The organism is Streptomyces griseorubiginosus (assembly GCF_001514195.1).
GTDB lineage: Bacteria > Actinomycetota > Actinomycetes > Streptomycetales > Streptomycetaceae > Streptomyces > Streptomyces griseorubiginosus.
The window spans coordinates 1-113,668 of record NZ_KQ948749.1 but is presented as its reverse complement, the minus strand read 5'-3'; the positions used below and the strand labels follow the sequence as shown (position 1 = coordinate 113,668).

Here is a 113,668-nt window from a genome sequence, read left to right as displayed (position 1 = left end):
CCCGACTTCCCGAACGTCCTTCAGTGCCTCAACGGGTTCGGGGCCACCGGCGGAGCGCTCATCGAGGCCGGCCTGAACAAGCTCGCGTTCACCGGCAGCGTCGCCACGGGCAAGACGGTGGCCGCCCAGTGCGCGCAGACCCTGACCCCCGTTCTGCTGGAACTCGGGGGCAAGGACGGCGTCATCGTGGCCGAGGACGCCGACCTGGACGAAGCCGCCCGTCACGTCGTCTGGGGCGCCATGCAGAACACCGGACACGGCTGCATCAGCCTCGAAGTGGCCTACGTCGCCGAGTCGGTCCACGACGAGTTCGTCGAGAAGATCAGCGATCTCGCCAAGCAGGTCCGCGTCGGCAGCGACGAGGACGCGGAGATCGGGCCGGTTCCCCTGCCCACCCAGATCCCGATCATCCGGGAGCACATCCAGGACGCTCTCGACCGCGGCGCGACAGCCACTGTGGGTGGCGTCGAGGCGGTGGGGGAACGCTATGTCGCTCCCACCATCCTCGTCGGCGTCAGCCCCGACTCCCTGGCGGTGACGGAGGAGACGTTCGGGCCCACGCTGGCCGTCGTCAAGGTCGCCGACACGGAGGAGGCCATCGCCCACATCAACGGCGGCCGATACGGACTGGGCAGCGCGGTCTTCAGCCGCGACCGCGGCGAAGCCATCGCCCGGCAGCTCCACGTCGGAATGACCAGCATCAACGACGCCCTGGTGTTCTCCATCAACCCCGCCGTGCCCTTCGGTGGCCGCGGCGACAGCGGCTACGGGCGCAAGCAGGGCGAGGAAGGACTCCGGGAGTTCGCCTACCCGCACTCCTTCACCGCCAAGACGGGCCCCGCCCAGTTCTCGGCCACCACCTTCGGCAGGCCCGCGGGCGCGATGGCGGGAGCCCTCGCCGGCGTTCGCAACAGGATCCTGGCCGAGGACGGCGAGAAGGCCGCCCCGACCGGCTGACGGGCAGAAGCGAACGGTTCGGGCCGAGCCCGGTCCGGCATCCACCTCGTCACGCGACCGGTCGTCGACCGGCCTGGCACCGGGTCCGGGACAGCGCACCACCTCGGACCCGGTCGCCGGACGCGGCCCGCCGATGGTGCGACCCGACCACAACCAGCCGAGGCCATGCCCGCCGACACAACTCGATGTCGGCGGCGGCTCGGAGGGGCATCCGACCGCCGGGAGGAAGCGACGCGCACGTTCGCGGAGCGCGACAGCGACTGGTACGTCCCGACAACCGCCGCGCCACGGACCCGCATTCCCTTCACCCGCGGTGCGACCTGAGGAGCCACCATGCCAAAAGCAGTGCGATTCACCGAGTACGGCGGCATCGACGTACTGAACGTGGTCGACGTCGAACGGACCGCGCCCGGTGAACGCCAGGTCCTCGTCAAGGTGGTGGCGGCCGGGATCAACCCGGGCGAGGCCCGCATCCGGCGGGGGTTCCTGCACGACAGGTTTCCGGCGACGTTTCCGTCGGGGCAGGGCAGCGACCTGGCGGGGATCGTCGAGGAACTCGGCGCGGGAGCAAGGGGATTCGCCGTCGGTGACGAAGTGATCGGCTTCACCCACAAGCGCGCCAGTCACGCCGAGTACGTGATCGTGGACGAGGACCATCTCACCCCCCGACCGGCGGGCGTCCCGTGGGAACAGGCCGGCGCGCTCTACGTCGCCGGTACCACGGCGTACGCGGCGGTACAGGCCCTCAGCGTCAAGCGCGGCGAGACCGTCGTCGTCTCCGGAGCCGCCGGCGGGGTGGGCTCACTCGCCGTACAACTCGCGCGACACGCCGGGGCCACCGTCATAGGTCTGGCGAGCGAACCCCACCACGCATGGCTTGCCGGGCACGGAACGATTCCGGTGACCTACGGCGAGGGCGTCGGCGACCGTGTCCGCACCGCGGCGTACGGCAGGGTCGACGCCTTCATCGACACCTACGGCGCTCCCTACATCGAACTGGCGCTGGAACTCGGCGTACCCAGTGGACGGATCAACACGATCATCGACTTCGCGGGCGCGGCAAGGCACGGCACCAAGGCGGAGGGCAGCGCGGCGGCATCAAGCGCCTACGTACTGCGGGAGCTCGCCGCGCTGATCGCCGACGGTGCACTGGAAGTCCCCATTGCAGGCGTCTACCGGCTCGACCAGGCCCGAGAGGCCTTCCGGGAGCTGGAGCGCCGACACACGAACGGCAAGATCGTTCTCAAGCCCTGACGGCCCGTCATCGGACGGGCTGCCACCGCATCGTGCGAGCGAGCCGTCAACAAACCGAGCACATCCCTGGACGGAGCATGGCCGTGGCCAAGTCATCACAACCCGAGATCCGCACCCGGTGGTCGTCCGAGGACGCCGCCGATCAGTTCACCGTCGACAACCCCGCGACCGGCGCGCCACTGGCCGTCGTCCAGGGTGCCGGCGCCAAGGAAGTCGACCAGGCCGTACAGGCGGCCTACGACGCGCACTTCTCCTGGAAGGCCCGCACCGCCCGTGAGCGCGGCAGCTGGCTGCGGAAGGTCGCTCAGGCGATACGCGAGAACGCCGACGAGATCGCGACCCTGGAGTGCAGCGACAACGGCAAACCCCTGACCCAGGCGCGCAACGGGGACGTGAACGCGGCGATCGGGATCTTCGAGTACTTCGCGAGCCTGTGCGACTCCATGCCCGGCCAGGTCAACGACGGCGGAAGTCTGCTGGACATCACGGTGCTCGAACCCTACGGCGTCATCGCCGCGATCGTGCCGTTCAACTGGCCGCCGATCCACACCGCCAGCAAGCTGGCCCCGGCGCTGGCCGTCGGCAACGCGGTGGTGATCAAGCCGCCGGAGCAGGCCCCGCTCTCAGCCATGCGCATGGTGGAGATCATCCAGTCCGTCCTGCCGGACGACGTGGTCCACATCATTCCCGGCACCGGCCCGATCGGGTCGCAGCTCGCCGGCCACCCGCTCGTCGGCAAGATCTCGTTCACCGGGTCGCCCACCACGGGCGTCTCGGTCATCAAGACCGCTGCCGACAACCTCACGCCGACTCTGATGGAGCTCGGCGGCAAGGACCCGTTCATCATCTTCGAGGACGCGGACCTCGACCTGGCGCTGCCGTGGGCGATCGAGGGCGGGCTCTTCAACCAGGGCGAGGCCTGCACCTCGGCGTCCCGTGTCCTCGTACACGTCGACATCTACGACGAGGTCGCGCGCCGCTACGGCAACGCGGTGAAGCGGTTGCGCGTCGGCAACGGCGTCGAGCCGGGCACGCACATCGGACCGATGGTGTCCGCCGCCCAGCGCAAGCGGGTGCTGGACTACATCGACATCGGCGTCCAGGAGGGTGCCACGATCGCGGCACAGGCGCCGCTCCCCGACGACCCGGAGCTGGCGGGCGGCTACTACGTCGCGCCGACACTGTTCACTGGAGTTCGCCCGGACATGCGCATCGCGCAGGAGGAGATCTTCGGCCCGGTCATCTCGATGATCCCGTTCCACGACGAGGACGAGGCCGTCAGGATCGCCAACGGCACCGACTTCGGCCTGGTCGCCGCGGTGTTCACGCCGGACTCGGAGCGCGCACTGCGGGTCAGTCGCGCCCTGCACACCGGGTTCGTCTTCGTGAACAACTACAACCGGAATTTCACGGGCACGCCGTTCGGCGGAGTCGGTGCGAGCGGCTACGGCCGGGAGACTTCGGCGCAGACCCTGGGCGAGTACGGCTACAGCAAGAACATCCGCCTGGTCTCCGGGAGGGGCGAGATGCCGCGCTGGGCGCCGTCCCTCGAGGTGACCGGACACGACAAGTAACAACCCGGCCTTCGAGGCGGCGTGGTAACCGCCTCAAGGGTCACGGCGTGCGGTACCCATGGGCTGACCGTGCGGCGTGGGTGGGTCGTGCCCCGCGGTGGTCGGATGCCTGCTGCGACCACCGCGGAGCCCACGAACACAACAGCACCGCAGGTGGGTGCGTAGTACCGCGGTACTACGCGAACGACGCAGGTCAGCCTCCCGGTACCACCGGATCGGGGTGGTTCGGCACCTAGCGTTGCCGGTGCGGCGTCGAAGTGACGGACGCCGGAGCCCGAGAGAAGGAACGCGCATGATCGACGCACGGCAGTTGACCAAGAAATACGGCGAGAAGACGGCTGTCGACGGGCTGGACTTCGTAGTGAAGCCGGGCACGGTGACCGGTTTCCTGGGGCCCAACGGCGCGGGCAAGTCCACGACCATGCGCATGATCGTCGGCCTTGACGCCCCGACGAGCGGCTCCGTCACCGTGAACGGCCACCACTACGCCCGTCACCAGGCGCCGTTGCAGGAGGTCGGTGCTCTCCTGGAGGCGAAGTCGATCCATCCGGGCCGCTCGGCGTACAACCACCTCAAGGCACTCGCGCTGACTCACGGCATTCCGGGCAGCCGGGTCGACGAGGTCATCGGCCTCGCCGGCCTGGGCAGTGTGGCGAAGAAGCGGGCCGGCGCCTTTTCTCTCGGAATGGGCCAGCGGCTCGGCATCGCCGCGGCGCTGCTGGGCGACCCGCAGACGGTGATGCTGGACGAGCCGGTCAACGGGCTGGACCCGGAAGGCGTGCTCTGGATCCGCAACCTGCTCAAGGAGCTCGCCGACGAGGGCCGGACGGTGTTCGTGTCCTCGCACCTGATGAGCGAGATGGCCCTGGTGGCGGACCACCTGATCGTCGTGGGGCGCGGCCGGCTGCTGGCCGACACGACCGTGGCGGACCTGATCCGCGAGGCGGGCGGCGACACCGTGAAGGTGACGACCCAGGACCCGGCGCGGCTGCGGGACGTACTGGCCGGACCGGGCGTCGACGTCACCGGCCGGATCGGCTCCGAGGAACTCCAGGTGACCGGGCTGACCGCCCGCGAGATCGGACTGAAGGCCGCCGAACACGGGATCGCGCTGTTCGAGTTGAGCGCGCGAACCGTGTCACTGGAGGAGGCATTCATGGACCTGACCAGGGATGCCGTGGAGTACCACGGCACCACGACCGGGATCGAGAACATCGAGGCCGCCGGGAGGCCCGCGTGAGCACCCTCACCGCAACCGCCGAGAAACCGCGCAGCACCCCCGCCCGACCCGTCTACCGGGTGACCGGACGGCGTGTGCTGGCCTCCGAGTGGGCCAAGTTGTGGTCCCTGCGCTCGACCTGGATCACCCTGGGCCTCGGCCTGCTCTTCCTGGTCGCCTTCGGTCTCATCGCCGCGAGCCGCTACAAGTCGGGAATCGACTCCGGCAACCTGGACTCGGACTTCGCCGACTCGACGACCGTCAGCCTGTCCCTGTTCGGTACGAACTTCGCCCAGCTGGCCCTGGGTGTGCTCGGCGTGCTGGTCACGGCGGGCGAGTACTCGACCGGCATGATCCGCTCGACGCTCGCGGCGGTGCCCCGCCGACTGCCCGTGCTGTGGTCCAAGGCGGCCGTGTTCGGGCTGGTCGCCCTGGCGGTGGGGACGCTGGGTGCGTTCGTCACCTTCCTGATCGGGAGCGGCATCGTCTCGGGCACGCCCGCGGACATGAGCTTCTCCCACGCGGGTGTCCTGCGGAGTCTGCTCGGCGCAGGGCTGTACCTCGGCCTGGTCGGGGTGATCGGCGCAGCCCTTGGCGCACTGCTGCGGTCGGTGGCCGGCGGGATCTCGGTCCTCGTCGCCACGTTCATGCTGATCCCGGGGCTCATCTCCCTGTTGCCCAGCTCCTGGCAGAACGACATCAGCCCCTACCTGCCGTCCAACGCGGGTGAGGGGATGTTCGCCCTGACTCACGACTCCACGACCCTCTCGCCGGGCGCGGGCCTGCTGGTCTTCCTCTGCTGGACGGTGCTGGCGCTGGGCGGCGCGGCGTACCGGCTCGTACGCAGTGACGTCTGACGCCCGCACCATGGACAGGTGACGTCCGTGACCACCGATGACATCAGCGGCATGGGACCGCTGGTCGCCCGGCTCTCCCGGGGCGGCCAGCGGCTGCGGCAGGCCGACCGGACACATCCCTGGGTGCTGGACACCGCGATCGTCGTCCTGATCTTCCTGATGTTCTGCCTGCCCGACCTGATCCACGGTGGTTGGGACGACGGCGACAGTCCGCCCCGATTCCGCCTCGCCTTCACCGAGCTGCCCCTGGCGGGAATGCTGGCCCTGCAGACGGGTCTGGTACTGCCGCTGCTATGGCGGCGGCGCAAGCCTGCGGTGGCCTTCGGCGTCATCGCAGTGGTGTTCGTCCTCCAGTGGTCCCTGGGTGCGGCGCTGCGCGCGGACATCGCCCTCTTCGTCGCTCTGTACAGCCTGGCCCTGCACGGGCGGCTGCGGCAGCTGCCGTGGGCCTGTGCGGCTATGACGGTCGCCATGGCACTCGTCGCGGTCCGCGCGTCCTCTGCCGTGTCTGTCGGCGACGCGCTGTTCTTCCTGCTGAGCACGGCGACCGCGGCCCTGGCGCTCGGCCTCATGGTGCGGATCCGCCGGGCCCAGCTCGCCGGTCTGCGCGAGCGCGCGGCCCGGCTGGAGGTCGAGCGCGACCAGCGCAGCAGGCTGGCCACGGCCACCGAACGCACCCGGGTGGCGCGCGAGATGCACGACATCGTGGGCCACAACCTGTCCGTCATCATCACGCTCGCCGACGCCGGCGCCTACGCCACGGACATCCAACCCGCGCGAGGGAAGGAGGCCCTGCTGCTCATCGGCGACACCGGTCGGCAGGCCCTCGGCGAACTCCGACGCGTGCTCGGCGTGCTGCGCGAGGCCGATGGCGGTCCAACCGATGGGCCCGAGCTCAGCCCGCAGCCCGGCATTCTGGACCTCGGCGCCCTGTGCGCCACCGTACGTGCCGCAGGACTGGAGGTCGTCTACCGGACCTCCGGCGACGTCGACGCCCTGGACAGCGGGGTGCAGTTGACGGGGTACCGCATCGTCCAGGAGGCCCTCACCAACACTCTGAAGCACGCCGCACCCGACACCCGGGCACACCTGGCGATCCTCGTCGAGGACAGCCGGCTGACCATCCGGGTCCAGGACACCGGCTCGGACACATCGCCCGGACCGCCGAACGAGGAAGGACATGGCCTGGTGGGCATGCGGGAGAGAGCGGCCCTGTACGGCGGCTACGTCAGCGCGGGACCGACGGCCGGCGGAGGATGGAGCGTCGAGGCCGTCCTCGACCTCACGCCGGGAAGCGGCGGTGACCGATGACCACGGTGCTCATCGTGGACGACCAGCCGCTGCAACGCTACGGCTTCCACCTGCTCCTGGACTCCGTCCCCGAGACCGACGTCGTCGGTGAGGCCGGACACGGCGCCGAGGCCGTCCGCAAGACGGCCGAACTGCGCCCGGACGTCGTCCTGATGGACGTCCGCATGCCCGGCATGGACGGCATCGAGGCCACCCGCTGCATCGTCGCGGCCGGCGGCCGCTCACACGTCCTCGTGCTCACGACGTTCGACCTCGACGAGTACGTCCACGCCGCCCTGCGGGCCGGTGCGAGCGGGTTCCTGCTCAAGGACGCGCGTCCCGAGGAACTCCTCGCCGGGATCCGGGCCGTCGCCGTCGGCGACGCGGTCATCGCCCCCGCCCTGACCCGCCGCCTCCTCGAGGAGTACGCCCGGTACGTCCCCTCCCACCGAACCGACGCGGCCGAGGACCCGAGGCTCACCTCCCTGACCGACCGTGAACGCGAGATCCTCGTGGCCGTCGGCAAAGGCTGGACCAACGGGGAGATCGCCGCGCGGTTCGTGCTGTCGGAGTCCACGGTGAAGACGCATGTCGGTCGTGTCCTGGCCAAGATCGGAGCCCGCGACCGCATCCAGGCCGTGATCTTCGCCTACGACCACGGCCTCGCCCGGCCCACCGCGGACTGAACCGACGAGCGGCGGCCTGGAGGAACGCCGTGGGCCTGGGAACCGAGCCCCGACGAGCAGGCCCGGATGCGGAGCTCTCAGGCGGAGGCAGGGTGCCCCGGCGGCACGACCGCACCAAGCGTCGAACGGCCGCGCTGGGCCTGGTCAGTCGGGCCGTCCGGTCCCTGGCGGCGCACACCGAGACGCGCCCCCCTCGCGAGGACCGTCGCGCGCTCCGACCTGGCCGGCGGGGCGGTCCGCCGGCATCCGGGGCAGCCGACGAGTGGTCGAGTAGCTCGTACGACCGATGCGGCGAGGGATTTCCAGGACCTCCTCGCCGGGGCCCGGTGGGCACAGGGCCCCCTGCTCCTGCGTAGAGGGCGGTCTGCCGGGTGTCTACACTCACGGGAGACGGGGTGAACTCACGGGAGGAGTCGGGATGCCGCGGAACCGCCAGCAGATCCCCCGGGAGGAGCGCACGGGTGATCTGCTAGCCGCGGCCACCGAGCTCTTTCTGGCGAAGGGCTACGACAAGACGACGATGGCGGACATCAGTGCCGCCGCCGGCGTGGCCCGGGGCAACGTCTATTGGTACTTCGACTCCAAGGACCACATCTTCGCCGCGGTCTTCAACCGCATACTCAGTCGCGAGATCCGCATCCTGAACGAGGAGCAGGCCGGTGTCGACCCACTGAGCCGCCTGGTGCGCGGGCTGTCCGACATGCGCTACTCCCGGCCGCTGCACCAGGCCATGCACGACCGGCTTCCCCATTCGGAGGCAGTTCGCGAGGCCCACAACACCTTCCTGAACTGGATCGTCGGACTGGTCGACGAGTGCATGGCCGAGCGCGGCCTCGACGACGCCCCTGGCATCGATGCCGCGCTCGTCCGCGATGTAGCGGTGGCCGTCTTCGAAGGGGCGCACGTGCCCAACGACTGGAACAGGCCCGCCCACGAGATGATCCGGTTCCTGATGGAGTCCGTCATGGCCAGGAGCTCAGCGGCCAAGGGGCCGAAGCGCTGAGCGCGGTACCTCAGACGAGGTGAGGCCCGACTCCCGCTGACACCGCCCGCCCCGCACCGGCCGCTTCCACGTTCCGGAGCGGGCGCGTCGCCCCGCGCAGCACGTCGAGCACGGCGGCGGGATCCGCGGGAGCCTGCCTGCCCCGCCAGCCGACGTGACCGTCCGGCCGGACGAGCACCAGCGGCCGCTCGTACAGCTCCTCTGCGGCCCGGTCGGCGAGGCGCAGCACCGTCAACGGCACACCACACCCGCGGGCGGCCTGCACCAGAGGCGTCGGGTCCGCGGAACCCGAGACCACGAGCGTGAACCCGCGCCCGAAGTGGTCGAGCACCGAACTGCCGTCGGGCAGCCAGACGTGCGGTGCGCGGCAGCCGGGCCACGTCGACGGGATGTACTCGTCCGGCTCGTCGGGCGGTTCCGGACTGCCGTCCGGCACACAGATCGGGGAGCCGCTGTAGCGGTATCCGAGCTGGACGCCCGTGCAGCGGAACTCCTTGGCCCGGGACCGGCGGATCTCCTCGCCCGTCTCACGGCGGAGCCGATCGCCTTCGGCGTCCACGCGTTCGAGCCCTGGATCGGGGACGAGCCGCGCGTCGGCCTTCCAGTTGCTGGAGGCTTCCGTGACGTTGCGGACGGCGATCGGCCGCCGCTCCTTCTCGTAGCTGTCCAGGAGCGCCGGGCCTCCCCATCCCTGGAGTGTCGCGGCGAGCTTCCAGCCGAGGTCCACGGCGTCACCGATCCCGGTGTTGGCGCCGAAGCCCCCCTTGGGCCACAGCAGATGCGCCGCGTCGCCCGCGAGGAACACCCGCCCCTCACGGTAGGTGCGGGCCACGACGCAGTGTCCGCTCCAGGGCTGCGCTGCGAGGATCTCCACGTCGATCGGCGCGCCGACGGCCTGGTGTATCCAGGCGACCGCGTCGTCGAGGTCGGGCTCCTCGTCCAGGTAGACCGAGAGCCGCCACTCGTCCACGCCGTTGACGACCGTGATGTACGGCCGGAGCGCCGACGACAAGGTGTGGATCTGCACCGCGGGGCCACCCAGCTTCTCCCGCAGCAGGTCCAGCAGTTGCGGCGCACGGAAGTGCACAGCGAAGTTGTGCCCCTGGGCGAACATGCCCTCGAACTCGATGCCGAGTGTGCGACGTATGCCGCTGCGGCCTCCGTCGCAGGCCACCAGGTACGCGCCGGCCAGCGTCTCGGTGGCACCGCTCGCCACGTCGCGCACCACGGCCAGGACACCCTCGGAGTCCTGCTCGATCGTCTCCAGGCGGGTGCCGTACCTGATCTCGACTCCCGGCAGTCCACCGGCGGTGCGCGCGAGCAACGGCACGAAGGAGAACTTGGACAGGAACGCGGGCCCCTCCGGCGTCAACTGGGAGTACACGCCCGCAGACCGGTTGGTGACCCCGTAGTCGAAGTCGGTGAGGACGCGCCCCGTGGCGGAGGTGGCGAACACCGTGCGGTGCGGGTAGTCCGGCGGCGGTGCCGACTCCGTGCGCGCTTCTTCCGCGCAACCCCAGCGGCGCAGATGTTCCATGGTGCGCGAAAAGATCGCTTCACCTGCTGGAAAGGGCACCTGGCCGTCACCCTGATCGATCACGGTGACCGGTACACCACGCCACCCCAACTCGGTCGCGAGGGCGAGGCCCACAGGCCCCGCTCCCACGACCAGGACGCGCCGGGATGCGGCTCTCTCGTGCTGGTCAGACATTGAAGATCTGCCTTCCTGACATGGGTCGGACCACTCATGGTCCCATCTCTTGAACCCGGGTCAGAGTTACACGCGCATGTCGTTGTATGGAAGAGCTGGAAAAACACAAGACTTTTGACCGATCCTGTGCGGTGCTACGCTCGTCTTCGGTTCAAGAGAGGGAGCGTCATGGTGACTCCCGATGATCACGGCGATGCCGGGGTCCACCTGGCAGACGGCAGACCGTCCGCGTGACTGCCCATGCGGCAGCCCGATGGTGCCTACGTCCGGTACCGCGCCCTGGTCAACATCTGCGCTTGAGGGACCGGGCACGTCGTCGGCGGCGTTCCAGCCGGAGAGATGCCGCCCTCACCACACGATTCCGGCAGACGACAGAGGACATGACGACATGAGTACGGAAGCCAAGGACAGCTTCGGTGGCGGAGACCCGTGGGAGTACATCCAGCCGTGGGACGAGGAGCGTTTCGGCCCGGAGATCCACGATGTCAAGCTGCGGGCGAAATGGGAAATGGCCATGGCCATCGGCGGTGGCCTGCCGTACATCTGGCAGGAGCTGGCCCGGCCGATCTCCGAGATCGTCTACGGTCTCCTCGAACTCCGTCGCGGAGACCGGGTTCTGCTCATCGGTGAGGGCATCGCTCCCGCCGGGTGGGTCGAGGACATGCGGGCCCTGGTGGGGCCGGAAGGCGTCATCGACACCGTGGAGATCATCAAGGACGGACGGAACGCCGTCCTGGGCAAGGTTCCCGGCCGGAACGGCCAGGTCGGCTGCTGGCGCTGGTCGTACACGGACTCGGTGGACGACGAGGCATACGACTGTGTCGCCGTGCTGCAGGCGACACAGCACTGTGACGACTGGCCCGAGACGGCTGCGGACCTGCTGCGGGTGATGAAGCCTGGCCGGCGCATCGTGCTGGCCGAAGCGGTCCTGAAGGGAGCGACGTTCTTCTCCCGTATCGACTCCGACGTCCACCTTCGGCAGTGGTTCGACAAACTCTTCGGGCACGTCCCCGTGGACGACATCCCCTACTACTCCGGGGAGCAGATCCGTGAGGCGTTCGGGGACAAGGTCGACAGCCCTCAGGTGATGGAGTGGAAGGGCATCGAGATGTACTGGGGCCGAAAGAGGTGACCACTGCCAACGGGCTTCGGCCGGCAGGCGGCGGCACACATTCCCTCCCTGCCACCCAAGTTGATCCAGCCATTCACCGAAGGACAAGGAGGTCCCCGTGAGCGTCGTTGAAGACGTCATGGTCCTGGGCTCCGACCATCCGCTGCGCAGCATCGTCCGCGACGAGGATCTGCTGCTCTCGCCGCCGCATCCTCCGAAGGTGCCCGTCAAACTGTGGCAGGAGCACCCGCCGCTGACCGTGGTGCACTACCCGCAGCAGTACGAGCCGGAGGCATTCGCCCCTCCCCGCGGTGTCTACGAGAACGACGAGATCCGCGTCGAGTGGCAGAAAATGGACGGCCGGCAGCCGTTCTACCACCGCAACTGCGACGTCGACGAGATCTCCTACCAGATCGGCGGCGAGCGGACGCTGATGTCCGAGCTCGGCGTGATCGAGTTCCAGCCCGGCGACTTCTCCCGTATCCCGCGCGGCGTCGCCCACGACAACTACGGTCGCGAGGACAGCCACCTGCTGTTCTACATCCCCGCGCCGGTCACCGAGCTGGTACCGGCCCAGCGGGAGTCCGTGGCCCTACTCCCGCCGTTCCCCGGGTGGCAGCCCGGCAAGGCCAACGAGGCGATCACCCAGTGCATGGCCGCGCTCGGCCACGACATCACCGTCTTCGGGGTCGACGAACAGCTCCTGCTCGACCAGGTGCACCAGGAGGACCAGCGGATGGCGGTGCTCCGGGCCGAACCCGGTCATGACGTCACCTGGCTGTACGCGACCGATCGCATCCGCCTCGGCACGGTCACCACCACCCCTGGCGGACAGCGCCGCTACCGGCGCACCCTCGACGCCGACGAGATCCAGTACCAGGCCCATGGCCACCGCACGCTGATCACTCAGCGGGGCATCGTCGACCTTCAGCCGGGCGACTTCGTGCGCATCCCGCTCGGCATCTCCCACGCCAGCGTCGTGACCGAGCCCGGTGACTACGTCACTCTCCTCTCGCACGACGAACTGCCCCAGGTCGCCGAGACCGCGCGTACGGCGGATGCCTGTACCCCCGAACGGCTTTCGAGCCTCAGAGTGGAGGTCCGCTGATGGCCACGATGCTTGCCCTGCGCGCGCACCAGGGTGCCGAAGCACTCGTCCTGGAACAGGTGCCCGTCCCCGAGCCAGGTCCGCTCGACGTGGTCGTGAAGGTCGCCTCCGCCGGACTGGCGCCGGGCATCATGCGCCTGCTGCGGATGGGGGCGCTCAAGCAGCTGCCCACCACCCTCGGCCACGAGGCCGCAGGCGTCATCTCCGCTGTCGGCCGGGACGTCACCGGCCACGCGGTCGGCGACCGGGTGCGTGTGCACCCCCTGCTGAACTGCCGTGAGTGCGACTACTGTCGTACCGACCGGGACATGATGTGCGCCCAGCAGGCCATGCTCGGCCACGCCGCCTTCGGCGATGGCCCGATGCCCCTGTACGAGCAGTACCACGACGGCGGACTCGCGGAGTACGTCCGTGTCCCGCACTGGCTGATCGATTCCCTGCCGGACTCCGTCGGCTTCGACGTCGCGGCCAAGATCCAGGACCTCGCCAACGCCGTGCGCGCACTCAAGTGCGCCGACCTTCCGGAACGGGCCACCCTCGTGGTCACCGCCGCGACCGGCACCATGGGAACCGCGACGGTCAAACTCGCCGAGCACTTCGGAGTCGCCCGTCTGATCCTTGTCGGCCGCGACGCCGAGCGCCTCCAGCGCGTCGCCGGGCTCTCCGGAGGCATACCGGTCGACGTCGTCGCACTCGACGAACTCCCCGAGAACTGGTCGACCGACGGCACCCTCACCCGTCGGCTGCGTGGGCTGGCACCCGAGGGAGCCCATGCCGTCATCGACTTCATCCCGGAGGGGCCCGCCCTCGGCCAGACCATGGCGAGCATGGCCACCGGCGGCACACTCGTGCACATGGGCGGCAACACCACCCCGCTGGCGCTGCCCCCCATCGCCCTGATGATGCACTGCTGGCGCTTCGTCGCCACGCGCGCCTACACCCGCCAGGACGCGACGGATGTCCTGCGTCTGCTCGCGACGGGCGCCCTCACGGCCGACGAGCTCATCACCCATCGGTTCCCGCTCACCGAAGCGCTCAAGGCCATGGACGCGATACAGCAACGGGTCGACGACCCCATGTGGATGACCGTGATCAACCCCTGACCCGACGCACGCGCGCGAGGCGACTCCGCGGAGTCGCCTCAGAACAGCGAGAGGAAGCCGGAAAGTGTCCGAATCAGAAGGCGTACGCAGCCAGGAGCCGCCCCTGATCACGGTGATCGGGGCGGCCGGGCTCTGCGGTGGGTACGTGCTGGAGGCCGCGTTGCGGGCGCCGTTCAGGGTCCGGGCCGTGGTGCACGGTCCGGCGGGGCGGGAACGAGTGGCAGCCCTGGGCGTGGACGACATCGTCGAGGCCGACCTGGAGAAGCCGGACACCGTCCGTCAGGCGCTGGAGAACGCGGACTCCGTGTTCATGATCCCGCCGGCGTTCCACCCGGAGGAAGACCTGCTCGCCATCAGGGCACTTGAGGCGGCTGAGCATGCGGGCGCGCGCCGGTTCGTGTACCTGTCCGTCCTCCACCCGCACACCCCCGGGCTGCGCCACCACCTGCGCAAGGCGAACGCCGAGGCCGCCGTGCGGGCCTCGCGGTTGGACTGGACGATCCTCCAGCCCTCGATGTTCGCGCAGATCGTCCTGTCGACGTGGGGGAGGGCTCCGGCCGGTCCCGTCGGGGTGCCGTTCGACGTCGACAACGAGTTCTCGTTCATCGACCTGCGCGACCTCGGGGAAGCCGGCGTCAAGGTGCTCTCCGAGCAAGGCCACGGCTCGGCCACCTACGAACTCGCCGGACCCACGCTGACGTTGGCCGACGCGGTGCGGTTCGCCGGGCGGGCACGAGGAGTGGATCTGGAGGCGAGGACGGTCGACTGGGCGGACGCACCGCTCCCGCCGGGAGTGGCCGACTCCGCGTCCCGGGCCTCGGACGTGCGCGCCATGTGGCAGGACTACGACCGGCACGGCCTGCGCGGCAACAGCAACGTCCTGCGGATGCTGCTCGGCCGTGAACCCGCGTCCTTCGAGGAAGCGGCCACCGCGTTCGCCGTGCGGGACTGAGCGCTCTTGAGTCCCTGCGCGGGGTGTCTCCCTGAAGGAAAGGAGACACCCCGCGCGGGGTTGTGACGGGCCGTAGGCCGTGGAGCAGGGTGTCGACGATCCGGAACGACGATGGCCGCGTGGCGGCGGCCCGGACCCGGGTGGACCAGGTGGCACGGCACAGGTGGTGCCACTCGGCGAACACCGGCGGGGCGTCCCGTGAAGCCGCCACCCCGCCGGACTCGACCCGTACCCCCTTTGGTAGTTGGCCGGGCGTCAGGGCAGGAGGATGACTTTGCCGGTCTGTCGTTGGCTTTCGAGGTAGGCGTGGGCTTCGGCCGCTTCTTCGAGGGGGTAGGCGCGGTCGATGATCGGGGTGATCTTCTTGTCTGCCAGCAGTTCCAGGCACAGTTGCTGGTCGCGCAGGGTGGCGCCGCGCACGCTGGCGATCTTGACCTGTTGGCCGATGAGGGCGAGTGCGTCCAGTTCGAGGCGGGATCCCTGGTCGGTCGGTGTGCCAAGGACGATGACCGTGCCGCCGAGGCGTGTGCAGGCGAGGGAGAGCTGGAAGAAGTCGTTGCCGCCGACGCAGTCCCAGACGGCATCGGCGCCCAGGCCGTGGGTCAGCTCCCGCACCTGTGCCGGCATGCGGGCATCGGTGGAGTGCACGATGTGGTCGTAGCCGAGCTTCCGAAGCGCTTCGTCGCGGTCCGGCTTGGTCGTGGTGCCGATGACGGTGGCTCCGCTCAGCTTGGCCAGTTGTGCGCAGGCGATCGCCATTCCGCCGCTGGCGCCGGTGATGACCACCGTGTCGCCGGGGCCGACGGGCGCTTGCCGGGCGCAGTTGAGCGGGGTGGTGTAGGTCCACATGGTGGCCGCGGCCGTCTCGTAGTCGACGCCGTCGGGGATGGGCAGGACGGCGTCCTGGCGGCGCGCGACGTACTGGGCGTATCCGCCGAAGACCTGGTGTCCGGGATAGGCGGTGTCGACACACAGGTTTTCGAGTCCGCGTACGCACAGGGCGCAGTTGCGGCACGGCGGGTGCGGAAGCTGGACCGCCCTGTCGCCGGTGCGCCACCGGGTGACGTTCTCGCCGGTGGCGACGATCTCACCGGCCGCGTCACGGCCGAGCTGGAACGGCAGGGGCCAGGCCGGCCGTCCCGGCAGGGGCTGTGGCAGGTTGCCCGAGCGGTAGCGCAGGTCCCAGCTGTTGACGGCCGTGGCGTGCACGCGCAACAAGACGTCGTCGGGGCCGATGTCGGGGATCGGTGCCTCGATGTACTTGAGCACCTCGGGCCCGCCATGTTCGAACAGGCGGACCGCCATCATGGTCTGTTCCACTGTCACGTTCCTTCAGATCGTTACGCGGCTCATCGCAGGCCCGGCACGGCTGCCGGCACCGCACCGCTCCGGGAAGCCCTTGCGCGAGCAGACCCCGACCACGCGGCTCATGCGGGGCGGACCAGGAACCGGCCAGTCTGACGATCCGGGGCAGCGCGTTTTGTGGCCTGGCCGTGGCGGTCGGTACAGATCGACAGACCGCCCAGGTTCTTGACTGCGAGTCATGAGATAAGGCCGAGCTCATCTGGCTACGTTACTGGCCTTGACTGGAAAATATCCTAGAACTAGCTTGGCTCAAGTTCAAGAGACAGAGTGGGTGGCCGCCCCACGTCGCCCAGGAGCGCTCTGGAGCGCGACCCGGTAGTCGGACGCGGCCCGTCGACTCTGCGAGCCGGTCACGGCCAGCCCACCCCCTGTCTGTCGACATGTCTTCGACAGCTGCGGCTCGAAGGGGCATCGGCCTGATCGCGAACGACACGCACCCTCGCGGAGCGCAACAGCCATGGGCAGGACATGGCGTTGATCCGCGCGCCCAAAGGGAGAAGTGGACATGCCCGAGCCCCGCACCGAGTCCACCCGGCGAAGATTCATCGCCACCACTGCCGCTGCCGGAGGAGCTGCCGTGGTCGGCGGTCTGGCTGCGGGACAACCCGCGCTCGCCGCCGAGGCGGCGCCCGGCAGCCGCGCATCCATGGCGACGGCCGGATCAAAGGCACATCGGAACGCTGAGAAGGAGAAAAAGATGCGCATCGTGGCCGTGGAAGAGGCGTTCGCCATCCCCGGAGCCATCCGGCAGGAGGCAGCGATCCGTCAGCGCCTGGAGGCGCCGGAGGCGATCAAGCAGGAGTGGTTCCGTCGCCTGGACGATCTGACCGACCTACGCCTGGCCGACATGGATGCCAACGGCGTCGATGTCCAGGTCCTCTCGTACGCCACGCCGGGCTTGGAAGTGATCGAGGACCCGGCGGAGGCGGTGGCCGTCGCGCGGAGGGTCAACGACCATCTGGCCAAGGCGGTCGCCGCACATCCGAAACGGTTCGCGGGCTTCGCCGTCCTTCCGCTGCAGGACCCCAAGGCCGCGGTCGTGGAACTGCGCCGGGCGGTGAAGGAACTCGGGCTCAAGGGCGTGCTGTACAACGACCATGTGCGGGGGCACTACCTGGACGAGCCGCAGTTCAGGCCGGTATGGGCCGAACTGGAGCGCCTCGGTGTGACGCTGTATCTGCATCCGGCAGCCATCCCGGCCGACCACTGGCGCGTCTTCGACGGGTACCCCGTGCTGGTCGGGCCGTCGTGGGGGTGGACCGCGACGACGGGCGCCCATGCGCTCCGGTTGATCTACGGCGGTGTGTTCGACGAGTTCCCGCGCGCGTCGGTGATGCTGGGCCACATGGGCGAGCTGCTGCCGTTCCAGATGGCCCGGCTCGACAGCCGCTACGACCAGGTGCGCGCCGAGCGGAGGCTGCAGCACATGCCTTCGTACTACCTGCGGAACAATGTGTATGTGACGACCAGCGGAGTCATGTCGCATGCCGCGCTGCTGGGAGCCGTCCACGCCGTGGGTGTGGACCGGGTGCTGTTCTCCATCGACTACCCGTTCGAGTCCAGCGCCGAGGCGGTGGCGTTCCTGCGCTCGGCACCGTATGCGCCGGCCGACCTCGCGAGCATCGCGCACGGCAACGCGGAGCGTGTTCTGGGACTGTGACGAGCCACGATGCTCAAGCGCTGACCGACGCTCACCCCCGCTGACGAACGACGTTCGCGCCCAGGTCGTACGACATGCTGGGAAGACGCCACGGCGCACGCCACCACACGGTTCGACGGTGGCGTGCGCCGTCGCCGTTCACAGACCCTGACCGATGTCCCGCGTGGTCGCGAGCAGAGGTTGGGACAGTTCGGCGAGCCGTGCGCGGGTGGAGCGGACGGACGGAGCCGCGACGACCACGGCGGCTACGGCGGCGCCCGTGCGGTCGCGCACACACGCGCCGACGGCGTGCACTCCGCGCTCGCTCTCCTGGAAATTGAGGGCGTAGCCGTGGCGGCGCACGGACACCAGCTCCTTCATCAGGCTCTCGAAGTCCTTGGGAGCTTTGGCCCGGTCCTCGGGGAGCCCGTTGGGGTAGAGGGCCCGGAGCCGGTCAGCCGGCAGTGCGGCGAGCAGTGCCTTGCCGCCCGAGGTCACGTGGGCGGGCAGGAGTGTGCCGGTGCGGTAGCTGACGCGCAGTGCCTGGGAGCCCTCCACGCCGTCGAGGAAGCGGCTGCCGTTGCCCTCGAGCACCATCAGGTGGGTCGTCTCCCGGACGGCGTCCGCCAGCCGTTGCAGGTGGGGATGGGCGATGGTGATCAGATCCGGGGGAGGGCCCGCCTGGCTTCCCCTGATCGCCCGCAGAGCCGGCCCCGGCCGGTACACCTTGTGGCGGTCCTGCACGGCGAATCCCTCGAAGACGAGCATCGCGAGGACCCGGTGCGCGGTCGAGCGCGCGACGCCGAGCCGGTCGGCGACGTCCATCACCCGCAGCTCGTCGAGCTCGTGCAGCAGCCGGACGACGCGCAGGGCGTTGCCGGCGGCGCTCACCGGATACGAAGGGCTCGGCGAAAGACTGCCTGAATTCTCCATAGAGGAATTCTACCCCTCATGGATTCCGGTGAGGGGAAATTGCGGCGTAGCGTCAGGGACGGCGCGGAACGATGCGCGCTTCTTCCGGCGGTCGCCGTACAACACGACGTGGAGGTTTCCGTGACCGACACCACCAGCGAGCAGACCGAGCGCAAGCTGCTCGACGAGCTGTACGCGGATTTCGAGGACGCGGGCCTGATCCCGCTGTGGACGCAGGTGGACGGCCTCATGCCGATGGTGCCGCAGCCCGCCGCGGTTCCGCACCTGTGGCGATGGGCGGAGCTGCTGCCCATCGCGCAGCGCTCCGGAGAGCTCGTACCGGTGGGCCGTGGCGGCGAGCGCCGCGCCATGGCCCTGTCCAACCCCGGCCTTCCGGGCCTGCCTTACGCCACCCCGACGCTGTGGACCGCCATCCAGTACCTGGGCCCGCGCGAGGTCGCCCCCTCGCACCGGCACAGCCAGGGCGCCTTCCGGTTCGTGCTCGAAGGCGAGGGCGTGTGGACCAACGTCGACGGCGACGCGGTGGCGATGCGACGGGGTGACCTGCTGCTCACGCCGAGTTGGGCGTTCCACGAGCACCAGAACGTCACCGATGAGCCGATGGCCTGGCTCGACGGCCTGGACATTCCGCTCGTCTCCAAACTGGACGCCGGCTTCTTCGAGTTCGGCCCCGACGAGCTCTCCACCCGTGAAACCCCCGAGCGCTCACGCGGACAGCGACTGTGGGGCCACCCCGGACTGCGCCCGATCAGCCGGCCCGACCAGCCCAACTCCCCGCTGAACGCGTACCGCTGGGAGCACACCGACGCCGCTCTGACCGCCCAGCTGGAACTGGAGGACGAGGGCGTCCCCGGCGTGCTGGAGCCCGGGCACGCCGGAGTCCGCTTCTCGAACCCCACCACCGGCAAGGACGCCCTGGTCACGATGCGCACCGAGATGCGCCGACTGCGGGTCGGCGCCCGGACCACCCCGGTGCGCACGGTCGGCTCCGCGGTCTGGCAGGTGTTCGAGGGCGAGGCGGTCGCGCAGGTCGGCGACAAGGTCTTCGAGATCGCCAAGGGCGACCTGTTCGTCGTCCCCTCCTGGTGCGAGGTCTCGCTGTCCGCCCGCACCCAGGTCGACCTCTTCCGCTTCAGCGACGAGCCCGTCTACGAGGCCCTCGGTCTCGCCCGTACCTCCCGAGGAGAACACAAGTGAAGCTCGCCACCATCCGCGTCAACGGCACCACGCGCGCCGTCCGGGTCGACGAGGACAAGGCCGTCGACCTCGGCGAGAGCGACCTGGTGGCCTTCCTGCGCCACAGTGACTGGGCGACGCGTGCCGCGGACGCCGACGGTGACACGTACGAAGGCGCCCTGGACTACGCCCCCGTGGTCGTCGCGCCGGAGAAGGTCGTGTGCGTCGGTCTCAACTACCGCACCCACATTCTGGAGATGGGCCGCGAACTCCCCTCGCACCCCACGCTGTTCTCCAAGTTCGCGAGGGCGCTGGTAGGCGCGTACGACGACGTGACCCTGCCCGCCGGGTCCGCGCAGATGGACTGGGAGGCCGAACTCGGCGTCGTCATCGGGGCCGAGGTCCGGCACGCCGACACGGAGCAGGCACGGGCCGCGATCGCCGGGTACACCGTGCTCAACGACGTCACCGCCCGCGACTGGCAGTACCGCACCACCCAGTGGGACCAGGGCAAGACCTTCGAGGCCACCACCCCCATCGGACCATGGCTGGTGACCGCCGACGACCCCGCGGTCTCCGCCCAGGGCCTGAGCCTGACCTGTGAAGTCGACGGTGACACGGTCCAGAAGGCCGACACCGGGGACCTCGTCTTCGACCCGGCCGCACTCGTCGCGTATCTGTCCGAGATCGTCACGCTGGTGCCCGGCGACGTGATCGCCACCGGTACTCCGGGCGGGGTCGGCCACGCCCGCAAGCCCGCCCGCTATCTGCAGGACGGTTCACTCCTCGTCACCCGGATCGAGGGAATCGGCGAGACCCGCAACACCTGCCGTCGGGAGACGCGGTGAGCGCAGGCCCGACCGTGGTGCTGGAGCAGGCGGCCAAGGGCACGGCGGCCTTCGAAGCCGCCGTGCACCGGCTGACCGACTCAGGTTTCACCAGGCCCTCGTATCTGCCGGGCTGGAGTCGGGCCCACGTCGTCGCTCACGTCGCCCGTAACGCCGACGCACTCGTCAACCTGCTGGCCTGGGCGCGTACCGGTGTCGAGACGCCCATGTACGCAAGCGGCGACCAGCGTGCGCGGGAGATCGAGGAGGGCGCCCGGCAGCCGGCCGAAAAGCTGCGTGCCGAGCTGCTCGAGGCCGACGGCCGTCTCGCCGAGGAATTCGCCGCGCTGCCCGACGAGTGCTGGGCGGCGACCGTGCGCACCGCGCGAGGCCGTGAGGTGCCCGCCTCTCAGGTGCCCTGGATGCGGGTGCGGGAGGTATGGGTCCACGCCGTCGACCTGGACATCGACACCAGCTTCGACGACGTACCGCACGATGTGTGCGCGGCCCTCGTCGACGACGTGGCCGCCTCCTTGCGGGGCCGTACGGACTGTCCCTCCGTCCGGCTGCGGTCCGAGGACGGTGCCCGCACCTGGCTTCTGGGCGACTCGGGCGGCGTCGAGCCGGTCGTGGTCAGTGGTGACCTGCCCAGCCTGACCGCCTATGCGACCGGGCGGCCTGTGCCCGGCCCCCTGTACCCGACCGGCGGGGACTCCCCGCCGAAGCTGCCCGCGTGGCTGTGAGCACGAAGGAAAAACGATGAAAGTTGCCTGCATCGGCGCAGGGCCCGGAGGACTGTTCTTCGCCACACTGCTCAAGCGGAGCCGGCCCGGCGCCGAGGTCGTGGTCTTCGAACGCAATCGCCCGGACGACACGTTCGGCTTCGGAGTGGTCTTCTCGGACGCCACACTCGACGCCATCGACGCCGCCGATCCCGTCCTCAGCGAGGCGCTGGAGAAGCACGGCACGCACTGGGACGACATCGAGGTCCGCGTGCACGGCGCCCGGGAGCGCGTGGGCGGTATGGGCATGGCGGCCGTGGTCCGCAAGACGCTGCTGAGCCTGCTGCAGGAACGAGCCCGCGCCGAGGGCGTGCAGATGCGCTTCCAGCACGAGGTCCGCGACCCTTCCGAGCTGGGCGACTTCGACCTCGTCGTGGTGTGCGACGGCGCCAACAGCCGCTTCCGCACCCTGTTCGCCGACGACTTCGGACCGACCGCGGACGTGGCGAGCGCGAAGTTCATCTGGTTCGGCACGACCTACGCGTTCGACGGGCTCACTTTCGTCCACCAGGACGGCCCCCACGGTGTCTTCGCCGCCCACGCCTATCCGATCAGTGACTCGCTGAGCACCTTCATCGTCGAGACCGACGCGGACTCCTGGGCCAGGGCCGGTCTCGACGCCTTCGATCCGTCTACCCCGCCGGGCATGAGCGACGAGAAGACCAAGGCATACCTGGAAGACCTGTTCCGCGAGCAGATCGACGGGCACCCGCTGGTCGGCAACAACTCCCGCTGGGCCAACTTCGCCACCCGCAGGGCCCGTTCGTGGCGACGGGGCAAGTGGGTGCTGCTGGGCGACGCCGCGCACACCGCGCACTTCTCCGTCGGGTCCGGCACCAAGATGGCCATGGAGGACGCGGTCGCGCTGGCCGAGGCCCTGGGGGAGGCACCGGGCAGCGTGCCGGACGCACTCGACCTCTACGAGGAGCGCCGCCGCCCCAAGGTGGAGAGGATCCAGAACTCGGCGCGGCCCAGCCTATCCTGGTGGGAGCACTTCGGCCGCTACGTCCGTCACCTCGACGCCCCGACACAGTTCGCCTTCCACTTCCTCACCCGCAGCATCCCGCGGGGCAAACTCGCCATGCGCGACGCGTTGTACGTGGACCGCGTCGACGGATGGTGGCGGGCCCGTCACGATGCGGGGCCCCTGCAGACGCCTTTCAGCGGCGGGCCGTACCGCCTTCCCTCGCGGCGGGTGACGGTCGACGACCACGTCCTGACCGGAACCGACGGCACCGGCATCCCGATGGCCCCCTTCAACGGGCAGTCGTCGGGGGCGGGCGTATGGATCGACGCCCCGGACACCGAGGAGGGCCTGCCGCTCGCCCTTGAGCAGGTGCGAGAGACGGCAGAGGCGGGCGCCTCGCTCGTCGGTGTACGCGGCGGTACGGCGCTGACCCGCGTACTGGTCGCGGAGGAGGCCCGGCTCGTGCACAACCTGCCCGCCGCGGTCGTCGGCGCGTACGACGACGACGCCGCCACCACGCTCGTCCTGTCCGGCCGGGCCGACCTCGTCGGAGGCATCAAGTGACCGCCCTGGAAGCGCTGTTCGCCCCCCGAGCCATTGCCGTGCTCGGCGCATCGGCCACGCCCGGGAAGCTCGGCGCGGCGATGGCCGCCTCCCTGGCGTCCTTCCCGGGGCCGGTGATGAAGGTCAACTCCGGCCGCCCGGACCTGGATAGGGGCTTCTTCCCCACCGTCGGCGAGGCCGCCGGGAGCTACGGCATCACGCCCGACCTGGTCGTCTCCTGCATCCCGGCCGCCGTGACCGCCGACGCCCTGCGTGAGGCGGCGGCCGTCGGTGCCCGCGCCGCACTGGTGTGCGCCGGCGGGTTCGCGGAAGCCGGGGGCGACGGTGCGCTGCACCAGCAGGCGCTGACCGAGGTGGTACGGGACACCGGCATCCGGGTCCTCGGAGCGAACACCTCGGGCTTCCTCGTCCCCCACCGGCGGCTCACGGCCAGTTTCGTCCCGGGCGCGCCCGACCTGGAACCGGGTCCGGTGGCGGTCGTGGCCGCGAGCGGAGGCGTGAACCACGCGCTGGCGTTCGCCCTGGCCGAGGCCGGCGTCGGCCTGCGTCTCGGGGTCGGGCTGGGCAACAGCCTGGACGTCACCCAGGCCGACGTCCTGCGCCACCTCGCCGAGGACGACGGCGTACGGGCCGTCGCTCTGCACGTGGAGACCGCCGCGGAAGGCCGCCGTCTCACCGAGGCGGTACGGCGTCTGACCGATCGTGTCCCCGTGGTGGCCCTGGTCGTGGGCCGGAGCGACATCGGAGACTTCGCCCGCTCCCACACCGGCGCCCTGGCCACCTCCTGGCGCGTGACCAGGACGGCCCTGCGCCAGGCCGGAGCCGTCCTCGTCGACGACGAGCGCGACCTCGTCGACGCCGTCACCGCGCTCAGCCGCGTACGACTGCCCGCGCATCCCCGTGCGGGCGTCGGCCTGGTCACCGCCCAGGCCGGACCCGGTCTGCTGCTCACCGACGACCTGCGCTCCCACGGAGTGCAGGTTCCCCCGCTGGTCGAACGGACGGTGAAGGAGCTGCGCGAGCTGCTCCCGGCCCTCACGTATCTCAACAACCCTGTCGACACCGGTCGGCCCTCGCCCACGATCACGCAGATCGTGGAGCGGGTCTCGGAGGACCCCGGTATCGACGTCACCGCCGTCTACGGGCTGCTGGAACCCACCACCGTGGACCTCCCGGCCGCGCTGACCGCCGCCCGTACGGCCACTGCGCTCGTCGCCGTCGTCGGCGGACCCGTGGAGCAGGCCCGGCGGACCCGCCGTGAACTGGGCGAAGCCGGCATTCCCTGCGCGGCCACGCCGGCCTCCGGATCGGTGATGGTGCGTGCCCTCGTCGAGGACGCGGCAGCCCGCACCCGACTGGAGGCCGTCGTCACCACCTCCGATGCCCCCACCCTGCCCCCGCCCGGCCCGGTCGACGAACACACCGCCAAGGGCGTCCTCGCGGACTTGGGAATCCGTACACCCGTACGGCGCGTGTGCGCCGACCCCGCCGCGGCGCACGCGGCTCTCGACGAGCTCGGCGGCTCGGTCGTCGTGAAGATCCTCGACGCGGACATCCTGCACAAGACGGAAGTGGGCGGAGTCCAGGTCGGCATCCGCACGCACGAGGAGCTCGACGAAGCCCTTGCCCGCATGCCCGTGAGCCCCGCGCTACTGGTGGAACAGATGGCCCCCGCGGGTCCCGAACTCATCGTCGGCGTACGCCGGGACCCGGTCTTCGGCCCCGTGCTGGCTCTGGGCGCCGGGGGAACGGCCGCCGAAATCCTCGGCGACGTATCCCTGCGCCTCGCGCCCCTGTCCGAGAACGAGGCCCACGCGATGCTCGACGAGCTCGCCACCCGCCAGCTGTTCCTCGGCGCGCGCGGCGCCACCCCCGTCGACCGCGCACGACTCACCCATGTCCTGCGCGCCCTGGCCTCCCTCGCCGCCGACGACGCCGTGGCCGAGTGCGAGATCAACCCTTTGCGCGTCCTGCCCGACGGCGACGTCGTCGCGCTCGACGCCGTACTGCTGCTGCGTGACCCCCGGGATCAAGGAGGATCCGATGACGCGTGAGGGATTCGTGCCCTGGCCCAAGGAGGCGGGCGACCGCTACCGCGAGGCCGGATACTGGCGCGGCCGGCCGCTCGGCTCGTACCTCCACGAATGGGTCGAGAGCTACGGCGACACAGTGGCCGTAGTGGACGGCGACACGCGTCTGACGTATCGCCAACTCGTGCACAGGGCCGACGGATTGGCATGCCGCCTGCTGGACAGTGGTCTTAAGTCCGGGGACGCGATGCTCGTCCAGCTGCCCAACGGCTGGGAGTTCGTCACACTCACCCTTGCCTGTCTGCGGGCCGGAATCGCTCCCGTGATGGCGATGCCGGCGCATCGCGGTCACGAGCTGCGCTACCTGGCCGCCCATGCCGAGGTCACCTCGATCGCCGTACCGGACCGACTCGGCGACTTCGACCACCAGGCCCTGGGGCGGGAGGTCGCCGAAGACACTCCGAGCGTAAGGCTGTTGCTCGTCGCGGGTGGTACGGCCGGTACCGACGCCACGGACCTGCGTGCCCTGGCCGAACCGGCCGACGACCCGGCCGGCGCACGGGCCCGGCTCGACCGGATCGCCCCGGACAGCGGCGACATCGCCGTCTTCCTGCTCTCCGGCGGTACGACCGGCCTGCCGAAGCTCATCACCCGCACCCATGACGACTACGAGTACAACGCGCGGCGCAGCGCCGAGGTCTGCGGCCTCGACTCCGATTCCGTGTACCTGGTGGCACTGCCCGCCGGACACAACTTCCCCCTGGCCTGCCCAGGCATCCTGGGCACCCTCATGAACGGCGGCCGGGTCGTCCTGGCCCGCACCCCGGATCCCGGCAAGGTGCTGCCGCTGATGGCCGCCGAGGGCGTGACGGCCACCGCCGCCGTACCGGCCGTCGTCCAGCGCTGGATCGACGCGGTGGCCTCCGGCCGCCACCCCGCCCCGCCCGCACTACGGCTGTTGCAGGTGGGAGGCGCCCGTCTCGCCCCGGAGGTCGCCCGCCGCGCCGAACCCGTGCTCGGTGGCACGCTCCAGCAGGTGTTCGGCATGGCTGAGGGGCTGTTGAACTACACGCGCCCCGACGATCCCGACGACATCAAGATCGAGACGCAGGGCCGCCCCATGTGCCCGGACGACGAGATCCTCGTCGTCGACGCCTCCGACGAGCCGGTCCGGCCCGGCGAGATGGGCGCGCTGCTCACCCGCGGCCCGTACACCCCGCGCGGCTACTACCGGGCCGACGAGCACAACGCCCGAGCGTTCACTGCCGACGGCTGGTACCGCACCGGTGACGTCGTCCGGTTGTACCCGTCGGGCAATCTCGTTGTCGAAGGACGGGACAAGGACCTCATCAACCGGGGCGGCGAGAAGATCTCCGCCGAGGAGGTCGAGAACCTGATCTACCGCCTGCCCGGAGTCTCCCGCGTCGCGGCCGTCGCGAAAGCCGACCCCGATCTGGGGGAGCGGGTGTGCGCCGTCGTAGTCGTCGAGCCGGGGACCCACTTGAGCCTCGAATCGGTCCGTGCCGCCCTCACCGCCATGCAGGTGGCGCGCTACAAACTCCCTGAAGACCTGTTGGTCGTGGAGGAGTTGCCGCTGACAAAGGTCGGCAAGATCGACAAGAAGCGTCTGCGGGATGTCGTCCGTGGCGAGGCGGACTCCGTCGAGGCGGTATGACGGCGCTCGGGCCGGCGTCGTCACGGTGACCTTCTCTCCCCGGAGGGAGTCACTCGGCTTCGCCCGCCTTCCGGCGGTACCTGGGAAACAGCTCCAGGTACCGCCATCGCCGTCACCCCGTGTCCCGGCCGTCGGACCAGTAGCGGGATGTACCCGTCCTGGTGCCCAGTGATATGCGTCGGCGGCCCGTCCTCGCGTGGCGGCCTTCATTCCCCGTCGCAGACGCCCTCTACAGCGAACTTCTGGTAGAGGTGCGGGTAGGCCACTGTGCCGGCGGGGTAGCCCGCCAGGTGCGAGGCGAACTCCGGCGTGCCGAGCGCCGCACGGAGGTGCTCGGTGGACTTCCAGACCGCGACGTTGGTGAAAAGCCGACTGCCGGCTATGCCCCGGTACAGCTGCACCGAGAGCAGATGCCCCGACCTCTGCATGTACTCCGCGTCGTCCTTCCAGGCGGCCACCACCTCGTCCTCCTTGCCCTCCGGGGCGACAAAGGTGTTGATGATGGTGACCGGGCCGGCCGCCTCCTTCTGCTGGTCGTGGAAGTGGGTGGACTCGTCGAGCTGGCCGAACTTGAGCATGGTTCCTCCATGTACGCGCGTGTGGTGAGTCGTGATCGAGGAGCGGTCCGAGTGTGGAGCCAGGCCCCGGTGGTGCCGCCCGCGGCGTGTTTTCAGGCGGGGTGCTTGTCGAGGAAGTCGGTCATGAGCTGCAGCCACTCCTCGGTCCGCTCCAGCATCGGCAGGTGGCCGGTGGCGATTTCCGCGAGTTGGGCGCCGGGGATGGTCTCGGCGAGCCGGCGGTGCAGGGCGCTGGAGACGAGCCGGTCGTCGGTGGTCGAGATGACCAGCGTGGGGACCGTGACGCCGGCGAGGTCGTCCCGGACGTCGACCTGGCCGACGAGGTCGGTCTGCTCGGCGCTGCCGTCGACCGTACCGGCGGCCACGTAGCCGAGGGTCTGCTGAAGCTGCTCGGCCGGCATCGACTCCAGTGCCTGGGTGCCGAGCGCGACCATGAGCTGGAACTCGGCGAGCAGCTCGCGGTCGCCGGTCGCGGCGATCTTGCTCTGGATCGAGGAGGCGAGAGCGAGCCGGTTGTCGCGGTGGGGGAAGGCGGCGGTCAGGACGAGTGCGGTGACGCGCTCGGGGTGGCGGGTGGCGGCGCGGATGGCGACCGGGCCTCCGAGGGAGTACCCGGACACGGCGAAGCGGTCGACGCCCTCCGCATCGGCCGCGGCGACGAGCTGGTCGGCGAGGTCGTCGACGGACAGCGGGGTGGTGGAGCGGGGGGTCTCGCCGCTGCCGGGGTAGTCGATTCCGACGACGGTGTTGCGGGCGGCGAGGGCTTCCAGGACGGGGCCGTAGGTGCCGGCCAGGCTGCTGCCGGCGCCGTGGGCGAGGAGCAGGCCGGGGCCGGAGCCGAGGCGGGTGCGGGCGAAGGTGGGGGCGGTGAGGTTGCGGGGTGACATGAGCGTCTGCCTTCCGAATCGTCGACACGCAAGAATCATCCAGTGCGTGTGATTACTCCCTAAGGTCTATCACACAGTGCGTATGATTGCCGTCTGTGACGTCAATCACACACGTCGTATGATGTGAGGGTAGGGTGATGGCATGAAGCAGCCCCTCCACCGCCGTCAGCCGACCCCGGGCAACCCGCGCGTACAGCGCACCCGCAACCGCGTGCTGGCCGTCGCGCGAGAACTGCTGCCTCAGGTCGGACCGGCCGGGCTGACCTACGCCCTGCTGGCCGAGCGGTCGGACGTCACCCGCCAGACCCTCTACCGGCACTGGCCCACCCGAGCCGCACTGCTCTTCGACCTCGTCCTCGAAGGCCCTGACCTCGGCACCTACCCCGAACCGGGCAGCGACGTGCGTGAGGTGGCCACCGCCTGGCTCAAGAGCCTGCGCGCCGGCGTCAGCGTGCCGGCCGTGCGAGCCGCGGCCCTGGCCGTCACCGCCCAGGCCGACCACGACCCCGACAGTGCGCGCGCCCTCGTCCGCATCGGCGAAGACCGCCACATCGGCTTCAACAGGCTGCTGGAGCCTTCGGGCATCCAGACCAGCGAAGACGAGTTCACCCTCCTGTACGGGCCCGTCCTCGCCCGGCTCTTCCTCGACCGCGGCCAGGTCACCGACGCCTTCATCGACACCGTCGTCGCCCAATGGCTCACCACGCTGCAGCCTGCCGACGCACCGAAGGACTCCCGGGAGTAGTCACCGAAAGCTCCTGACGGAAGGGAACAACCGCGTTCAGGCAGCTGGACCGGACTCCTGACAACCCGTCATCGCCGCCCCTGCCGAGTGAGCCTCGCCGTCCGCTGCCGGGCACCACCGCACGCCGGCATGGCCGCCTGCCACCTGCCCATGTCCGCATGTGAAGCGCCGTCACATACTCCCCGACGTGCTCGCCGACCCTCCTGAGGGGCGCCCCGCAACCGGTACGAAGGTCTCGAAGGCACGGTCGCCGGCACGCAATCGGCTTCATGGAGGCTTCACGTGCCGAGTGGTACGTGCTTTATGAGGCGGCTGTTGTCTGGCGGTCATGCACGCACTCCACGTCCCGCCGGTGGGCGACGTCGGCCACCCTGCTGTGCGGGACCTGACGTCCGCGATCGGCACTTCGCCGTCCGGCTCCGTCGTGACCGGTGTGTTTCTCGGTAGCGGGGCGCCAGCACCGCATGAAGGAACGGCCACGCCGGCGTAGAGGGTTCCCACGCCTGAGCGCCGCACCGGCCCGTCGGCGGCAGCCGGCCAGGCCGAGGAGCGACCGGGCCGCGTGTGCCCCGGTCGGTCCTGGGCCGCGCAGCACGTCGGCCCAGGGAGAGGGCGGAATCCACCATCACCTTTCCGCGCGGGCCCTGCCGGCCGGGCGACGGCGCCGTGACGCACGCACCCCCGAACTGACTCGCACACAGAATGAAGAGGAGAACCGGAAATGAACCTGCGACGGAACATCTCGCGTCGAAGGATGATCGAAGGGGCATCGGCCGCGGCGCTTGTCGGGGCGGCGGCGGCCGCGATGCCGACTGCCATGGCCAGTCCGGAGACGGCAGCGTCCGGCCCGGGGCTGCCGAAGGGCAACTGGCGTATCGACACCCACGCCCACTACTCGCCCGACGTGTACAACGACTACCTGAAGCGCTACGGCCTCCTCGGCGCCATCACCGGGGCGTACGGCCCCTGGTCGGTGGATCGGCACCTGGCCTTCATGGACGAGTACCGGATCCAGGCCAGCGTCCTGTCGTTCGGCGACCTCCAGGTCACCGTCGGTCCGGTCGACGACCGGCGCGCCACCGCCCGCGCGGTCAACGACTACGCCCGCGACCTCGTGCGGACCCGCGGTGACCGATTCGGGATCTTCGCGGTCACCCCGATGCCCGACATCGAGGGCTCGGTGGCCGAGGTGGACCGCGCGCTCGGCGAACTGGATCTCGACGGCATCTGCCTGCTCACCAACTACAAGGGCACCTACCTGGGGGACCCTTCGTTCGCGCCTCTGTACGAGATCCTCAACGACCGCCATGCCTACGTCTACGTCCACCCGACGGGTCCGGAGAACAACCCGGCTCCCAAGCTGTGCTTCGGCCCCGACATCCCGGCCGGGAACAACGTCTTCGAGTACACCTTCGACGCGACCCGCGCGATGACGAGCCTGATCTACAACGGTGTCCTGCGGGACTATCCGAACATCCGCTGGCACTTCACCCACAGCGGCGGGGCACTGCCGTTCCTGGCCTTCCGGCTCGCGACCCGGCACTCGGCCTTCCCGCCGTTCAACGAGGTGCTGCCCGAAGGCCCCTTCACGTACATGAAGCGGCTGTTCTTCGACAACGCACAGGCGTTCACCGCCGCGCAGTTGCAGCCGCTATCGTCGCTGGTGCCCGACAGCCACATCATGTTCGGCAGCGACTGGCCGGCGACCCGCCATCTCTACGCGGCCGACAACGCCGAGACGATGCCCTTCCTCAAGGGCAGCCTGCCGGATCTCAAGGCCGGCGACCCCGAACCGACCGTCGACCAGATCTACAGCCGGCGCCAGCGGATCGCTCTGGAGCGGAACAACGCCCTTGAGCAGTTCCCGAAGCTGAAGGCGCGTATCCGCCGCTCCGGCTCTCGCTGACCCGCGACCGTACGCCGGCCCGGCCCGCTGAGGGGCGCGGACAGACTCTGTGCGCGGGCCCGGCGTCGGCCGACGGGGGAGGAGCCGTCGACGCAGATCGACGTCGCCTGGCCGGGTGAACGCGACACGGAGGACGGGGAAGCTGGTGCGTGCTCTCCGGCGACGGAGGCCGGTGCCGGGACGGGCGTGGTGCATCCTGGCCCAGCCGTGCGGTGGTCGCTGCGTGAGGTCGGCCCACGCAGCGTGGCCGGCCGCGAAGACACCGTACGCTGGCTGCAATCGAGGCCTTCTGCCTCCATGCCGCCGGTGTCCCACGGCCATGACTGCCTTCCCCCTCCCTCTTCCGCCCTCGGCCATGGAAAGCGAGCACGATGAGTACGCAGCGCGTTCTGGTCGTCGATGACGAGCCCAAGATCCGCATGACCGTGCGTGGCTACCTGGAGGCGGACGGGTTCCACGTCGTCGAAGCCGCGGACGGACCGTCCGCCCTGCAGGCCCTCACCCGCGACCGACCGGACCTCGTGGTACTCGACGTGATGCTTCCGGGCCTGGACGGTTTCCAGGTCCTGCGCCGCATCCGGGAGGCGAGCCAGATCCCGGTCATCATGCTCACCGCCCGCGACGAGGAGGTCGACCGGCTGATCGGCTTCACCACCGGCAGCGACGACTACGTCACCAAGCCGTTCAGCCCTCGCGAACTGGCACTACGGGTGCGGGCCATCCTGCGGCGCACCGACAGCCGGTCCGACGGGGATCACGAGGACGGAGTGCTGTCCTTCGACGGACTGACCGTCGATCGCGTGACGCGAACCGTGCAGGTGGATGCCGACCGGACGGTGGAGCTGTCCGCTCTCGACTTCGACCTGTTGTACGCGATGGCCCGTGTCCCCGGGCGGGTCTTCACCCGGCGCGGCCTGCTGGCCCAGGTGTGGGGCGAGGACTTCTTCGGCGACGAACGTGTCGTGGACGTGCACATCCGTACCCTGCGGCGCGCCCTGGGCGACGAGGCGAGCGCACCTCGGTTCGTCGGCACCGTCCGCACCATCGGCTACCGGTTCGTCGGGCGCCCCGTCTAGCCGGCGGCCAGGAAGGACATCCATCCATGCCGTTCTCCGGCTTCCCGGCCTACCACCGATTTCGTGCGCGGCTGGACCGAGTAGTGCAGCGGATGTCGCTGCGTAACCGGCTGGTGCTCTCGCACGTCATGGTCCTCCTCCTTGCTCTTGCGGCCATGGCGGCGATCAGCGCGCTGATCGAGGTGTGGCTCGGTTTCGACGACATCGAAGGCGACGTAGTCCTGCAGATCGGCCTCTTGTTCGGAGGGGTTGCGGCCTTCCCGGCGTCCCTCGCCCTGAGCCGGTTTCTGCTGCGTCCCCTCGACAGGGTGCGCGCCGCCACGCGCCGGCTCGCCGAGGGACACTACGACGACATCCTCGAACTCCCCAGCGAGCCGGGCCTGGCAGCGCTGGTCCAGGACGTCAACACGCTGGCGGCAGCCCTCGCGGACAGCCAACGCCGCCGCGCCCGGCTCATCTCCGAGGTCGCCCACGAGATGCGCACCCCCATCACCATCCTCCGCGGCCAGATCGAGGGTGTGGCCGACGGCATCTTCGTCCCCGATGAGGCGATGTTCGCCTCCCTCGCCGACGACCTTCACCGGCTGCAGCGCTTGGCGGGCGACCTCTCCAGCCTGTCCCGGTCGGAGGAGGCCGCCTTCGACCTCCACCGCACGCCCACCGACGTGGCCACGTTGGCCCGGGCCACCGCGGAGCGTCTGCGCCCCCAGTACGACGACCAGACGGTGGCCCTGAGCGTGGACGCAGGCACACCCGTCGGCACGGTCTGCGACCCGGACCGGATCACTCAGATCCTGGTGAACCTGCTGGGCAACGCACTGGCCGCATGCGATCCGCACGGGCATGTGGTGCTGTCCGTGCACACCGAACCTGCCCCCGTACGCCAAGTGATCGTCCGCGTCATGGACGACGGCGTCGGCATCGCCGCACCCGACCTCGAACGCGTCTTCCACCGCTTCGAACGCCTTGAGCGTCTCGGTCGACCTGCTGCTGCCGGTGGCAGTGGCATCGGTCTGACCATCGCCCGGGGCATCGCCCGGGCCCACGGCGGAGACATCACCGCGGAATCCGCCGGCCCGGGCAAGGGCGCGACGTTCACCTTGCGCCTACCGCAGGAACACGTCCCCGTGGCCGGCCTGCCTCCGGTCTCCCGCTGACTCCGTCGCCCCGGCCCGGAGCGGCGGTGATGAGCAGGTCGCGGTCGCGCAGACGCCGAGCCGTGTACTCAGTGTGCGTCGCGGCTCCGGAGACCGTGCCGCTGCGGCGGCGCGCGGCACGGCCCGGCGTCTTGCAGGAACCCTGACCGGTGACGCCCGGATCGCATCGGCGATCGGGGCCATGACCACCGGCGTCGCCGGCCCGCGAGGATCAGGCCAGTCCCAGAAGCGCTTCGGCGTTGCCGGCCAGGATGCCCCGGGTGTCCTCTGCGTCGAGACCGGCCCGTTCGATGTAGGCGACGGTGTCGAGGTAGTGCTCGCCACCCTGGTACGGGAAGTCGCTGCCGAGGACGAGTCGGTCCGCGCCGACCGCCTGGACCGCGGCCCGGAGTGCCGACTGTGAACTGTGGGCGACGGTGTCGTACCACATCAGGCGTGCCGCCTGGCTCGGCGGAAGGGGGGCCTCAGGTGCCTCGAAGTGGGCAAGGTTGTCCCACCGCTCCAGCAGCATGGGCAGCGCGCCGCCGAAGTGGGAGTTGAGGATGCGTACACGGGGGTAGCGCGTCACGAACCCACGGGTGATGAGCTGGGCCGCCACGACGGTGTCCTCCACGGGCGCGCCGACCATCCAGGTGAGGTGGTGGTCGGTGATCTGCGGAGAGGCGACGCCGTCGCCGGCGGGGTGGAGGTACATCACGGTGCCGCGGCGGTCGAGTTCCTGCCACACCGGTGCGAAGGCCGGGTCGGTCAGCGCCCGGCCCGCGGCCGAGGTGGTCAGGGCCACGCCCACCACCCCCGGCGCGTCGAGGACGCGGTCGAGCTCGGCCAAGGCCGCGTCGACGTGCGGCAGAGGAAGCACGGCGAAGGCCAGGAAGCGGTCGGGGTGGCGGTCCACCAGGGCGACGTACCTGTCGTTGATCATGCGTGCGGCTGCGGCGGCCTGCTTCGGATCCGGGAGGGCGCCCGTCAGTGGTGAGGCCGAGATCACCTGCCGGTCCACACCGGCCCGTTCCATCAGGGAGAAGCGGGCCTCTAGTTCCTTGTCGGTGTCGTCGGCCCCGAGCCCGCGCTGGCCACCGGTGGTTTTGACGCCCGAGTCGGCCAAGAAGTCCAGGTAGTCGCTGGGGTAGACATGAGCGTGCGTGTCGATGCGCATGAAGGGGTTCTTCAATCGTCGGGGGAAGGGGGAGGGAGGGGAGTGGGAGGTGGGAGGGGATTCCAGCGGTGCAGGAAAGACCGCTGGGCGAAATGGATGGGCCGAGCTACTTGTCGACCAGGGACATGTGGTGCTCGTTGTAGCGGTCTCCCTGCACCCCGACGCGGCCGACGAGTCCGTTGAGGTCGGCGAGTTCGTCGGCGGAGAGGGGCAGTCGGGTGGCGCCGATGTTCTCCTCGATGCGTGCGGTGCGCCGGGTTCCGGGGATCGGAACGACCGACGGATGCCGTGCGAGCAGCCAGGCGAGCGCGACCTGGCCCGGTGTGGCGTCCTTGGCCCGCGCGAGCAGGGTGACGTGATCGACGAGCGCCTGGTTCGCTGCCCGGTTCTCGGCTGTGAACCGTGGGATGTTCGTCCGGACGTCGTCGGCGGTGAAGGGCGTCGCGGCGTTCACCGTCCCGGTCAGGAACCCCTTGCCGAGCGGGCTGAAGGGGACGAATCCGATGCCGAGTTCGGAGCAGGTCGGCAGAACCTCCTGTTCGGGGTCCCGGGTCCACAGCGAGTACTCGCTCTGCACCGCCGTCACCGGGTGGACCGCGTGGGCCCGGCGGATGGTCTGCGCACTGGCCTCGGAAAGCCCGAAGCAGCGCACCTTGCCTTCCTGTACGAGCTCCCCCACGGCTCCGGCGACGTCTTCGATCGGCACGTCCGGATCGACGCGGTGCTGGTAGAAGAGGTCGAGCGTTTCGACCCTGAGCCGTTTCAGGGAGGCCGTGGCGACGGCTCGGATTTGCTCGGGCCGGCTGTCGAGTCCGGCGGGGGCGCCGTTCTCGATGCGGAATCCGAACTTGGTGGCGATCACCGCCTGGTCCCGCACCGGGGCGAGGGCTTCTCCGAGGAGCTCTTCGTTGACGTAGGGGCCGTACACCTCCGCGGTGTCGAAGAACGTGACTCCGCGGTCCACGGCGTCACGCAGTACGGCGATCATGTCGGTGCGATCGCCGGGATTGGGACCGTAGCTCTGGGACATTCCCATGACGCCGAGACCGATGGCGGAGACATGCAGGTCGCGTCCGAGCGTTCGGGTGTGCATTCTTCCTCCTCGCAGCTGCCGACTCGGTGCTGCCGACTGGGTGCTGTCCATGCCGGTGGGTGGGCTCAGGCCTCAGGCAGGCCGCCGCCGCATCCGGTGTCGTCGCGAGTCGCTTTCCCTTCGCGTGATCGCGCTGAGGACCGCGTACTGCGGTTCACCGCGTTGTCCGCGGAAACACGCGCTTGGCGTTCGCCGTCGTGAGGGATCGCCATGTCGTGTCCTGCGTGGGAGGTTCGGCCGCGTCGATCGCCGCGATGTGGGCGTCGGCCAGCGGCGCAGGAGTCCAGCAGTAGTCGCTGCCGAACAGCACACGGTCCGGATCGACCAGTTGGAGCAGCACTGGGACCTGGCGTGGGAAGGCAGTGCCCGCCATGTCGTAGTACAGGGCGCGCAGTTGCTGCACCGCGTCGGGGCCGGGCGGCTGCTGCGCAGGCAGGAACAGGCTCATGAACTCGTTGATGCGGTCGGCCAGGACGGGAATCGCGCCGCCGCAGTGCGGGACGATCACCCGCATGTTCGGGTGACGCGTCAGGACGCCCGCCATCACCAGGTCGGTGACGGTACGGGCCGTGTCGAAGATGTACTCGACCATAGGACGCGGCCGGCCGAGAGCGGACTGCTCCCAGCACACGGGGGACGTGGGGTGCAGGAAGACCACCGCCCGCCGCCGGTCGAGCTCCGCGAAGACCGGGTCGAGGCGCCGGTCGCCCAGGTACACCCCGTGGGTGTGAGTCATCAACGCCACGCCGTCGGCGCCCAGTTCGTCGAAGGAGAAGGCGATCTCCTCGAGCGCACCGTCGACGTCCGGCAGCGGAAGTGACACGAGGTTGCCGAAACGGCCCGGGTGGTCCCGGGTTCGTTCGGCGGTGTACTCGTTGACGCGCCGGGCGAGGAGACGGGCCGCCTTGTCGTCGCCGAAGTGCACACCGGGGGAGGACATGGAGAGCATCGCGGTCTCGATGCCGTTGCGGTCCATCAGATCGAGATGGGCCTGCACGGACCATGACGGCCAGCCACCCATGCCGTCGGGGTGGGCGTGGCCGGCCGCCGTCGCCTGCTGGACGTAGAAGTCGGGAAGCAGGTGGGCGTGGACATCGATGAGGCTGGAGGACATGGCAGCGGGATTCCTTCTCGTCGGGCTCGCGTCGTCAGGGCACATACCGGGAGCGGCCTACTCCACCTGCTCGCCTCCGGCCAGCCGGACCTCTTCGTTGTCCAGGGCGGCCTGGAGACGGCGGAGCACGGTGTCGTCGATCTGCGACTCGTCCCTCAGACGGACGACGGTGGCACGCTTCGTGGCGATGAGGGCGAGGCGGAGGTCGGTGTAGTGGCGGTTGTGGAGCAGGGCCGGATCGTCGTCGGTGCCCGCGCCCCTCGCCCGTACGGTCGCCAGGTTGGCCTCGTACTCCTGGCGCAGCCACTCCACGACCTTCGGAGTGGTCCCCTGTTCGGCGGCGAGCTGCGGCAGCGCCTTGATGGCCTCCTCGGTCGCCGTGGTCTCGGCGAGGACCTGCTCCTCGTCGACGGAGGTGTCGCGGGGCAGCCGGGCCCAGCGCACGACGCCCGGCAGCAGCAGGCCCTGCACGACGAGGGTCACCACGATGACGCCGGAGGTGACGAACACGATGAACGCGCGGCCGGGGAACGGCTCGCCCGAGTCGAGGTTCTGCGGCACGGACAGTGCCACGGCCAGTGACACCGCGCCCCGGAAGCCCGCCAGCCCGCTGACCACGCGTGCCCGGTCGCTCATTCTCCGCAGGCGCTGCTCGGGGCGCCGGTCGATCGCGCGGACCAGGTAGGCGGAGGAGAACAGGAAGGCGAACCGGACCGCGACCAGGACCACGCTGACCGCCCCGATCGCGATGAGGGCATCCCTGAGGTCGGATCGGCTCAGGTGGCGCAGCGCGTACTGCAGTTCCACCCCGACCAGGACGAACAGCGCGCCGTTGATGATGAAGGTTGCCAGCGGCCAGAAGGCCAGGGCCTGACGACGGTGATCGGCGCGGATGAGGCTGGGCGCCACCTGGGCCATGATCAGGCCGCTCACGACGACCGCGAGGACGCCGGAGGCCTCGATCAACTCGGCCAGCAGGTACGCCGTGAACGGAGCGAGGATCATGACCAGGTTGCCGAGCAGGGGATCGTCCAGTCGGCGCCGCAGGTTCATGTTGACCCAGGCGACCGCCACTCCGACCGCGGCCCCTCCGCCGTAGGCCAGCAGGAACAGCGCTCCGACGTGCGGCAGTGCCAGGTGTTCCTCGCCGACGGTGATACCGACGGCCAGGCCGTAGATGACCAGCGCGGTGCCGTCGTTGACGAGGCTTTCCGCACGCAGCACGGTGATCTGACGGCGCGGCAGGGAGCCCGCCAGGGCACTCACCGCGGTGGCGTCGGTGGGCGCCACGGCCGCGCCCAGGGCCCACGCCGGTCCCCACGGCAGCCCGAGCGCGTGTCCGGCGACCGCCACAGCCCCCGCGGTGAGGATGACCAGGACCGTGCTGAGCAGGACGATGCCGCGCAGGTTCGTCCGGATCTCCCGCATCGAGGTGGTCAGGCTCTCCCAGTAGAGCAGTACGGGAAGGAAGAGCAACAACACGACGTCGGGAGGGAGTTGGGTCTGGCGGACGGCCGGGACGAGACCGATGAGTGCGCCCACGACGAGCAGAACGACGGGCGGCGCGACGTGGAAGCGCTGCCCCAGCACGTTGCCCACCAGCACGGCCGCACCCAGGACGACGACGAGTTCGAGACCGAGCATGGTGCTTACTCCTGTGCGGGACTGGCTGTCGGCGCTGGGTCAGCGGCTGCCGGCGGGATCGTCCCGGTCATCGGGGCACCAGTCGCAGTGTCGTGGAGCGCGCCGCGACCAAGGGGGCGACGTACGCGTCGCCGAAGCGGCCGTACTTGGTGCGGTACGCGGTGTCGACGCGGTCGTCGACCTCGGAGTCCGCCACCTGGACGAAGGTGACGTCCTTGTCGACGCCTCCGGAGCGGATGTGTCCCTCGTGGACGGCGCGGGCCGTGCGCCACCAGCCGCCGTCCGTACCGCGGAAGGAACGGACGTACAGATCGTCGCCGTCGCGGACGACCCAGACCGGCACCGGACGCCGCAGTGTGCCGTCATCGCGGCGCGGTGCCATCTCCAACTCGTCGGCCGCGGCGATGCGGTCGAGCTCGTCGTTCGTCCAGTTCGTCATCGGTGTTCTCCGGTCGAGGAGGCGGCGGGCGGGGTGTACAAGCGCGGACTGCTGAATCCGGGCCGGTCATAAGGCGGCGCAGCTGTGGTGGAGGGTGCCGGAGGACTCGTGGTCAGGCGGCAGTGCTGGTGAGCGGGTCACCGAGGTGGGTACGGGTGATTCCGAGTGAGTCCTCGAAAACGCGATAGTCCTTGATCAGTCCGTCGGCGACGGTGAAACGCAGGATCATCTCGCTTTCGAGTACCTGTCCCGAGGGGTGGAACCGGGAGGAGTACCGGCCCGGTGCAAGGACCTGTCCGTCGGCCTCCACCATGGTGCCCAGCTCGAACGCGAGCGGCTCGACGGCGGCGAAGAACGCGGTGAGGGACTGCCGGATCTCCTCCGGCCCGGTGCGGCTCCCGGCCCACGGGGTCAGCGCCGGATCACCCGGAATCGTCCAGGTCGCCTCCGGGGTGAAGTGGGAGAGCACGCGCTCCATGTCACGCGTGCCGAAGGCCTCGAAATACGCCTCGACGGTGGCGATCGCCTCGCTGGTCATGGATGTCGGTCCGTTCTGTCTGGCGGCCGTGACGGGGAGGCGGGCGAGCCGCCGGTCGGCGGGGCGGTCGGTGGCGGGAGCCGTCGGCCGGCGCTCACCACCGCCCGGGCTTCAGGTCACGGGCGGAGCAATGCCTTGATGGCGCGGCGCTCGTCCATGGCCTTGTAACCTTCCGCGACCTCGTCCAGGGACAGGGTGAGGTCGAAGACCTTGCCCGGGTTGATACGGCCGCTGAAGACGCGGTCGATGAGGTCGGGAAGGTAGGCGCGCACGGGGGCGGGGCCACCGCGCAGGCCGACGTGGGTGAAGAAGAGCTCTTGGCCGTCGATCTGAGTGCCGTGCGGGAAGCCGACGAAGCCGACATTGCCGCCCGGGCGCGCGGACTGCAGACCCTGGTGCATCGACTGCTGGGTGCCGACGCATTCGAGGACGGAGTCGGCGCCTAGGCCGTTGGTCAGTTCCTTGACGCGGGCGACGCCTTCTTCGCCGCGCTCGGTGACGATGTCGGTGGCGCCGAACTCCAGGGCCAGCTTCTGCCGGGACTCGTGCCGGCTCATGGCGATGATGCGTTCGGCGCCCAGTTCCTTGGCGGCGATGACGCCGGACAGGCCCACCGCGCCGTCACCGACGACCACGGCGGTCGAACCGGGCTTGACCTCGGCCGCCTTGGCGGCGTACCAGCCGGTGCCCATGACGTCGGACAGCGCCAGCAGGTCCGGGATCAGCTCCTCGGTCGGCTGCTCCGGGGTGGCGACCAGGGTGCCGTCGGCGAGGGGGACGCGGACGTACTGGGCCTGGGCGCCGTTCACCCACTGCGCGTGCTGGCAGGAGGTGTGGTAGCCGGCCTGGCAGATCGGGCAGGTGTTGTCGGAGGCGACGAAGGAGCCGATGACGAACTGGCCCGGTCTGACGCTCGATACGTCGGCGCCGACTTCCTCGACGATGCCGACGTATTCGTGGCCGATCGGCTGCGGCTCGGTGACCGGCAGGACACCCCGGTAGCTCCACAGGTCGGAGCCGCACACACAGGTGGCGACGGTGCGGATGACCGCGTCCGTGGGCGCCACGATCTTCGGCTCGGGGGCGTTCTCCACCCGGATGTCCCCAGGCGCGTGAATGATGGTTGCTCGCATGATGGCTTCCCGGTTCCTCAGGGTCTGTCGTGGCGTCAGGGGCGGGTACGGGTACTGACGCGCGGGCCGTTGTAGTCGTCGTCCGGGACGTGTTCGAGCCAGGTGGTGTCGTCCGTCTCCCACAGCGCGAGATGGACCATGAACTGGTCGGGCGAGGCACCGTGCCAGTGCTCCTCACCCGGGGGTGTGTGGATGACGTCGCCGGGATGGGCCTCGATGATGTCGCCGCCACGGGACTGCACCAGGGCGACGCCTTCGACGATGTGGAGGGTCTGGCCCAGAGCGTGGGAGTGCCAGGCGGTGCGGGCTCCGGGAGTGAAGCGGACCAGGTTGGCCCGCATCCGTGAGGGGGCCTCACCACGGTGGATCACGTCGGCGTAGGCGTCGCCGGTGAACCACTCGGCCGGGAGCTTCGAGGTGGGAGGCCGCTTCAGCAGTTCCATGATGTGTCGTTTCTCCGGTGTGGTGCTGCCGCCGGACCACGCGGCGGCGATGTGGGGGAGACCCCGGGATGTGGGGTGTGTGCGGGCGGAGGAGTATCAGCCGGACCGGTCGGACTGGTCGGACTTCTCCACGATCTCCTTGAGCTGGGTCATCGCGGTCATGGCGTTGGGCCATCCGGCGTAGAAGGCCAGATGGGTGATGACCTCGACCAGCTCGTCCTTGGTCACGCCGTTCTCCAGCGCCTTGCCGAGGTGGAAGCCGAGCTGGTCGGCTCGGTACAGGGCGGCGAGAGCGGTGACGGTGACGAGGCTGCGGTCGCGCGGAGACAGACCCGGCCGCTCCCAGATGTCGCCGAACAGGACGGTGTCGGTCACCTCCGCGAGCTTGGGGGCGAACTCCTGGATCGCCGGCGGCGCGAACTTCTTCCGTTCGGACATAGAGGTGGTGCTCCTAGCATGTGTGGGGGGATTCAGGCCGCTCGGTCGTGAACCGGGTGGCGGAACGGGTGCTCACCGAAGAACGAGATGAGCCCGGCGAGGGCGGGGAGACGTATGCGTTCTCTTCGTCCTTGCCGGGCAGGTCGAAGCGGGACGTTCCGTCGATCCGGAACAACTCCGCCGGCACCCCGGCGCGTTCGACGGCCGTTCGGCCGGCGTGGGCCGTTCCGCTTGTTCGGGTGGATGCTCTCCGTGGGCCGACTCTGATCGCCGAACACGCCATTGACCCTGCCACCTCCACGAGAATCCGCAAAGGGGAGAATTCCACCCTGGGTATCCCTTATCCAGGGGAGGGATTCATACCCCCCTTGTGCAGGCCGAGCGGTGTGACACTGGCTGGTATGACCAGCGACGCGCGCATCTGAACGAGCCGGGACAATTCCTCAAGCTGCGGAGGGCCGAGTCGAGCCCGCGCACCGTCGGCCTGCCCGACGCCGGTGGCCGACGGATACCTGGCCTGTGCAGGGAGGAGGCCGCCCTGCCGCCGCCGTCAGCACCGACTACTTCACCCGCTTGGAGCAGGGCCGCATCCGGCCGTCCGCGTCAGCACTGGCCGCACTCGCCCAGGTCCTGTGTCTGGCCGACAACCAGCGCGACCGCCTGTTCCTCGCAGCGCACAACCATCTGGCCAAGCACGTCATTCTGAAACGATCAGTAGGCAGACAGGGACATCGCCGAGGGCGTGAGCGCTGTGGCCGGGCAGTCTGCCCATGTGGACAGGCGGAACCGTCAGAAAGGCTAGTCGGGCGTGGGGCCGTCCCGTCCCAGAATGAAGGCGTTACCCAGGGTCTGCCTCCATGGCGGCGTACGCGTGCTTGGCGGGAAGCCGGATGCGCGAAGACCGCAGGCAGGTGCCCTCCAACCACCGACGCCGGGGGAAGCGCTACCGGTAGGCGGCGCCGCCGAGAGTCATGGAGTGGTGGGCGGTCGTCGGCGCCCGTGCTGACAGAAGGACAGGAATCATGACGATGGTCAATGGCTGGGTCGATGTGCACGCGCACTTCACCCTGCCGCTCACCGAAGAGCAGCGGCTCAGGCAGTGGGAGGGCCTGCGCGCACAGCGGTTCCTTGCGCCGCAGCCGTTTTCCTGGAGCCCGGAGTCCGCCGTGGACTACATGGACCGAACCGGTATCGCCATGCAGCTGCTCAGCAACACCCACGTGTTCTCGTCGCAGGCGGTGAGTGACAGCAACGACTACGGGGCGAAGATCGTCGCGGATCATCCGACCAGGTTCGGGTTGTTGGCGGCGTTCCCCACCGACGATCCCGAGGCGGCGCTGGCCGAGATCGATCGGGCCCAATCGGACCTGCACGCCGACGGATACGCGGTGAGCGCCCGGTACAACGAGGTGTTCCTCGGCGATGAGCGGCTGGAACCGGTGTGGGCCGAGTTGAACCGCCGTCGTGCGGTTGTCTTCGTGCACCCGAACACGATCGCGCCGCCGCAACTCGGCCTCCCCGTCACCTTGATGGATGTGGGGTTCGAGACCGCCCGGAGTGTTGTCGACATGCTCTACGCCGGGGTGTTCCGCCGCTACCCGGACCTGACGCTGATTCTCGCCCACGCCGGTGGAGCGCTGCCGGCGATGTCCGGACGGCTGAGTCAGTTGGGAGCGGAGCCCTGGGTGCCCAACCCGCACAACATCACCCGGGACGAGATTCGCGAGCATGTGGCCAGGCTGTACCTGGACACCGCCAACGCGGGAGATGACGCCCCTCTCGCATCGGCGCTCGCCACGGTCCCGCGTGACCACCTGGTCTACGGCTCCGACACCGGCGCGCCCTGCAACACGGACGAGACGCTGGCGACCAATATCCGGGCGCTGCGTGACTCCCGCGTGCTGGTCGAAGGTGAAGCCGACCAAGTCGGGAGTCGAGGCTGGGACTTGTTCCCGACCGCCAGTCGGCGCGCCGGCAGAAGCTGAAGCGCTGGTCCGGTCCCCTGCCGCCAGAGGGTCAAGTCAAGGAGCGGCACCCCCACGGTGCGGACGCTCCCACCCCTAGCGCAAGCGCTGGACGCCAGTACGGGAAGTCGACCGGCACAGCCATCCACTGCACGCCGTTGTCGATCAGGTAGTGCACAGCGGTACGCCTCCGGACTCCCGCCCCGCTTCAGGGACCGGCCCGGCATCGGCATCGTGAACCGGGTCTCGGCTGAGGGATCGTGAACAGGTGTGGGTCTTCCGGTTCGGTGTGGATTGCGACGTCTACGCCGAACCGGAAGATCCTCGTGGTTCAGTCATGCACCCCTGCCCGAGACCGGACGCCTCCACCCGGCGCACTGTGCAGTCGAGGACGACTCGCGCCTGGGGCCGGCTGCGGAGCGCTTCCAGGTCTCCCGCCCCCCGCCCGGCGATGTGCGGACGAGAGTCAGAGTGCGCTCAGCGCGGCGCGGGCTACCTCGTCGTCCTGGGCCGGGGTGCCTCCGCCGACGGCGAGGGCGCCGATGAACTGATTGTTCTCGAAGATCGGTCGACCGCCGGCCAGCAGGCTGGCGCCGGCGGCGACATGGGAGGCGATCTGGGCCGGGTCCTTGATGTTGGCGGCCAGGTCGGCGGTAGCGGTCCGGTAGGTGCGCGCGGTGTGTGCCTTGTGCGGTACCAACGCGGCCGCCGCCGTGCTGTTGTTGTCCATGCGAAGGGACGCCTTGGCTTCGCCGGCGGAGTCGATGACCACCACATACATGGGCGGAAGCGCGGGGTGGTCCCGCACGTAGCGGACGGCGGCCTCGGCGAGCCGCTGAGCCTGGGCCAGGCTGATCGTCCGCGTCGCGATCGATCCACCGCTGCCGGTGGCGGCCGAGGCGCTGCCGGCAGCCATCTGGCCGACAGCAAGTCCGCCCGCTACCGCCCCCGCTATTCCGAGCATGCCGCGTCTCGTGGCCAGGGTGTTGACGGATTCCTCTGTCATGGCTTGCTCCTACATCTCTGTACGGAAGGCTCTTACGGATCTCGGGGTCGCTCTCGGGCGTCCTGCCCGCGTCGACGGGCGGGTTGTTGCCCGCGGCCATGGACGCATGGTCCGACGGTGGCGATGGAGTGGGGGCCGCCGCGCGCTCCCGATCACTTCATGCATGAAGTTATATAGGGGCGTCACTTCACGATGCAAGTGATTCGTCGAAAAATTCACTTCACGCGTGAAGTGCAAATCTCGCGCCTGGACCGGGATGTCACGGCCTCAGGCTCAGCGGAACTCGTCGCTGCCAGCCGTCTGCGCGATGCGCTGCGCAATCTGGGTCATCTGACGCACCTGCGTGGGGGAGAGGCTGTCGAAGATGAGGCCGCGGACCGCGGCGACGTGGCCCGGGGCGCTGACCTCCAGCTTTGCCGTGCCTTCGTCGGTCAGGGAGGCCAGGGTGTAACGGCCGTCGGTGGGGTCGGGGCGGCGGGTGAGCCAGCCGCGTCGCTCCATGCGGGTCGCGACCTGCGACAGACGCGGCAGTTGACCTCCGGTGAAGTTGGCCAGCTCGCTCATGCGAAGGGTGCGCTCGGGGGCCCGGGACAGTCCTACGAGGACCTGGTACTCGAAGTGCGTGAGGCCGGCGTCGCGTTGGAGCTGTCGATCCAGTGCCGCGGGCAGCTTGGCGACCATGCCGGCCAGGGCCATCCAGGCATGGAGCTCCTCCTCGCTCAGCCACCGGATCGGCTCCGCGGCCTCGCTGCCCCCTGCCGGCTCGGCTTGCGCACCGGGGCTGCGGTCGCCTGCGGGTGCGCTGCGGGTCCGCTTCACAGGGCGGTTGTTGGCCATGGGCAGATTCTATGCGCGAGGTAGGACGGATGACCTTCCTCATGAAGCGGCCGACGATGCGGTCAAGGCGACGACCACGGAGAAGTGTCTGGCGCCCGCGATGATCAGGGGTGAACTTCCTCTCGGTGACGCCGCGACGGGAAGCTCATGCCGAGGTGCCTGCCCGGACCACCGAGTTCTGGAGCCGGACCGTGCCCCTGCGCATTGAACAGGGACTCCCTTCGCCGCAACGCACTGGCCGGTCACACCATCGTGACCTGTAACTTCGCAGCGTCAGTGGGACTTTGAACCTGCTCATCCGGGCGGAGCCGACCCCGCGCGGTCAGTGGGGAGCGGTCACGAGGCACTCGAACTCGCCGACCAGTGCGGCCGCCGACGGCAGAGCGGCGATCGGTCTCGGGATGTGGGGAGCGCTCTGTAGGGGGTTGGACGACGAGCCCGGGGCAGGAGGGCGAGGGCGTGGTTGTCGCGCAGGCCCTCTTCACGAGGCTCATGAACCTCTCGCCGGCCTGACCACCTGTCAGAAGCGTGCCGCGCGCCCCAGGGCAGCGGCTTCTCCCCTGGTGTGTACGCCCAGTTTGGAGAGGATCTGCCGGACGTGGAACTTGACGGTGTGTTCGGTGACGTGCAGCTGTTCGGCGATCTGCTGGTTGGTCAGGCCCCGGACGAGTTCCGCCATCACCGTGATTTCGCGTGGGCTGAGCTCGCGCAGCAACTCGACATCAGTGCTGGGCGGCAGGGCGAGCGGGAGGCGGGCGGTGATCGTGGTGCCCCAGCCGGGAACGGTTGCCATGCTGAAGTCGCCACCGAGAGGGGCCAGGCGTTCGCGCATCCGGTATTCCGCCAGGTTCAGCGGAAACTGTGCGCAGTCACCGTCGTCCCGAACGTCCACCGACAGTTGGTCGTCGGTCACCTGCCACGCCACACGGATCCGACGAGGGTGGGTGTGCTCCAGCATGACGAGCACGCAGCCGCGGGACAAGGCGGTGGCGGCCTGACCCACCGGGCCCGGAAGGATCCTGTCGGCGGTGGCGGGTGGCACAGTCTCCAGGTTCACCTCGGCGTGGAGCACCAGAGGCCGCAGTTGCTCGGTGAGCAGGGAGAAGGCGCGTTGGACGGTGCATTCCTGGGCGGAGGAAGCGGCCTGCAGCGCGGTCAGGGCGGTGGAGGCCATGTCGGTTGCCGCCCGGCGGGCCCGGGAGTCGTCGAGCTCCCGGGAGCGCAGGGTTGTCAGGAGTGCCTTGAGCGTGGCGGCGTGGGTGTCACGGGCGAGAAGGAGCTGCTTGGCGTGCTCTCCGGCGAAGAAGCGTTCTGCCGCGGTGGTCGGTGGGGAATCGGAGCGGGAGAGCAGAGCCGCCGCGATCTCCCAGCATCGCTGCACCATCGGGTAGGCGTGCTGGGTGTCGTCGGCGTCGGCCAGGACGAGCAGACTGCCGGATGCCCTGGGGCCGGCGGTGGCCGCCACCAAGGCTGGGCGCGTGGTGCCTCCGATGGTGACCGGCCTGTGCCAGGGCTGACCGGGTACCGCCGCCGCGTCCAGCGCGGCCAGTTCGGCGGCGCTCGGCCGGCGGTCGCCGTTGTGCGGTGTGACGCTGATTCGTCCGGCGACCAGGACAGCGGCCCAGCGGTGAGGGACCTCTTCGCGGACCACCGCCGACAGGCGTGGCAGGACCTCGTCGGCGGCGGCTGTGGCCAACTCCAGTACCCAGTCTCCGGTCACCGTGAACTCCTCCTCACTCGGCCGGTTGCGACTCTCCGGAGAGCAGTCCGGCTCATCTTGGGCGGGTGCGATCATCGTTCTCGCGCGGCTGCGGGCAGGCTTCCGTACCGCCCTGGTCTCCGGCTGCCGTGTCGGAGGAGCTCGACGGCCGGCCACAGCTGCGGAGGGCGCTGATCGCGCTCGCGAGGTGCGTTCCTCGTCGGCGAGGCGGCGCGGCCGTCGAAGGTGACTACGCACACTCCGAACGTGTGCCGGACGCGGTGGGCCCGGCTCTACGGCGCCGAACGCGCCCGCTCCCGGGAACGCCGTCGCAGCCTGCTCCTAAGGGGCCTGACCGACACGGCTGCCGCCCGCTGTCTCCCCACCGGGCAGGGGCAGTTTTTGCCGTCCCAGATGACCGGGGGCGGTGAACTCCATGGAGGAAACATGCACACGTGCACCTATCAAGTGTTTGACTCATCTCAGGTTACTTCATTGACAACAAGATGCTGTGATCTCGGGGAACTGACCACTCCACGGGCATACGCATGCCTGATCCGTAGGTGTGAGCGATCCGCAGGAGCGGGTGCATCTCGGAGCGTTCGTTCGGTGCGACTGGTGGTGGCGGTCACGTGGGCGCTGGGCACTGGGCGGATGCCTGACGCATGCCGGGCCTCGGCCGCCCAGCGCAACCTCGTCAACCGCGTGATCGGACAGCCCTACCACTGCCTGAAGCAGGGCACGGCCTACGACGAGTCGCTCGCCTTCGGGATTTCTGCTTCCGAGGCTGTTGTCGACGCCGCTTGAGAAGGTCAGCGGGGAGTGAGACAGGCTTCGAGGGCGGCTCGCTGTTGCGGGGACAGGTGGTCGCCGAGAGGGATCTTGCGCGGGCTGTGATCGCCGTCGCAGAGCCAGCTCTGCTCGTCCTCGTCGAACCACCAGTCCTCGACACCCCACATGGGGTTCCCCTGAAGCAGGCGTCTGGCCAACGCCTCGCTCGCCGCGGGCACACTCTGAGCGACAAGCGCCTCGCCCACCGCCGTCACGGCCTCCTCCGGAACCGCCGCGTCGCCGAGAACAGGCAAGAGAAGGAGGAGACGGGCGTGCGGGTCGGTAACGCCTGCGGCACTCGGTGGTGCCTGCAGCAGGACGGCGAGCTCGGGCCAGCACAGCCCTGGGCCGATGCGGTCCTGATCGTCGCTGGCCAGGACCAGATCCTGGCTCCAGTCGGGATGGGTGAGGAAGTAGTCCGTGGTCGTGAACTCCTCGCCGCTGTTGACGTGCACGACGATCGTGAAGCCGCCGGTCAGCGGCACCGTGAACATCGGCCACGCCGACCGGTCGTGGAGCCTGTCGAGCATGGCGTCCGCGTCACCCGCGTCCGATCCGAAAGCCTCCGGCATGAACCCCTCGGCCAGGTCCGCCAAGTACGCGGGCCAGAAACCCGGCTCACCCAGGAGCGGTTGCCCGTCCACGACAGGGGACGAGGAGTACCAGTGCCGTGCCATCACCATGCCGAGATTCTCTCCAACCCGGCTCCGGGCTCTTCTAACTGATCGTTTCAGAATGAGGTTCGGAGTCGTCTCAAGCAGATGATGCTGCAGGCGAGTTGGAGCAGTCCGAGGTGGAGGTCGGCGCGTATCTCGTAGCGGATCCGGAGTCGCTTGAACTGGTGGAGCCAGGCGAAGGTCCGCTCGACGACCCAGCGGGTCTTTCCCAGTCCGGAGCCGTGTGCGGTGCCTTTCCGGGCGAACTTCGCTGTGATGCCGCGGGCCCGGAGCAGTCGGCGGTACTTGTCGTAGTCGTAGCCGCGGTCGGCGAACAGCCGGCCTGGTCGGTGACGTGGCCGCCCTCGAACCCCGCGGATGCGGGGCATCGCGTCCAGCAGGGGCATCAGCTGAGTGACATCGTGACGATTCCCGCTGGTCAGCGAGACGACCAGCGGAGTGCCATGCCGGTCGACTATCACGTGGTGCTTGCTTCCGGGCCGGGCCCGGTCGACCGGCGAAGGTCCGGTGTGAGCCCCCCTTTGAGCGCCCGGACGTGCGAGCCGTCGATCGCTGCATCGTCCATGTCCAGCAGCCCCGCGGCCCGCAGCTCCGCCAGCAGCACCTCATGCAGTTGCGGCCAAACGCCGGCTTCGGTCCAGTCCCGCAGACGCCGCCAGGCCGTCACTCCGCTGCAGCCGACCTGTTCCGCCGGAACGTCCCGCCAGCTCACGCTCTTGCACAACACGTAGACGATGCCACGCAGCGCAGCCCGGTCATCTGCGGGCAACCGCCCGGGATACCGGTGCCGCCTGGGCGGACGAGCAGGCAACAACGGGGCCACACGTTCCCACAGGTCATCAGGGACAAGATCAGCGGACACCCAACAGATCATGTCGGCACAACGCCCAACTTCCAAGACCCACACAGCAGTTCATTCTGAAACGATCAGTAAGACCCCGGAGAGATGGCTCGCCAGGTGTTCGTCCAGGCAGGCGTTCCCCCTCATCGTGATGGTGGGGTTCTCGGTGTGATGGTGTGGGTCTCGCCGCCCTGCTCACCCGCCGACTCTTACGCGGCGCCCCATTGATGGGCGAGCGCCGCCGCCTCCCCGCGGGTGCTGACGCCGAGTTTGCCGATGATCCTGGCGACGTGGAACTTCACCGTCGACTCGCTGATGTGCAGCGTCTGGGCGATGTCGCGGTTGCGGCGGCCCCGGGCCAGATGCCCGAGTACCTCCAACTCCCGTGCGCCGAGCTTGGCCAGGGGGTCCTGACAGGGCGTACTGGACGACGAGAGAGGGATCTCGAAGGTCACCGTCGTGCCCCATCCCGGTACGGCGTCCACGTCGAGCCGCCCTCCGAGCTGGGCCAGCCGCTCGGTGACGCGGCGGGAGTCGAGGGCGCCGCGGGTGAGAGTGCCGGGCCCGTTGTCCCGCACGGTGGCGCGCAGTTCGTCCGTGCCGACCTTCCAGCCGATGTGAAGGCGGTGCTCCCTGTCACCGCCCAGGCCGTGCACCTGGTCGTCCAGGGAGGCGTGCACGGTGGCCCGGACCACGGCGAGCGCCGTGTGGGTGACGTCCGCGGGCAGCAGCCGGTCGGTGCTGTCCTCCGCGTCGGACGGTCCCAGTTCCAACCGCACGCCACGGGCGCGCAGGATCTGGCGCAGTGACACCGCCAGCCGCTCGAAGACGTTTCCGGCCCGCTCCTCCATCAGCACCCGGTCGAGTTCGCCCCGTGACCGCAGTTCGGCGACGGCCGAGACGGCGAGGTCGACGGAGCGTGCACGGGCGTTCGCGTCGTCCAGGGCGCGGTCGCGCAGGACGCCGAGCAGAGCGGTGAGCGCGGCCCCGTGCGCGTCACGAAGTTCGGCGATGGCCACACACGACGCGGCCATCGGCTCGCTGCGCAGGCCCTCCCGGTACGCGGTCACCAGGTCCCACAGCGCCCGGGCCGGAGTCACGTACTCCTCCGGTACCGGGGTGTCCTCGGTTCGTACGAGGACCAACAGCGCACCCTGGCCCGTCATGTCGGCGGCCAGAACGAGCACGGGCATGTCGACGCCGGCCATCGATGCCCGCCCCTGCCAGCTTCCCTTCAACGGCACCAGTGACCGCAGGGCTGCAACGTCGCTGGCGGTGACAGCGACGCCGGGCCGGCCGGGAGGCTCCCCGATGATCTTGAACGGTGCGTACGAGCCGTTACCGGCCAGCTGGACGATCTCCCGGTGCGGAATCGCCTCCGCCAGGGCGGAGGACAGACGTGTTAGATGCTCGGACGGCGGCGCCTGGATCAGCTCGACTGCTGTCATCAGGTCCATGTCCGCCAGCGTAGGCAGCAGGGCTCTCCCGCCGGATTGTCCTTTCGGTCAGTTGGAACTGTCCGAAAGGACGGCGGCGGCCGAGCCGCCGCGCCCGAGGCTGGAAGCGTTGTTCACGACCGGCCGCTGCCACGGCGGACCGAGCCATCAGTACGACGGGAAGTGACAGTCATGAAGGCGATCTCCTACGACGAGTACGGCGGTCCGGAGGTTCTGCGGCTGGCGGAGGTGACGGAACCGCACGCCGGACCCGGGCAGGTGCGAGTGAAGATCGTGGCCGCTGCCGTCAACCCCATCGACTTCAAGATCCGCCAGGGCCGTGCCCCGCAGATGGGTCCCGCGTCCCTCCCGGCTGTCCCCGGCCTGGAAGGAGCCGGCATCGTCGACGAGGTGGGGGCAGGCGTCAGAGGTGTGTCGATCGGTGACGAGGTGATGGTCTGGACCGACACCGGTGCCTCTGCCGAGTACGCCCTGGCCTCGGACTTCGCGCTCAAGCCCGTCGGCCTGGACTGGGAGACGGCCGCCGCCCTGCCGGTGGCTGTCGAGACCTCCGACCGCGTGCTCAGCGAACTCGCGGTGGGCCTGGGCGAGACCTTGCTGGTCCATGGCGCCGCGGGCGTGGTCGGCTCCGTCGGGGTCCAGATCGCCGTGGCGCGCGGCGTCACCGTCATCGGTACGGCGTCCGAGGCCAACCACGACTTCCTGCGCTCTCTCGGCGCCATACCCGTGGCGTACGGTGACGGCCTCCTCGACCGGGTCCGCGGGGTCGCCCCCCAGGGCGTCGATGCCGTCTACGACGTCGCCGGCATGGATGCCCTGGACGTCTCCGTGGAGTTGCGCGGCGGCACCACCGACCGCATCGTCACCACCAACGACCCGCGGGCCTTCGAGCTGGGCATCACCTTCTCCATCGGGGGCCGGCGGTTCGGACCGGAGCTCGCCGAGTACGCCCGCCTCGCCGCCGACGGTCGGTTGCGCGTACGCGTCGACCAGAGCTTCCCGCTCGCCGACGCCGCCAGGGCACACGAGCTGAGCGAGTCCGGCCATGCGCGCGGCAAGGTGCTTCTGCGCCCGTAGGGAAGGCTCCGGTCTTCGCAATCGGCGCAGCGCAGCGGGTGATCAGGATCGGTCGGTGCGTGCTTGACGGAGGTGACTACCTGTTCACCAGGGACATGTGGTGCTCGTTGTAACGGTCTCCCTTGACCCCGATCCGGTCTGCGAGGTCGTTCAGGTCGGACAGTTCGTCGGCGGAGAACGGAACGTCAGTGGCGCCGGCGTTCTCCTCGATGCGCGCGCTGCGCCGGGTTCCCGGAATGGGAACGATCGACGGGTGCTGGGCGAGCAGCCAGGCGAGTGCGATCTGTCCCGGTGTCGCGTCCTTGCCTCGGGCGAGCGATGTGATGTGTTCGACGAGAGCCTGGTTCGCCGCCCGGTTCTCGGCCGTGAACCGCGGAATGGTGGTGCGGACGTCGTCGGCCGCGAACGGTGTCGAGGCGTCCACCGCCCCGGTCAGGAACCCCTTGCCGAGTGGGCTGAAGGGCACGAAGCCGATGCCGAGCGCCGCGCACGTCGGCAGGACCTCCGGCTCGGGATCCCGGGTCCACAACGAGTACTCGCTCTGCACCGCCGTCACGGGGTGGACCGAGTGGGCACGTCGGATGGTCTCACCGCTGGCCTCCGAGAGCCCGAAGCAGCGGACCTTGCCTTCCTCGACGAGCTCGCCCACTGTTCCCGCAACGTCCTCGATCGGCACCTCCGGGTCGACGCGATGCTGGTAGAAGAGGTCGAGCCTCTCGACCCCGAGCCGTTTGAGGGAGGCCGTCGCGACGGCGCGGATCTGTTCGGGCCGGCTGTTCAGTCCGACGGAGGCACCGTCCTCGATGCGGAAGCCGAACTTGGTGGCGATGACGACCTGGTCACGCAACGGAGCGAGGGCCTCTCCGACAAGTTCCTCGTTGACGTAGGGGCCGTACACCTCCGCGGTGTCGAAGAATGTGACTCCCAGGTCGACGGCTCCGCGGAGCACGGCGATCATGTCGCTCCGGTCACCGGGGTTCGGACCGTAACTCTGGGACATGCCCATGGCACCGAGGCCGATGGCGGAGACCTGGAGGTCGCGTCCGAGGGTTCGTGTGTGCATTCTTCCTCCTGCGCATCGTTGACGAGCCTGCCGGTCGGGTGTGGGAATTTCCGTATTTCGGTGTCGAGATGCTTTGAGCACCGTACCCAGCACTCGATATCCCAAGGGGGTAAGGAATCTTCCCCGGGTAAATGCCTCCCCCTGCACAACGTTGACGGATTGTGCAAGCGTCTAATGCGCGGCATGCGGCGGCCTGTTCTCTTCCGGGCCCATGAATCATGAACGCTGAATTCATGGTGTCAGTGAAGAATCGGAGCCTTGCGTGAACGAGTCGTGAAGGCGAAGGCTGCCGCACCGACATGCCGCGCATGCGACCGGATCCACTCCTGGGAGATGGGGAGAAACGTGTTCACCGTCAACGCGTACGCCGCTACGTCCGCGACCGAACCGCTTACCCGGACCTCCGTCGAGCGCCGCGAAGTCGGCCCGCGCGATGTCCTCATCGAGATCAAGTACGTCGGCATCTGCCACTCGGACATCCACCACGTTCGTGGCGACTGGGGCCCGGTGCACTACCCGGTGGCCCCCGGCCACGAGATCACCGGAGTCGTCACCCGAGTCGGTTCCGAGGTCGGCAAGTACGCCGCGGGTGACCGCGTCGGCGTCGGCTGCCTGGTCGACTCCTGCCGCACCTGCGACTCATGCCGCAAGGGTGAGGAGCAGTACTGCCTCAACGGCAGCACGCTCACCTACGGTTCCGTCGACCGGGACGGGACGCGGACCCAGGGCGGATACACCACCCACATCGTCGTCGACGAACACTTCGTCGTCCGCGTCCCCGCAGGCGTCGCCCTGGACGAGGCTGCCCCACTGCTGTGCGCGGGCATCACGACCTACTCGCCACTGCACCGCTGGGGCGCCGGTCCCGGCAAGAAGGTGGCCATCGTCGGGCTGGGCGGACTGGGACACATGGGCGTCAAGTTCGCGCACGCGATGGGCGCGGAAGTCACCGTCCTCTCGCAGTCGTTGAAGAAGATGGACGACGGTCTGCGCCTGGGCGCCGACCACTACCACGCCACCGGTGACCCGACCACGTTCGAGGAACTGGCAGGTTCCTTCGACCTCATCGTCAACACCGTGAGCGCCACACTCGACGTCGACGCCTACCTCTCCCTGCTGGCCGTGGGCGGCACCATGGTCAACGTGGGCGCCCCGGCGGAACCGCTGTCGCTCAACGTGTTCTCCCTTCTCGCCCGAGGCCGCTCCTACGCCGGTTCGTCCATCGGCGGCATCCGGGAGACGCAGGAAATGCTGGACTTCTGCGGCGAGCACGGGATCGGCGCGGAGGTCGAGGTCATCCCGGTGGAGAAGACGAACGAGGCGTACGAGCGCGTCCTGGCCTCCGATGTGCGCTACCGCTTCGTGATCGACATCGCGACGCTGGCCTGACCCGGACCGTCGGCGACGTACGACCGGTACCAACGGAGAATCCCCGATGACGATGACGTACGACCACCTCGGCCGCACAGGTCTGAAGGTGAGCAAACTCGGCCTGGGAACCATGAACTTCGGCTGGGTCACGGACGCGTCCACCAGTCTCGACCTTCTCGACCGCGCAGTCGAGGAAGGCATCAACTTCGTGGACACCGCCGACGCCTACGGAGGGCCGCAGTCCCCCGACATGGAACAGGGATACGGCCTCTCGGAATAGATCATCGGCCGGTGGCTGGCCCAGGGCGGAGGCCGACGCGACCGGATCGTGCTGGCGACCAAGTTGTACCAGCCCATGGGAACCGGCCCGAACGACAGGCACCTGTCCGCGTACAAGATCCGCAAGGCAGCCGAAGACAGTCTCCAGCGGCTGGGAACCGATCACATCGACCTGTATCAGATGCACCATGTCGACCGTTCCACACCGTGGGACGAGATCTGGCAGGCCATGGAGCAACTCGTCCGAGAGGGCAAGGTCACCTATGTCGGCAGCAGCAACTTCGCCGGCTGGCACGTCGCGACCGCCCAGCAGGAAGCCGGCAGGCGTCACTTTCTCGGCCTCGTCTCCGAGCAGAGTCTCTACAACCTCACCGCTCGTACGGTCGAACTGGAGCTGATCCCCGCACTGCGCCACTACGGCATCGGCCTGATCCCGTGGAGCCCGCTGGGCGGGGGCCTGCTCGGCGGTGCCCTGCAGAAGGCCGACAGCGGTCGACGCTCATCTCCCGACTTCCTGGCCGCCGTCGAGCGCCACCGGTCGCAACTCGAACGGTACGAAGCACTGTGTGCGGACCTCGGCGAGCGACCTGCGGACGTCGCGCTCGCCTGGCTGCTGCACAACCCGGCGGTCGCGACCACCATCGTCGGGCCACGAACGCCCGAGCAGCTGCACCGGACACTCCGGGCACCGCACCTGAACCTGTCGGCCGAAACCCTGCGAGAGCTCGACGAGATCTGGCCGGGGCCGGGTGGAGAGGCGCCCGAGGCGTACGCCTGGTAGCTCGGTGATCAGGGGGACGAGGACAAGGACAAGGAGAGGGACAAGGACGTGGAATACACACGACTGGGAAGCTCAGGGCTTGTTGTCAGCCGACTGGCGCTCGGCTGTATGACGTTCGGGGACACCGCGAGCGGCTTCAGTAAATGGGCGCTCGGTGAAGAGGAGGCGGAGCCGATATTCCGGCAGGCCGTCGAACTGGGCATCACGTTCTGGGACACCGCCAACGCCTACAGCTTCGGCAGCTCGGAGGAGATCGTCGGGCGCGCGATCAACAAGTACTCGCGCCGCGAGGACATCGTCCTCGCCACCAAGGTCTTCTACCCGATGCACGGCGGCCCGGGCGGATCCGGGACCTCACGCAAGGCGATCATGGAGCAGATCGATGCGTCGCTGACCCGGCTCGGCACCGACTACGTGGATCTGTACCAGATCCACCGCCTCGACTACGAGACGCCCGCCGAGGAGACGATGGAGGCCCTTCACGATGTCGTGAAGGCGGGCAAGGCGCGCTATATCGGAGCGTCGTCGATGCTGGCCTGGGAGTTCGCCAAGCTGCAGTACACCGCCGACCTGAACGGATGGACACGGTTCGTGTCCATGCAGGACCAGTACAACCTCCTCATGCGCGAAGAGGAGCGGGAGATGTTCGGGCTGCTCGCCGATCAGGGTGTGGGGAGCGTTCCCTGGAGCCCGCTGGCGCGCGGCAGGCTCACCCGGCCATGGGGGGGCGGAGACCACGCGGTCGGGAACCGACGCCGCCTACGGGCGTCTGTTCACCGAGGAGGAGTCGAATCGAAAGATCGTCGGGGCGGTGCAGTCCATCGCCGAGGCACGCGGAGTCTCCATGGCCACGATCGCGCTCGCGTGGGTCCTGGCCAATCCCGTCGTCAGCGCTCCGATCGTCGGGGCTTCCAAGCCGCGGCACCTGGAGGACGCCGCTGCGGCCCTCGACATCACCTTGACGGACGAGGAAACCGCCGCGATCGAGGAGCACTACACGCCTCGGAACGCCACTGGAATGAGCGCCGCCGACCGGCCCCCGGCCCGCTGAGAGGCTGTGGCCCTCCAGCAGGACGCTGCCGCCGCGACGGCCGGGTCGATGGCCGACCCGAGCACGGCGTGAAGAGGTTCCCCTGATGCCCGGGTGTTTCCTCCACGGGATCGCGGCAGCGTGCGAATGGCCGCCTCCCGCTGCGGAACCGGAACCAGGCCCACGAGCGCCCCACTTTTCAGTGCGCTGAGGACCCCGGGCCGCAACTCGGCGTGTGGACTGCGGAGTTCGGTAGCCCGGCCTCCGACAGCTTGCGTCACCTGGCGTCCACTATCGGGTCGGCGCCTATGCGCGCTTGATCGCGTCGAGTGGGGGAGACCCGTTCACCGCGGGGACTGCGGGAACAGGCGCAGCGCGCTCGCTCGCTGTGGTGTGCGACCGCCGGCCGGCGCCCTCCTCCGGTGGCTTCGCCGCGTCATCCGCCGCGATGTGGGCGTCGGCGAGCGGCGCGGGACCGGTGAGCGCCAGGCTGTCGCCGAAGCAAGGGACGATCGTCCGCACCGGCCCTCCGCCCCTCCTCTGCCTGGCTCAGAGATATTCAATATCGGTGACATCCGGGAAATCGTTCATTCCGGATGTCGGCCTGGGTGTGTGCGCTCCGCAGACCGGTTCCGGTCACCGGACACACCACATACCCTGCCACTTTCACCGGAACCCGCGAAGGGGCGGATTTTATCCGGGGAATCCCGTATCCAGGGGAGAAATCCTTACCCCCCTTTCGGTCACCGAGCGATGCCACACTGGAGTCATGGCCGCCGACGCGCATCTGAGTGAGCTGGGAGAAATCCTCAAGTCGCGGAGGGCCGAGCTGACCCCGCGCACCGTCGGTCTGCCCGACACCGGTGGTCGGCGTGTGCCCGGTCTGCGCAGGGAGGAGGTCGCCCTGCTCGCCGCTATCAGCAGCGACTACTACACACGGCTGGAGCAGGGCCGCATCCAGCCGTCCGCATCGGTGCTGGCCGCTCTCGCCCATGTCCTGCGCCTGTCGGATCGCCAACGTGACCACCTGTTCGAACTGGCCGGCCGGCAACGGGCACGACACCGCCGACCAGCCGCACAGAAGGCGCACCCACAGCTGCTCCGCCTGCTCGACGACCTCACCGTGAGTCCCGGTGTGGTGATCGGTCGCCGTATGGACATCCTGGCCTGGAATCCGCTCGCTGCCGCCTTGTTCACCGACTTCGCGAAGGTGCCGGAAGGCAGGCGGAACTGCGTCCGCATCCTCTTCACCGATCCCGGCATGCGGACGCTCTACGCGGACTGGCGGGCCGTCGCCCGTGACTGCGTGTCCCATCTGCGCATGGAGACCGCCAAACATCCCGAGGATCCACAGCTGATCAACTTGGTCGGGGAACTCTCCGTGGAGGACAGTGACTTCGGGCGATGGTGGGGAGGCCGTCACGCGCCCTCGCGCAGGGCGGGCGTCAAGAGGTTCCACCATCCCGTCGTGGGCGAACTCGTCCTGGACTGGGACACCCTCATCTGCGGCGGCAACCCCGATCAGGAACTCGTCGTCTGGACGGCGGAGCCAGGCACGCCGTCGTACGACGGACTGAGCGCCCTCGCCTCGCGGGCTGCCGGTCGGCCCGGCGGGCTCACGACCGGTCAGGCCGGTGTGACCGGCTGATACGAAGACCTCCTCGGCCCCAGCAATTCGACAGGCGACAAACCCGGGACAGAACTCTCCCCCTCACATTTCGACTGGATACTGCGACACTCGCTGCTATGCACACCGAAGCACATTTGTCTGAACTGGGAGAATTCCTCAGGGTGCGCCGGGCCCAGCTCAGCCCGCGGACCGTCGGTCTGCCCGAGTCCGGGGCGCCCCGGCGCGTGCCAGGGCTGCGCCGTGAGGAGGTCGCTCACCTCGTGGGCATCAGCACCCGTGCCTACGCGCGGCTGGAGCAGGGGCGCACCCCCGTGCCGAGGACGGTGCTCGACATGCTCGCCCGCGTCCTGCACCTCGACGACGCTCAGCGCGACCACCTGTTCGAGCTGTCGGCAAAGGGCACGTGCGCACCGCGTCGCCGGCCGGCGCAGAAGGTCCATCCGCAGCTCAGACGCATCATGGACGAACTGTCCACGACCCCCGCACTCGTCCTGGGCCGGCACCTGGACATCCTCTCCTGGAGTCCTCTCGCAGCCGCTCTGCTCACCGACTTCGACAAGCTCCCCGCGAACAGGCGCAACTACGCGCGGCTGATGTTCACCGACCCCGCCTTCCGCGAGCTCTGCCTCGACTGGAGGACGAACGCCCGAATCTGCGTGACCCATCTGCGCCTGGAGGCCGCCCGGTACCCCGGTGACCCGAAGCTGGCCGCACTCGTCGGCGAGTTGTCGGTCGCCGACGCCGACTTCCGGCAGTGGTGGGCGGGCCGACAGATGAACGGCCTGTGGATGGGCACCAAGAGGCTGCACCACCCGATCGTCGGCGACCTCACCCTCGACTGGGACACCCTGACCTGCACCGCCGACCCCACCCAGAAACTGGTCGTCGCGACAGCCGATCCCGGGACCCCGTCCCACGACGGGCTTCTGTTCCTGGCGTCATGGACTGCGGACTCCAACCGGCCCGCACAGGACGCGGCAGCCTGAGGCCTCAGGGGCCAGGTGGGCCACCGCGCAGCCACACACACATGGCAGGGCCTTCGGGACGGCCTGACAGCCGCCATGGGGCTGCCGGGCAACCGCCCGTGGAGCGCCCCAGCCCGGCGCGGAGAGAGACGCTGACCCTCCCGATCCGGAGTGGCGCATGCCCCCGGGATCAGATGCGACGAGCGCGTTCCCCGGGCACCTAGAGGCTCGGTCGTTCCCCGTCGGAGGCGGAGAGCTGCGACGACAACTCGTCGACCAGTTCGATCAGGTCCGTCGGCCGGTCGGGTCCCCACCAGTCTCCGAGCAGCTCGGTGAGAGAGTCCCGGCGGGCCGCCGACAGCCGGGCCGCGGCGTCGCGGCCCGCTTCGGTGAGGGTCAGGTCCGTGCCCTCGATCGTGGCCAACTGCAGCTGCTCGATCTGCCGCAGGGCGGCCTGGATCACCGGCAGCGGCACCTGGCTGTACTCGGCGAGCCGTGCCGGCGGCAATGACCTGTCCGGTCGTAGGGCCCGCAGCAGGAGCCAGCTGGAGGCGGGCAGGAGGTCGTATCCGGCCGTGGCGGTGATCTTCTCGTAGATGCCGCGCCGTCCGTCTCGTGACCCGAGGACGGACAGGGCCCGTTGCGCCTCCTCGCGCGAGGAGCGGTGCACGGGGTGGACGCTGAGGGCCTGCGCCATGTCGGGCGCGGTGACCGAGCCGCGCAGCCTGTCCTCCTTGAGGAACCAGGTCAGCGCGAAGGCGAGCAGGACGACCGGGGCCGCGTAGAGGAACACGTCGGTGATCGCGGTGGCGTACGCGTGCAGCGCGGACGGGCGCAGCTCGGGCGGGAGCCGGTCCATGGCACGTGGGTCGGCCTCGAGCACGGTGGCCGACCGGGACTGGGCCGGCCCGGTGAACACGTCGTTCAGCTTGTCGTCGAGCCGGCTGGTGAAGACCGTGCCGAAGACGGCGACGCCGAACGCTGAGCCGATCGACCGGAAGAAGGTGACGCCCGACGTGGCGACCCCCAGATTTTCGTACGACACCGCGTTCTGCACGATCAGGACGAGCACCTGCATGACCAGGCCGAGCCCGAAGCCGAACACGAAGAAGTACAGGCTCATCTCGAGGTTGCCGGAGGACTCCGTGAGCCGGTGCAGCAGCAATAGCCCTGCGGCGGTGACGGCGGTGCCGAGCACCGGGAAGATCTTCCAGCGCCCGGTACGGGAGACGATCTGGCCGGACAGCGTGGACGTCAGCAGCAGCCCGAGCACCATCGGCAGCATGTGCACACCCGACATGGTGGGCGACACCCCCTGCACGACCTGGAGGAACGTCGGCAGGTAGGTCATCGCACCGAACATCGCGAAGCCGATCACGAAGCTGATCGCCGAGGACAGCGCGAACGTACGGATGCGGAACAGCTGCAACGGCAGTACCGGTTCGGCAGCCTCGCGCTCGACGGCCAGGAACCACACGAGAAGTACGGCACCCAGTACCGCGGTCCCTGTCAACGGGACCGAGGTCCATCCCCAGGTCCGGCCGCCGAGCGAGGTCACCAGGATCAGGCAGGTGGCGACGGACGCGATCAAAAGCGTCCCCAGGTAGTCGATCCGGTGCTTCTGCGACCGGACCGGGACCCGCAGCGCGGCGGCGATCACCACCAGGGCGACGGCACCGACGGGCAGGTTGACGTAGAAGACCCAGCGCCAGCTCAGACGGTCCACGAACAGCCCGCCGAGCAACGGCCCCAGCACGCTGGTCGCGCCGAAGACGGCACCGAACAGGCCCTGGTAGCGGCCCCGGTCCTGGGGCGGCACGATGTCGCCGACGATCGCCATCGACAGGACCATCAGGCCACCGCCGCCGAGCCCTTGAAGCGCGCGGAACGCGATCAGCTGCGGCATGTCCTGCGCCAGACCGCACAGCGCCGATCCGATCAGGAAGATCACGATCGCGGCCTGGAAAAGCTTCTTGCGCCCGTACTGGTCGCCCAGCTTGCCCCACAGCGGGGTCGCGGCGGTCGAGGCGAGCAGGTAGGCGGTGACGACCCACGACAGGTGACTCATTCCGCCGAGGTCACTGACGATCGTCGGCAAAGCGGTGGACACGATGGTCTGGTCCAGCGCCGAGATGAGCATGCCGAGCAGCAACGCGCCGATGGACACCCGCACCCTGTGCCGGTTTCCCGCCGCCGACTGCGGCTCCACCACCTGTCCGCCTACCTCATGGACCACAGTTCCGTTCCCTCCGGTACAGGCAATCGGACCTGTTGCTTCCGCCCGGGCCGCGCCGCTGACCATATCGGCAGGGCCAACAGGTGCGCATCGGCGTATGGGGGGAGGAATGCATCCCCTGGGTAATTCATCCCGGGGATGAAATGAGTCCCTTTTGGTTTTTCCTCGACACTGGGAAATTTACTGTCCGACTCACAACTGCGGAGACGCACTTGCTGCAGTGATGCGTCTCGTCGAGCCCGTCCTCGACCTGCACGGTGCGCCCTACCGCTACGACGTCGGCAGTTGGGGGCCGACGGAAGCCGACCGCCCGGCCACCGACGACCGCCGGCGGCCACCGGAACAGGCGTATCCCGGCATCGCGCGGAAGGTCTCAAGGATTTCTGCCACCACCCCGTCGGACAGGCCCACTTCACCTCGCGGCGAGACCGCCGACCGGCCCGTACTCACCTGGACACCCGACCATGGCCACTCCGGACACCCCCACGCCGCCCACCGCGAGCGTCCCCGCCACAGCGGACGGGAACAGGATGAGCCGCGGCCTGACTCTGCTGTTCGCAGTCGCCGGTGGCACCGCTGTCGCCAACCTCTACTGGGCACAGCCGCTGCTCGGCTTCATCGGCAGTGACCTGCACGCCTCGACCGCGTCGGCAGGCTGGCTCGTGACAGCCACCCAGATCGGCTACGCGACCGGAGCACTGCTGCTGGTCCCGCTCGGCGATGTCCTCGACCGGCGCCGGTTCATCCCCGGAATGATGCTCTGCGCGGCCCTCGCGCTCATCGCCTGCGCCATAGCTCCTTCCCTGGGCGCGCTCCTGGTGGCGACCACCCTCCTCGGGTTCACGACCGTCAGCGGCCAGTTGCTCACCCCGCTCGCCGGTGACCTCAGCGACGACACCAACCGCGGGCGCGTGGTGGGGACGGTGGTCTCCGGGCTGCTCATCGGCATCCTCACCTCCCGCACCATCAGCGGACTCCTCGCGGACGCGGCCGGATGGCGCGCCATCTACTTCGTCGCCGCCACGGTCTCGCTCGCCTTCGCGTTGCTCCTCAGCCGCACGATCCCTCCGGTCGCCCCGAAGGTCCACCTGCCGTACCCACGGCTGTTGCTCTCGGTGTGGCAGGTGATCCGGCAGGAGCGCGCGGTGCGCTGGACGCTGTTCCTCGGTGCCACCGCCTTCGGCGTCTTCACCCTGTTCTGGACCGGGCTGACCTTCCTGCTCGGCGCGGAGCCGTTCTCCTACTCGGTCTCCGTGATCGGTCTGTTCGGCCTCCTCGGGCTGGCCGGGGCGCTGGCCGCCCGGCGTGCCGGGCGACTCCATGACCGGGGCAGGTCCATGCCGGCGACCGGGTGGGGGTGGGCGGCGGTCGTGGTCTCGTTCGTCGTCGCGGCCCTCGCCGAGCGTTCCGTCGTGGGGATCGTCGTGGCCGTCGTGCTGCTCGACATCGCCGTACAGGGCGTGAACATCCTCAACCAGACACGGCTGTTCGCGCTCGCGCCGGGAGCCCGCAGCCGTCTCAACACGGCCTTCGTCACCTGCAACTTCCTCGGCGGTGCGGCAGGCTCCGCCGCCGCCTCCGTCCTGTGGTCCGTCGGCGGCTGGACGGCCGTCGCGCTGACCGGCGCCGGTCTCGCCTGCGTCGCACTCCTCGTGTGGGTCCTCGGCCGCCGCGGACCGCTCCTCTCCGCAGGAAGCGATTGAGCGCCCTCCCTCGAACGCCAACCTTTCTACTGCTGTTCCAGTAAGGAGATATCGCGCATGACCACCGCACAGCACAAGATCGGCTCCGGGTTCGACGCCAGGAGCACCGCCGCCGACGTCCTCCAGGGCATCGACCTGAGCGGCAAGCTCGCGATCGTCACCGGCGGATACTCGGGCATCGGCCTGGAGACCACCCGTGCGCTCACCCGGGCCGGCGCCCACGTCGTCGTCCCCGCTCGGAGGCCCGCGGACGCCCGGGATGCGCTCGACGGAGTCCTCGGCGTCGAGGTGGACGAGCTGGATCTCGGCGACCTGGAGAGTGTGCGCGGATTCGCGGAGCGGTTCCTCGCCTCCAGCAGGAGTGTCGACTTCGTCATCGACAGCGCCGGGATCATGGCATGCCCCGAAACCCGGGTCGGGCCCGGCTGGGAGGCGCAGTTCGCGATCAACCACCTCGGTCACTTCGCCCTCGTCAACCGTCTGTGGCCGGCGCTCGAACCCGGCGGCGCACGGGTCGTCTCCGTCTCCTCCGGCGGCCATCACATGTCCGGCATCCATTGGGACGACGTCCAGTGGGAGCGGGGCTACGACAAGTGGCAGGCGTACGGGCAGGCGAAGACGGCGAACGCCCTTTTCGCGGTGCACCTGGACAGGCTCGCCAAGGACTTCGGCGTCCGCGCCTTCGCCGTGCATCCCGGCGTCATCATCACACCGCTCCTGCGGCACGTGCCCGAGGAGGAGAAGGTGGAGTTCGGCTGGTTCGACGAGGACGGCAACCTGCGCGACCCGGATTTCTTCAAGACCCCGCAGCAAGGCGCGGCCACGCAGGTGTGGGCCGCGAATTCCCCCCAGCTGGCGGGCCTGGGCGGTCTCTACCTCGAGGACTGTGACGTGGCCGAGCCCGCTCCCGCCGACGGCGAGATGCGCGGTGTGAGGGACTGGGCGACCGACCCCGGGCAGGCGGCGCGCCTGTGGGAGCTGTCTGCGGAGCTGACGGGTGTGAACGCGTTCGCCGCGTAGTGCGGGTGGCCGGACGTCGTACGACGTCCGGCCACACACGCGTGACGTTGAGGGCAGCGGTCTCCGCGCCCGCACGTGCCCCGCGTCAGAAGGTCAGGGCGAGTCGGCCGCGCACTCCGCCTGCGGCGAGGAGCCGGTGTGCCTCGGCGGCCTGTTCCGCCGGGAACGTCCTGGCGACCCGAAGGGTGATCCGGCCGTCCTCGGTCGTGTCCCGCTTCGTGGTGTAAGCGACCTTGCTCGACGCGTTCCGGTAAGCCACGCGTCGTACATCCCCTGGGACACGGCTCCCGGGCAGCGAAGCGGCTGACCTGCCGTCAGCGCCGTGCGCGATCCCGAGCCGCGCCGATGCGGCGATGACCTGCGGATTCCGGCGCCTTGATCCGGTACACCACGTGGCGGGACGCCACCCCGTCCTCCGCCTGCTGCCGCAGCCGGTCGAGCTTGGCGTGCTCGCGGGCATAGCGGAACACGACGATCGGCTCGTAGACGATGCCGCGTTCACCGGGACCGTCGTAGCCGCGCAGTGTCACCACCCGGCCGCCGTCACGCACCGCTCGGGCGGTGAGAGCGCCGAGCGACGCGGCGTCGAGGAGTCCGTCGACGCCCTCCGGGACCTCTGCGCGTACCCGGTCCGGGTACTCGGCGCCGCGACGCAGGACGATGTCGGCGCCGAGTTCCTTGATCAGGGTTTCGTCCTGCTCCGAGGCGTCGGCCACCACCCGCAGCCCGTCCGCCTTGGCCAGTTGTACGGCATAGCCGCCCACCCCACCGGCCGCTCCGGTGACGGCGACGGTCTGCCCGGCCTCCAGGCCGAGGGTGTCCAGGGCCAGGCGCGCGGTCAGACCGTTCATCGGCAGCGACGCGGCCTGTGCGTCGCTCACGCCGTGGGGTGCGCGCACCACCGACTCCGCCGGGACGAGGATCTGCTCGGAGTAGGCGCCGCGGGCACCGCCAGCGAGCACGAGCGCCATCACCTGGTCACCGACGCTGAGGTCCGTGTCCGTGCCCGCGCCGATCTGGTCCACGACACCGGCGGCCTCCATGCCGGGCACGAACGGCGGCCGGGCGTCCGGAGACCGGGCGGGTCCGCTGCGCTGGAGGGCGTCGACCGCGTTGACGGTCGCGGCGTGCACCCGGATGCGCACCTCGCCCGGACCGGCCTCGGGAGCGGGCAGCTCCAGAACCTGAAGCACCTCCGGCCCACCGAATTCCGTGAAACCTACAGCCTTCATGCGAAGCACCTCGTTGTCTGACATTCGGTCGTTGAGGTGTCCGACCTTTCCGGCTCGCGTACGCCCGGAAAAGGGGAAGGTTTCTTGGCCGGGATACGGCTATAGGGGGGTGTATGTATCCCCCTCATGTGTGACACCGCACCGCCGGTCAGCCCTTGTGGGCACGCGTGAGAGAAGGCTCAGGTAGCCGCGTCGGACGCCGACGGTTTCTGGTCGGCGGTCCAGGAAGCGAGCAGGCGTAGCCCGTCGTGGGAGGGGGTGCCGGGTTCCGCGTTCCACACGATGATGTGCTGGTCGGGGTCCGTGCCGCAGGTGAGCGTGTTCCAGTCGAGCGTCAGCTCGCCCACCACCGGGTGACGCAGCTTTTTGACGCCGTTGCCCCGCATCGCGACGTCGTGTTCGGTCCACCACTGCCGGAACTGTGGGTCACGGGCGGAGAGTTCCTCGACCAGTGCGGTGAGAGGCTGGTCGTCGGGATAGCGCGCGCTCTCCATGCGCAGCTGGGCGATGGCCAGCCGGGTGACCTCCTCCCAGTCGACGTACAGCTCACGCATCCAGGGTTCGGTGAACAGCAGCCGCACGAACACCCGCTCCTGCTCGGGGTAGCGCCCGAAATCGGTCCACAGGGCGGCGGCGAGGCGGTTCCAGCCCAGGATGTCGGTGCACCGGCCGATGACGAAGGCCGGGGAGGCGCTGAGGTCGTCCAGCATGCGCTGCAGCTGTGGGTCCACCTGCTGGCGCTCGCGGTACGCGGCCGGGCGCACTCGCTCCTTAGCCGCGAGGTCGAAGAGATAAGTGCGCTGGGCGTCGTTCAGACGGAGCACCTGGGCAATCTCGTCGAGGAGGGGAGCTGACGCCTGGAGCCGGCCCTGCTCGATCCGGGTGTAGTACTCGGTGCTGATCGCGGCGAGGAGCGCCACCTCCTCGCGGCGCAGACCCTTCACGCGCCTCCGTTGCCCGCCGCGGAGGCCGACCTCGGAGGGGGTGAGCTCGGCGCGACGAGCCTTGAGGAACTCACCCAGCTCGTTCAGATGCGGGTTGCGGTTCATGACCTTCAGCTTGGCATAAACGCCGCATCTTTGGAGGGGGACGGATCCGTCCCCTGGCTGATCGGCCAGTGGGCACGATCTCCTCCATTGCGATACAGCCCGCAGCAGGACCGGTGGCCCGTGGCGTGAGCACGCCACGGGCCACCGGCTGGAGCTTCTCGAGGTGTCAGCTCAGTGCCTTGACCAGCTCCTGGGCGAGGGCGACGGCCGAGACCGGGTTCTGGCCGGTGTAGAGGGTGCGGTCGACCTGGACGTGCGGGGTGAACGGGTCGGCCTCGCGGTAGTCCGCCCCGAGTTCGCCCACGAGGCGGTCCTGCAGCAGCCACTTCGCGCGGTCCGCGAGACCGTTCAGCTTCTCCTCGGCGTTGGACAGGCCGGTCAGGCGGTAACCGTGGAACGGGGAGGTCCCGTCCGGGCCGATCGTCGCCAGCAGTGCCGCGGGGCCGTGGCACACCAGGGACACCGGCTTGCCCGAGGCGAGCCACTCGGTGAGCAGCTTGCCGGAGGCGGCGTCGTCGGGCAGGTCCTCCATCGGGCCCCAGCCACCGGGATAGAACACGGCCACGTAGTCGGCGATGTTCACGTCCTCGATGCGCATCGGGTGCGCCAGCTCGGTCGCCTCCCGCAGTGCGGCCCGCATGTGCTCGGCGCCTTCCTCGCCGCCGTTGAACTCGGCGGTGAGGCTGAGCGCGTCCGCGGTCGGCGGTACACCGCCGGGCGTCGCCGCCGCGATCTCGTATCCGGCCTCCTTGAAGACCTGGTAGGGGCCGATCGCTTCCTCGGCCCAGAAGCCGGCCGGCTGGCGGGTGCCGTCGGCCAGCGTCCAGTGGTCGGACGCGGTGATCACGAAGAGGATCTTCGCCATGGTTGTCGTCTCCTGGTGAGGATGTCAGCCCTTGAGGGCTTCCTGGAGGATGTGGCTGTCGGCGGCCTGCCGCATGCTCACGGCCTTGCCGTCACGGACGGTCCACAGGTGGATGAACCGGACGTCGGCCTTGTTCCCGGTCTTCGTCTCGGCGTGGTAGTGGCCGAACACGAAGACATGGCCTTCATCGTCCGCGTAGAACTCCTCGGGTACCGCGCCGAAGGAGTCGTAGTTCGGCATCGTCCGGCCGAAGAAGTTCTTCGCCGCGTCGTCCCAGCCGTGGTAGACACCGCTGTTCGGGAAGCCGGGGGTGATGTCCCACACGAGGTCCGGCGCCATGACCTCGGCGGTCACTTCCGGGGACATTCCGGATTCGTACAGCCGGCGGATGAGGGCGAGGCTCGGGGAATCGGACATAACGTACTCCTTGCGGGGGGTGGGTAGTGGATGGAGCGGAGAAAGGGCTCTGGGATCAGGCGGCGAGGGCGGTCCGCCCGGCGCGGAAGATCGCGGCCTGACGGGCGACGCGCGCACCCAGGTGCTCCGCGGTGGCGATGTCCGACTTGTGGACCGCCTCCGGGCCGGCGTCGGTCGGGCTCTGGGCGCCGGCGCCCAGGAAATAGCCCAGCCGGTTGATGTCGTCCTCGCTGCCCGTGGTGGAGTCCCAGCCCGGCTGCAGGCCCAGGCTGATCCAGTGCATGCCGTGCTGGGCGGCCATCGTGGCGAAGTAGCCCAGGGTGGACGACTTGTCGCCGTTCTTGGCACCGGAGTTGGTGAAACCCGCGGCGAGCTTGTCCACCCAGGACTGGGAGAACCAGCGCTTGCTGCTGGCCTCGGCGAACGTGTGGAAGGCCGCGGAGGCCGTACCCATGTAGGTGGGGGCGCCGAAGACGATCGCGTCAGCGGCGTCCAGCTGTGCCCACTGCTCGTCCGTAACGGTGTCGACGGAGATCGAGACGACCTCAACGCCCGCTCCCGCCGCACCACGCGCCACGGCTTCGGCGATGACGGCCGTGTGGCCGTAGCCCGAATGAAAGGCGATGGCGACGGTGGGGCGGCCGGGATGGGACATGGTGATGGTGCTCCTCGAATGATTTCTACGGCGGGCTAGGCTCTCCGGGCGTTTGCCCTGGGGGCCTTCTACTGAAGGACGGCGAAGAACTTCACCATCTTGGTGAGCGCCTGATCCATGTACTCGGGAACGTCGTACATGGCGATGTGAGTCGCCCCGTCGACGACGAACAGTTCCTTCGGGCCCTTGGAAAGCTCGTAAGCCTGGTCGCTGAACACTTTTGTGTCCGCTTTGCTCCCCGCGATGAGGAGCAGCGGCTGGGTCAGCAGTTCCGGGATTTGATCGAACGTCGAGAACGCGTACATCTTGTCCATGCTGGTCAGCAGAAAGCGGCCCTTGGAACGGGGATGCTGACCACGCGGAGTCCGGTAGTAGTCGTATCCCTCGCGGAGGAGGTCCGGCGTGTTGTCGTCGATCTCCTCCAGCGTTTCCGGGACGAACGGGACGTAGACGGGCTCCGCTCCCCTCGCCTCCGCTGTGCGCTGCTGAGCGGCCATCTCCAGGTTCCTGATCTGCTCGGACACGGGAGACGTATGACCCAGGAAGGCCCTGGAACCTTCGCCCATCGGAGCCGCGCTGACGGTGGCGACCGCCTTGAAACGGCGTTCGGTCTGCGCCACGCTGATCGCGTAACCGCCACCGGCGCAGATGCCGAAGACGCCCATCCGCTCGGTGTCCACGTACGGGAGAGTGGTGAGGAAGTCCGCCGCGCAGCGGGCGTCCTCCACCCTGGTCGTCGGGTCTTCCAGAAGGCGCGGTTCGCCGCCGCTCTCTCCCTGATAGGAGGAGTCGTAGACCACGGTCACGAATCCCTCGGAAGCCAGCCGCTTCGCGTACTGGCCGATGGTCTGTTCCTTTACACCGCCGGCCGGATGAATTCCGACAAGGGCCGGGTATTTCTTATCTTCGTCGAAATCGTCCGGCAGGTGGAGGTGTCCCGCGATCTCTACTGCCTTGTTCCTGAATGAAACAGCCTCGACCATGGCGCCTGCCTCTTTGTCGACTGAGATCCGCCCATCGGCGGTGCGCACACCATGATTCGCCGGTGCCGAGATCATGTCCACTCGCGATGGGGGGAAGAAATCATCCCCTGGATATGAATTCCCGGGTGTCCACCTCTCCGTCTCATTCCGCGGGGGGTGTGCAGCCGGCGCGCGGTATTCCTGCCCCGTGCGCGGTGGGCCACCACGGCATCGCCGGCGTGACGGCCATGCCGTGGACGTACGCCGATGCTGCTGCGGTGCACGCGAGATGCGCAACACCTGCGCTGCGCTGGTATCCGTTCCGCTGTGGCACCTGGCCAGAGCCCGCCCCGCACAGCACTCAACTCCGCGCGGCGGTCCGCGCATGGGGATGCAGCAGGCCCGCGTCCGCTCCTTTGCTCTGCGCACGGGGTGAGGCGCTGCATGTGACACGGGTGGGGACGATGCCGGCCGCGCGCTCGCGGAGGTTGCGTCCGGTGGCCGTGCCGAGGATGCGCTGAAGCGTGAGCAGCGGGGTGGCGAAGTCCGCACGATCAGAGTCCGGCCACCGAGGCACTCGTGCAGGCGGGCGGGCGCGACCTGAGCAGAGGCGTCACCGCCTTCAGGGCCAGCATGAGCGGTGTGCCCTGGGTGGCAGGCACCGCACCGGAGGTGATCGCGATGTGCTCGATGGCCTTTCAATGCGGCGCACAGCTCACCGAGACCATCCCCAGCTACACCACCCGCAGGGACATGACCCGTGACAGGATCGGCCTTTTCTCTCTGCTTGAAGGCAGTACCAGGAGATTGGGGAGAGATTGCGGCTGCGCTGTCTCGCAGTTCGCCGAGCTGCGGCTGTTGCCCAGTAGCCACGGCCCAGCCGGGGTGGCGAGGCTATGGCGCACTGGAGGGTCTTCATGTCCGGAAATGGTTGTGCATGAGTCCCGTCACATTGCCCCGTATCTAGCCGCCGGGGATCCTGAAAGGCTTGCCACGGTGGCACGCGTTTGGGGGATGTGATGGCCCGCCCGGCAGTACGTGATGGCAGTGATCCCAAAGCCGTCCGTGACACTCGCGTCTTGATCGACTGCCTACAAGAGCTGGTGCGGGGCGCCATCTCCAAGACCATCCGCGACTGTGCCAAGTACCCGGAGACGGTGTGGCTCGCGGGCGCCCCCGATGGGACCGTGCGCCGTGCTGCGGACGCCGACCCTCGCATCATGGTGGTCAAGCACCGTCCGCCCCAAGAAGCACCGAGGCTGCCTGCGATCCTGCACGGCAGGGTGTCCGCCGATGCCGCCGCCACTGCTGGACCGCAACCTCCCGGCCTGATCGACAACACCCCGAATGACCGTCAAATGGCCGACGACCAGGCAGATGCGGAGGAGAACCAGCCGGCACTGGAGAGCGGCAGCTCTGAAGAACGCAAGGCGTACGAGACGTGGGCCGGCAAGTGGATGCGATGGTCGCAGGAAGAGCTGGCGGCCGAACCGCAGCGGCGACTGCACCGGCAGCTGTACCGGATGGCCAAGAAGATCGAGCAGGACAGTGACACTTTCGAAGTAGTCCTGGCCGTAGGTCTCTTGCAACTCGGAGCCGCTCGTCCCTCGGCCCGGGTCCGTCGGCACATCGTGACAACGCCGGTGACCCTCACCGTTGAACCGGCATCGATCAACGTGACCGTTTCGCTGGTGCCGGAGCACCCCGGGCGTCTGGAGGACACCGACTTCCTCAGCGAGTCCGACGGCTATACGTCGGAGCTGCTGGGGGTTGTACGCTCCGCTGTCGAGGACGTGCCCTTCCACCCGCTGTCGGACCGGGCGGCACAGGCCGTGCGCTCGTGGGCGCAGCGGGCTTTCGGAGTCGACCACGTACTCCCGTTCGACCCAACAACCGGCCAGCACCCCGATCTCACCGCTGAACCCCAGTCGCGGTCACTGCATCTCGCGCCCGCGCTCATCCTGCGCGAACACAGCCAGCGCTCCGTCCTCGGCTTCTACGAGAGCATCGCCCGGGCGCTGAAACGTCCTGGAGCACAGGCGCCTTTGGGACTGGCGCAACTGCTGTATGACCTTGAACCGGAGCACCGGACGGCCTGGGGGAGCAGGAGTGGCTCCGTGCCGCCGGCATTGGGACCGGATCCGCTGTTCCCGATGGTCACCAACGCTGCCCAGCGCGATGTCCTGGACCGGCTGCAGCGCGACACCAGTGTGGTGGTCCAGGGCCCGCCGGGCACCGGAAAGACGCACACCATCAGCAATCTGATCGCCGCACTCCTCGCGGACGGCAAGAGAGTCCTGGTCACCAGTGCGAAGAGCCAGGCTCTGAACGTGCTGCGCGACCAGCTGCCGTCCAAGCTGCGCAGCATGTGCGTGATCCAAGGCGATCAGTGGCAGGGCGGGAGCTCCGATCTGAGCGAGTCGCTGGGAGCCTTGGCCCACCTGAACGCGACAACGAACCTCGATCGGCTCCAACAGCGCATTGACGACCAGCAGACGCAGCGGCACCAGCTCATGGCGGAGCAGGCCAGACTCCAAGACCGCCTGCGTCAGGTACGCGAGGTCGAGTGGTACGAGCACCCCGAGGTCGCGCCGGGCTACCGCGGGCGGCTCGACGACATCGTGCAGGCCGTGGAGCACGGCGCAGCCGAATATCAGTGGCTGCCGCCCCTGGATGTCCAGGCCCCGCAGGCCCCGCCGCTGACTACGGACGAAGCTGAGCGACTGTGGCTGCTCGTCACCCAGCACGGTCCCGGAATCCTCGACGCCCGCATTCAGTACTGCCCGGACCCGGCCACGCTGCCGGACCCGACGGAGGTTTCCCGCCGCATCACGGAACTTGAAGCGGCCGAGGAATCCGTCGGCCGCGAGCCGGTCACACCGCTGGCGCAGGAACTGGCGGACCACGGTGACGCGCGGCTCACCGTGCTGGAAGGCCTCCTCGACCGAGCCCAGCAGGCCCTGCAGAGGGTAGGGCTGTCCGCGGACCCTGTCTCCTGGCAGGCGGATACCTGGTCCACGCGCGCGCTGCAGGACGGCATCGCCCAGCGATGGCAGCAACTGTGGGACAGCATCCGAAACGCCGCACAGCGTGCACAGCAGACCCACGACGAGATAGCCGCCGCCTCGTTCCTGGAAGTGGAGATCCCCCGCCTCTCCGAAAGCGACGAGAAGGAGCTCTTGATCGCGGGACGCAATCTGGAGCAGCACGTCCTGCGCACCGGAAAACTGAACACGCGATGGCCCCGGCCGGCCGTCGTCAAGCAAGCCCGATTCCTCCTCGAACAGTGCCGGGTAGAAGGCATGGCGCCCGCCGGCCGAGAACACATCACCGCGGTCGTACGGCAACTGGAGATGCGCGCCCACGCCCGCACCCTGCGCGGCCGGTGGACCGGCGTCGGATCCGCCGTCGACCAGGACACCACCGAACTGATGACGTCCGAACTTCTGGACAGGGCCGTCATCCTGCAAGCTATCGACACCTGCGTGGAGGTCATCCGCCAGGTCCACGCAACCCTGCTGGCCGACGGAATCCAGACACCGGTCACCACCGCCGAGCAATGGGGCGACATCCGTCAGGCCACGGCCCAGGCCCGCCAACTCCTGCACATCAGGACCGCGACACAACGCCTCGAAGAACTCCTCAAGAGCCTTCCGCCGCCCCACCCGCATGGCGTCGAAGAGTTGCAGCGCGCGGCGGATGCCGTAGCGGCCCGTGATGCGCAGGCCTACGCGCAGGCGGTGGATGCACTGGCCGCGGCATACCAGCGTGAGGCAGACCGGCGCGAGACCGGGAAACTCTTCCAGTGCCTTGCCGAGGCCCACCCCGAACTCACCAAGGACTTCGCCGGCGATCCCCTCGCCCCGCACTGGCACTCTCGGTTCGCCGTGCTGCCCCAGGCCTGGGCATGGCGGCAGGCGCAGGACTTCCTCGACACCCACCTGCTCCCAGGACGCGAAGAGCAGCTCGAAGGCGAACTGGTCCAGATTCAAGCCCGGCTGCACGACCTGGTGGAACAGCTGGTCTGCGACCGCGCAGCACTCCATTGCGTCAGCCGCATGACCACCAAGCACAAACAGGCCCTGGCCGCCTACGCCAGCGCCGTGGCCAACGCAGGCCAGGGAACCACCGAATACGGCAAACGCCACCAGCGTCACGCGCGCTCAGCCATGCAGACAGCGCAAGGAGCGGTGCCGGCGTGGATCATGCCGCTGAATCAGGTAGCGGAAACGATCAGCCCCGAACCGGACTCCTTCGACGTCGTCATCGTCGATGAAGCAAGCCAAGTGGGCCTGGACGGCCTGCTGTTGCTCTGGCTCGCACCCCGCATCATCGTCGTCGGCGACGACCGGCAGTGCGCCCCGTTCTACAGCGGCAGCAAGCACGACCGGATCACCCAGATCTTCGACGAGCGCATGGCCGGCCTCGAACCCTGGCAGCGCGAAGGCTTCGACCCCAAGTCCAACCTGTACGAACTACTGCAGTCCCGCTTCACCGAAAAGATCCGTCTCACCGAGCACTTCCGGTGCATGCCGGAGATCATCAAATGGTCCTCCATGCAGTTCTATCCCGACAACCAGCTGGTCCTGCTGCGCCAGCACGGCTCCGACCGCCTCCCGCCGCTGAAGGTCGTCCACGTGCCCGAAGGGCACTGCGAGGGCCGCCGGGACAAACTCATCAACCGGCCGGAGGCGGAGGCCGTCGTCAACGAACTGCACCGCCTCACCCAGGACTCTGCCTACGCAGACCGCAGTATCGGCGTGATCATCCTGCGCCACGGCGACCAGACACGACTGGTACAGGACCTCGTCGACCAGCGCATCGATATATCGGCCCGCGAACGCCACAGCATCCTGGTCGGCACACCCGAACAGTTCCAGGGAGACCAGCGCGACGTCATCCTCCTGTCGATGGTCGTCGACGGAGCCAACGTCATCGCCGCGACCGGCCGCAACCATGAACGACGCTTCAACGTGGCCGCCAGCCGGGCCCGCGACCAGATGTGGCTCTTCCATTCCCTGACCATCGACCAGCTCAGCAGCAAAGACCTGAGGCGCTCCCTGCTCACCTACATGGTGAGCCCGCCCCCGCCCTACACACACCCCCACCAGCCCGCCCACGTCAGCGCAGACCGACACTGCGCGCCCTTCGACTCGCTCTTCGAACAGCGTGTCTTCCTGCGCATCAAGGAACGCGGCTACGACGTGGTGCCCCAGTGGCAAGTCAACGGAAAGCGCATCGACCTCGTAGTCACCGGAGGCCACGGACGCCTCGCAGTGGAGTGCGACGGAAGCCCTCACCACTCCACTCCGCAGCAGATCCACGACGACGCAGAGCGCGAGCGGGAGCTTCGCCGCGCCGGCTGGACGTTCTGGCGCATACGCAGCAGCGCCTTCGCCCTCTCACCCGACGAGGCCTTGGAACCTCTGTGGGAACGCCTGACCGAGCTGGGCATCCATCCCCGCACGGTCCGCGAGCCATCCATCGACGACGCGCTGACCGACATGCCCTGGACTCCGGTCGGCCTGGCCGAGGCCGAACCCGATGAAGACGCGGACCCCTACGACGGCGAGCCGGACGAAGACAGCGAGGAAAACTGACATGGACAGCTACGACGAGAGCACCCTCGAAGAACTCGCCGCTATGGTCTGCGGTGACGAGCCGGGCATGAAACGCCGAGCCGGATGGGAACTTGCTCCCTTCCTTCGCAGGGCCGGCTGGGAAGACGTCCCCGACCACGACGGCAGTCCGCGCCACGGCTGGGTCCACACCATCCTGTGCGAACGGCAGGAAGACCAGGCAGGAGACACCGAGCGCGTCATCCTGCGCCTGGCCGACCGACGGGAATACCAACAACAACCCGCTGACTACGACGCCGTGATCCAACGCCTCCAGGAAGTCCTCGCCTTCGAAGGCCGCCGCATCGACTACCGCAAAGGGCAGCCGTTCCTCATCGAGTACGACCCTGACGAACCCGCTCGCCCGCAGCGCGTAGAGCTGAAGGTGGCCATCACCGACATCGTCTCCGATCCCGACCTGGCCCGCGCCGTTCAACTACGCCTCGACGAAGCCGGCATCTGCCAAGAACACGGTGCCTACACCTCCGCCGTCATCATGCTCGGGAGCCTCCTCGAAGGCGTCCTCGTCCACGCGGCCGACGTCAGAACTGCAGCTGTGCCGTTGACCCGGCCGGCCCGCGACACACGGTTGCAGGAGCTCATTCAGCACGCCCACGCCAACCAGTGGATCGACCAAGACGCAAAAATGGCCTCGGACTTGCTGCGGATCTACCGCAACCTGGTCCATCCCCTCGCGGAAAAGCGGGCCAAACACAGCGCAGACTTCGACACCGCTGACCTCTGCTGGTCCACGGTCAACGCTGTGCTCAACGACCTGGCGGCAAGCAACCCTCAATAGGCATCGGCAATGGCGTTGACGGGTTTGACCGGCATGTGGCAGCTCCTTCCTCACGCCCGCCAACGTCGCGCTGCCGAGGCTCGCCCCTTCGACAGCGGGCGCAGACTGATGGTGAAATCCCCTGGACGTCCCTGACAGCCCCGGTGTAGATAGGGCCAACTCCCGCAGCAAAGGTAGAAGATGGTGGTGCGGCGAGCACATTCGAACCGGTAAGAGCCGAGGAGTACTGAGTTTCTCCAGGACGGCGCACGCAGCTGAGACTCGTTTGAGTCATTCAAGTGCAGATGCTTCCGCGAACTCAGCCTGCGTTCCATCCGCTCCTATCTGCTCGGGGATCTCCACCGGGGACGATTCCAGAGACGCTGCTCCGAAGAATGCCCCGAAGATGAGGTCGAACTCGCAAGTGGCGGAGTCTTGGAAGATCGGCAGGCCGCGGATGGCTTCCGCGGTGGTGTACCGCTCGCAGAACGTGCGGGCCCGGTCGTTCTTGTTATTCGATTCGTTCGTCTGCAATTCGGGGTAGTAGGCCTCGATGGCCCCGCGCTCCCACACGTAGATGTCCTCGTGACGGAGCATTCGCAGCAGATCCAGCTTCATCTTCTCTAGCTCAGGGTCATTGGCTTCCTCTAGGATCCTGCGCGCCGATCCTGAAGCGGAGCGGGCGAAGAAGGCATCTACCGCGGCGTTCAACTCATCAAGGACTTCTCCGAGCGGTGGAAGCCCCTCGTGAAGATGATCAAGACCTGGAATCGACACCACGGCCACCCCATCGAAGCGTCATTCCTCATCGAGGTCATGGCCCTGGAACTCGTCAAGGGCGAGTGGGTCGGGCCCTACCCACGGGAGCTGCGACAGTTCTTCGCCACTGCCGTCAACGCCGTCGCGGAGCGGTGGCCGGACCCGGCCCACTTGGGCCCGGACGTCTCCGACATCTTCGACGGCCAACCCGAGAAGCTCCAGGCCGCCCAAACGGCCCTGCGAGCCGCAGAGGCTGCGTGCACCGAGGCACTTCGGCTCGAACGTGTGGGACGTACCGGCGACGCGCTGGCGCAGTGGCAGTTTCTCTTCGGCCCGCTCTTCACCAAGTCATGACCGCCGGCCAGCAGTCTCCTGTGCAACCGGGTGCCTCCGCCCGGATCAAGGAACGCCAAGATCAGCCAGAACACCTCAACAGACTGCTGGCCTACTCCCACTTCTACAAGACAGCGATGTGGTGGCGCCGCATCAGGACGTGGGGCAACGTCCTTCTGGCCCTGACGGCGCCGCTCCTTGCGGTGTTCCTCCCGGCGGGGGCGAGCACCCGCGGGGCGATCGTCGCCGCCTGGCTGGTACTCGGGAAGACCGTACTCAAAGGCATAGAGGGAAGCGCCACCCTGAGGGCCGCCAACATCCAGGAGCTGTACGACACCAGGCTCTTCCACCTGAATTGGAACCAAGCCCTCGTCGGCCGACAGCCCGTCCCTGACGATGTCTCCTCGGCTGCTCGTCACATCCGTGAGCACGGCCCCTATCTCGACTGGTACAGCATCGACTTGGGTGACACCCCTTGGCCCGGCGACGTCCTTCTGTGTCAGCGGCAAAGCGCAGTCTGGAGCCGTCGGGATCACCATGCTTATGGCGCCTTCCTGGCGATCGGTGGCGGTAGTTGGGCTGTCGCGATCATCATGTTCGCCCTGGTACGTGACATGACGCTGCTCACCTTCCTCGTAGCGCTCTTCCTGCCCAGCGCCGCCGCGCTTCTCGACACCATCGAACTCGCCCGCGAGCACTGGCAGCAGTCCACCAAGCGTCGACAAGTCGAGGACGACATTCACGACGTATGGACCACGTACCAGGCCAGGCCGGCAGACATCCCAGCCGAAGAATGCCGACGCCTTCAGGACGCCACCTACCTCCTGCGGAGGGACGGCCCGCCGGTACCCAAGTGGTTCTACGACCGCCGCCGCCACGAAACCGCTGCTGTCACGAACGACGGCACCACGGTCCTGCGCTCATCGTCAGATCCCGGCTGACTGATCAGCCGCGCTGTGACGCTCACCCTCTTCGTCGTCGTCGCGGGTGGGCACCGTGGGCGACCGTCAGCACTTCGTCGGTTGCCTCCACTACCCGAGAAGTGCAACAGGACTGTTGCTGCCACCTGCGGATCTGATGCCCTCTTGACCTGGGTCATCATGGTCGAGTGCGACGAAGCCCATCAGCTCTGAATTTGCGGCAGAACCGGGAGCTTGTAGGCGATGGCCCAGCGTGGCGCGCGCGACCCGGAACCGGCGGCCCGCTGGTCGGCGGCCAGGTCGGCCTTGACGACGATGCCGTCGATCCCGAAGGGCAGCTCCGCCCGCAGCCCCGCGATCTCCCGCACCCGCTCCAGGACCTCCTCCGCCGTCGAGGCCGTGACCGTGGGCACCGCGGTCGCCCCGGTGGTGTGCACGCCCAGCCGGGCGGCCAGTGCCATCAGCTCGCTGTGGGCCAGCCCGTCCAGCCGCTCCGTCAGTTCGGCGTCGGTGTCGGGCAGGGGCAGCAGGCCGTAGCCGAAGAACGTCATCGGCACCGTGTAGGCGCGGTCCTTGGCCCGCAGGGTGCCGGCGGACGCCCCGCGCGGGTTGGCGAACGGCTGTCCTCCGTGCGCGGTGCGCACCTCGTTGGCGTGCTCGAACTGCGCCGTCGTCATGAGGACTTCGCCGCGGACCTCCACGGTCAGCGGCTGCTCCAGCTTCTCCGGCAGCCCTTCGAGGGTGCCGAGCGCGTGCGAGACGTCCTCCCCGGCGATCCCGTCGCCGCGCGTGATCAGCCGGGTCAGCCGCCCCTCGGTGTAGCGGGCCGCGACGGCGAGCCCGTCGAGCTTGGCCTCCACGCTGAACCGCTCCACCTCGTGCCCGATCCGCCGGGCCAGCGAAGCCGTCCAGGCGGTGAACTGCTCGGGCGAGAACACATTGTCCAGGCTCAGCATCGGCACGGTGTGCGGCACATCGCCCTCGACGGCGCCGCCGGCGACCTTGCCCGTGGGGGAGTGCGGCAGCACCTGGTCGGGGTGGGCGGCCTCCCACGCGGCGATACCGCGCACCAGCCGGTCGTAGGCGTCGTCGTCGAGCGGGGAGGCGCCGTCCGTGTAGTAGGCCGCGGCGGCGGCCACGACGTCCTCGACGGCCTGCGCGTAGGCGGCGTCATCCACGATCTGAGCAGCTGGTGTGGTCATGGCCTCATCCTGCCTGCCACCACTGACAACGCCGCAGAACCGACGTCCCGCGGCCGCACCCGGGGGGAGCAGGATCAGGCGTCGACCGGTACGGAGGCGCGGTCGCGGGTGTCGGCGGCCGGGGCGATGAGGATCGCGGAGGCGACGAACACCAGGACCACGATCATCGCCGAGCGCAGCCCGTAGTGGTCGCCCAGGAACCCGAGCGCCGGCGGTCCGACGAGGAAGGCGACGTAACCGATGATGGCGACGAGCGAGACCCGCGCGGTCTGTTCGGGGCCCGAGTCGCCGGCCGCCGACAGCGCCACCGGGAAGCCGAGGGAGGCCCCGAGCCCCCAGAACAGCACCGAGGCCGCCGCTATGACGACGTTGTCGGAGAAGATCACGAGGACCAGGCCGACGGCACCGGAGACGGCACTCGCCCGGACGACCGCGGCCCGCCCGAAGCGGACGAGGAAGTACGTGCCGCAGAAGCGGCCCAGGGTCATCGCGGCGGCGAAACCGACGTAGACGAGCGATCCGGCGGTGGCGTCCAGGCCGTGGCCGTCCACCATGAGCAGCGGCAGCCAGTCGTTGGCCGCCCCTTCGGCCAGAGCCATGGCGAGCACGATCGCGCCGATGAGGAGCAGCTTCCGGTCCTTCCAGACCTGCGCTGCCGCGCCCTTGACCGGCTCGGCCGTGCGGGTCCCGGTGCTCACGCCGACGCCCCCCACCAGCGCCCGTGAGGCATGGAGCAGCATCCCCGTGGCGACCAGGGCGACCACGCCGAGGTGCCAGGGGACGGGAACCTCTGCCGCCGTCGCCGTCATTCCGGCAAGGGCGCCGATCACCGTGCCCAGACTGAAGCAGCCGTGCAGAGTCGGCAGCACGGGCCGTCCGGTGATCCGTTCCACGTCGGCGCCGTCCACGTTGATGGCGACCTCGCCCGCCCCGATGCCCGCGCCGAACAGGAAGAGGCCGGTCGTGACCAGGGGAGCCGACGCGGCGGCGCTGCCCGCCCCGATGACACCCGTGGCCGCGACGATCAGGCCGGTGCCCAGGAGGATCACGGGCCGGGTGCCGAGGCGCGCCACGAGCCGGCCGGAACACAGGATGCCCAGCATGGATCCCACGGACAGACCGAACAGGATCAGCCCCATCTGCCCGGTGGACGCGCCCAGTCGGTCCCGCACGTCCGGTGTGCGCGTGACCCAGGAGGACAGGGCGATGCCCGGGAGGAAGAAGAAGAGGTACAGGGCCTGTCGGCGCCGGCGCACGGCGGGGGCTGTCAAGAGAGGGCTCCGCGGGGTTCGGAAGAATGGCGGGCAGGTGACGGGTCCCGCGCACATCGGGTATGCACAAATGTACATAACCTCCGGGCGCGGGAGAAGAGAGGGCGGACCACCAGATGACCGGCAGCAACCGCGGCCCCAACGACCCACTGCGCCGCGAGCGCATCCTCGACGCCGCCCTTGACGTCATCGCCGAGCACGGCGCCATCAAGGTGACCTACCGCAGGATCGCGGCCGCCGCGGGGGTGCCGCTCGGATCGCTCACCTACTACTTCGACGACATGCAGCACCTGCTGACCGAGGCCTTCACCCGCCTTGCCGAGTCCGTCTCCTCGCGCTACGGCGCCCTGCTGACGGCGGCGCGCACTCCCGAGGAGGCGCAGGAGGCCGTCGTCGAGATCATCTGCGGCAAGGTCTGGGGCACCGACCGCAATCTGCTGCTCAGCTACGAGCTGTACGCCTTCGCCACCCGCCACCCCGAGCTGCGGACGGTCATGCGCTCCTGGATGCAGGCCAGCCGGGACTCCCTGGCCCGGCACTTCGACCCGCTCACGGCCCGGGCCCTGGACGCGCTCGTGGAGGGTTTCTCCATCCACAACTCCGTCGACGCCCGGCCCACGGACCGCGCGGGCGTGGCCGCGGTCGTCCGGGCCGTGGTGGACCGCCGTACGGCGCCGACGGCGGCCGGGCCGGGGCTCCGCGAGTAGTTCCCGCCGGGGCGCCGGCCCGATACCGCACCGCCCGCTACTGGAGAGGCGCTGGCCGGTCGTAGACGTGGTCCGGTGTCACGATCTCAGTGATCGCCCGCGCGAGCAGTGACGACGGTTCCTGGCCCTGGTACAGGATGTCCGTGTTGATCATCAGCACCAGGGTGGCCTGCCGCGAGGGCAGGTACACGGTCACGGTCTCGTAGCCGGGGATGGAGCCGTTGTGCCCGATCCAGCCGCCGCTCTCGAAGATGCCGAGGCCGTAGCGCAGGCCCGGGTGCCCGGTGGGCAGCATCTTCAGCCTCTCGGCCTGGGTCTTCGGCCGAAGCAGCGTGCCGGTGGCGACGATCTTCGCCCAGCGGTGCAGGTCGTTCAGGTCGGAGATCATCGCCCCGGCGGCCCAGGCCCAGCTCGGGTTCCAGTTCGTGCTGTCGGCGACCTCACCGCTCAGCGTCTGGTTGGTGTAGCCGTGCGGGTGCGGCCGAGGGAACTTGAAGGTCTCGGGCAGCAGCGTGTGGGGCAGCCGCGCCGGGCGCAGCACCCGCCTCTCGAGGAAGTCGGCGAGCGTGCGCCCGCTGACCCGCTCGACCACCAGCCCGAGCAGCACGAGGTTGGTGTTGGAGTACTGGAACTGCGTGCCCGGCGCGAAGGTGTTCCGGTGCTTGAAGCCGTACGCCAGCACCTGCCGCGGGGTGAACGAGCGCTTCGGGTCGCTCAGCAGATCGTGCTGGAAGTCCGCGTCATCGGTGTACGGGAAGAGACCGCTGCGCATCTCGGCGAGGTGGCGCAGCGTGATGTGCTTCCCGTCGGGCACCCCGTGGACGTAGTCCGAGATCGGGTCGTCGAGCCCGATCCGGCCGTCGTCGACGAGTTCGAGCAGCGCGGTGACCGTGAAGGTCTTGGTCTCGCTGCCGATGCGGACGAACACGTCGGTCCTCATGGGTGCGCCGGTGGCCTTGTTCGCGACGCCCGTCGCGCGGACGTAACTGCCCTCGCCCGGCATCCACAGTCCCGCGACGACCCCGGGAATCCCGGCCTGCCGGCGGACCTTCTCGATCGCCTTGTCCAGCCGTGCGGCCAGCGCGCGGTCGAGTTGCCGCGGCGGGCAGTCGTCGTCCACGTACCGGTGCGGAGGCTTCGCCTGCACGGCGGTGGCGGGGGTCGCCGCCATCGGAGACATCACGGACGCCACGAGCAGCGCCGCGGCGCAGAGGCGGCGGGCGGGGGCCCGGCGTGCGGGGAAACGACAGGCGGGGGTACGACGTCTCACGTCTCGGTGCCTCTTCCGGTTCTGGGCTGCTGCCCCGGGGAGCGGTTCGTCACCATCGCTGCCCCGGCCACGCCGCCCGCGCCCGGTCGGCCCCGGGCGAGTCCACCCGTTCGGCGCCGCCCGAGTCGCTCCGACGCACTAGCGGGGGTAGGGAGACGGGACCCCCGGGAGTGCGGAACCTGACCTTCGGCATGTGATCCTGACGCCATGACCGATCAGCAGCCCCTTGTCACCGTCCGCCCGTCGGAGCGGACCATCGCGGCCGACGACGGCCTGGCCGCGCTGCTGGCGGCCTACCACCTGCGGACGCAGGCCGAGAAGGGGGAAGCCGTCGCCGACGTGGACGACCTCCCCGACCGCTACCGGGCCGAGATCTCCGACCCGTGGACCGCGTTCGCGGACGATGTCGTCCTGGTGGCCCGCCTCGGGGACGCCGCTGTGGGCTGTCTGGTCGTGACCGCCCCGGCCGACGGGCAGTCGGAGATCAAGAGGCTCTGGACGGACCCCGCGTTCCGCGGCCGCGGCATCGCGTCCGGACTCCTCGAAGCGGCCCTCGCGCACACCACGGAACACGGCGTCGACACCGTGCGGTTGTCGGTCTGGCAGTGGCGCACCGGGGCGATCGCGCTCTACGAACGCTTCGGCTTCACCGTCACCGAGTCATGGGACGCACGGGACCGCCTGGTGTGCATGCGGCGCACCGCGGCCTGAGCCCCCGCAGTGCGCCGCAGCCCCGCGCTGTCACTCCGCGGGGCCGGGTTTCCAGCCCCAGGCAGTGAGCATGCCGGCCGACAGGGCCGCACATTCGTCGGAGTCCAGGTAGAGGAGCGCCGCGTCGATGGTGTCGTCGTCGACCGTGCCGGTGGCGAGCATCGCCTCCCGGCTGCGTTCCCAGGTGTCCGCCCAGAAGCGGCTGATGGGGCTGCCGGGTGTCAGCGGGGGCACGTACAGCTCGGCCGCGGCGCGCACCAGCCCCGCCCCGCGCAGCAGTTGGGGACAGGAGGGCACCCAGGAGACGTCGGTGCCGATGCCGGCGCGCAGCCCGAGCCACATCGCCCGCATCACCTCGGTGTACGGCGTGTCCGGGGTCCGCTCGTTCGTCAGGTCCACCGCGTCGCTCAGCACCAGTACACCACCGGGCGCGACGAGTTCGGCCAGGTTCGCGACGACCCGTTCCCGTTCGGGCAGGTGCATCAGCACGAAGCGGGCGTGGACGAGCCGGAACCGGCCGGTGACGAACCCCGGCGCGGTGATGTCGCTCTCCTGGACCTCCAGACCTGGCACGGGGCGCCGCGCGAGGAAGCGCACGTCACGGTCCACGGCCAGCACGCTGTCGACGCCGGCCTCTTCGAGCAGCCGGCGGGACACGGTGCCCGTGCCGGCCCCCACGTCCAGACAGCGCCACCCCGGACCGGCCCCGAGGGCCCGCAGTCGCGCCATGGTGATCTCGTCGTAGGCCAGCGCGCCGTAGTCGATGCGCTCGTCCTCGCCCTCCTGTTCGGGCCGGAAGACGTCCTCGCCGTAGCGGCCGCCACCTCCCTGGTCCTCCGCCGACGCCGCCATCAGATCGCCTCCGGCGCGCGGCGGTGCGGCGGGTGGGGACCGCCCGGTGGCCGCCGGCGGCACGGGCGGTGTCGCGACGTCTGAGGACGACCGAGGTGAGTGCCGTCGTACGGTTTCATGTCCGGACCTCTTCACGCAGCGGGGGGTACCCGGCGGCCCGTCCGGCGCCGCCGTCCGACCGATGTTCCCCGTGCGGCCGTCCGTGGCACCGAGGCGCGCCGCCTCTGAGCCGATCGGAGCAGGGGACAGTCGTACGGCGACGAGGTCACTCCGCGCTGCGCAGCGCGCTCCAGGTGTCGTGGGCGACGACGCCGTCCGGGCTCAGACCCCGGTCGCTCTGGAAGGCCTCGACGGCGGACTCGGTACCGGTCCCGAACTCACCGTCGACACCGCCGCCGCCCACGGCGTAGCCGCGCTCGGTCAGCATGCACTGCACCTGCCGCACCCGTTTGCCGCTGTCGCCGAGGCGGGTACGGCCGTTGCCGTTGTAGTAGGTGCACTCGGAGAGCCAGGGCGCGGTGCCCGGACCCGTGGTGGTGCTGTCGTCGGACGGCGTGGGCGAGGAGGAGGCGTCCGGTGCGTCAGCGGGCGCGGAGGCCTCGTCGCTCTGGCCGTCGGCCGGACTCGAGGCCACGGACCGCTCCGGGTCGGGGTCGGCGTCCGCGTCGGGCTTTCCGCCCTCGGTCGCCTCCTCGTTCAGAGAGCCGTCCAGGTCAGGTCGGGACTGTCCGCCGGAGGTCACGGATCCGGGACGGGCCGAGGCGTTGCGGGGCGCGCCGCCGATGGCCCGGACACCGTCGGTCTCCTGGGCGGAGCCACCGCCCGGACCGTCGGGAAGGGTGAGCAGGACGGCCAGCCCGGCCACCACGCAGATCGCGAGAGCCGCGGCCACGACCCGCCAGGGCCTCTCCCGGAGCCGGGCGACGACCCCTACGGCACCGGAGGGCCGTTCGGCCGGCTCCGCCACCGATGCGGGCGGCTGTTCCGCCGACGCCGCCGGAAGGGGCACCACGGGCTCCGGGGCGGACGGGGCTGACGGACCCGGCAGGACGGGCTCAGGGACGGGCCGGAGCGGCCGCGGTGGCATGCTCTCCCGACCCCGAAGCCGGACCATGCTCGCGACCGGCATCCGATGCAAGGTCTCGTACGCCTGCTGCCGGGCCGCCACCTCCTCGCCCAGCGGCTCCGGCCACACGGACGGCAGGGCGCGCGCCCGGGCGGTCTCGATCAGATCCCGCGGAGTGGGCCGCTGCGCGGGCTCCTTGGCCAGGCAGGCGGTCAGCAGCGCGCCGAGCTCCGGGTCCACGGCCGCGATCTCACCGATCACCTCGGGGTTCGGCTCCTCGAACGCGACCCGGTGCATGACGTCGACACCGGTGCCGTCGCCGAACGGGGCGCGTCCGGCCGCCGCGTACACCAGGGTCCCGCCGAGGGAGAACAGGTCGGACGCCCCGTCCGACAGGCCTTCCCGTAAGTGTTCGGGAGACATGTAGGCCGGGGTCCCCACCCGGTTGCCCGTACCGGTGATGGCGCTCGCGTCCACGGCCTTGGAGATGCCGAAGTCGATCACATGGGCGCCCCGGACGGTCAGGAGCACGTTGGAGGGCTTGAGGTCCCGGTGCACGATCTCCTCGGCACCGAGGGCCGCGAGTGCCTGTCCCAGCTCCGCCACCAGCCGCCACACCGCGGCCGGCGCCAGCGCTCCGGCCTCCTGCACGGCCTCCGAGAGGTCGAAGCCGGGAAGGTACTCCGTGGCCATCCACAGCAGTTCGTCCTCGAAGCCCGTGCCGCACAGACGGGGCGCGTGCGGTGTGCGCAGCCGGGCGTGCACGGCCGCCTCGCGCTCGAACCGGCGCCGGAACCGGGGGTCCTCCGCGTACTCCGGTCTGATCACCTTCACCGCGACCAGACCGGGACTGTCGTCCGCGGGACGCGCGAGGTAGACCCGTCCCATGCCCCCGCTGCCCAGCAGGGCCACGGGCACGTACGGACCGACCCGCGGTGGGTCGGTGGGCCGCAAGGGTGAGGCGCCGGTCCGCCTCAGCGCCGCCGCCGAGTCGTCCGTCGGCACGGGCCGCTGTCCCGACAAGAAATCCCCCGAAGTCACATTCGATGCACGCCTGTTCGGCCCCCGTGAGGGACGAGGTTAACCCAGTCGATGCGCACAGTCAGCGATTCACTCACTTAAGTCACTTCGACCACGCCTGCGGCTCTCGCCCACCTGGTCCCGCTCTACGGGGTCCGCGGCAGGCTGATGTGGAGGGCGCACACGTCGTCGGGGTGGTCGGCGTGGGCCAGCGACATGTGCAGGGTGGTGAGGCTGTCCGGGCGGGAGGTGTCCAGGACCGCCGCGGCTGTCGTGGCCAGGGCGCTCAGGCCCGCGGTCAGGTCCTGCCCGGGGTGCTCGATCAGGCCGTCGGTGAACAGCAGCAGCTGGTCGTCCTCCTCCAGCCGCAGGGTGGCTTCCTCGAACACCGGGGTGGTGGTGGCGCCGAGGAGGATCCCGGCGGGCCGCTCGACGATCCGGGCCTCGCCGTCCCGCACCAGCAGCGGCGGCAGATGGCCGGCCTGCGCCCAGGTGAGGGTGCGGTCGGCGGGACGGTAGCGGGCCACGACCATCGTCGCGGTGGTGTGCCGGTCGCCCGGGGAGTGCAGGTGCATCAGGAGAGCGTTGAGCCGGGTGAGCGCGTCCGTCAGACTCGACCCGGTGATGATCATGCCCTTGGCCGTGAAGCGGAGCTGGGCCATCGTCGCGACGGCGTTGATGCCGTGCCCCATGACGTCCCCGATGACGAACAGGGCGTCCCCGTCGGGCAGTTCGATGGCGCTGTACCAGTCGCCGCCGACGCTGATGCCCCGCTCGGCCGGATGATAGAACGCGTTCGTCCACAGCCCGGCGAGCATGACGGGACCCGTGGGCAGCGGCAGCAGCGCCTGCTGGAGCCGGGCCGCCATCCTGCGTTCGGCCTGGAGCAGTCCGCGCTGGGCGGAGACGGCGCGTTCGCTGCTGAGCAGGGCGAGTTCCGCGTCCCGCTGCCCGGAGAGGTCCTGGAAGAAGCCGTGGACCTCCAGCGGGGTGCCGTCCGCGTCGGTGATGGCCTCGGCGACGATCCGCAGATGCCGCACTCCCGCCCTGGTGGTGATGCGGAAGGGCTGGTCGATGGCGGTGCCGTCGCTCAGCAGCCGCTGCGCCGCCACCGTCAGCCCCGGCAGGTCCTCGGGCAGGACGCACTCGGGCAGTTCCTCCAGGCGCAGCGGTCCGAGGCTCCGGTCCCGGTCGAAGATCGTGAACACGTGCGGGGACCAGGTGATGGTGTCGCTGATGAGGTTCCAGTCGGCCCAGCCCAGATTGCCCAGCCGCTGGAGGGTGGCCAGGCGCTGCTCCTGCCGTGCCGTGATGTCGTGCCGGACCCAGGAGACGACGAGGTGCTCGCCGAGCCGGGCCACCCGCAGGGAGAAACTGGAGTGCCGCGGGATGCCGGCCACCACCTCCTCGTAGGTGAACGGCTCGCCCGCGAACGGCCGGCCCGTGGCCAGGACGTCCAGGTAGCCCTTCCACATCTCCGTACCGGCGAAGGTCGGATAGCACTCCAGCACCCGCAGGCCGACGAGTTGCCGTCCGGTACGGCCGGCGACGTCCACCGACTCGGGTGCCGCGGCCTCGATGCGGAAGTCCTCCACCACACCGTCGGCCGAGGACAGCGGGGAGAGCAGGATCACCGACCCCGGCAGTACGTCGAAGATCTGCTGCACGCTGTCGACGGACGGCTTGCGGCGGGAGACCTCCGAGTCGAGGGTCGTCAGCCGCCCCGCGCACAACTGCACCGCGGCCACGAGCAGTTCGCGTTCGGCAACCGTGAAGGGGCGGTCGGTGCCGCGCAGCACGGCGACGATCTCCTCGGTCTCACCGCCCATGTCCACCGGCAGCCAGGCCCGTGACGGCCACCGGCGCACGGTGTCCTCGGGCACCAGGAACGCCTCGTGCGGCTCGGGCCCCTCCGACCACAGCGGTTCCCGCGCGGGCCACGGATCGCGTACGGCGGTCCCGTCCCCGGCGACGGCCAGTCGCTGCCAGCGCACGGCGTCCACCCCGTCGATGCCGGCGTGCCCGGCCAGCCGCACAGTGTCGCCGGAGGCCAGATAGATCAGTACGGCACCGGCCTCGACGCCGTCCGAGAGGTGTTCCAGCAGACAGCGGGCCAGCTCGTGCCGGTCCCGCACGTTCGCCAGGCTCAGCCCTAGCCTGCCCAGCAGCGGCGCGGTGTCGCGGGGCGCGCCCGTCGGGGCGGGGCAGGGGGACGGCTCGGCGGGTACCAGGTACTGGGCCGAGTCGAACACCGAACCAGCGGTGTCGGTCTCCGGTCGCTGACGGCGCCGCCCGCGCCGCCGACGGACCGGACGGATGGCCCCCAGCGTCAGCCAGCACTCCTCCACGAGGGTGCGGCCGGCCTCGGCGGACCGGTCGAGGAGCAGTTCGTAGGCCTCCTGCGCGGAGCACCCCTCCTGCACCATCACGGCGCCCTTGGCCCGCTCCAGCACCGGAAGCAGGGCCGCGACCCGCTGAAGATCGACGATCTCGGCCCGCTGGCGTGCGACCACTTTCGCCAGCGCCGGGGAGTCGGACGCCGCTCCTCGCGGGGGCAGCTGTTCCCGTGACGTCACGCGTCGAGCATCGCACAGCCGACGGCCGTGGTCAGCAGGTGCGCCGACCGGGTCAGTGGGTGGGGAGCATCCCCTGGCGCAGCCGGGTCAGCGTGCGCGAGAGCAACCGCGAGACGTGCATCTGGGAGATGCCGAGGCGCTCGCCCATCTCCGACTGGGTGAGCTCCTCCACGAACCGCATGTGGATGATCAGCCGCTCGCGTTCCGTGAGGCCGGCGATGAGGGGAGCCAGCGCGTGGAAGTCCTCCACCAGTTCCAGGGCGGTGTCGTCGGCGCCGATGAAGTCCTGGAGGACCGACTCGCCGTCCTGGCTGCCGCTGATGGTGGCGTCCAGGGAGGCGGAGTTGTAGCCGTTGGCGGCGATGCGCGCCTCGATGACCTCGTCCTCGGGCAGGCTCATCAGTTCCGACAGTTCCTTCACCGTCGGGGTGCGGCCGAGGCGGCTGCGGAGTTCCTCGGTGGCGCGGGCCAGCTGGACGCGGGCCTCCTGGAGGCGGCGCGGCACGTGGACGGCCCAGGTGGTGTCGCGGAAGAACCGCTTGATCTCGCCGACTATGTAGGGGATGGCGAACGAGGTGAACTCCGCCTCGCGGGACAGCTCGAACCGGTCGATCGCCTTGATCAGACCGATCATGCCGACCTGGACGATGTCCTCCATCTCCTCCGGACCGCGGCTGCGGAACCGGCCGGCCGCGAAGCGGACCAGGGACATGTTCATCTCGATCAGCGTGTTGCGGGCGTACTGGTACTCCGGCGTGCCTTCTTCCAGGACGGCCAGCTGCTCGAAGAACAGCCGCGACAGCTGCCGCGCGTCCTTGGGCGCCACCTGGGAGGGCTCTGCCAGCTGGGGCAGCTCGGTGGTCCCCGGTGCGGACGCCGTCCTTGTCGTCACCGCCATGATCGTTCCCCTCCCGGAATCAAACCCTTGGTGCCGCCCACCCCGGCGGCCGACAAACCCGCGCCTACCCCGGGATCCAGGGTCCACTCCTGCTGTTCGGATGGCAATGTCGCGCGACGCCGGAAATGCTTTCCCGAACGTCTCGGAATGCGGCCCTGTGGGCCCGTCGGCCGCCGACGGCCGGGCCTCGTCGGACCTGCCACCGGCTCCGCCAGGTCGTGGTGGCGGGGCATGGGTGGTTCGGCCGACCGCCGGACTGCAACGCGCACGGGAACTGCCCGAACCGCCCCGGACCGATCACGACCGGCGGCAGCCGGTACACCCCGGCCGCCGCCACCATCCACCTGCCGTCCTGAGGGTCAGGCGCCGGACGGTTCGAGGCGGACCACGATGCCCTTCGAGGCGGGCTGGTTGCTGATGTCGGCGACGCTGTCCAGCGGGACCAGGACGTTGGTCTCGGGGTAGTAGGCCGCGGCGGAGCCCGGTGCCGTCGGGTAGGACACGATCGAGAAGTCCGCGGCCCGGCGCTCGGTGCCGTCCGCCGCGACACTGACGAGATCCACGTGGTCGCCCTGCGCCAGCCCCAGTCGGGAGAGGTCGGCCGAGTTGACCATGACGACGTGCCGGCTGCCGTGGATGCCCCGGTAGCGGTCGTTCAGCGTGTAGGGAACGGTGTTCCACTGGTCGTGCGAGCGCAGCGTCTGGAGCAGCAGATGGCCCTCGGGGGCCCGGGGGACCACCCGTTCGTTGCAGCTGAACATGGCCTTGCCGGACGCGGTGTCGAACACCCCCTCGTTGACCGGGTTGGGCAGCTGGAAGCCGCCGGGGCGGGTCACCCGCGCGTTGAAGTCGTGGAATCCCGGCACGATGCGCGCGATACGGTCGCGGATCGTGCCGTAGTCCGCCTCGAACCGGTCCCAGGGGATGTCCGCCTTGCCGTCGAGGGTGCGGCGGGCCAGCCGGCACAGGATGGCGACCTCGCTGAGCAGCAGCCGGGACGCCGGTTCCAGGCGGCCCTGGGAGGTGTGCACCTCGCTCATGGAGTTCTCCACGGTGACGAACTGCTCGCCGTCGGCCTGGACGTCACGCTCGGTGCGGCCGAGGGTCGGCAGGATCAGCGCGGTGTCCCCGCACACGGTGTGCGAACGGTTGAGCTTGGTGGAGATGTGGGCGGTCAGCCGGCACGAGCGCATCGCCTCCTCGGTGACCTCGCTGTCGGGAGCCGCTCGCACGAAGTTGCCGGCGAGGGCCAGGAACACCTTCACGCGGCCCTCGCGCATCGCCTTGATCGAGTTCACCGAGTCGAGGCCGTGCGGGCGCGGCGGGTCGAAGCCGAACTCCTTCTGGAGAGCGTCGAGGAACGCGTCCGGCATCTGCTCCCAGATGCCCATGGTGCGGTCGCCCTGCACGTTGCTGTGCCCGCGCACCGGGCAGGCGCCGGTACCGGCCCGCCCCAGATTACCGCGCAGCAGAAGGAAGTTGACGATCTCCCGGATCGTGGGCACGCCGTGCTTGTGCTGGGTGATGCCCATCGCCCAGCAGACGACGACCCGTTCGCTGCGCAGGACCTCGTCGCGGACCTTCTCGATCTCCTCGCGGGTCAGTCCGGTCGCCGTCCGCACCTCGTCCCAGTCGACGCTGCGGGCGTGCTCCACGAACTCGTCGAATCCGCTGGTGTGGGCGTCGATGAAGTCGTGGTCCAGCACGGTGCCGGGCCGGGCGTCCTCGGCCTCCAGCAGCAGCAGGTTCAGGGCCTGGAACAGGGCGAGGTCGCCGCCGGGCTTGATGTGCAGGAAGCGGTCGGCGATCTGGGTGCCGCGGCCGACGACACCGCGCGGTTTCTGCGGGTTCTTGAAGCGCCGCAGCCCCGCCTCGGGCAGCGGGTTGACCGCCACGATGCGGGCGCCGTTCCGCTTGGCCTCCTCCAGCGCGGAGAGCTGGCGCGGATGGTTGCTGCCCGGGTTCTGCCCCACCAGGAAGATCAGTTCGGCGTGGTGGAGGTCGTCGAGGCTGACGGTGCCCTTGCCGGTGCCCAGCGTCTCGCTCAGGGCGAAGCCGCTCGACTCGTGGCACATGTTGCTGCAGTCGGGCAGGTTGTTGGTGCCGAAGGCGCGGGCGAAGAGCTGGAGCACGAAGGCGGCCTCGTTGCTCGCCCGGCCCGAGGTGTAGAAGACCGCCTCGTCGGGGGAGTCCAGCGAGGTCAGCTCGCCGGCCAGCACGCCCAGGGCGTCCTGCCAGGCGATGGGCTCGTAGTGGTCGGAGCCCGGCCGCTTGATCATCGGCTCGGTGAGCCGGCCCTGCTGGTTGAGCCACATGTCGGAGCGCGCGGCGAGCTCGGACACGCTGTGCTCGCGGAAGAAGTCGGCGGTGATCCGGCGGGTCGTGGCCTCGTCGTTGATGTGCTTGGCGCCGTTCTCGCAGTACTCGTTGCGATGCCGGTTCCCCGGCTTCGGATCCGCCCAGGCGCAGCCGGGGCAGTCGATCCCGCCCACCTGGTTCATCGTCAGCAGGTCGACCCCGGTCCTGCGCGGTGAGGTCTGCTCCAGCGAGTACTCCAGCGCGTGCACGACTGCGGGAACCCCCGCCGCCCACTTCTTCGGCGGTGTCACCGAGAGGGTGTCCTCCGGCTCCTGACCTGACGGGTTCTGCATCGGTTCGCCTCTCTTCTGCTCTTCTGCGGGTCCGGAGCGCGGGCCTGGAACGCAGGTCCGGAACGCTGGTCGGAAACGCGGGTCAGCCGACGGGCCACCGGGCCACCCGGCTCCTCGGCGGTTCCGGGTGGTCGTGCTGGACGCGGCCGTTGCGGATCGTGCCGCGCCACGCGCCGCCCTCCTGCCCGACCCCCTCGATGTAGTCCTTGAAGCTCAGGAGCTCGCGGCGCACCGGCCGGGCGACCACCTGCGCGCCCTTGGACGAGCCCAGGAGCAGCTTCGCGACCCCGCGCGGCTCCAGACGGATCCGGACGGTGACCGCCGTGCCGCCCGACCGCGTCGGCCTGAACTGCACCTCGCCCTGATGGGAGGGGTGCTGGTCAAGACCGCGCCAGATCAGGCACGTGTCGGGGTCCTGCTCCACGATCTCCACCGCGAAACGGTGGCGCATCGGGCCGTAGCCGAGGGTCCACACGGTCACGGTGGGCCTGACCTGTTCGACGTCGTGCACGACGGTCGAGAACCGGGGGAAGGTCTTGAACTGCGTCCACTGGTTGTACGCCGTACGCACCGGAACGGCGACCTCGACGGTCTCCTCGACGTGCGGCCGCGAGTCGTGTGCGGGTGCCATCGTGGCCTCTCCTCCGGTCGGCGAACCGGGCTCACGCGCCCGGGCTTCTCTCCCGGTTCCCAGATCGCGCCCTTCGAGTCGCTCGAACACGCATGTGAACCGCTCGGGCCCGGCCTGCGCGCGACCTGTCGGCGAAACGGATTTCATAGGAAACGTTTGTATGCGCGCGGACGGTAAACACGATGTGCTGACGCAGTCCTTATCTCATGAAGGAAGAGGGACAGACACCATGGGAATCCTCGCGTGGATCATCATCGGCCTGCTCGCCGGAGCGATCGCCAAGGCCATCATGCCGGGCAAGGACCCCGGCGGTGTCATCATCACCATGCTCATCGGGATCGTGGGTGCCCTGCTCGGCGGGTGGCTGGGCAAGGTGATCTTCGGCGTCGACTCGGTCGACGGGTTCTTCGAGATCTCCACCTGGGTCGCCGCGATAGTCGGCTCCCTCATCCTGCTCGCCCTCTACCGTGTCTTCACCGGTAACCGAGGACGCTCCCACCGGCACGCCTGACGTCTCGTCGGTACCTACAGGTCGATAAATCGACCACTGCCCCGTGGGCCGGAATCCATCAATGGATTCCGGCCCACGGGGCTTTGCGCGTCCATCTGGAGTCACTGGAGTCACTGGAGTTACGACCCGTCTCCCGCCGTGTGCCGCACCAGGGCCGGGACGAAGGCGTCCCACACCGCCCTCGGCACGTCGTGCCCCGCCCCTTCCAGGACGAGCAGCTCCGCACCGGGGACCGCGTCGCGCAACGCCTCGCCGTGCGCCGGGGGCAGCAGCGGGTCGAGGTCGCCGTGCACCACGAGCGTGGGGGCCGTGATGTCGCCGAAGCCGCCCCGGGACGGCTCGTCGAACCCGATGGCGTAGTGGTTCACCAGCGTGGACGCGTAGTTCCTGGCACGTGCCACGTCCCGCTCGGCCAGCGCCCGGATCGCGGCCTCGTCGAAGTACGGCGAGCCGCCGGCGCACGCCCTCGCCCCGGCGACCACGTACGCGACGACCGCGGCAGGGTCGGCGGCATCCGGTGCGGGCGGCATGGCCAGGTCGGCGGCCGGCGGCGGCAGATCTGCGGCGCCGGTCGACGTCGAGACGAACGTCAGCGACGCGACCCGCTCGGGCCGGTCCACCCCGAGGAGCAGACCGATCCCGCCGAACATCGACTGACAGACCAGATGGGCGCGCTCGATGCCGAGGGCGTCCAGGATCCCCAGCACGTCCTGGGCCAGGTCGCCGTAGGTGTACGTCGGCCGCCCCGGCGGGCAGCAGGTCGAGCGGCCGGTGTCCCGGTGGTCGTAGCGCACCACGAACCGGCCACCGGCGGCGATCCGTTCGCACAGTTCGGCGTCCCACCACAGCATCGAGGCGCACGCCCCGGCGACCAGCACGATCGCCGGTGCCGAGGGGTCTCCGAAGGTCTCGACGCACAACTCGACACCGTTGACGCCGAGGAGTCGCTCGCCGGGGGAGTGAGGGGCGGTGCCGGAGGTCATACCCGCACGCTAGCCCGCACCGCCGGGCATCGTGGCCCACCGCACCGCCGCGTCGGCGAAGGGGTGGGCCTAGCCGGCCCCGTACACCGGCCGCGGCACCTCCGCCTCGGCCAGCAGTTGGAGCGCCGTCTCGCCCGCCTGCGCCGGGGTCCAGCGGGCTCCCTTGTCGACCGTGGGTCCGGGGCGCCAGCCCTCCATCACGGTGATCCGGCCGCCCTCGGCCTCGAAGACCCGTCCGGTCACCCCGGCGGACGCGGGGGAGGCAAGCCAGACGACCAGCGGGGAGACGTTCTCCGGGGCCATGGCGTCGAAGCCGCCATCGCCTGGGGCGGCCATGGTCTCGGCGAAGGTCGCCTCGGTCATCCGGGTGCGGGCGGCCGGGGCGACGGCGTTGACCTGGACGCCGTAGCGGGCCAGTTCGGCGGCCGCGACCAGCGTCAACCCGACGATTCCGGCCTTGGCCGCGCTGTAGTTCCCCTGTCCGACCGAGCCCAGCAGGCCGGCCCCGCTACTGGTGTTGACCACCCGCGCGGTCGGAGTCCGCCCGGCCTTCGCCTCCCCGCGCCAGTGCGCGGCGGCATGCTTCAACGGCAGGAAGTGGCCCTTGAGATGGACGCGCATGACGGCGTCCCAGTCGTCCTCGTCGAGGTTGACCAGCATCCGGTCGCGCAGGAACCCGGCGTTGTTGACCAGGGCGTCCAGCCGGCCGTACGACTCCAGGGCCATGCGGACGAGCGACGCGGCGCCCTCGGTCGTCGCGATGTCACCGCCGTGCGCGACCGCCCGTCCTCCGCGTGCCCGGATCTCCTCGACGACCTGCTGCGCGGGCCCGGCACCGCTTCCGGTCCCGTCGACGCCGACCCCGAGGTCGTTGACGACGACCGCGGCGCCTTCCGCCGCGAGGGCGAGCGCGTGCGCGCGGCCGAGTCCGCGGCCGGCGCCGGTGACGACGGCGACGCGTCCGGTGCACAGTCCGTTCATGGGGATCATCCTCACGTCGTGGGTGGGTGGCGGCTTACTGGTCGGGCGGCGGGGGTGGCAGGCGGGTCGGTCGTCGGTCGGGTTCGTGGGTTGGGCTGGGGACGACTCACTGGGTGGTCGGCGGACAGTGGTCGGTGGTCGGTGGTCGGTGGTCGGTGGTCGGTGGTCGGTGGTCGGTGGTCGGCGGACGGTGGTCCGCGGTCCGCGGTCCGCGGTCCGCGGTCGGGGGTCGGGGGTCGGCTGACGGCTCGCGGGTCGGGCGGCCGGACGACTCACTGATCGCTCGGCGGACGGCTCGTGGGTCCTCCGGCGGCCGCCGGATCAGTGGTTGGCGGTGGCCGCGTCGAGGAACGCCGGTCGCTCTCCGCCGCCGTGGACGAGGAGGCTCGCGCCGGAGATGTAGGAGGCGCGGTCGGAGGCGAGGAACGCGCAGGCGTCGCCCACTTCGGCGGGGTCGGCGAGCCGGCCGAGCGGGACGGTGCGTCCCACGGCGGCCACGCCCTCCTCGTCGCCGTAGTGCAGCCGGGCCAGTTCGGTGCGGACCATGCCCAGCACCAGGGTGTTGACCCGCACGAGCGGGGCCCACTCCACGGCCATCGTCCGCGCGAGCTGATCGAGCCCCGCCTTCGCGGCGCCGTAGGCCGCCGAACCGGGGGAGGGGCGGCTGCCGCTGACGCTCCCGATCATCACGATCGACCCGCCCCCGGGCTGCTCGCGCATCACCTCGTAGGCGGCCAGGGACGCGGTGAGCGGGGCCAGCAGGTTCAACTCGACCACGCGCGCGTGCCGTTGGGCCCCGCCCTCGTCCAGCATCCGGTACGGCGTGCCGCCCGCGTTGTTGACCAGGACGTCGAGACGGCCGCATTCCCGGCGCACCCGCTGGAAGAAGCCGGTCACCGCGTCGGCGTCCCTGAGGTCCAGCGGCAGGAACCGGGCCGTGCGCCCGCCGGCCCGCACCGACGTCTCCGGCGGGCGCCTGGCGCAGACCACGACCTCGGCGCCCGCCTCCAGCAGTGCCCGGGTGATGCCCGCGCCCACCCCGCGCGTGCCGCCGGTGACCACCGCGACCCTGCCGCCCAGCTCGATGACCGATGCCATGAGGCCCTCCCGGAGGGTGCGCTCCGCTGCTACCTTCGTGCCTAACAAACGTTTGGTGGAAAGGTAGCTGAATCGCTCATGGGTGTCTCCACCGCAGCCCCCGATGAGGGCGTTTCCGTCGTCAATGTCGACTTCCCACCGGTCAACGCCCTTCCCGTGCAGGGCTGGTACGAGCTCGCCGGCGCGGTGCGCGCGGCCGGGGCCGACCCCAAGGTGCGCTGTGTGGTGCTCACCGCCACCGGGCGCGGGTTCAACGCGGGCGCCGACATCAAGGAGATGCAGCGCACCGACGGCCACGCGGCCCTCGTCGGCACCAACCGCGGTTGCTACGAGGCGTTCGCGGCGGTGTACGACTGCGAGGTCCCGGTCGTCGCCGCCGTGCACGGGTTCTGCCTGGGCGGTGGCATCGGCCTGGTCGGCAACGCGGACGCGATCGTGGCGAGCGAGGACGCCACCTTCGGACTGCCCGAGCTGGACCGGGGCGCCCTCGGTGCGGCCACCCACCTGGCCCGCCTGGTGCCCCAGCACCTCATGCGGACCCTGTACTACACCTCGCGCACCGTCACCGCTCAGGAGCTGTACCGGCACGGCTCGGTGTGGCGCGTGGTGCCACGTGAGCAACTGACGGAGGCCGCAATGGAGTTGGCGCGCGAGATCGCGGCCAAGGACGGTCTGCTGATCCGCCTCGCGAAGGCGGCGATCAACGGCATCGACCCGGTGGACGTCCGCCGCAGCTACCGCTTCGAGCAGGGTTTCACCTTCGAGGCCAACCTCAGCGGTGTCTCCGACCGGTACCGCGACGCGTTCGTGGCGTCCAGGTCGTCGGAGGGTGGCGGCGGTGAGTGACAAGACGATGAGCGCCGAGGAGGCCGTCGGCCGCCTCCGCAGCGGCATGACCGTCGGCATCGGCGGCTGGGGATCGCGGCGCAAGCCGATGGCCCTGGTCCGCGCCCTCCTGCGGACCGACGTCACCGACCTCACCGTGGTCTCCTACGGCGGTCCGGACGTCGGACTCCTCGCCGCCGCCGGGAGGATCCGCAAACTGGTCGCCGCATTCGCCACCCTCGACTCCATCCCCCTGGAGCCGCATTTCACCGCGGCCCGCCAGCGGGGCGCCTTCGAACTGGAGGAGCTGGACGAGGCGATGTTCATGTGGGGCCTGACCGCGGCCGCGCAGCGCCTGCCGTTCCTGCCGGTCAGGGCGGCCCTCGGATCGGACGTCATGAAGGTCAACCCCCGTCTGCGGACCGTCACTTCGCCCTACGACGACGGTGAGGAGTTCGTCGCCGTCCCGGCCCTGCGGCTGGACGCGGCCCTCGTCCACCTCAACCGGGCGGACATCCGCGGCAACGCCCAGTACCTCGGCCCCGACCCCTACTTCGACGACCTCTTCTGCCAGGCCGCCGACACCGCCTACGTGTCCTGCGAGCAGATCGTCGACACCGCCGACCTGCTCAAGGACGCTGCCCCGCAGAGCCTGTTGATCAAGCGGGCCTTCGTGACCGGGGTCGTCGAGACGCCGGGCGGAGCCCACTTCACCTCCTGCACACCCGACTACGACCGCGACGAGCCCTTCCAGCGCGCCTACGCGCAGTCCGCCCGTGACCCGGAGGCCTGGCGGGCGTTCACGGACCGCTTCCTCTCCGGCGACGAACCGGCGTACCAGGCGGCGGTCACGGCATTCCACGAGGAGCGGACGTGAGCGCACCCCGGACGAACACACCGCCGACGAACACACCCCCGACCAACGCACCCGCAGCGGACGCCCCCACGACGAACGACGCGACCCGTGCCGAGTACTGCGTGGTGGCCTGCGCCGAGGCATGGCGGGACGCCGGCGAGATCCTCGCGAGTCCCATGGGCACCGTCCCGACCCTCGGGGCCCGGCTGGCCAGGCTCACCTTCGCCCCCGACCTGCTGCTCACCGACGGAGAGGCCCTGCTCATCGGCGACACCCCCGCCCTCGGCGCCCCACCCGAGACCGTGGAGGGCTGGCTGCCCTACCGCCAGCACCTGGCCCTGGTCGCCACCGGCCGACGGCACGTGATGATGGGCGCGAGCCAGATCGACCGCCACGGCAACCAGAACATCTCCTGCATCGGCGACTGGGCCCGCCCCACGCGGCAGTTGCTGGGAGTGCGGGGCGCACCCGTCAACACCCTGAACAACCCCACCAGTTACTGGGTCCCCAAGCATTCGCCCCGCGTCTTCGTCGAGCACGTCGACATGGTCAGCGGAGTCGGCTACGCCCGCGCCGCCGAGGCCGGCCCCTCCGCCACCCGCTACCACCGCATCCCCGAAGTCATCAGCAACCTCGGCGTGTTCGACTTCGACACCCCGGACCGCACCATGCGGCTGCGCTCGCTTCACCCCGGCGTCACCGTCGAACAGGTCCAGGAGGCCACGGGGTTCGCGCTCACCGTCCCCGCGGAGGTGCCGTACACCCGCGCACCCGACGCCGACGAACTGCGGCTGATCCGCGAGGTCCTGGACCCCGGGGACCTCCGCGCCCGCGAGGTCCCCGCATGAGCGAGGGCACCCTTCCCGCCGACGGCACCCCCGCCGACGGCACCCCCGCCGACGGCACCCTCCCCACCGCGCTCACCGCCCTCGTCGGCGTACGGCACCCGATCGTCCAGACCGGCATGGGGTGGGTGGCCGGACCACGGTTGGTGAGCGCCACGGCGAAGGCCGGCGCACTGGGGATCCTCGCCTCCGCCACCATGACCGTGCCTCAACTGCGGTCCGCCGTACGCGAGGTGAAGTCCCGCACCGACGCCCCGTTCGGGGTCAACCTGCGGGCCGACGCTTCGGACGCGGCCGAGCGGGTGCGCGTTCTGATCGACGAGGACGTGCGGGTGGCGTCCTTTGCGCTCGCGCCCGACCGGGAGTTGATCGCCCGCCTCAAGGACGCGGGCGTGGTCGTCATCCCCTCGGTCGGCGCCCGCCGCCACGCCGAGAAGGTGGCGGGCTGGGGCGCCGACGCGGTGCTCGTGCAGGGCGGAGAGGGGGGCGGCCACACGGGCAGCGTGGCCACCACCGTGCTGCTGCCCCAGGTCGTCGACGCCGTCGACATCCCGGTGATCGCGGCCGGCGGCTTCCGCGACGGACGCGGCCTGGTCGCCGCGCTCGCCTACGGCGCTTCCGGCATCGCCATGGGCACCCGCTTCCTGCTGACCTCCGACAGCACGGTCCCGGACCCGGTCAAGGCCCGCTATCTGGCCGCGGGCGTGCAGGACGTCACCGTCACCACCAAGGTCGACGGCCTGCCGCACCGGATGCTGCGCAGCGAACTCGTCGACACACTGGAGCGCGCGGGCCGCATTCGTGCGCTCGCCCGCGCCCTGCGCCATGCGTCCGCCTTCAAACGGGAGTCCGGCCTGAGCTGGACCGCCATGGTCCGCGACGGTCTGTCCATGAAGCACGGCAAGGACCTGACCTGGAGCCAGGTCCTGCTCGCCGCGAACACGCCCATGATGCTGAAGGCGGCGATGGTGGACGGCCGCACGGACCTCGGCGTGATGGCCTCCGGTCAGGTCGCCGGCCTGATCGACGACCTGCCCTCCTGCGCCGAACTGGTGGACGACATCATGGCGGAGGCACTGAAGACGTTGAAGCGACTGACCTGACCCCGTTCGGCCGGCGTACCGTCAGAGCCGTTCGATGATGGTCACGTTGGCCTGGCCGCCGCCCTCGCACATCGTCTGGAGGCCGAACCGGCCGCCCGTGCGCTCCAGTTCGTGCAGCAGGGTGACCATGAGCTTGGCACCCGTGGCGCCCAGCGGATGGCCCAGCGCGATCGCGCCCCCGTTCACGTTGACCTTCTCCGGATCGGCGCCGGTCTCCTTCAGCCAGGCCAGCACCACGGACGCGAACGCCTCGTTGATCTCGACCAGGTCGATGTCGTCGATGGTCATCCCGGCCTTCTTGAGGGCGTACGCGGTCGCCGGTATCGGTGCGGTGAGCATCCGGATCGGGTCCTCGCCGCGCACCGACAGGTGGTGGACCCGGGCCCGTGGGGTCAACCCGTGCTCCCGCACGGCCCGTTCGCTCGCCAGGAGGATCGCGGACGCGCCGTCGGAGACCTGGGAGGAGACCGCCGCCGTGATCCTGCCGCCCTCGATGACCGGCTTCAGCCCCGCCATCTTCTCCAGGCTGGTGTCGCGGCGCGGGCCCTCGTCGATGGACACCCCGCCGTAGGGCACGAGTTCGCGGTCGAACCGGCCCTGGTCGATCGCACTGATCGCCCTCCGGTGGGAGCGCAGCGCGAACTCCTCCATGTCCTGGCGGGAGATGCCCCACTTCCCGGCGATCGTCTCGGCTCCCACGAACTGGTTGACGGGCCGGTCGCCGTACCGGGCACGCCAGCCCTCCGAGCCTGCGAACGGGCCCTGGGTCAGCCCCAGGGGCTCGGCGGCCTGCCGGGTGGCGAAGGCGATCGGGATCATCGACATGTTCTGCACACCGCCCGCGACCACCAGGTCCTGGGTGCCCGAGAGCACGCCCTGCGCGGCGAAGTGCACGGCCTGCTGCGAGGACCCGCACTGCCGGTCCACGGTGGTGCCCGGCACCTCCTCAGGCAGTCCGGCCGCCAGCCAGCTGGTCCGTGCGATGTCACCGGCCTGCGGCCCGACGGCGTCCAGGCAGCCGAAGACGACGTCCTCGACGGCCGCCGGGTCGGCGCCCGACCGCTCCATCAGCGCCTTGAGCACATGGGCACCCAGGTCGGCGGGGTGCACGGCGGCCAGTCCGCCGTTCCGCTTGCCGACGGGGGTACGGACCGCTTCGACGATGTATGCCTCGGCCATGGCCGCTCCTTGAGGGCTTCAGGGGATCATTCCCGCAGGTTGATGCCCTCCAGCACCATCGACAGGTACTGTCGGGCGATCTCCTCGGGGCTGTGCTGTCCGCCCGGCCGGTACCACGAGGCCGCGACCCACACGGTGTCGCGCAGGAAGCGGTACGTGAGCCGGATGTCGAGATCGGCACGGAAGGCCCGTTCGGCCACTCCGCGCTCCAGGGTGCCCAGCCACGCCTTCTCGAACTTCACCTGGGAGTCCGCGAGATAGGCGAAGCGCGGCTGGGTCTGAAGGACCCTGGCCTCCTTCTGGTAGATCGCGACGGCAGCGTGGTGCCGGTCGATTCCCCGGAAGGACTCGGTGACGAGCGCCTCGATGGTCTCCCTGGGCCCGAGACCCCCGGCGAGCACCGCGTCGTAGCGTGCCCAGAGGTCGGTCAGGAAGGTGGAGAGGATCTCGTCGACCATCGACTCCTTGGAGTCGAAGTGGTAGTACAGGCTGCCCGCGAGGATCCCCGCCGCGTCCGCGATCCTGCGGACGGTGGTGGCGCGGTACCCCTGCGCGGCGAACACCTCGGCGGCGGTGGCGAGGAGTTCCTCACGGCGCTCGGGCCCGCCGCTCATCGCCGTCTTCCTGCGGTCACTGTCACTGTTCCGGTCACTGTCACTGTTCGGCACCGGGTCATTGTCGCCTCACGCGCGCTGGCTGCTGACCGCGACGACCTCGCCCGTCATGTACGACGAGTAGCCGGACGCCAGGAAGACGATCACGTTGGCCACCTCCCACGGCTCGGCGTACCGCCCGAACGCCTCCCGGGCGGTCAGCTCCTCCAGCAGCTCCGGCGTCGTCACCTTCACCAGATGGGGGTGCATGGCCAGGCTCGGCGCCACCGCGTTGACCCGGACACCGAACTCGGCTGCCTCCAGGGCGGCGCACCGGGTCAGCGCCATCACGCCCGCCTTGGCGGCGGCGTAGTGGGCCTGGCCGCGCTGCGCCCGCCAGCCGACGACGGAGGCGTTGTTCACGACGACTCCGCCCTGTCCCGCCGCCTTCATCCGCCGCAGCGCGGCCCGCGTGCAGCGGAAGGTGCCGTTGAGCGTCACGTCGAGGACCTTCGACCACTGCTCGTCGCTCATGTCGACGAGATCGGCGGTCCCGCCGAGCCCGGCGTTGTTGACGACGACGTCCAGCCGCCCGTGCCGCTCCACCGCGAGGTCGAACAGCGCGGCCACCTGGTCCTCGTCGGTGACGTCACAGGGCAGGGAGGTGACCCTGTCCGTCCCGAACGTGTCGGCGAGTTCGGCCGCCGACTCCTTGAGCCGGCGCGCATGCGCGTCCGACACGACGACGCTCGCGCCCTCCTCCAGCAGCCGCCGCGCGGTCGCCCCACCGATACCGGCACCGGCGGCCGCGGTCACGACGGCGGCACGGCCCCCGAGCAGGTGGTGACCGGGCTCGTAGGGCGGCGGGGAGGTGGTCACGGACGGGCCTCCTTGGACAGGCCGGCGGCGCGTTCGACTCTCGACGGCCGGCGCCTCGTACGTTAACCTACCAAACACTTGTTAGGGAAGGAGCCGGAGCCTGATGGACCTCGACTTCTCGGCCGCCGAGGACGCGTTCCGCGCCGAGGCCCGCGCCTGGCTCGCCGCCCACGTACCCGGGACACCCCTGCCCTCGCTGGAGACCGAGCAGGGCTTCGCCGCCCACCGGACGTGGGAGCGCACCCTCTCCGCCGACCGCTGGTCCGTCGTCTCCTGGCCCGAGGAGTACGGCGGCCGGGGCGCCTCCGTGCTGGAGTGGCTGATCTTCGAGGAGGAGTACTACGCGGCCGGCGCACCCGGCCGGGTCAGCCAGAACGGCATCAACCTGCTCGCCCCCACCCTCTTCGAGCACGGCACCCCCGAGCAGCGCGCCCGCATCCTCCCGCCGATGGCCACCGGCGAGGTCATCTGGGCCCAGGCCTGGTCGGAACCCGAGGCCGGCTCCGACCTCGCCTCGCTGCGCTCCACCGCCCGACGGGCCGACGGCGGCTGGCTGTTGAACGGCCAGAAGACCTGGTCCTCCCGCGCCGCCTTCGCCGACCGGGCCTTCGGCCTCTTCCGCAGCGACCGGAGCGGCGTGGACGAGGGCAGACCCCACCGCGGCCTGACCTACCTGATGTTCCCGCTCGACGCCGACGGCGTGACCGTACGGCCCATCGGACGGCTCGACGGGAAACCCGCCTTCGCGGAACTCTTCCTCGACGACGTCTTCGTGCCCGACGAGGACGTCATCGGCGAGCCCGGCCAGGGCTGGCGGGTCGCGATGAGCACCGCGGGCAACGAACGCGGCCTCACCCTGCGCAGCCCCGGCCGCTTCACCGCCGCGGCCGACCGGCTCACCCGGCTGTGGCGGGACCGCGCCGACCCCAGCGACACCGCCCTGCGCGACCGGGTCGCCGACGCCGTGATCGGCGCCCGTGCCTACCAGTTGTTCACCTACGCCGGTGCCTCACGCCTCGCCGCGGGCGGCTCCATCGGCGCCGAGTCCAGCATGAACAAGGTGTACTGGTCCGAACTCGACATCGCCCTGCACGAGACCGCGCTCGACCTCCTCGGCCCCTACGGCGAACTCGCCGACCGCGCCGACGAGGCGCCGGAGCACGGCAGTTGGGCCGACGGACACACCTTCTCCCTGGCCGGACCGATCTACGCGGGCACCAACGAGATCCAGCGCGACATCGTCGCCGAGCGGCTGCTCGGCCTGCCGAAGGGACGCCGGTGATGCGCTTCCTCCTCGACGACGAGCAACGGGAGTTCGCGCGCTCACTCGATGCCCTGCTGAAGGCGGCCGACACCCCGGCCGTCGTCCGGGCCTGGAGCGCGGGCGACCACAACCCCGGACGAGCCCTGTGGGGCCGCCTCGCGGAGGCCGGGGTGTTCGGGCTCTCGGTCCCCGAGGAACACGACGGTCTGGGCTTCCTCCCGGTCGAACTCGCCGTCGCCTTCACGGAGTTGGGTCGTCACGCCGTGCCCGGCCCACTGGTCGAGACGGTCGCGGCGGCCGTCCTGCTCGACGGGCTCGGCGACCGGCACACGACCTGGCTCCCCGGCATCGCCTCCGGCAAGACCGTCGTGACCCTGCGCCCTCCGGGGGACGACAGCCCCTACGCCCTCGACGCGGACATGGCCGACCTCGTCCTCGTCGTCACCGGTGACACCCTGCGCGCGGCCGGGTCCACCAGCTCCGTCCAGCCCTCCGCCGACCCGGCCCGCCGCCTGTCCCGGCCGACGGGCGGCACCGTCCTGGCGGAGGGGCCGCACGTGCGGCGCGCGGCCGAGCACGCCGCCGACGTGGGCCGGCTCGCCACCGCGGCTCAGGCACTCGGAGTCGGCCGGACACTGCTCGACCGGACCGTCGCCCACGTGCGGGAACGCCACCAGTTCGGGCGACCCGTCGGATCGTTCCAGGCGATCAAACACCGCTTGGCGGACGTCCTGATCAGCCTCGAATTCACCGCGCCACTCGTCCGCGCGGCAGCTCTCTCGCTCGCCTCCGCGGCCGGCGACAGCGGCCGGGACATCGCGGCGGCGAAGGCCGCCGCAGGCGACGCGGTCCACCTGGCCGCCCGCACCGCACTCCAGTGCCACGGCGCCCTCGGCTACACCGACGAACTCGACCTCTCCCTGTGGATCCGCAAGGCCCGCCCCCTGCGTACCGCCTGGGGCACCCCGACGGCCTGCCGCGCCCGCGTCCTCACCAACTGAAGCGCGCCGCCCGCGAGAACTCGCGAGCGGCGCGCTGCCTGAAAGGGGTCGTCAGCCCTGCGTGGCCGTACGGCGCCTGCGCGCGAACCAGACCCCGGCGGAGCCCGCCGCCACGACCGCAAGACCCGCGCCCGCGACGACCGGCGCGTCGCTCGGGGTGCCGGTGTCGGCGAGCTCGGTGTGCGCGGCGGAGCCCTGCGCCGCCACGTGCTTGACCGGAACGGGCTCGGGCGACCCACTGGCGCCCGCGGCCCCGCCCTGGACCGCCGCCGGACGGTGGACGAGCTGCGCCGCGAAGGCTCCGGCGATCACCTTGTGCCCGGCCGCGTTGGGGTGCGGGTCCGTCTTCGGCGTGCACGCCCAGGTGAGTTGGCAGATCTTGGCCACGTTCTCCGGCACCTTGCCGGCGCCCGGGGTGTTCACCAGCGGGGTGAAGGCGTCCGAGGAGAAAGCGCCGGCCACGTCCGCCACCTTGAAGCCCGTGGACCTGTACACCTGGGCGATCCCCGCGTTGCCCGCCTTGACGAGCGGGGCCGACGCCTTGGCGGCCTTCTGCCCCTGGGCTCCGAGCAACCAGGCCGCCAGGAAGGGGTTGTAGTAGGTCGAGCCGACGAACTGGGTTTTCTTCGTGCCCGCCTTGTGCAGCGCGCCCGTGATCTGGGCGAGGTTCCTGCCCATGGTCTTGGTGGTCTTGTTCAGGCACACGCCGTCCAGTGTGCCGAGGGCACTGACACAGGACTGGATGTCGTTGGCGCCCACGCTGAGGGTCACGTAGGCGACCTTGCCGTGATGCTGCGTCAGCGCCTTCAGGGCCGCATCCAGCTGGGACTTGCCGTTGGGGTAGTGGCAGACGCCGCCCTTGATCAGCGACTGCGTGGTCTCACCGCTGCATCCCAGGCGTATGTGCCTCAGCCCGGGGTCGTGCTTCTTGAGCTGGGCGTAGAGCTGGTCGGTGTAGGCGAGGCGGGTGTCCTTGTCGACGTCGGGCTGGTAGCCGGAGGCCAGGGAGTCACCCAGGGAGATGTAGTACGTGGGGGTGGTGCTCGCGGTCGTCGCGTCGGCGGCGAGTGCGGGCGTGCTCAGCAGGACGGTCGAGGCGGCGAGGGCCAGACCGGGGACGAACCGCTGAAGGGTTGTCATCACGTGCGTGTGCTTTCCACTTGGGGGGTGGGATTTGTGGTGCGGATCAATTTATCGGCGGGCGCGTCGCGTCGGGTATTGAGGAACGACAAAGCAGATGAACATGCGACACGTGTAACCTTCAGAAAGGACCGCTTGAACGTGAATCAGGCTTGAGAAGTCGACGAATTCACAGCGGTGGTGCGCCGGCTCCTGGCGCAACTGAGCTGCGACTGGGGCCGGGAGCGCAGGTCGCAGAGCGGTTCGAGCAGTCTCACCAGCACGTCCGTGTGCTCCACGCCGATACTGAATTCGGTAAGACTTTGGCGCACGGCGGCCCGATAGGTGTCGTCGGCCTCGTCCAGGAGAGCCACGCCCTGCCCGGTGACCGTCGCGTGGGTCGCGCGCGCGTCCCTGGGGCAGGCCGACCGGAGCACCCGTCCGTGGATTTCCTGACGGGTGACGGCCCGGGTCACCCGGCTTCTTGAGAAACCGAGTGCGGTGGCCGCCTCCGTCATGTGAAGGAATTGGTGAGGAGAGCGGTGGATAAGTGAAAGGACCGCGAATTCCTCCCAGGTGATTCCGAACTCCCGGTGAAGGGTGCGGTTCACCGAGGTCTCGAGCAGCCGGGCGAACAGTGCGAGGGCTTCGTACGCAGGGACATCCGTTCCCGAAGGGGATTCCTGCACCGGGCTCACCGAGCCAGTGGATCGGGAACAGCACGCCACGGGCGGCACAGCGCGAGGAAACAGCCGGCCGAGGCGAGGGCCAGGCCCAGCACCGACAGCGCCATGGGGAGGGCGGTCGACTGTCCTCCGAGCCCGGCGAGGGCCGGGGCGAGCGCTCCCATGAGGAACTGGGTGGTGCCCAGCAGCGCGGAGGCGCTGCCCGCCGCGAGCGGGGCGCGTTGCAGGGACAGGGCCGTGGTGGTGGGCAGGATCATGCCGACCGGGCAGGCGGTGAGGAAGAGGGCCGCCGCGATCCAGGGCAGGCCCGCGTGAGTGGCGGTGACCAGGAGCACCAGGGCGGCACCCGCGGCCCCGAGCACGGCCAGGCCGACGGCCAGCACCCGGTGGGAGGGGTAACGGCCGAGCAGGAACTTGCCGTTGAGCTGTCCCGTGGCGACCATGCCGAGCGAGTTGAGGCCGAAGAGCAGGCTGTACGTCTGCGGGGAGGCGCCGTAGACCTCCTGAAGGGTGAAGGACGACCCGGCGATGTAGGCGAACAGCGCGGCGAAGCCGAGACCGCCGGTGAGCAGGTAGCCGGTGAAGGGGCGGTCGCGCACCAGGTCGCGCATGGTGCGCAGGGTCGCCGGGAGTCCGCCGTGCCGTCGCTCCTGGGGCGGCAGGGTCTCGGTCAGCAGGGCGGCGGTCGCCGCCAGCACGACCAGGCCGAGGAGAGTGAGGGTGACGAACACACCCCGCCAGGAGGTCAGGCGCAGCAGCTGGGCGCCGAGCACGGGCGCCAGGATCGGCGCGGTGCCGGACACCAGCATCAGCGAGGACAGCAGACGGGCGGCCCCGAGTCCGTCGTAGAGGTCGCGCACGACGGCCCGCGCGATGACGATGCCCGACGCCCCCGCCAGCCCCTGGACCAGCCGCATGCCGATGAGCACTTCCAGGTCCGGGGCTAGCGCGCACAGGGCGCCCGCCACCACGTACACCGACAGGCCGGTCAGCAGCGGCCGGCGCCGCCCGAGGGTGTCGCTGAGCGGGCCGACGACCAGCTGGCCCAGCGCGATCCCGGCCATGAAGGCGGTGAGGGTGAGCTGGGTGACGGCCTGGGAGACGTGCAGGTCCGCGCTGACCCGGGGCAGCGCCGGAAGGTAGAGGTCGATGGTGAGCGGTCCGAGCGCGGTGAGGGAGCCCAGGACCAGGACGAGGGGCAGGCGGCGTGGGCGGCGGTCCGGAACCTCGCCTCGCCGGGGACGGTGACTGGGGGTGCTGGTCTGAGGAATCGCGGCCATATCTGTTCCTGGACTGCGGGGGTCGGCGGCGTGCGCGGCGGGGTTGTCCCGCCGCGCACGCCGCCGTCGGGCGGTGTACCGCTACGGCCGTGTCAGCGGTCGAGGTGGGCGACGAGGAGGTTGGGGTCCTCGTTGGTGAGGTAGGCGGCGCTGGGGACGTACACCTTGCTGCCGTGGACCGCGACGGAGGTCGGGGTCTGGAGGCCGTCGGCGGCCGTGAGGACGGCGGTGTGGGTGCCGTCGGGGCGGACCAGGTCGACCTGGTTGTCGTCGCGGGCGGCGAGGAGGGCGTCGCCGTGCCCGGTGAAGGCGAAGTCGTCGATGGAGGGCATACCGGTGGCGCGGACCTGGATGGTGCCCGCGGTGCCGCGCGGCGTGATGGGGATGCGCAGGACGGTGCCCTTGTCGAGGTTGGTGGCCCAGACCGCTCCGTCATGCAGCTTCAGGCCGTTGGCGCCCGCGAAGGTGCTGGGTTCGAGGGCCTCACCACGGGCCCAGACGGTCGCCTTGCCGCCGTCAGCCGGGAGACGGTAGATGACGCCGTGGACGGAGTCGGTGACATAGAGCCGCTGCTGGCGTCCGTCGAGGGCGAGGCCGTTGGGCAGTCCGTCGGCGGGCAGCGCGGCGATGCGGTGCGGGCGGCCACCGGGGCGCACCGCCCAGACGCCGGTCAGGTCGGCGGTGCCGGTGGCGTAGGTGACGTAGAGGGTGCCGTCGTCGGCGCGGGCGATGCCGCCGACGAACGCCTTGCCGAGGTTGGGGGTGCTGGCCTTGGCGGGTGCGGGAAGCGTGGCCAGCACCTGCTGGTGTCCGTCGGGGGAGACGCGGACGATCTGGCGGGCGAAGGAGAAGGTCAGGTATGCCGATCCGGTGCGGTCGACGGTGATGTTCTCGGGCTGCTGCTCGGCTGCCAGGCTGAAGTGGGCCGCGATGCGGGGATGGGAGAGCGGCTGGTCGGCTGCGGTGGCGGTAGCCGCGGAGGTCAGCAGGGCCGCGGTTGCTGCGAGCGTGGTGACGGTGGTGCGGGCGTGCATGGGGGTGGTTCTCCTGTGCTGAGGACGGCCCACTGCCGGCCCGTGGGGGAGTAGCGGGCCGGCAGTGGCGTTCGGGGGAGGATGTCGTACCGGCTGGTGCCTCAGGGGGCGACGATCTTGATGGTGCTGGCCCAGTTGTGGCCGCCTTCGCGGATCTGCAGCGCCATGTGCAGCAGCTGGAAGCCCTCTAGTTCGCGTGCGTGCTTGAGCGCGCCGACGTCGACCGGGTTGAGTCCGCCGGAGGCGACGAGGTCGGCGACCTCCTTGCGGGCGGCCTCGTCGTCGGAGGCGATGAAAACGTCGAGCGGGGTTCCGCCCACCTGACCGGAGACCAGGGTGGTGGCGAACGTCGTGTTGAACGCCTTGACCACCCGCACCTGTTCTCCGGCGGCCGCGGCGATCCGCTCGGCGGCCGAGGTGCCGGGAGCGACGACCAGCGCCTCGAGCGAGGCGTCGACGGGGTTGCTGATGTCTATGAGCACCTTGCCGCTGAGTCGCGGGCCGTAGGAGGCGGCGAGCTGCTCGGCCGCGGCGAAGGGCACCGCGAGGACCACGATGTCGGCCCGGTCGAGAGCCGATTCGTCGCCGGCGGCCACTTGCCCGCCGTGATCCTGTTCGCTCAGTTCGTCGGCGAGTTGTACGGCCTTGTCGGGGTCCTTGGCCGTGATGGTGACGTCGTGGCCACCGACCAGGGCGCGGGTGGCGATGCCTCGGGCCATGTTCCCGGCGCCGACGATGGTGATGTTCATGAGGGTCTTCTCTCTTGTCTCTGGGGTTCCGGCAGTTACCGGGTGTGGACCCGGACCACGTTGAACGGCAACTGCGGGTCCGCGATCTGGAACTGGAAGTTGACGATCAGCAGGTCGTGGCCGTCGAAGGCGGCCGTGGACGGGCTGTGCATGCCGTGCCCGTGCTCCACGCTCACGACATGGGCCTTGGTGTAGTCGCCGTTCAGCTTCAGTACGGCGATCTGCCCGTCGGGGTTGTCCAGTTCGGTGACCGCGGTCAGGGTGTGCCCCCTGAGGAGCAGGCCGTCGCCGGAGATGCCCTCGGCGCCGCCGAGGTCGATCGGGACGACCTGGTGGGTGCGCAGGTCGACGCGGTAGAAGGCGTAGTCGTTGTAGTCGGCGAGCAGGACGTACCGTCCGTCGCCGGTGACCACCAGGCCGTTGCCGTTGAAGCCGGCGTCGTAGACCATCGGCGAGTTCGTCAGGTCGACGCCCACCCGCAGCGGCTGATCCACCCGCTTGCTCTTCAACTCGGCCGCGGTGATGTGCCACAGGGCCGGGTGGATGGAGTCCGAGATGTAGGCGTCGCCGTTCGGCGCGAGGGCCACGTCGTTGAGGAACACGTCGGTGCGGCCGGTGTCGAAGACGTGCAGCAGCGCCCGGGTGCGGGTGTCGTAGACGAAGACCTTGCCGGTGGCGCCGCCGGCGACGACGAGCCGGCCGGAGCTGTCGGTCTTCATGCCGGCGACCGACACGCGCCCGTCCTCGCCGCCTGGGAGGAACACCTTGGTCGCGCCCTGGTGGATGTCGCCCCGGTAGATCGTGCCGTCAGTGGTGCTGCCGACGTAGAAGTACGGGGTGTGCTGCTGGCGGGCGATGCCCTCCGGGTAGGTCTTGTCACCCGGGATGGTGTAACTGGTCGGCAGCGACGGCTTGTTGGTGAGAACCGGGTGGTGGGGTATGTCGCCGCCGGAGGTGGCGAGGGCCGGGGCGGCGCCGCCCAGGACGAGGAAGGCGGCCGTGGCGACGGCCGCGGCACGGGGGCCGCGAAGACGTGCTGAGGACATGACGGATCTCTCTTGCTGAGCGCGTGTCGATAAGAGGCGGTGAAGGAAGGGGGGATCAGCCGGCGGCAGGGAAGAGGGACCGGTTGGCGATGTCGATGATGAACGGGCCCACGTGGGAGGGGTACTTGTCGACGATCGCTTTCTTGTACGCGTCGCCGTCGTCGCCGAGCAGCTCGCGGGCGTCGTCGAGGTAGCGGCGGATGTCCCCGTAGACCTCCGGCCCGGTGGGGGCGCCGTGGCCGGCCAGAATCGTGTCGTAGCCGGACTCCGAGGCCAGCCCTTCCACGAGCTGCTGCCAGCCGGTGATGTCGTTGTTGCCCAGGTAGAGGTGGACGTCGTTGTAGACGAGGTCCTGGGCGATCAGCACACCCTGCTCGGGCAGCTTGATGAGGAGCTCGTCGGCTGCCTCGCCGCCGGACACGGCCTCGAAGACGAAGGGCACTCCGTCGATGACCTCGGTGCCCGGGACGATGTTCACGTCCGGGGTGAACTCGGTGAGGGTGATGACCTGTCCGGTCGGCAGGTGGCTGTCGCCGCGGGCGATGATCTGCTCGGTCACCTGGGGCAGGGCGTGCACGGGGACGCCGAAGCGCGCGGCACCGTTGTAGTGGTCCGGGTGGGCGTGCGTGACGATCAGCCGGTCGATCGGCTTGCCGAGGCCCTTGGCGTACGCGACGGCCTCCTCGGCGTAGGCGGGCAGCAGCTGGGCGTCGATCGCGATGATCCGTGCGGGGGTCTCGATCAGCTGGGTGGTGGTGTGGAAGGTGTCGGCCGGCGACATGTAGCTGTGGATGCGGACCGAGCCCTTGTCGAGAACCGTGACCGTGCCGTTCATGAAGATGCTCCTTGCGGTTAAGGCGGCCCGTCGCCGTCTTGATGTCCTCCACTCTTGTCGCAACGCCGCAGGTAATCGAGATACGCTGAAGACGCGGCATGGTAAATCGAGGACATCTGGAGTGTTCGATGCGTACGACGGGACCCGGGGACCCCGCGCAGGCCGGCGCCATCCCCCGGCTCGACTTCAACCCGCCGCACGAACGCGTCCGAGGGCTGGAGATCGTCGAGCTGGCGGCCCTGCACGAGCGGCGCCGACGCCGGGGCAGCCGGGCCGACCTGGTGCACCGGGTCGACTTCCACACCCTCACGCTGATCACCGAGGGCAGCGCCGAGCACGCGGTCGACTTCGTGACCTACCCCTGCCGCCCCGGCACCCTGCTGTGGATCCGCCCGGGACAGGTGCAGCGCTTCGTCAGGCCGGGCACCGCCAACGGCACCCAACTCCTGTTCACGCCGGCCTTCCCGCCGCACACCAGCAGCGCCGACCGTCTGGTGAAGGAGTGGTACGGCCCCGCCTGCTGGCAGCTGGGGGCACGTCCCGAGTACGCCGTGCTGTCGACCCTGGTCGGTCAGATGCGGGCCGAGTACGGCCGTCCCGTGGAGAGCGTGTCTGCCGAGATCCTCCAACTCCTCCTGGCCACGGTCCTGTTGCACATCGACCGGCTGCCGCACCCCGACAACGAGGGCGACCCGCACGCCGGCGGCGAGGTGTACGCCCGCTTCCGTGCCGAGCTGGAGCGCTCCTACGCCACCACCCGCCGCGCCGCCGACTACGCGCACCGGCTCGGGTACACCGTCAAAACCCTCACGCGTGCCTGCGTCGCCGCCACAGGCCAGCCGGTGAAGCAGGTCATCGACGCCCGGGTGGCCCTGGAGGCGCAGCGGCTGCTCGCCCACACCGACGAACCCGTGGCGACCATCGCCCGGCGTCTGGGATTCGTCGAAGCCACCAACTTCGGTAAGTTCTTCACCCGCCACCTGGCTGTGACCCCGGGTGCTTTCCGGCAGACCCATCAGGGCGGATAGTCGGCCGACTGCTCACGAGAACACCACGCGAGGGTCACGTGGAGTTCTGTTGTCCGTCAGATTTCGGTTATGTCGAAACGCTCGCATTCGGCAGCGGTGTATCGCCCGGATGCGGCCGGGATAAGCTGCGGACCAGCCACGGTGGAACGAGGTCGCGTGGAGAGCCAGATGCGGGTCGAAGAGGCGTTCGCCGCTGAATTCGGGCAGCCGGGACCGATTCCCCGGCTCGGTTTTCGTCCGCCTCGGGAGAGGGTGCCGGGATTCGAGATCGTCGAACTCGCCACGCTCCACCGGCGCCGGGCCCGTCGGGACCCCGACGGGGTGCACCGCATCGACTTCCACACCCTCACCCTGATCACGGAGGGCAGCGGGGAGCACGCGGTCGACTTCGTGACCTACCCCTGCCGCCCCGGCTCCCTGCTGTGGGTACGGCCGGGCCAGGTGCAGCGGTACGTCCGCCCGGGCACCGCGAACGGTCTGCACCTGCTGTTCACCTCGTCCTTCCTGCCGCTCTGCCACAGCACGGACCGTCTGCTCAACGACTGGCGGGGCCCGGTGTGCCGGCAACTCGGCACCAGCTCCGAGTACGCCGTGCTGTCGACCCTGGTCAGCCAGATCCGCAGGGAGTACGAGCGCGCCGACGAGACGGCCTCACCGGAGATGCTCCGGCATCTGCTCGTCGCCGTACTGCTGCACATCGACCGGCTGTCGTGCACCGACGAGGGTGGCGAGGCGCAGGTCGGCGGGGAGGTGTACGCCCGGTTCCGGGCCGAGCTGGAGCGTTCCTACGCCACCACCCGCCGGGCCGCCGACTACGCCGATCGCTTGGGTTACACCGTGCGGACGCTCAGCCGTGCCTGCATGGCCGCTACCGGGCAGCCGGTCAAGCGAGTCATCGACGAGCGCGTCGCCCTGGAGGCGCAGAGATTGCTCGCCCACACGGACGAACCGGTGTCGACGATCGCCCGGCACCTCGGATTCATGGAATCCACCAATTTCGGCAAGTTCTTCATCCGGCACACCGGGACGACACCCAGTGCCTTCCGCGAGCCCTTCCAGCCCGACGGTTCGCCCTCTACGGCACCCCGCTGACCAGCGCTGTCGTCGTTTGACCATGGCACGTCTCCCTTCTACCTTGCCGACACGTTCCAGCGAGGAAAGGGTTGAACGCGGTCAAGACAATTACCCGGGGTCACGGTCCCGGATGAAGAATTCGTGCTGTGCGTGAACCATGGCGGGGAGAGGTGCACGGCGATTCGCCCGGCGCGAACCCGTGAATCGGCCACCTGCGCGGCATCGAATTCGGCACAGCCTGTCCACCCCCCTTGCAAGGAGTCAAAGTTGAGCACGCTGTCCTTCACGATCCTGGATCTGGACTTCCCGGCCGGCAGCAAGAACAAGACCGCGACGCTGGTCACGGGTGAGCGGGAGGCGCTGCTGGTGGACGCGGGGTTCACGCGGGCCGACGGTCACCGTCTGGCCGCGGAGGTCCTGGACTCGGGCAAGAGCCTGACGACCGTGTTCGTCTCGCACGCGGACCCGGACTTCTACTTCGGCGCCGAGGTCGTCGCCGACGCCTTCCCCGAGGCCCGGTTCGTGGCCACGCCACTGGTGATCGAGCACATCCGCGACTCCTACCAGGGCAAGCTCAAGGCGTGGGAGGCGCTGGGCCCGAACCTGCCCACCCGCCTGGTCGAGCTCACCGAGCTGACCGGCGACCTGAGCCTGGAGGG

The 113,668-nt window shown here is 69.7% G+C and carries 99 protein-coding genes and 3 pseudogenes (1 of these 102 cut by a window edge); 50 read left to right on the top strand and 52 right to left on the bottom strand.

What is annotated here, in order from left to right:
- From AQJ54_RS40965 to AQJ54_RS40930, 8 genes are all read left to right on the top strand, one after another.
- Positions 1–957, top strand: the 3' portion of a protein-coding gene (locus AQJ54_RS40965; protein ID WP_062246502.1) for an aldehyde dehydrogenase family protein. Its footprint begins 588 nt before the window's first position; only the last 957 of its 1,545 coding nucleotides appear in the window; its start codon lies beyond the left edge, outside the window; the stop codon is at positions 955–957.
- Positions 958–1,290: 333 nt separating this feature from the next.
- On the top strand, positions 1,291–2,211 hold the full coding sequence (locus AQJ54_RS40960; protein ID WP_062246500.1) for an NADP-dependent oxidoreductase: 921 nt from the start codon (positions 1,291–1,293) through the stop codon (positions 2,209–2,211).
- 83 nt (positions 2,212–2,294) lie between these two features.
- On the top strand, positions 2,295–3,785 hold the full coding sequence (locus tag AQJ54_RS40955) for an aldehyde dehydrogenase family protein (protein ID WP_248845572.1): 1,491 nt from the start codon (positions 2,295–2,297) through the stop codon (positions 3,783–3,785).
- A 292-nt stretch (positions 3,786–4,077) separates the two neighbouring features.
- Entirely contained in the window at positions 4,078–5,025 is a 948-nt protein-coding gene (locus AQJ54_RS40950) for an ABC transporter ATP-binding protein (protein WP_062246496.1), read from the top strand.
- Positions 5,022–5,861, top strand: a complete 840-nt coding sequence (locus tag AQJ54_RS40945; protein WP_062246494.1) for an ABC transporter permease — start codon at positions 5,022–5,024, stop codon at positions 5,859–5,861. The genes AQJ54_RS40950 and AQJ54_RS40945 overlap by 4 nt, the downstream gene beginning before the upstream one ends.
- Before the next feature lie 27 nt (positions 5,862–5,888).
- Positions 5,889–7,172, top strand: coding sequence for a sensor histidine kinase (locus AQJ54_RS40940; protein WP_062246492.1), 1,284 nt, complete (start codon positions 5,889–5,891; stop codon positions 7,170–7,172).
- Positions 7,169–7,837, top strand: a complete 669-nt coding sequence (locus tag AQJ54_RS40935; RefSeq protein ID WP_062246490.1) for a response regulator — start codon at positions 7,169–7,171, stop codon at positions 7,835–7,837. Before AQJ54_RS40940 ends, AQJ54_RS40935 begins: the two co-directional genes overlap by 4 nt.
- Positions 7,838–8,255: 418 nt before the next feature.
- A complete protein-coding gene (locus AQJ54_RS40930) occupies positions 8,256–8,840 on the top strand; it encodes a TetR/AcrR family transcriptional regulator (RefSeq protein ID WP_062246488.1) in 585 nt (194 codons plus the stop codon).
- 10 nt (positions 8,841–8,850) lie between these two features.
- Here the strand turns inward: AQJ54_RS40930 and AQJ54_RS40925 are convergent, their stop codons facing one another.
- Positions 8,851–10,551 carry an FAD-dependent monooxygenase gene (locus tag AQJ54_RS40925; protein ID WP_079070277.1) on the bottom strand — a complete coding sequence of 567 codons (1,701 nt, stop codon included), beginning with the start codon at positions 10,549–10,551 and terminating at the stop codon, positions 8,851–8,853.
- 388 nt (positions 10,552–10,939) lie between these two features.
- On the opposite strand from AQJ54_RS40925, the gene AQJ54_RS40920 reads away from it, so the two are divergent.
- The 4 genes from AQJ54_RS40920 to AQJ54_RS40905 all read left to right on the top strand — a co-directional run bounded on the left by AQJ54_RS40920 (position 10,940) and on the right by AQJ54_RS40905 (position 14,825).
- The gene (locus AQJ54_RS40920; RefSeq protein WP_062246486.1) at positions 10,940–11,683 is read left to right on the top strand and encodes a methyltransferase domain-containing protein; all 744 of its coding nucleotides are present in this window, start codon (positions 10,940–10,942) and stop codon (positions 11,681–11,683) included.
- Positions 11,684–11,780: 97 nt separating this feature from the next.
- On the top strand, positions 11,781–12,770 hold the full coding sequence (locus AQJ54_RS40915; RefSeq protein WP_063806509.1) for a hypothetical protein: 990 nt from the start codon (positions 11,781–11,783) through the stop codon (positions 12,768–12,770).
- Complete coding sequence (locus AQJ54_RS40910; RefSeq protein WP_062246482.1) at positions 12,770–13,873, top strand: alcohol dehydrogenase catalytic domain-containing protein; 1,104 nt, start codon at positions 12,770–12,772, stop codon at positions 13,871–13,873. The genes AQJ54_RS40915 and AQJ54_RS40910 overlap by 1 nt, the downstream gene beginning before the upstream one ends.
- A 64-nt stretch (positions 13,874–13,937) precedes the next feature.
- A complete protein-coding gene (locus AQJ54_RS40905) occupies positions 13,938–14,825 on the top strand; it encodes an SDR family oxidoreductase (RefSeq protein ID WP_062246479.1) in 888 nt (295 codons plus the stop codon).
- Between the two features lie 255 nt (positions 14,826–15,080).
- On the opposite strand, the gene AQJ54_RS40900 is transcribed toward AQJ54_RS40905, so the two are convergent.
- Complete coding sequence (locus AQJ54_RS40900; RefSeq protein ID WP_062246477.1) at positions 15,081–16,145, bottom strand: quinone oxidoreductase family protein; 1,065 nt, start codon at positions 16,143–16,145, stop codon at positions 15,081–15,083.
- A 550-nt stretch (positions 16,146–16,695) separates the two neighbouring features.
- Between AQJ54_RS40900 and AQJ54_RS40895 the strand changes: the two genes are divergently transcribed.
- A complete protein-coding gene (locus AQJ54_RS40895) occupies positions 16,696–17,850 on the top strand; it encodes an amidohydrolase family protein (protein ID WP_107121256.1) in 1,155 nt (384 codons plus the stop codon).
- A gap of 138 nt (positions 17,851–17,988) precedes the next feature.
- On the opposite strand, the gene AQJ54_RS40890 is transcribed toward AQJ54_RS40895, so the two are convergent.
- Positions 17,989–18,762, bottom strand: coding sequence for an IclR family transcriptional regulator (locus AQJ54_RS40890; RefSeq protein ID WP_063806508.1), 774 nt, complete (start codon positions 18,760–18,762; stop codon positions 17,989–17,991).
- A 120-nt stretch (positions 18,763–18,882) separates the two neighbouring features.
- Between AQJ54_RS40890 and AQJ54_RS40885 the strand changes: the two genes are divergently transcribed.
- From AQJ54_RS40885 to AQJ54_RS40860, 6 genes are read left to right on the top strand one after another with little or no spacing between them, the layout of a single operon-like run.
- A complete protein-coding gene (locus tag AQJ54_RS40885) occupies positions 18,883–19,959 on the top strand; it encodes a cupin domain-containing protein (RefSeq protein WP_062246471.1) in 1,077 nt (358 codons plus the stop codon).
- Entirely contained in the window at positions 19,956–20,786 is an 831-nt protein-coding gene (locus AQJ54_RS40880; RefSeq protein ID WP_062246470.1) for a fumarylacetoacetate hydrolase family protein, read from the top strand. Before AQJ54_RS40885 ends, AQJ54_RS40880 begins: the two co-directional genes overlap by 4 nt.
- Positions 20,783–21,508 (top strand): maleylpyruvate isomerase family mycothiol-dependent enzyme, encoded by a 726-nt coding sequence (locus tag AQJ54_RS40875; RefSeq protein WP_062246468.1) that lies wholly within the window; start codon positions 20,783–20,785, stop codon positions 21,506–21,508. Before AQJ54_RS40880 ends, AQJ54_RS40875 begins: the two co-directional genes overlap by 4 nt.
- A gap of 16 nt (positions 21,509–21,524) precedes the next feature.
- Positions 21,525–23,078: an FAD-dependent monooxygenase gene (locus AQJ54_RS40870; RefSeq protein ID WP_062246466.1), complete on the top strand. Its 1,554-nt coding sequence runs from the start codon at positions 21,525–21,527 to the stop codon at positions 23,076–23,078.
- A complete protein-coding gene (locus AQJ54_RS40865; protein WP_062246464.1) occupies positions 23,075–25,132 on the top strand; it encodes an acetate--CoA ligase family protein in 2,058 nt (685 codons plus the stop codon). The genes AQJ54_RS40870 and AQJ54_RS40865 overlap by 4 nt, the downstream gene beginning before the upstream one ends.
- Positions 25,122–26,783 carry a (2,3-dihydroxybenzoyl)adenylate synthase gene (locus AQJ54_RS40860; RefSeq protein WP_062246462.1) on the top strand — a complete coding sequence of 554 codons (1,662 nt, stop codon included), beginning with the start codon at positions 25,122–25,124 and terminating at the stop codon, positions 26,781–26,783. The genes AQJ54_RS40865 and AQJ54_RS40860 overlap by 11 nt, the downstream gene beginning before the upstream one ends.
- Before the next feature lie 206 nt (positions 26,784–26,989).
- Here AQJ54_RS40860 and AQJ54_RS40855 read toward each other — a convergent pair whose 3' ends face one another.
- Together AQJ54_RS40855 and AQJ54_RS40850 are read right to left on the bottom strand one after the other, a co-directional pair.
- Positions 26,990–27,361 carry an antibiotic biosynthesis monooxygenase family protein gene (locus tag AQJ54_RS40855; protein WP_062246460.1) on the bottom strand — a complete coding sequence of 124 codons (372 nt, stop codon included), beginning with the start codon at positions 27,359–27,361 and terminating at the stop codon, positions 26,990–26,992.
- Positions 27,362–27,453: 92 nt separating this feature from the next.
- Entirely contained in the window at positions 27,454–28,248 is a 795-nt protein-coding gene (locus AQJ54_RS40850; protein ID WP_062246458.1) for an alpha/beta fold hydrolase, read from the bottom strand.
- A 142-nt stretch (positions 28,249–28,390) separates the two neighbouring features.
- Between AQJ54_RS40850 and AQJ54_RS40845 the strand changes: the two genes are divergently transcribed.
- From AQJ54_RS40845 to AQJ54_RS40830, 4 genes are all read left to right on the top strand, one after another.
- Positions 28,391–28,993, top strand: coding sequence for a TetR/AcrR family transcriptional regulator (locus AQJ54_RS40845; protein ID WP_062246449.1), 603 nt, complete (start codon positions 28,391–28,393; stop codon positions 28,991–28,993).
- 754 nt (positions 28,994–29,747) lie between these two features.
- Entirely contained in the window at positions 29,748–30,899 is a 1,152-nt protein-coding gene (locus AQJ54_RS40840) for an amidohydrolase family protein (RefSeq protein WP_062246448.1), read from the top strand.
- 371 nt (positions 30,900–31,270) lie between these two features.
- On the top strand, positions 31,271–31,975 hold the full coding sequence (locus AQJ54_RS40835) for a response regulator transcription factor (RefSeq protein ID WP_062246446.1): 705 nt from the start codon (positions 31,271–31,273) through the stop codon (positions 31,973–31,975).
- 26 nt (positions 31,976–32,001) lie between these two features.
- The gene (locus AQJ54_RS40830) at positions 32,002–33,132 is read left to right on the top strand and encodes a sensor histidine kinase (protein WP_248845571.1); all 1,131 of its coding nucleotides are present in this window, start codon (positions 32,002–32,004) and stop codon (positions 33,130–33,132) included.
- A gap of 211 nt (positions 33,133–33,343) precedes the next feature.
- On the opposite strand, the gene AQJ54_RS40825 is transcribed toward AQJ54_RS40830, so the two are convergent.
- From AQJ54_RS40825 to AQJ54_RS40785, 9 genes are all read right to left on the bottom strand, one after another.
- The gene (locus AQJ54_RS40825; protein ID WP_062246444.1) at positions 33,344–34,288 is read right to left on the bottom strand and encodes an amidohydrolase family protein; all 945 of its coding nucleotides are present in this window, start codon (positions 34,286–34,288) and stop codon (positions 33,344–33,346) included.
- Positions 34,289–34,394: 106 nt separating this feature from the next.
- Positions 34,395–35,381 carry an aldo/keto reductase gene (locus AQJ54_RS40820; protein ID WP_062246442.1) on the bottom strand — a complete coding sequence of 329 codons (987 nt, stop codon included), beginning with the start codon at positions 35,379–35,381 and terminating at the stop codon, positions 34,395–34,397.
- Between the two features lie 154 nt (positions 35,382–35,535).
- Positions 35,536–36,495 carry an amidohydrolase family protein gene (locus AQJ54_RS40815; RefSeq protein ID WP_062246439.1) on the bottom strand — a complete coding sequence of 320 codons (960 nt, stop codon included), beginning with the start codon at positions 36,493–36,495 and terminating at the stop codon, positions 35,536–35,538.
- A 57-nt stretch (positions 36,496–36,552) separates the two neighbouring features.
- Entirely contained in the window at positions 36,553–38,139 is a 1,587-nt protein-coding gene (locus AQJ54_RS40810; protein WP_062246437.1) for a Na+/H+ antiporter, read from the bottom strand.
- A 67-nt stretch (positions 38,140–38,206) separates the two neighbouring features.
- A complete protein-coding gene (locus AQJ54_RS40805) occupies positions 38,207–38,578 on the bottom strand; it encodes a DUF2255 family protein (RefSeq protein WP_062246435.1) in 372 nt (123 codons plus the stop codon).
- A gap of 112 nt (positions 38,579–38,690) precedes the next feature.
- Entirely contained in the window at positions 38,691–39,116 is a 426-nt protein-coding gene (locus AQJ54_RS40800; RefSeq protein WP_062246433.1) for a nuclear transport factor 2 family protein, read from the bottom strand.
- A gap of 116 nt (positions 39,117–39,232) precedes the next feature.
- The gene (locus AQJ54_RS40795) at positions 39,233–40,249 is read right to left on the bottom strand and encodes a zinc-dependent alcohol dehydrogenase family protein (protein WP_062246431.1); all 1,017 of its coding nucleotides are present in this window, start codon (positions 40,247–40,249) and stop codon (positions 39,233–39,235) included.
- Between the two features lie 35 nt (positions 40,250–40,284).
- Positions 40,285–40,692: a (R)-mandelonitrile lyase gene (locus AQJ54_RS40790; protein WP_062246429.1), complete on the bottom strand. Its 408-nt coding sequence runs from the start codon at positions 40,690–40,692 to the stop codon at positions 40,285–40,287.
- Positions 40,693–40,788: 96 nt separating this feature from the next.
- Positions 40,789–41,130: a carboxymuconolactone decarboxylase family protein gene (locus AQJ54_RS40785; protein ID WP_062246427.1), complete on the bottom strand. Its 342-nt coding sequence runs from the start codon at positions 41,128–41,130 to the stop codon at positions 40,789–40,791.
- A gap of 519 nt (positions 41,131–41,649) precedes the next feature.
- On the opposite strand from AQJ54_RS40785, the gene AQJ54_RS47915 reads away from it, so the two are divergent.
- Positions 41,650–42,156: a helix-turn-helix domain-containing protein gene (locus AQJ54_RS47915; protein WP_428843823.1), complete on the top strand. Its 507-nt coding sequence runs from the start codon at positions 41,650–41,652 to the stop codon at positions 42,154–42,156.
- Positions 42,153–43,115, top strand: a complete 963-nt coding sequence (locus tag AQJ54_RS40780) for an amidohydrolase family protein (protein ID WP_062246425.1) — start codon at positions 42,153–42,155, stop codon at positions 43,113–43,115. The genes AQJ54_RS47915 and AQJ54_RS40780 overlap by 4 nt, the downstream gene beginning before the upstream one ends.
- Positions 43,116–43,560: 445 nt before the next feature.
- On the opposite strand, the gene AQJ54_RS40775 is transcribed toward AQJ54_RS40780, so the two are convergent.
- From AQJ54_RS40775 to AQJ54_RS40765, 3 genes are all read right to left on the bottom strand, one after another.
- Positions 43,561–44,100, bottom strand: coding sequence for a GlcG/HbpS family heme-binding protein (locus AQJ54_RS40775; RefSeq protein ID WP_079070274.1), 540 nt, complete (start codon positions 44,098–44,100; stop codon positions 43,561–43,563).
- 273 nt (positions 44,101–44,373) lie between these two features.
- Entirely contained in the window at positions 44,374–44,937 is a 564-nt protein-coding gene (locus tag AQJ54_RS40770) for a MarR family winged helix-turn-helix transcriptional regulator (protein ID WP_079070273.1), read from the bottom strand.
- A gap of 520 nt (positions 44,938–45,457) precedes the next feature.
- Positions 45,458–46,657, bottom strand: coding sequence for a helix-turn-helix transcriptional regulator (locus AQJ54_RS40765; protein WP_062246421.1), 1,200 nt, complete (start codon positions 46,655–46,657; stop codon positions 45,458–45,460).
- A gap of 633 nt (positions 46,658–47,290) precedes the next feature.
- Between AQJ54_RS40765 and AQJ54_RS40760 the strand changes: the two genes are divergently transcribed.
- Entirely contained in the window at positions 47,291–47,443 is a 153-nt protein-coding gene (locus AQJ54_RS40760; protein ID WP_159055646.1) for a hypothetical protein, read from the top strand.
- Between the two features lie 5 nt (positions 47,444–47,448).
- Here AQJ54_RS40760 and AQJ54_RS40755 read toward each other — a convergent pair whose 3' ends face one another.
- The 3 genes from AQJ54_RS40755 to AQJ54_RS47535 all read right to left on the bottom strand — a co-directional run bounded on the left by AQJ54_RS40755 (position 47,449) and on the right by AQJ54_RS47535 (position 50,442).
- The gene (locus AQJ54_RS40755) at positions 47,449–48,150 is read right to left on the bottom strand and encodes a hypothetical protein (RefSeq protein ID WP_062246418.1); all 702 of its coding nucleotides are present in this window, start codon (positions 48,148–48,150) and stop codon (positions 47,449–47,451) included.
- A gap of 47 nt (positions 48,151–48,197) precedes the next feature.
- Positions 48,198–49,006 (bottom strand): IS5 family transposase gene (locus tag AQJ54_RS44550; protein WP_169808271.1). Its coding sequence is split into 2 segments (ribosomal slippage): positions 48,198–48,667 and positions 48,667–49,006, totalling 810 coding nucleotides; the frame shifts between segments, so codons are not numbered across the junction.
- A 188-nt stretch (positions 49,007–49,194) separates the two neighbouring features.
- Complete coding sequence (locus AQJ54_RS47535) at positions 49,195–50,442, bottom strand: helix-turn-helix transcriptional regulator (RefSeq protein ID WP_062246414.1); 1,248 nt, start codon at positions 50,440–50,442, stop codon at positions 49,195–49,197.
- A gap of 171 nt (positions 50,443–50,613) precedes the next feature.
- Here AQJ54_RS47535 and AQJ54_RS40735 point away from each other — a divergent pair, with 171 nt between their 5' ends.
- Positions 50,614–51,519, top strand: a complete 906-nt coding sequence (locus AQJ54_RS40735) for an NADP-dependent oxidoreductase (protein ID WP_062246412.1) — start codon at positions 50,614–50,616, stop codon at positions 51,517–51,519.
- Between the two features lie 76 nt (positions 51,520–51,595).
- On the opposite strand, the gene AQJ54_RS40730 is transcribed toward AQJ54_RS40735, so the two are convergent.
- Positions 51,596–52,582, bottom strand: a complete 987-nt coding sequence (locus AQJ54_RS40730; RefSeq protein ID WP_062246410.1) for an aldo/keto reductase — start codon at positions 52,580–52,582, stop codon at positions 51,596–51,598.
- 345 nt (positions 52,583–52,927) lie between these two features.
- On the opposite strand from AQJ54_RS40730, the gene AQJ54_RS40725 reads away from it, so the two are divergent.
- The 5 genes and pseudogenes from AQJ54_RS40725 to AQJ54_RS40705 all read left to right on the top strand — a co-directional run bounded on the left by AQJ54_RS40725 (position 52,928) and on the right by AQJ54_RS40705 (position 58,659).
- Complete coding sequence (locus AQJ54_RS40725) at positions 52,928–53,971, top strand: NAD(P)-dependent alcohol dehydrogenase (RefSeq protein WP_062246408.1); 1,044 nt, start codon at positions 52,928–52,930, stop codon at positions 53,969–53,971.
- Positions 53,972–54,023: 52 nt separating this feature from the next.
- Positions 54,024–55,013 (top strand): annotated as a pseudogene (locus AQJ54_RS40720) (aldo/keto reductase).
- A gap of 48 nt (positions 55,014–55,061) precedes the next feature.
- Positions 55,062–56,064 (top strand): annotated as a pseudogene (locus AQJ54_RS40715) (aldo/keto reductase).
- A 748-nt stretch (positions 56,065–56,812) separates the two neighbouring features.
- Positions 56,813–57,691, top strand: coding sequence for a helix-turn-helix domain-containing protein (locus AQJ54_RS40710; protein ID WP_062246406.1), 879 nt, complete (start codon positions 56,813–56,815; stop codon positions 57,689–57,691).
- Positions 57,692–57,789: 98 nt separating this feature from the next.
- Complete coding sequence (locus AQJ54_RS40705; RefSeq protein ID WP_062246404.1) at positions 57,790–58,659, top strand: helix-turn-helix transcriptional regulator; 870 nt, start codon at positions 57,790–57,792, stop codon at positions 58,657–58,659.
- A 199-nt stretch (positions 58,660–58,858) separates the two neighbouring features.
- Here AQJ54_RS40705 and AQJ54_RS40700 read toward each other — a convergent pair whose 3' ends face one another.
- A complete protein-coding gene (locus tag AQJ54_RS40700; RefSeq protein ID WP_079070272.1) occupies positions 58,859–60,940 on the bottom strand; it encodes an MDR family MFS transporter in 2,082 nt (693 codons plus the stop codon).
- Positions 60,941–61,338: 398 nt separating this feature from the next.
- On the opposite strand from AQJ54_RS40700, the gene AQJ54_RS40695 reads away from it, so the two are divergent.
- The gene (locus AQJ54_RS40695) at positions 61,339–62,577 is read left to right on the top strand and encodes an MFS transporter (protein ID WP_107121255.1); all 1,239 of its coding nucleotides are present in this window, start codon (positions 61,339–61,341) and stop codon (positions 62,575–62,577) included.
- Between the two features lie 57 nt (positions 62,578–62,634).
- Positions 62,635–63,597: an SDR family NAD(P)-dependent oxidoreductase gene (locus AQJ54_RS40690; RefSeq protein ID WP_062246398.1), complete on the top strand. Its 963-nt coding sequence runs from the start codon at positions 62,635–62,637 to the stop codon at positions 63,595–63,597.
- A gap of 85 nt (positions 63,598–63,682) precedes the next feature.
- Here the strand turns inward: AQJ54_RS40690 and AQJ54_RS45435 are convergent, their stop codons facing one another.
- From AQJ54_RS45435 to AQJ54_RS40660, 7 genes are all read right to left on the bottom strand, one after another.
- A complete protein-coding gene (locus AQJ54_RS45435; protein ID WP_248845570.1) occupies positions 63,683–63,856 on the bottom strand; it encodes a zinc-binding dehydrogenase in 174 nt (57 codons plus the stop codon).
- 55 nt (positions 63,857–63,911) lie between these two features.
- Positions 63,912–64,829, bottom strand: coding sequence for an NADP-dependent oxidoreductase (locus AQJ54_RS40685; protein WP_062246396.1), 918 nt, complete (start codon positions 64,827–64,829; stop codon positions 63,912–63,914).
- Between the two features lie 179 nt (positions 64,830–65,008).
- Complete coding sequence (locus tag AQJ54_RS40680; RefSeq protein ID WP_062246394.1) at positions 65,009–65,878, bottom strand: helix-turn-helix domain-containing protein; 870 nt, start codon at positions 65,876–65,878, stop codon at positions 65,009–65,011.
- Positions 65,879–66,044: 166 nt separating this feature from the next.
- Positions 66,045–66,743, bottom strand: coding sequence for a type 1 glutamine amidotransferase domain-containing protein (locus tag AQJ54_RS40675; RefSeq protein WP_062246392.1), 699 nt, complete (start codon positions 66,741–66,743; stop codon positions 66,045–66,047).
- A gap of 24 nt (positions 66,744–66,767) precedes the next feature.
- On the bottom strand, positions 66,768–67,160 hold the full coding sequence (locus AQJ54_RS40670) for a nuclear transport factor 2 family protein (RefSeq protein WP_062246390.1): 393 nt from the start codon (positions 67,158–67,160) through the stop codon (positions 66,768–66,770).
- A 55-nt stretch (positions 67,161–67,215) separates the two neighbouring features.
- Complete coding sequence (locus AQJ54_RS40665; protein WP_062246388.1) at positions 67,216–67,815, bottom strand: flavodoxin family protein; 600 nt, start codon at positions 67,813–67,815, stop codon at positions 67,216–67,218.
- A gap of 68 nt (positions 67,816–67,883) precedes the next feature.
- The gene (locus AQJ54_RS40660) at positions 67,884–68,846 is read right to left on the bottom strand and encodes an alpha/beta hydrolase (RefSeq protein WP_211278646.1); all 963 of its coding nucleotides are present in this window, start codon (positions 68,844–68,846) and stop codon (positions 67,884–67,886) included.
- A gap of 1,010 nt (positions 68,847–69,856) precedes the next feature.
- Here AQJ54_RS40660 and AQJ54_RS40650 point away from each other — a divergent pair.
- Entirely contained in the window at positions 69,857–74,377 is a 4,521-nt protein-coding gene (locus tag AQJ54_RS40650) for an AAA domain-containing protein (RefSeq protein ID WP_248845569.1), read from the top strand.
- Position 74,378: 1 nt separating this feature from the next.
- Positions 74,379–75,194 carry a hypothetical protein gene (locus AQJ54_RS40645; protein ID WP_062246382.1) on the top strand — a complete coding sequence of 272 codons (816 nt, stop codon included), beginning with the start codon at positions 74,379–74,381 and terminating at the stop codon, positions 75,192–75,194.
- A 270-nt stretch (positions 75,195–75,464) separates the two neighbouring features.
- Here AQJ54_RS40645 and AQJ54_RS40640 read toward each other — a convergent pair whose 3' ends face one another.
- Entirely contained in the window at positions 75,465–75,959 is a 495-nt protein-coding gene (locus AQJ54_RS40640) for a hypothetical protein (RefSeq protein WP_159055644.1), read from the bottom strand.
- A 30-nt stretch (positions 75,960–75,989) separates the two neighbouring features.
- Here AQJ54_RS40640 and AQJ54_RS40635 point away from each other — a divergent pair, with 30 nt between their 5' ends.
- Positions 75,990–76,286: a hypothetical protein gene (locus AQJ54_RS40635; RefSeq protein WP_159055643.1), complete on the top strand. Its 297-nt coding sequence runs from the start codon at positions 75,990–75,992 to the stop codon at positions 76,284–76,286.
- Positions 76,283–77,206 (top strand): S-4TM family putative pore-forming effector, encoded by a 924-nt coding sequence (locus AQJ54_RS40630; protein ID WP_159055642.1) that lies wholly within the window; start codon positions 76,283–76,285, stop codon positions 77,204–77,206. The genes AQJ54_RS40635 and AQJ54_RS40630 overlap by 4 nt, the downstream gene beginning before the upstream one ends.
- Before the next feature lie 191 nt (positions 77,207–77,397).
- Here the strand turns inward: AQJ54_RS40630 and AQJ54_RS40625 are convergent.
- Positions 77,398–78,387: pseudogene (locus AQJ54_RS40625) on the bottom strand (NAD-dependent DNA ligase LigA); the annotation flags it as partial.
- Positions 78,388–78,461: 74 nt separating this feature from the next.
- A complete protein-coding gene (locus AQJ54_RS40620) occupies positions 78,462–79,658 on the bottom strand; it encodes an MFS transporter (RefSeq protein ID WP_062246374.1) in 1,197 nt (398 codons plus the stop codon).
- A 116-nt stretch (positions 79,659–79,774) separates the two neighbouring features.
- Between AQJ54_RS40620 and AQJ54_RS40615 the strand changes: the two genes are divergently transcribed.
- Entirely contained in the window at positions 79,775–80,365 is a 591-nt protein-coding gene (locus tag AQJ54_RS40615) for a TetR/AcrR family transcriptional regulator (protein WP_062030781.1), read from the top strand.
- 37 nt (positions 80,366–80,402) lie between these two features.
- Here the strand turns inward: AQJ54_RS40615 and AQJ54_RS40610 are convergent, their stop codons facing one another.
- Entirely contained in the window at positions 80,403–81,545 is a 1,143-nt protein-coding gene (locus AQJ54_RS40610) for a serine hydrolase domain-containing protein (RefSeq protein ID WP_062246372.1), read from the bottom strand.
- A gap of 297 nt (positions 81,546–81,842) precedes the next feature.
- Between AQJ54_RS40610 and AQJ54_RS40605 the strand changes: the two genes are divergently transcribed.
- Positions 81,843–82,346 (top strand): GNAT family N-acetyltransferase, encoded by a 504-nt coding sequence (locus AQJ54_RS40605; protein WP_062246370.1) that lies wholly within the window; start codon positions 81,843–81,845, stop codon positions 82,344–82,346.
- Between the two features lie 30 nt (positions 82,347–82,376).
- Here the strand turns inward: AQJ54_RS40605 and AQJ54_RS40600 are convergent, their stop codons facing one another.
- From AQJ54_RS40600 to AQJ54_RS40575, 6 genes are all read right to left on the bottom strand, one after another.
- On the bottom strand, positions 82,377–83,198 hold the full coding sequence (locus AQJ54_RS40600) for a class I SAM-dependent methyltransferase (RefSeq protein ID WP_062246368.1): 822 nt from the start codon (positions 83,196–83,198) through the stop codon (positions 82,377–82,379).
- Between the two features lie 265 nt (positions 83,199–83,463).
- The gene (locus AQJ54_RS40595) at positions 83,464–85,269 is read right to left on the bottom strand and encodes a serine/threonine-protein kinase (RefSeq protein ID WP_062246367.1); all 1,806 of its coding nucleotides are present in this window, start codon (positions 85,267–85,269) and stop codon (positions 83,464–83,466) included.
- Between the two features lie 161 nt (positions 85,270–85,430).
- A complete protein-coding gene (locus tag AQJ54_RS40590; protein ID WP_248845568.1) occupies positions 85,431–87,860 on the bottom strand; it encodes a SpoIIE family protein phosphatase in 2,430 nt (809 codons plus the stop codon).
- Between the two features lie 52 nt (positions 87,861–87,912).
- A complete protein-coding gene (locus AQJ54_RS40585) occupies positions 87,913–88,758 on the bottom strand; it encodes an RNA polymerase sigma factor SigF (RefSeq protein WP_062246365.1) in 846 nt (281 codons plus the stop codon).
- Between the two features lie 359 nt (positions 88,759–89,117).
- A complete protein-coding gene (locus AQJ54_RS40580; protein WP_062246363.1) occupies positions 89,118–91,409 on the bottom strand; it encodes an FdhF/YdeP family oxidoreductase in 2,292 nt (763 codons plus the stop codon).
- Positions 91,410–91,491: 82 nt separating this feature from the next.
- Positions 91,492–92,040: an SRPBCC family protein gene (locus AQJ54_RS40575; protein WP_062246361.1), complete on the bottom strand. Its 549-nt coding sequence runs from the start codon at positions 92,038–92,040 to the stop codon at positions 91,492–91,494.
- Positions 92,041–92,269: 229 nt separating this feature from the next.
- On the opposite strand from AQJ54_RS40575, the gene AQJ54_RS40570 reads away from it, so the two are divergent.
- Positions 92,270–92,551: a GlsB/YeaQ/YmgE family stress response membrane protein gene (locus AQJ54_RS40570; RefSeq protein WP_062030797.1), complete on the top strand. Its 282-nt coding sequence runs from the start codon at positions 92,270–92,272 to the stop codon at positions 92,549–92,551.
- Positions 92,552–92,670: 119 nt separating this feature from the next.
- On the opposite strand, the gene AQJ54_RS40565 is transcribed toward AQJ54_RS40570, so the two are convergent.
- From AQJ54_RS40565 to AQJ54_RS40555, 3 genes are all read right to left on the bottom strand, one after another.
- Positions 92,671–93,534, bottom strand: a complete 864-nt coding sequence (locus tag AQJ54_RS40565) for an alpha/beta fold hydrolase (protein ID WP_062246360.1) — start codon at positions 93,532–93,534, stop codon at positions 92,671–92,673.
- Positions 93,535–93,603: 69 nt separating this feature from the next.
- Positions 93,604–94,515, bottom strand: a complete 912-nt coding sequence (locus AQJ54_RS40560) for an SDR family oxidoreductase (RefSeq protein WP_062246358.1) — start codon at positions 94,513–94,515, stop codon at positions 93,604–93,606.
- A gap of 321 nt (positions 94,516–94,836) precedes the next feature.
- A complete protein-coding gene (locus AQJ54_RS40555; protein WP_062246356.1) occupies positions 94,837–95,613 on the bottom strand; it encodes an SDR family oxidoreductase in 777 nt (258 codons plus the stop codon).
- 78 nt (positions 95,614–95,691) lie between these two features.
- Here AQJ54_RS40555 and AQJ54_RS40550 point away from each other — a divergent pair, with 78 nt between their 5' ends.
- The 4 genes from AQJ54_RS40550 to AQJ54_RS40535 all read left to right on the top strand — a co-directional run bounded on the left by AQJ54_RS40550 (position 95,692) and on the right by AQJ54_RS40535 (position 99,242).
- A complete protein-coding gene (locus tag AQJ54_RS40550; protein ID WP_062246354.1) occupies positions 95,692–96,459 on the top strand; it encodes an enoyl-CoA hydratase family protein in 768 nt (255 codons plus the stop codon).
- The gene (locus AQJ54_RS40545; RefSeq protein ID WP_062246555.1) at positions 96,452–97,315 is read left to right on the top strand and encodes a CoA transferase subunit A; all 864 of its coding nucleotides are present in this window, start codon (positions 96,452–96,454) and stop codon (positions 97,313–97,315) included. Before AQJ54_RS40550 ends, AQJ54_RS40545 begins: the two co-directional genes overlap by 8 nt.
- 101 nt (positions 97,316–97,416) lie before the next feature.
- The gene (locus tag AQJ54_RS40540; protein WP_062246557.1) at positions 97,417–98,142 is read left to right on the top strand and encodes a CoA-transferase subunit beta; all 726 of its coding nucleotides are present in this window, start codon (positions 97,417–97,419) and stop codon (positions 98,140–98,142) included.
- Complete coding sequence (locus AQJ54_RS40535) at positions 98,139–99,242, top strand: NAD(P)H-dependent flavin oxidoreductase (protein ID WP_062246352.1); 1,104 nt, start codon at positions 98,139–98,141, stop codon at positions 99,240–99,242. Before AQJ54_RS40540 ends, AQJ54_RS40535 begins: the two co-directional genes overlap by 4 nt.
- 21 nt (positions 99,243–99,263) lie before the next feature.
- Here AQJ54_RS40535 and AQJ54_RS40530 read toward each other — a convergent pair whose 3' ends face one another.
- The 3 genes from AQJ54_RS40530 to AQJ54_RS40520 all read right to left on the bottom strand — a co-directional run bounded on the left by AQJ54_RS40530 (position 99,264) and on the right by AQJ54_RS40520 (position 101,893).
- Positions 99,264–100,421 carry an acetyl-CoA C-acetyltransferase gene (locus AQJ54_RS40530; protein WP_062030819.1) on the bottom strand — a complete coding sequence of 386 codons (1,158 nt, stop codon included), beginning with the start codon at positions 100,419–100,421 and terminating at the stop codon, positions 99,264–99,266.
- A gap of 26 nt (positions 100,422–100,447) precedes the next feature.
- Positions 100,448–101,035 carry a TetR/AcrR family transcriptional regulator gene (locus AQJ54_RS40525; protein WP_030325983.1) on the bottom strand — a complete coding sequence of 196 codons (588 nt, stop codon included), beginning with the start codon at positions 101,033–101,035 and terminating at the stop codon, positions 100,448–100,450.
- A gap of 69 nt (positions 101,036–101,104) precedes the next feature.
- Entirely contained in the window at positions 101,105–101,893 is a 789-nt protein-coding gene (locus AQJ54_RS40520) for an SDR family oxidoreductase (RefSeq protein WP_062246350.1), read from the bottom strand.
- A gap of 103 nt (positions 101,894–101,996) precedes the next feature.
- Here AQJ54_RS40520 and AQJ54_RS40515 point away from each other — a divergent pair, with 103 nt between their 5' ends.
- Both AQJ54_RS40515 and AQJ54_RS40510 read left to right on the top strand, forming a co-directional pair.
- A complete protein-coding gene (locus AQJ54_RS40515; RefSeq protein WP_062246348.1) occupies positions 101,997–103,175 on the top strand; it encodes an acyl-CoA dehydrogenase family protein in 1,179 nt (392 codons plus the stop codon).
- Positions 103,175–104,158 (top strand): acyl-CoA dehydrogenase family protein, encoded by a 984-nt coding sequence (locus AQJ54_RS40510; protein WP_062246345.1) that lies wholly within the window; start codon positions 103,175–103,177, stop codon positions 104,156–104,158. The genes AQJ54_RS40515 and AQJ54_RS40510 overlap by 1 nt, the downstream gene beginning before the upstream one ends.
- Before the next feature lie 51 nt (positions 104,159–104,209).
- Here AQJ54_RS40510 and AQJ54_RS40505 read toward each other — a convergent pair whose 3' ends face one another.
- The 7 genes from AQJ54_RS40505 to AQJ54_RS40475 all read right to left on the bottom strand — a co-directional run bounded on the left by AQJ54_RS40505 (position 104,210) and on the right by AQJ54_RS40475 (position 110,907).
- Positions 104,210–105,298, bottom strand: a complete 1,089-nt coding sequence (locus AQJ54_RS40505; RefSeq protein ID WP_062246343.1) for an SGNH/GDSL hydrolase family protein — start codon at positions 105,296–105,298, stop codon at positions 104,210–104,212.
- A gap of 146 nt (positions 105,299–105,444) precedes the next feature.
- Positions 105,445–105,975 carry a MarR family winged helix-turn-helix transcriptional regulator gene (locus AQJ54_RS40500; protein ID WP_159055641.1) on the bottom strand — a complete coding sequence of 177 codons (531 nt, stop codon included), beginning with the start codon at positions 105,973–105,975 and terminating at the stop codon, positions 105,445–105,447.
- Positions 105,972–107,243 (bottom strand): multidrug effflux MFS transporter, encoded by a 1,272-nt coding sequence (locus AQJ54_RS40495; RefSeq protein ID WP_062246339.1) that lies wholly within the window; start codon positions 107,241–107,243, stop codon positions 105,972–105,974. Before AQJ54_RS40495 ends, AQJ54_RS40500 begins: the two co-directional genes overlap by 4 nt.
- Positions 107,244–107,335: 92 nt before the next feature.
- Positions 107,336–108,277: an SMP-30/gluconolactonase/LRE family protein gene (locus tag AQJ54_RS40490; RefSeq protein WP_062246337.1), complete on the bottom strand. Its 942-nt coding sequence runs from the start codon at positions 108,275–108,277 to the stop codon at positions 107,336–107,338.
- Positions 108,278–108,378: 101 nt separating this feature from the next.
- Positions 108,379–109,026, bottom strand: coding sequence for an NADPH-dependent F420 reductase (locus AQJ54_RS40485; protein ID WP_062246335.1), 648 nt, complete (start codon positions 109,024–109,026; stop codon positions 108,379–108,381).
- 35 nt (positions 109,027–109,061) lie between these two features.
- The gene (locus AQJ54_RS40480) at positions 109,062–110,072 is read right to left on the bottom strand and encodes an SMP-30/gluconolactonase/LRE family protein (RefSeq protein WP_211278645.1); all 1,011 of its coding nucleotides are present in this window, start codon (positions 110,070–110,072) and stop codon (positions 109,062–109,064) included.
- A 55-nt stretch (positions 110,073–110,127) separates the two neighbouring features.
- Positions 110,128–110,907 (bottom strand): MBL fold metallo-hydrolase, encoded by a 780-nt coding sequence (locus tag AQJ54_RS40475; protein ID WP_062246331.1) that lies wholly within the window; start codon positions 110,905–110,907, stop codon positions 110,128–110,130.
- A 128-nt stretch (positions 110,908–111,035) separates the two neighbouring features.
- Here AQJ54_RS40475 and AQJ54_RS40470 point away from each other — a divergent pair, with 128 nt between their 5' ends.
- The 3 genes from AQJ54_RS40470 to AQJ54_RS40460 all read left to right on the top strand — a co-directional run.
- Entirely contained in the window at positions 111,036–111,935 is a 900-nt protein-coding gene (locus AQJ54_RS40470) for an AraC family transcriptional regulator (RefSeq protein WP_062246328.1), read from the top strand.
- A 168-nt stretch (positions 111,936–112,103) separates the two neighbouring features.
- Entirely contained in the window at positions 112,104–113,027 is a 924-nt protein-coding gene (locus AQJ54_RS40465) for a helix-turn-helix domain-containing protein (RefSeq protein WP_062031110.1), read from the top strand.
- Between the two features lie 249 nt (positions 113,028–113,276).
- A partial coding sequence (locus tag AQJ54_RS40460) for an MBL fold metallo-hydrolase (RefSeq protein WP_159055640.1) occupies positions 113,277–113,668 on the top strand: 392 nt, incomplete at its 3' end.

What these genes read in the sequence shown, in the direction of transcription:
- AQJ54_RS40960 (WP_062246500.1), top strand. Translation starts at nt 1,291, where the DNA reads ATGCCAAAAGCAGTGCGATTCACCGAGTACGGCGGCATCGACGTACTG.
- AQJ54_RS40950 (WP_062246496.1), top strand. Translation starts at nt 4,078, where the DNA reads ATGATCGACGCACGGCAGTTGACCAAGAAATACGGCGAGAAGACGGCT.
- AQJ54_RS40935 (WP_062246490.1), top strand. Translation starts at nt 7,169, where the DNA reads ATGACCACGGTGCTCATCGTGGACGACCAGCCGCTGCAACGCTACGGC.
- AQJ54_RS40930 (WP_062246488.1), top strand. Translation starts at nt 8,256, where the DNA reads ATGCCGCGGAACCGCCAGCAGATCCCCCGGGAGGAGCGCACGGGTGAT.
- AQJ54_RS40925 (WP_079070277.1), bottom strand. Translation starts at nt 10,551, where the DNA reads ATGTCTGACCAGCACGAGAGAGCCGCATCCCGGCGCGTCCTGGTCGTG.
- AQJ54_RS40920 (WP_062246486.1), top strand. Translation starts at nt 10,940, where the DNA reads ATGAGTACGGAAGCCAAGGACAGCTTCGGTGGCGGAGACCCGTGGGAG.
- AQJ54_RS40910 (WP_062246482.1), top strand. Translation starts at nt 12,770, where the DNA reads ATGGCCACGATGCTTGCCCTGCGCGCGCACCAGGGTGCCGAAGCACTC.
- AQJ54_RS40895 (WP_107121256.1), top strand. Translation starts at nt 16,696, where the DNA reads ATGCCCGAGCCCCGCACCGAGTCCACCCGGCGAAGATTCATCGCCACC.
- AQJ54_RS40890 (WP_063806508.1), bottom strand. Translation starts at nt 18,762, where the DNA reads ATGGAGAATTCAGGCAGTCTTTCGCCGAGCCCTTCGTATCCGGTGAGC.
- AQJ54_RS40870 (WP_062246466.1), top strand. Translation starts at nt 21,525, where the DNA reads ATGAAAGTTGCCTGCATCGGCGCAGGGCCCGGAGGACTGTTCTTCGCC.
- AQJ54_RS40860 (WP_062246462.1), top strand. Translation starts at nt 25,122, where the DNA reads ATGACGCGTGAGGGATTCGTGCCCTGGCCCAAGGAGGCGGGCGACCGC.
- AQJ54_RS40855 (WP_062246460.1), bottom strand. Translation starts at nt 27,361, where the DNA reads ATGCTCAAGTTCGGCCAGCTCGACGAGTCCACCCACTTCCACGACCAG.
- AQJ54_RS40850 (WP_062246458.1), bottom strand. Translation starts at nt 28,248, where the DNA reads ATGTCACCCCGCAACCTCACCGCCCCCACCTTCGCCCGCACCCGCCTC.
- AQJ54_RS40845 (WP_062246449.1), top strand. Translation starts at nt 28,391, where the DNA reads ATGAAGCAGCCCCTCCACCGCCGTCAGCCGACCCCGGGCAACCCGCGC.
- AQJ54_RS40840 (WP_062246448.1), top strand. Translation starts at nt 29,748, where the DNA reads ATGATCGAAGGGGCATCGGCCGCGGCGCTTGTCGGGGCGGCGGCGGCC.
- AQJ54_RS40835 (WP_062246446.1), top strand. Translation starts at nt 31,271, where the DNA reads ATGAGTACGCAGCGCGTTCTGGTCGTCGATGACGAGCCCAAGATCCGC.
- AQJ54_RS40830 (WP_248845571.1), top strand. Translation starts at nt 32,002, where the DNA reads ATGCCGTTCTCCGGCTTCCCGGCCTACCACCGATTTCGTGCGCGGCTG.
- AQJ54_RS40825 (WP_062246444.1), bottom strand. Translation starts at nt 34,288, where the DNA reads ATGCGCATCGACACGCACGCTCATGTCTACCCCAGCGACTACCTGGAC.
- AQJ54_RS40820 (WP_062246442.1), bottom strand. Translation starts at nt 35,381, where the DNA reads ATGCACACCCGAACGCTCGGACGCGACCTGCATGTCTCCGCCATCGGT.
- AQJ54_RS40815 (WP_062246439.1), bottom strand. Translation starts at nt 36,495, where the DNA reads ATGTCCTCCAGCCTCATCGATGTCCACGCCCACCTGCTTCCCGACTTC.
- AQJ54_RS40810 (WP_062246437.1), bottom strand. Translation starts at nt 38,139, where the DNA reads ATGCTCGGTCTCGAACTCGTCGTCGTCCTGGGTGCGGCCGTGCTGGTG.
- AQJ54_RS40805 (WP_062246435.1), bottom strand. Translation starts at nt 38,578, where the DNA reads ATGACGAACTGGACGAACGACGAGCTCGACCGCATCGCCGCGGCCGAC.
- AQJ54_RS40800 (WP_062246433.1), bottom strand. Translation starts at nt 39,116, where the DNA reads ATGACCAGCGAGGCGATCGCCACCGTCGAGGCGTATTTCGAGGCCTTC.
- AQJ54_RS40795 (WP_062246431.1), bottom strand. Translation starts at nt 40,249, where the DNA reads ATGCGAGCAACCATCATTCACGCGCCTGGGGACATCCGGGTGGAGAAC.
- AQJ54_RS40790 (WP_062246429.1), bottom strand. Translation starts at nt 40,692, where the DNA reads ATGGAACTGCTGAAGCGGCCTCCCACCTCGAAGCTCCCGGCCGAGTGG.
- AQJ54_RS40785 (WP_062246427.1), bottom strand. Translation starts at nt 41,130, where the DNA reads ATGTCCGAACGGAAGAAGTTCGCGCCGCCGGCGATCCAGGAGTTCGCC.
- AQJ54_RS40780 (WP_062246425.1), top strand. Translation starts at nt 42,153, where the DNA reads ATGACGATGGTCAATGGCTGGGTCGATGTGCACGCGCACTTCACCCTG.
- AQJ54_RS40775 (WP_079070274.1), bottom strand. Translation starts at nt 44,100, where the DNA reads ATGACAGAGGAATCCGTCAACACCCTGGCCACGAGACGCGGCATGCTC.
- AQJ54_RS40770 (WP_079070273.1), bottom strand. Translation starts at nt 44,937, where the DNA reads ATGGCCAACAACCGCCCTGTGAAGCGGACCCGCAGCGCACCCGCAGGC.
- AQJ54_RS40760 (WP_159055646.1), top strand. Translation starts at nt 47,291, where the DNA reads ATGCCTGACGCATGCCGGGCCTCGGCCGCCCAGCGCAACCTCGTCAAC.
- AQJ54_RS40755 (WP_062246418.1), bottom strand. Translation starts at nt 48,150, where the DNA reads ATGGTGATGGCACGGCACTGGTACTCCTCGTCCCCTGTCGTGGACGGG.
- AQJ54_RS47535 (WP_062246414.1), bottom strand. Translation starts at nt 50,442, where the DNA reads ATGGACCTGATGACAGCAGTCGAGCTGATCCAGGCGCCGCCGTCCGAG.
- AQJ54_RS40735 (WP_062246412.1), top strand. Translation starts at nt 50,614, where the DNA reads ATGAAGGCGATCTCCTACGACGAGTACGGCGGTCCGGAGGTTCTGCGG.
- AQJ54_RS40730 (WP_062246410.1), bottom strand. Translation starts at nt 52,582, where the DNA reads ATGCACACACGAACCCTCGGACGCGACCTCCAGGTCTCCGCCATCGGC.
- AQJ54_RS40710 (WP_062246406.1), top strand. Translation starts at nt 56,813, where the DNA reads ATGGCCGCCGACGCGCATCTGAGTGAGCTGGGAGAAATCCTCAAGTCG.
- AQJ54_RS40705 (WP_062246404.1), top strand. Translation starts at nt 57,790, where the DNA reads ATGCACACCGAAGCACATTTGTCTGAACTGGGAGAATTCCTCAGGGTG.
- AQJ54_RS40700 (WP_079070272.1), bottom strand. Translation starts at nt 60,940, where the DNA reads ATGGTCAGCGGCGCGGCCCGGGCGGAAGCAACAGGTCCGATTGCCTGT.
- AQJ54_RS40695 (WP_107121255.1), top strand. Translation starts at nt 61,339, where the DNA reads ATGGCCACTCCGGACACCCCCACGCCGCCCACCGCGAGCGTCCCCGCC.
- AQJ54_RS40690 (WP_062246398.1), top strand. Translation starts at nt 62,635, where the DNA reads ATGACCACCGCACAGCACAAGATCGGCTCCGGGTTCGACGCCAGGAGC.
- AQJ54_RS40685 (WP_062246396.1), bottom strand. Translation starts at nt 64,829, where the DNA reads ATGAAGGCTGTAGGTTTCACGGAATTCGGTGGGCCGGAGGTGCTTCAG.
- AQJ54_RS40680 (WP_062246394.1), bottom strand. Translation starts at nt 65,878, where the DNA reads ATGAACCGCAACCCGCATCTGAACGAGCTGGGTGAGTTCCTCAAGGCT.
- AQJ54_RS40675 (WP_062246392.1), bottom strand. Translation starts at nt 66,743, where the DNA reads ATGGCGAAGATCCTCTTCGTGATCACCGCGTCCGACCACTGGACGCTG.
- AQJ54_RS40670 (WP_062246390.1), bottom strand. Translation starts at nt 67,160, where the DNA reads ATGTCCGATTCCCCGAGCCTCGCCCTCATCCGCCGGCTGTACGAATCC.
- AQJ54_RS40665 (WP_062246388.1), bottom strand. Translation starts at nt 67,815, where the DNA reads ATGTCCCATCCCGGCCGCCCCACCGTCGCCATCGCCTTTCATTCGGGC.
- AQJ54_RS40645 (WP_062246382.1), top strand. Translation starts at nt 74,379, where the DNA reads ATGGACAGCTACGACGAGAGCACCCTCGAAGAACTCGCCGCTATGGTC.
- AQJ54_RS40635 (WP_159055643.1), top strand. Translation starts at nt 75,990, where the DNA reads ATGGCCCTGGAACTCGTCAAGGGCGAGTGGGTCGGGCCCTACCCACGG.
- AQJ54_RS40630 (WP_159055642.1), top strand. Translation starts at nt 76,283, where the DNA reads ATGACCGCCGGCCAGCAGTCTCCTGTGCAACCGGGTGCCTCCGCCCGG.
- AQJ54_RS40615 (WP_062030781.1), top strand. Translation starts at nt 79,775, where the DNA reads ATGACCGGCAGCAACCGCGGCCCCAACGACCCACTGCGCCGCGAGCGC.
- AQJ54_RS40610 (WP_062246372.1), bottom strand. Translation starts at nt 81,545, where the DNA reads ATGTCTCCGATGGCGGCGACCCCCGCCACCGCCGTGCAGGCGAAGCCT.
- AQJ54_RS40605 (WP_062246370.1), top strand. Translation starts at nt 81,843, where the DNA reads ATGACCGATCAGCAGCCCCTTGTCACCGTCCGCCCGTCGGAGCGGACC.
- AQJ54_RS40600 (WP_062246368.1), bottom strand. Translation starts at nt 83,198, where the DNA reads ATGGCGGCGTCGGCGGAGGACCAGGGAGGTGGCGGCCGCTACGGCGAG.
- AQJ54_RS40585 (WP_062246365.1), bottom strand. Translation starts at nt 88,758, where the DNA reads ATGGCGGTGACGACAAGGACGGCGTCCGCACCGGGGACCACCGAGCTG.
- AQJ54_RS40580 (WP_062246363.1), bottom strand. Translation starts at nt 91,409, where the DNA reads ATGCAGAACCCGTCAGGTCAGGAGCCGGAGGACACCCTCTCGGTGACA.
- AQJ54_RS40575 (WP_062246361.1), bottom strand. Translation starts at nt 92,040, where the DNA reads ATGGCACCCGCACACGACTCGCGGCCGCACGTCGAGGAGACCGTCGAG.
- AQJ54_RS40570 (WP_062030797.1), top strand. Translation starts at nt 92,270, where the DNA reads ATGGGAATCCTCGCGTGGATCATCATCGGCCTGCTCGCCGGAGCGATC.
- AQJ54_RS40565 (WP_062246360.1), bottom strand. Translation starts at nt 93,534, where the DNA reads ATGACCTCCGGCACCGCCCCTCACTCCCCCGGCGAGCGACTCCTCGGC.
- AQJ54_RS40560 (WP_062246358.1), bottom strand. Translation starts at nt 94,515, where the DNA reads ATGAACGGACTGTGCACCGGACGCGTCGCCGTCGTCACCGGCGCCGGC.
- AQJ54_RS40555 (WP_062246356.1), bottom strand. Translation starts at nt 95,613, where the DNA reads ATGGCATCGGTCATCGAGCTGGGCGGCAGGGTCGCGGTGGTCACCGGC.
- AQJ54_RS40550 (WP_062246354.1), top strand. Translation starts at nt 95,692, where the DNA reads ATGGGTGTCTCCACCGCAGCCCCCGATGAGGGCGTTTCCGTCGTCAAT.
- AQJ54_RS40535 (WP_062246352.1), top strand. Translation starts at nt 98,139, where the DNA reads ATGAGCGAGGGCACCCTTCCCGCCGACGGCACCCCCGCCGACGGCACC.
- AQJ54_RS40530 (WP_062030819.1), bottom strand. Translation starts at nt 100,421, where the DNA reads ATGGCCGAGGCATACATCGTCGAAGCGGTCCGTACCCCCGTCGGCAAG.
- AQJ54_RS40525 (WP_030325983.1), bottom strand. Translation starts at nt 101,035, where the DNA reads ATGAGCGGCGGGCCCGAGCGCCGTGAGGAACTCCTCGCCACCGCCGCC.
- AQJ54_RS40515 (WP_062246348.1), top strand. Translation starts at nt 101,997, where the DNA reads ATGGACCTCGACTTCTCGGCCGCCGAGGACGCGTTCCGCGCCGAGGCC.
- AQJ54_RS40510 (WP_062246345.1), top strand. Translation starts at nt 103,175, where the DNA reads ATGCGCTTCCTCCTCGACGACGAGCAACGGGAGTTCGCGCGCTCACTC.
- AQJ54_RS40505 (WP_062246343.1), bottom strand. Translation starts at nt 105,298, where the DNA reads ATGACAACCCTTCAGCGGTTCGTCCCCGGTCTGGCCCTCGCCGCCTCG.
- AQJ54_RS40495 (WP_062246339.1), bottom strand. Translation starts at nt 107,243, where the DNA reads ATGGCCGCGATTCCTCAGACCAGCACCCCCAGTCACCGTCCCCGGCGA.
- AQJ54_RS40490 (WP_062246337.1), bottom strand. Translation starts at nt 108,277, where the DNA reads ATGCACGCCCGCACCACCGTCACCACGCTCGCAGCAACCGCGGCCCTG.
- AQJ54_RS40485 (WP_062246335.1), bottom strand. Translation starts at nt 109,026, where the DNA reads ATGAACATCACCATCGTCGGCGCCGGGAACATGGCCCGAGGCATCGCC.
- AQJ54_RS40480 (WP_211278645.1), bottom strand. Translation starts at nt 110,072, where the DNA reads ATGTCCTCAGCACGTCTTCGCGGCCCCCGTGCCGCGGCCGTCGCCACG.
- AQJ54_RS40475 (WP_062246331.1), bottom strand. Translation starts at nt 110,907, where the DNA reads ATGAACGGCACGGTCACGGTTCTCGACAAGGGCTCGGTCCGCATCCAC.
- AQJ54_RS40470 (WP_062246328.1), top strand. Translation starts at nt 111,036, where the DNA reads ATGCGTACGACGGGACCCGGGGACCCCGCGCAGGCCGGCGCCATCCCC.
- AQJ54_RS40465 (WP_062031110.1), top strand. Translation starts at nt 112,104, where the DNA reads ATGCGGGTCGAAGAGGCGTTCGCCGCTGAATTCGGGCAGCCGGGACCG.